The following is a 106,753-nucleotide window of genomic DNA, read 5'->3' as shown; positions in this document are numbered from 1 at the left end:
CCCATGCCAAGCGCCTCGTGCGCGGCGCCCTCACCTGGGGGCTGGAAGCCGGCACCCGCGAGGAGCAGCACGGCTTTCACGCCGTCCTGAAGGCAGACAGCGCAATGGCCGCCATGAAGGACTTCCTCGCAACCGGGGAAGACATTACACGGTGAGCATGCCCGCCGCCCTCTCGCCCATGTCCCGCGCGCTTGAGCTTGCCCGCCTCGCGGCCTGGGGCGGCGAAGTGCCGGTGGGCGCCGTGATCGTTGATCCCGCCACCGGCGAAATCCTCGGTGAAGGCGCCAATGCGCCCGTCATGGGCCACGACCCGACGGCGCATGCCGAGATCATCGCCATCCGTTCGGCGGCGGCGAAGCTCGGCAACTACCGCCTTACCGGCCTGCACCTCTATGTCACCCTGGAGCCCTGCGCGATGTGCGCCGGCGCGATCAGTTTCGCGCGCATCGGCAAGCTCATCTATGCCGCCGCCGATCCGAAGGGCGGCGCGGTCGTTAACGGCCCCCGTTTCTTCCAGCAGCCAACCTGCCATTGGCGCCCGGAAGTCGAGCAGGACGATGCGAATGATGTCGAGGCAGGGGATTTACTGCGCGGGTTCTTCCGGGAACGGAGGAGATAGGCAAAGTCCCCCTCCGTCCGCTTCGCGGCCACCTCCCCCGCTTCGCAGGGGAGGATGAGGTCGCACCCGGAGCTCCCTTATCCTCCCCCGTTCACGGGGGAGGTGGCAGTCCGCGAGGCGGACTGACGGAGGGGGCTCTTGCTTTCCCCAGTGTCACCATGCCGAAGCTCTCTCCAAACCCAGGAGCCTTCCATGACCGCCACCGTCAAAATCGAAAACGACGTCGCCCTCATCACGATGGATGACGGCAAGGCCAACGCCATCAGCCCCGCCATGCTCGCCTCGCTGAACGCCGCGCTCGACACGGCAGAGAAGGAGGCGAAAGCCGTCGTGCTGATGGGCCGGCCAGACCGGTTCTCTGCGGGGTTCGACCTCAAGGTCATCATGGGCTCCGCGCCGGAAGACGTGCGCGCCCTCGTCAATGGCGGCGGCGCGCTGGCGCTGCGACTGTTCACCCTGCCCATGCCGGTCATCGCGGCCTGCACAGGCCACGGCATCGCCATGGGCTGTTTCATCCTGCTCGGCTGCGACAAGCGCATCGGCGTGCCGGGCCCCTACAGGATCGGCGCCAACGAAACCCAGATCGGCATGACCCTCCCGGTCTTCGCGCTGGAGCTCTGCAAGGCTCGTCTCAACCCGCAATACATGTCGGAGTCTGTCATCAACGGCACGCTGTTCGATCCCGAGGAGGCAGTGAAAGCCGGCTATCTCGACAAGGTCGTCCCGGCTGACCAGCTCCTCGCCGAAGCAATGGCCGAGGCCACGCGCCTCGCCGCGCTCCCCGCCGCCGCCTTCGCGGGCAACAAGCGCCTCCTGCGAAAGCCGGTCGCCGACATCATCGCGCCCACCGTGAAGGCCTGAGGCGCTAGCCACACGGCCGCAATCTGCTTACGGTCGCCTGACTTAGCGCTCCGGGGGGATGCCGAATGCTGCTGCGCCGCGTCATCGACCATGTCCGCAAGCAGGAATGGACCGCCATCGCGATCGACTTCCTGATCGTCGTGCTCGGTGTCTTTGTCGCGACGCAGGTTGCGAACTGGAATTCTGCCCGCGCCGAGCGTGCGCATGCGGACTATCTGGTCGGCGCCCTGCACGCCGAATTCAAGGGGATCGAAAGCGAACTGGAAACCTCCCTCGAAAACATTACCCGCTACCAGGCGGCCTCGCGCAGTCTCGTCAAGGCGCTGCGCGGCGGTGAGGTGCCGGCGGATGATGCCGAGGTGAAGGACTGGATTCTCAATTCGATCAATCTCGGCCGCCAATCGCCGCGCTCGGCCGTCTATCTCCAGGTGGTTTCGGACGGTGACCTTCGCCTGATCCGCAACGCCGAGCTCAGCGCCGCCCTGATCCGCTTTGACCAGCGCATTGAGCGCAATGCCTTTGTGTATCCTGCCACGCTCTCGATCATGTTTGACGAAGACCCGCTCTTCGATGCGGTCGAGTTCGATGACACCGGCGCGCGGCGCGGCGCCGGGCGTTCGGTGCTCGCTTATGATCCGGACCAGCTCAAAGCTGCGCAATCCCGCATCGAAGCAGCCATGCTGGCGCAGGCTTCGCTTCGCTCCGCTGTGTCCGAACAGCTCGAAGATGCCCGCGACATCCTCGCGTTGCTGGAAGGTGGCGCCCGCCCGAGCAAGCAGAGCATCGAAGGCGCGCGCGAAATCCGGGCGCAGGATCAACCGCAATAAGAAAATGGCTTTTAGCAAAAAGAAATTATTGCTACACAATAATTTTTGGGCTATCCAACCTCCTGAACAAGGAGATGCCCCATGCCGGACCAATCCACAGCCGACCGTTCCGCCAGCGACCTGCGCGACACGTCCTGGCTGTCCGTCGCCGCCATTGTTGTGATCGTCGGCATGCTCTTGTCGGTCGTTGCCGAGATTGCGGGCCGTGTCGGTTCGGTCGTGGTGACGCACGAGAACTGGAAAGACGTGCTCAACGCCTTCCTCCTCGCGCTGCTCGTCAACCTGCCCACCTTCATCATCATCGGCGTGCTGGGTGATTTCGCCGGACTGTTCGGCCGCACCGGCGAGGGCGAAGTGTTCACCGCGCGCAACCTGAAAACGCTTCGCAGCGCCGGCAGCGGTCTCATCTGGGCCGCCGCTGCGAGCGCGATCATCGTGCCGACCCTGCTCAGCTGGACGACCGGCGACGGGCGCGGCTTCATCTGGCATGTCAACGATCTCGCCCTCGGCACGGGCGCCATGGGTCTCGCCATCCTCGGTCTCAGCCACGCGTTCGCCGAAGGCATCCGCCTCAAGACCGACAGCGACCAGATCATCTGATGCAGCGCGAAATCATCGTCACGCTCGATGTGATGCTCGCCCGCCGCAAGATGAAGGCGAAAGACCTCGCCGCCGCCATCGGCATCACCGAGGCGAACCTGTCGCTGATGAAATCCGGCAAGGTGAAGGGCGTGCGTTTCGAGACGCTGGCCAAGCTCTGCGAGGTGCTGGACTGCAAGCCCGGCGACCTGCTCGATTTCGGCGCGCCTGCCAGCGCCGCCGTGTCCGCACCCGGCGACGCCGCGATCTGACTGAGAAACGCGCGCGCGGGCCCGCCATTCGGCCCTTCTTGTTCGCGCGGGGCTGACAAGCGACTCCCCGGCTGCTTAGTGTAGCCTCCATCAGGCAGGAAGGAGGCGGAATGGAACAGGTGATCGAACACGCCGCTGAAGCTGCCAGCCATGGTCCCAGCCATACGCTGATCAAGGACCTGCTCGTCTTCCTGATTGCCGCAGGCATCCTTGTGCCCGCGATGCGCTTCATCCGCATCCCCACCGTCATCGCCTTCATGGTCGCCGGCCTCGCGCTAGGTCCCTTCGCGCTGGGCCGCCTCGCGCAGGAAACGCCGGTCCTCGAATACTTCTCGATCTCCTCGCCCGAAGCGGCGCTGCCGTTCGCCGAGCTCGGCGTGCTGTTCCTCCTGTTCCTGCTTGGCGTCGAATTCTCGTTCGAGAAGCTCTGGGCCCTGCGCAAGGTGGTGGTCGGCGCGGGCGGCCTTCAGGCCGGCCTCAGCGCGCTAGTCATCGCCGGCGTCGGGCTTGGATTCGGGCTCGACCTGCCGGTGGCCATGATCATCGGGCTCGCGCTGGCGCTCTCGTCCACGGCCATCGTCATGCAGGTGCTCGTGGAGTCGAAGCGCGCCGCCCAGCCGGTCGGGCGCGCCACGCTCGGCGTGCTGCTGTTCCAGGACATGCTCGTCGCGCCGATCCTCATCTTCGTCGGCTTCGCGGCGATGAAGACCGAGGCGAACATGGGCGGCGTGCTGCTCGACGCGCTGGTGCGCGGGCTGATCGCGGTCGCCGTGATCTATGCGCTCGGCCGCTTCGCCCTTGGCCGCGTGTTCCACCTGGCCGCCATGAGCGGCGGGCGCGACTTCCTGATGGCGCTGACCTTGCTCACGGTCGTCGGCGCCGCCGCCATCACCTACAGCGCCGGCCTGTCGCTCGCCCTCGGCGCGTTCCTCGCCGGCCTCCTCGTCGGCGAGACCGAGTTCAAGCACCAGACCGAAGTCGACCTTGAGCCCTTCAAGGGCCTGCTGCTCGGCCTGTTCTTCATGACGGTCGGCATGAGCCTGAACCTCACCGCCATTGCCCTGCACATCGGCTGGATCTTTGCCGCTGTGACGGCGCTGGTCGTCTTCAAGGTCGCGATCGCCTATCTCGCCTGCCGCCTGTTTGCCGGCGCGCATGCCTTGTCGCTGGAAGCGGCGCTGCTACTCGCGCCGGCCGGTGAGTTCGCCTTTGTCGTGCTGACCGCTGCGCAGGCCGGCCAGGCCCTTCCAACGGACGTCGCCATTTTCGCCTCGGCAGTGGCGGGCCTCTCGATGCTGCTCACGCCGCTCCTCGGCCAGCTCGGCCTGCGCCTTGCGCGGCGCCAGAAGACCGGGCCGGGCAGCCTGCCGCCGCAGATGGATTTCAGCGAACTGACCGGCCACGTCATCCTTGCGGGCTATGGCCGCGTTGGCCAATCGGTCGCGCGCTTGCTCGCCGAGGAAGACGCGGCGCTTCTGGCACTCGACCGCGAGCCCGACAAGATCAAGCTCGCCCGCGCCGCCGGCCTGCATGCCTATGTCGCTGACGCTGCCCGCGCCGAATTCCTGCGCGCCGCCGGCATCGAGGAGGCGGCCATGCTGATCGTCACGGTCGACGATGCCGCGCGGGCCGAACAGATGGTGCGCGCCGCTCTGGAGCTGCGCCCCGACCTGCTAGTGCTGGCCCGCGCCCATGACGGCGACCACATGGTCCGCCTCGTCGCCGCCGGCGCCGACCATGTCGTGCCCGAGGCGATCGAATCCGGCCTGCAGATGGCGCGCATCGCGCTGGAAGTGTTCGGCTACGATACGGAAACCGTCCGTGACCGGATCGCTGTGGCACGCGACGAGGAATACCGGCGCGCCTGACGCCGTCAAAGCTCGGCCGCAATTTCCACCAGTACCCCGCGCAGCCAGGTCAGCGCCGGGTCCATAGAGTTTTCGCGGCTCCAGTAGAGCACGCTGTCCAGCTTCGGCACTTCGCCCGGCAGTTCCAGCACCACGAGGCCAGAAGCTTCCGCCATCGGCCGCGGCGCCACCAGCGCAAGGTGCGTCTGCCGCACGGTCTCGATGGCGGGCAGGTGGTGCGGCAGGCGCAGCACCGGCGTGATCCGGAAGCCGGCTGCGCGCGCCATTTCCTCGACGAGGCTGCGCCCCTCGCGCCGGCTCGACACTGCGATGTGGCGCAGCGAAAGGAAGTCCTCCACCTTCATCTTTCGCTTCGCATACGGATGGTCCGGCGAGACCATGCAGGCATACGGCGTCGCGATCAGCGTCTGGCGTTCCATGCTGGCGCCGCGCAGGTCCGGCACGTCGATGGCGAGATCCAGCCGTCCGGAGGCGAGGTCGGTCGAAATCGCCCCCCGGTCGATCTGGCTCCACGAGATGCGCACCCCCGGCGCCTCGGTTTCCAGCCGCCGGGAAAGCGGCGGCGCGAACATGTAGGCGCCGGCATCGCGGCCGGAAATGTTGAACACCCGCGTCGAGCGTTCGGCATGGAAATCGGAGCGCGGCTCCAGCCCCGCCCGCAGCCGGTCAAGCGCATCGCGCACCGCCGGCATCAGCGCTTCGGCCATCGCGGTCGGCTTCACGCCGCGTCCCTCGCGCACGAACAGCGGGTCTTCAAAGTGCAGCCGCAGCCGCGACAGGGCGTTGCTGACGGCCGGCTGGGTCAGGTGCAGGGACTCGCTCGCGCGGGTCAGGCTGCGCTCGGTATAGATGGCTTCCAGCACGGGCAGGAGGTTGAGGTCGAGACTGCGCAGGTTCATCGGCGGAAATCCTACTATCACGGACAGTGATGTGGGTGTTTCATAAAATTAATTGGCCGAATAGTCGAGTCTGAGGCAAAAGCACGGGCAGGAAGTGGAGTTCCGGCATGACTGCCGTGTTAAAGCCATCCCGCCGCCTTCAGCAGCATCGCCGCGCCAATCGCGGTGACCAGCCATTTCATCTCCCGCTTGAAGTCGACATCACTCATGCGCTCGAGCAGCTTGCCGCCGAGAGTCGTGCCGAGCATCGAGAGCGGGACCGCAAGGACAAAGAACCAGGCCGGCGGGAAGGCGCTCGCCCCGGCAGCGGCAATCACGGGAAAGCTCCAGAACGCAATCTTCACAAGATGGGCCAGAACCTGCGTCACGGCCTTGGTCGCGACGATCGCGCGCCGGTCCATGTCGGTCTTGACAAAAAAGATGTCGAGCAGCGGGCCCGCTACACCGCCCAGCGTATTCAGGGCCTGCACGGCAAAACCCGCCAGTTCCGCCTGGCCACGGTGGAGTATGTCCAGCCGGACCCAGCGCCGCGGCAGCCAGACGAGCATCGAGGTCAGGCCCAGCAGGATGTAGACGACCTGCGCCTGCGGACGCCAGGCGACGCTGACCAGCAGCAGCAGGGCAGCCAGCGACCCGGCCGCGTACCGGGCAAAGACGCGCCAGTTGATATACTTGCGCCAGAGGATCGCCCGGTAGCCGTTGGAGACCATCTGGATGGTGCCGTGGACGACCATGGCGGTCGCAACGGGAAGCGTGGCGGCCAGCACGCCCATCAGGATCAGCCCGCCGACCATCCCGAAAATGCCGGAGATGAAGGCCGACACAAGGACCGTGGCAAGGATCAGGATGGCCGCAAAGGTGCTCATCCCTCGCGCCTTAGCCGAGTCTCTGCGGCGCCGCGAGAGCCAGAAAGAATTTGCGCCCACCCCGGCGCCTCAGCTAGCGTGGCCGGCAGCCACAGCAAAAAACGTGAACCTTGGGAGAGGAAACAGACCCATGCCTGACACTCAACGCACCGGCGCCGAGCCCGCCGACCTGAACGACCTGCGGATGTCGGAAGGGGTGCGCCCCCTCTACGACCATGTCGTGAAATTCATTGCCGAAGTCGTGAACCCGATGAGCGTCGAGTTCCACCGCCTCGGCGAAGGCAATCCGAACATCTGGAGCTACGCGCCCGGCCAGCTCGAGTGCCTCGAGAAAGCCAAGGACGAAGCCAAGAAGCAGGGCCTCTGGAACTTCTTCCTGCCGGACGCCGAAACCGGCGAAGGCCTGTCGAACCTCGACTATGCCTACATCGCCGCCGAACTCGGCAAGAACCCGATGGCCTCCGAAACCATGAACTGCTCGGCCCCCGACACCGGCAACATGGAAGTGCTCGAGCGCGTCGGCACGCCGGCCCAGAAAGAGAAGTGGCTGAAGCCGCTGCTCGAAGGCAAGATCCGCTCGGCCTATGTGATGACCGAGCCGCACATGGCTTCGTCGGACGCCAAGAACGTCTCGATGAAGTGCGAACTCGACGGCGACGAATATGTGCTGAACGGCGAAAAGTATTATGCCTCCGGCGCCGGCGATCCGCGCTGCAAGATCATGATCGTGATGTGCCGCTCCAATAACGGGCCGGACGTCAACCGCCAGCAGTCGCAGATCCTCGTCCCGCTGCCGCATCCGGGTGTCACCATCGTCGGCCCGATGCACGTGTTCGGTGAGCCCGATGCCCCGCACGGCCACATGCACCTGCGCTTCGAGAACGTCCGTGTGCCGAAGGAAAACATGCTGCTCGGCGAAGGCCGCGGCTTCGAGATTTCCCAGGTCCGCCTCGGCCCGGGCCGTATCCACCACTGCATGCGCTCCATCGGCCAGGCCGAGCGCGCGCTTGACCTGATGTGCATCCGCGGCCTCAGCCGTGAAGCCTTCGGCCGCCCGCTGGCGAAACTCGGCGGCAATACCGAGATCATCAGCCGCGCGCGTATCGAGATCGAAGCGATGCGCATGATGGTGCTGAAAGCTGCCAAGGCGATGGACGTCCTCGGCAACAAGGAAGCCCGCATCTGGATCTCGATGGTGAAAGCCATGGTGCCGGAGCGCGTCTGCAAGATCATCGACGACGCGATCCAGATCCACGGCGCCACCGGCGTCTCGCAATGGACCCCGCTCGCCCGCATGTATGCCAGCCAGCGCACCCTGCGCCTCGCGGATGGCCCGGACGAAGTCCACCACATGGTCGTCGGCCGCAACGAACTGCGCAAGTACGAAGGCGGCGTCGAAGACCCGTCCCTCGCCGCGATCTGGCGCAAATAGTCCGCCAGCGGATGGAAAGCAGAAGCGCGCGGTGGCAACACCGCGCGTTTTTTTGCGCCTCGTCTCAGGCCTTCGCCGCTTCCCGCGTCGACACCTTGGCGTAGAGGTCATCGCCCCAGCCCTTCACTTCGCCGGTGAACAGCGTCTCCGGTGGCACGACCTCGCCGCCCTGGCCGGGCGGAACCGGCGGCGTGAAATAGCCGAGCGCGTAGCTGCCCATCGAATAGCCGATCAGGCGGCGCAGCTCGTCCGGCAGCGTTGCGGCGATTTCCGGCGGGCAGGAGAGATACTGGTTCTCCTCCTGCCGCAGCCAGCCCAGCGAATAGGTGATGTTGATGCCGATCCGGTCGCCGTCCGAGACATTGGCGCCGCCGGAATGGATGACGGACCCCGTGTAAAGGATGACCGAGCCCGCTTTCATCTCGGCATAGGTGATCTCGTCTTCGTGCGCGCCGCGGCCGTCGTCCCACATATGGCTGCCGGGCACCACGCGGGTGGCGCCGTTCTCTCTTGTGAAATCCGAAACGGCCCAGATCGTGTTCAGCTGCGGCTCGATCGCGCGCTGCAGGAACCCGCCCCAGGCGAGGCGGTCGCGGTGCAGCACCTGCGCCTTCTGGCCGGGCTTGATGCGGATGACCTGCGTGAGGTGCAGCTGGAAGCGGTCGCAGAAGGGCGCCAGGAAGGCCTCCGTCGCGGCGGTGATCAGCGGATGGGCCACCAGCTCGCGGCAGGCGGGCGAGCGCGCAACCAGCGCGCCGGTGCGCGTTGTCCGGTCGCCGGTGAAGTCGTCGCGGCCGGGCGGTGTCGCCTCGACATACGGCATGATTTCCGTCCGTACACGGCCTAGAAGCTCAGGGCTCATCACCCCGTCGATGATCACGGCCGCGTCTTCGGCAATCACCTTCAGGACTTCATCGACAGGCGCGGTTGCGGGCAGGTGTCGCAGGGCAGGCATGGGAAGTCCTTTCGCGGTTGGGGTCAGGGGGCGGGCAGAAGGGGCGACAGGAGCTGCGAGAGCAAGGCGCGCTGGCGCGCCGGCGGCCAGCTTTCAGGCTCAAGCGTCGCGCGCGTGCCGACGCCGTCGACGACCGCAATGATCGCCTGCGCCGTGCGCCGGGCATCCGGCACGGCGTGCTGCAGGTCTTCAAAAAGCGCCGTCTCGATATCAAGATAGTATTGCTGGTGGATCAGCCGCAGCTTCTCGGAGAAAGGCGCCCGGCCCCAATAGGCGAGCCACACGCGCCAGGCCTTCCGCATCTCTTTGTTGACCGGAAGCGCCTCGGCAATCTCCGCGAGGGATGGCGGCCCGTCCGGCGTTCCAATGCGCGCGAGCAGGCGGGTGCAGACTTCTTCGAGGGCGGCCGCGAGCACCGCGTCCTTGTCCGGAAAGTAGTGGGCGATCGCACCGGTCGTCACGCCGGCTGCGCGCGCGATGTCGGCGAGGCGAACGTCTTCAAGTCCGCCTTCGGCGATCGCGTCCACGGCAGCTGTGGCGAGGGCGCGGCGGCGTTCTTCATGGTCGACTATTTTTGGCATAACGGTGATGATAAATAAATCCATCTCGCCGTCAAGCCCTTTGGAAGGGGCTCCGGTTGACACCTCTCGAGGACTGTCAGAGCGTCGCGGTCTTCAAAGGGAGATACGAAAATGCGCTTCACGTCTGCTTTGTTCGCCATGACCTGCCTGTCTTCGGCCTTCTGCGGGGCCGCCAGCGCCCAGGACATGGAGCGGATGATCGTCACCGCCAACCGCATCGATGATGTCGACATGCGCAGCGCGCCGGCCGTCTATCGCCAGATCCCGGCCGATTTCGTGCTGGTGGCGGTGACCTTCCAGAGCGCGACGCGCGACACCGCCGAGCGCAGCAAGGAACTGGAGACGATGTTCAACCGCCTGAAAGCGAAGGCTGCCAAGACGGACGGGTTCAGCCTTGCGGGCGGCGAGCTCGGCCAGTCGACGTCCGACATCGACACGGTCCTGTTCACCGATGTCTACCGCGCCGACTATAGCGGCACAGGCCGTTTCACGCTGACGCTCAACATCGATACGCGCAAGGACGAGTCCTTTGAGCGGCTGATGGCGCGGGCGAAGACCTTCGTCGAGGAGATCCAGACCGCCGGTCGCTCGGAAGCCTATCTCGGCGATGACCAGTTCATCGGCGCCCGCGACGTCGCCAAGCACCGCGCCGACCTTGTGGCCGACATTGCGGCGGAGGTCAAAGGCCTGCAGGCCGCGTTTGCGCCCGCCAGCGTGACGCTGACCGGTCTGGAAAGCCGGATCATCACGCAGCCCTCGGGTCCGCTGGAACTCGAGATATTCATTCCGTACACGTTGGTGCTGGAATCGGGCAACGCCGACTGATCCGGACGAGGCGGGGGAAACTGCATGTCGAAAGTTCTGCGCCTCGTGCGCCAGAGTCACAATGTGCTTGGGCTCATCGTGGGCGCGCAGGTCGTGCTTTGGGTGCTCTCGGGCCTGATCTTCACGATCCGGCCGATCGAGGAAGTGCGCGGCGAACACCTGCGCAGCGGCGCCCACGCGATGATGACTTCGGTGCCGGACGATCTCGTGCCGGTGGAGGATATCCTTGGCGCAGCCGGTGAGCCGGTGATGGCGCTGCGGCTGAAGCCCTGGCTCGGCCGGGCAGTCTGGGAAGCGGAAACGCATTCGGGCAAAGCCCTGTTCGATGCCGAGACCGGCGCGGCGCTTTCTCCGGTCACGGAGGAAGATGCGCGCCGCCTGGCGGACGAAGGCTGGGCGGGCGACGGCAAGCTAGCGGCGCTGACGCTCGCCGACCCCGCGCCGCGCGAAGCGGGCCGTGGCGCCGGCCGGGCGATGTGGCGCGCGGAGTTCGAGGGCGCGGACAAGGCGACTTTCTGGATTGATCCGCAAGCGGGCGACATCGCAGCGGTGCGGACCGGATGGTGGCGCACGTTCGACCTGTTCTGGGGGCTTCACATCATGGACTGGACGAACCGGGAGACGATCTCGACCTGGTGGATGAAGCTGTTCGCCTTCGCGAGCCTCGTGCTTGTCCTGGCCGGTGTCTGGCTGGTCGTCGACCGCCTGGTCAAGGGACGGTTGCTTAAATAGGCCGGGCATGAGCGATCTTGAGGTGGCATACAAGGCAGCGGTGGACGAGCGGACAAGGCGCGAAGCAAAGCTCGCCGAAGAGACCGGATTCTGGGACGCGTTCTATCGCGGCGCGCTGCCCGCCAGCGTCACCGCGCACCTTGAAGCGGAGCAGGCGGCCCTAGCTGAGCTCAGCACGAAGATCGCGTCTCTATGGGATGCGCTGGTTCTCGATGGCCTGACGCTGAAGGCGGGTACGGTGATCAAGGCGCCAAGAATAAAATTCCGTCCGAAGACGGACGATGCGACTGAAACGTAACCGAGGGGAGCGAGTCCGCATGAAGATGAGCAAATTCACGACACTGATGGCGGTGGGGCTGACGATTGCCGTCACGCTTTTCTTCGTCATGTTCTTCATATTCCTCGGCGCCGAGCCGGACCTGTTCGCCGGCATGGGGCGCAGCCTGACCATGCAGCTCACGGTCGAACTCGGCCAGCTGATCTTCGGCCTGATGGGCGGCAGCGCGCTGTTGCTGGCGGCAGGCACCTACTGGTCGAACAGCGGCGGCGGCGGTGGCCGGTCCTCCCCCGGCGGCGGCGCAGCGCCGCCATCCTCGCCGCCGGAGCCACCTCTGTCCGAGGCTGAATTCATGGAGCTCAGCCCCCACAAGATGTTGTGGGAAATCTACCGCCGGCAGGTGGCGCTCGAGGCCCGGATCGAGCGGAGCTGAGCGAGGCGCCCGGCGCGCATTCGGCCACGCCGTCTTGACGGCGCGGTCTGATTGGAGTGCACTCCCCTTCAGGAGACTGAAGGGAAGCCGCCATGCGCTGGCTTGTTGTTCTGCTCGTCTTTACCTGCCTGTTGCCTGCCGCTCACGGCCAGATCGTCGGCGGGCGCGATGCCCGCATCGAGCATTGGCCGGGCTTTGCCTCGATGCAATCCGTGAACGGAAATTCCGTGGATCATCAATGCGGTGCGACGATGATCGCCCCCGGCTGGGCCCTGACGGCCGCGCATTGCCTCGACGGGGTCGAGCTTGATGCGCAGGGCCATGCGCAGCTTTATGCCGAGCCGGAAGATGGCGGCGGGCGGTTCCGGGTCGGCGCGGTGGGCCTCGCCGTCGGCCGCGCGGACCTGCGGGACACCCGCTCCGGGGCGGTGTTCCGGGTGACCGGCTTCGTCGTGCATCCGGGCTATGAGCCGGGTGCGCCGGAAGGCGGCGACGACATCGCCTTGCTGCGCATCAGCGGCGCCTGGACCGGGCCGCTCATGCCGCTCGCCGGATTTGTGGGCGGCGGGACGAGCCTTGACGGACCTTTCCCGTTCGTGACGGCGGCGGGTTTCGGCAAGACATCCGAAGGTGCCCCGAATGTCGAAGGCCGCAGCCATTCGGGCCGCCTGATCCGGGCGCCGAACCTGACGCTGCAGGAAGCGGCGGTGCCAGTCGTGGAAGCTGCGGCCTGCCAGGCGCAGGTGCGCGCGGTGATCGGCGAGCTCGGACTGTCGGCGGCCTACGGTGATGTGCAGATCGATCCGGCACGGCAGATCTGCGCCGGGGCGCGCGGCGTCGATTCCTGCCAGGGCGACAGCGGCGGGCCATTGGCCGGCGAAGGGCCGGACGGCCGGCCGGTACAGGTGGGCGTGGTCAGCTGGGGCCTCGGCTGCGCGCGCGGCGGCGCGCCGGGCATCTACACGCGCGTGTCGGCCTACGCCGGCTGGATCGCGGAGGAAACAGGCCTCAGTCTCGCGGCGACCGCCCGCTAGAACGGCACGTTGGGATCGTGCTCGCCGGCGCCGCCGGGGGCGAGGGACTTGAAGTCGAATACCGACGGATCGTGCAGGTGGCTCGGGCGCAGGGTCGCGAGAGCGTGCGCCATGACTTGCCGTGTGCCCGGCTTCTTTCGCTCCCAGTCGCTGAGCAGCTGGTTCATCTGGACGCGCTGCAGGCCGTCCTGGCTGCCGCAGAGATTGCAGGGGATGATCGGGAACTGCATCGCCTCGGCGAATTTCGCGAGGTCGTCCTCGGCGGCGGTGATCAGGGGACGGAGCACCATCACGTCGCCTTCATCGTTGAGCAGCTTCGGCGGCATCGCGGCAAGCCGGCCGCCATGCACGAGGTTCATCATGAAGGTTGCCAGCGCGTCGTCGCGGTGGTGGCCGAGCACGATGGCCTCGCAGCCCTCCTCGCGCGCGACGCGGTAGAGGATGCCGCGGCGCAGGCGCGAGCACATCGAGCAATAGGTGCGGCCGGCTTCGACCTTTTCGGTGACGATCGAATAGGTGTCTTCGGTGATGATCTTGTAAGGCACCCCGACCGAGGCGAGCCAGTCGGGCAGCACGTGTTTCGGAAAGCCGGGCTGTCCCTGGTCGAGATTGCAGGCGATGAGGTCGACCGGCAGGGCGCCCTGCCAGGCAAGGTCCATCAGCACGGCGAGGAGGCCATAGGAATCCTTGCCGCCCGACAGGCAGACCAGCCATTTCGGACGGGGCCGCGCGCCGCTTTCAACGGCGCGGCGGTCGATCAGGCCGTAGGTGTCGATGACTTCCTGGGCGCCGCGCACGAGGCGTTTGCGCAGCTTCTTGAAGCTGACGGAGGCGGGCGCGTTGGCGAAGAGCTGCGGGGCGGGGGCAAGCGTGTCGGGCATGCGCGGGGATTTGCCATGCGCAGGCCGCCCGGGCAAGCACGTGTGGCCGGACGCGGGGGTGAGCCGGCCGGTTTCTGGTTCTTGATGTGAGCTTTCCGCAGACCCCTGCGCAGGCAGGGGTCGAGGTGTTTTGCCTTGAGGGTTGCAGCTGGATGCCTGCCTTCGCAGGCATCTGCGGAGAGGGTGCAGATGGATGCACTGGGTCCCGGCTTTCGCCGGGATGAGCGGAGTCTAGGAGGTGTCGAGGAGCGTTAGGGCTGAGCCCCCCTGCGTTGCCTGCGGTGACATCTTCCCTGCGAAACGCGGGAGGATGGCTTCGAGCGTTGCCTCGGTGTCGAGACAAGCTGGAACGGCAGACTCCCACGAGGGGTCCGTCAGGGGACGGAAGGTTCGCTGGGCGGGCTTGTAGGCGTTGGGGTCTGGCTTGGCGACGACACAGTGGATGTCGACGAAGCCCCATTCGTTGACCGAGTAGAGCGCGTTCCCGATTCCGTAGGCGTTGAACCAGCGGAGCAGGCGGTTGAGCTCCCACCAGAGGATCAACCAGCACAGCGGATGCACATGCGCGAAGAAGGGCGCGAAGTGCGGGTGGCTGCGGAGGCGGGCGATGGAGTACATGCCACGCAGTATAACTCCGCGTGCGGAGGGGGGGCGTAAGTTTTGGACAACTATTTTACAAGCGCTTGACGCGGCTTGTTATTTTGTTTGGCGAAGGGGCCAAAAAGGTTGCGTAAGTGCGGCGCGGTCAGTCCTGCGCGGTTTCGGCGGCGCGGGCCCAGCCGGTGATTGAATGGCGAGGCGCCCCGGCAAACAGCGATACCTGGGTGACCGCATGCAGGCGCGGCGTCGTGAACAGGTCGAGCGTGTTGAAGCCCGGCATATCCCCGGCGGTGACGTGACCGGCTTCGTCGAAGAAGATCAACAGGCCGCCCCAGTCGATTCTCCAGCGCCGTGTCATGCCGAGGACGTAAGCGGCGCGGCGGCGGTGTCCTGGCTGAAAGTCGTTATGGGTGGTCAGGAAACAGCCGGGCTCATAACGCGTTGCCTGTGCATCGGCGCGGACCACATCGTGATGGCCGGTGACCGATTTGACCAGTTCGATAAACGGGCGGCTGTTCAGGAATTCGTAGACCGCGTGCAAGGCATGGCCGGGATGTTCGCCGCGTTCATAGGCCGCCAGCATCGGGAATGACTTGTAGACATAGCTGAACCGGTCACGCGCGCGTTCAACCGCGCTGCGAATGCCCGGATCATGCCAGGGAATGTTCTGGCTGTGCAATTGAGCCGGCAACCCTTCGCCGTTCAAGGTGACGATCTTGTAGGGGGTCTCGGTTTCCAGGCAGGCCGCCAGCGCCTCTGCGCTCTCCGGCGTCAGCACATGGGCGATGCGGACCTTGCCGCCGAGCGCATAGTCAGCGGCGAGCTTCGAGACATCGAGATCGGGATTGAGCGAGAGAGCAATCACGGCGGAACAGGGCGCAGGGGGAAGGGACGCCCTGTCTTGCAGAAATCAGGCGGGATGGAAACTGGCGCCTGCACCGAGCCTCGCCAACCCGCACATTGCGCTCAAACGACCTTGCGGCCGCCGAAGCGGAAGAGGTTCTTCCACCACTGGCGCCACAGCCAGGCGCGGCGCAACTTCGCATTCGACGGCATGTCGAGTTCGCCGCGCGGCACGAGCATGTCGTTCATGCGGGGCTGGTAGCGCCGGATCAGGTCTTCCTCGATCCGGGCGCGGTCGGTCGCATTCCGGACGCGCAGCACGTGGCGCTCTGTGGCGCCGCGTTTCCACCAGGCTTCCCACCAGCGTTCATGGCCGTAGAGGCGGGAGCGGAAATCGGTCGCCTTGCCGATATAGAGCGGGAACAGGAAGAAGCCGAACCGGCGGCGCACGAAGATGTAGATGCCGCCGCCTTCCGGGATGCCCTTGCGGGTCAGCGTGATCTTGAACTTGTAGGATTCGCCCGTCTCGCCGCGCCAGACATGCCAGCCGAAAATGAACCAGTCGAACAGGAACATGCGCTTCCCCCACACATCCTGCCCCCGCGGGCAGGTGGCGGGAGAATCGGCGATGCGCGGTTAACAGCGCATTAACCGGACGCTCAGGCCGGCATCATGTGGACGTAGACTTCGTTCAGGGTGATCTTGCCATCCTGGACGAGGCAGAGGTCGAAGCCGCGCATCGCGCCGTCCTTGCCGCCTTCGCCGATGGCGCAGTACCAGCGGCCGCAAAAGCCGCCGGGGATCGGCCAGGTTTCGTCGGGTGTGTAGACCATCTTCGGCGTCGAGGCGAAGAGGCCTTCAAGATAGGGGCGCAGCTGGGCATGGCCGGTGATACCCGCGGCGGTGTTGTTGTCCTTGTACACCGTATCGGCGGCATAGAAGCCGAGGAGGGCGTCCACATCCTTGCGGCTCCAGGCGTCGAGCCAGGCGGCGTTGAAGGCGGCGATGTCAAAGCTCATGCGGGCGTCTCTCCCAGTACGCGGGCGCGGTGTTCCTCGGTGAAGATTTCGGCGGGCGCGTTTTCCGGCCCGGCCATGATGGCGACGCCGTGCAGGCCGAGCAGCGGATTGGCGGCCTTGCGTTCATGGTAGGAGCGCCGGCGCTCGCGCGCTTCGGGGCCGAATTCCATGTCGAGCGTGGCTTGAAGCTTGCCGGCGAAGCGCAGGCGGCGCATGCGCTCGGCGCGTTCTTCCGCATACGGTGCAAAGTTTGGCGCGGCGTCCGCGGACGTTTCCTTCAGGATGTCGGAGACCATGCGCACGTCGCGGTAGGTGATCGACAGGCCGAGGCCGTTGATCGGATCGTTCCAGCCGGCGGCATCGCCGATCAGCACGCAACCTTCGCTGAAGGGTTCGTCGGTCCAGCTGTCATTGTTGAAATAGGAGAAGAGGGGTCCGGCAGGTGTGCCCTTGGCGAGGGCGTCGTTCTGCGGCGCGCAGGCGACACGGAAGGCGTCGAGGAAGCGCTGGGCGCCTTCGGGGCCGGCGAACCGGCCCTTTTCCTTGAGCGCGTAGCCGCCATAGACACGAACCTTGCCGCCGCCTTGCGGGAAGGTGAGGAATCCGAAATTGCCCTCGGTGCCGATGGTCTGGCGTTTCGGATCGACGTCCTCGACATTCTCCACGAGGAGGCCGGCGAACCAGTGGTGGGGCTTGTCCTGGTGGAGCGGGATGCCGGCGGCGGCGCGCACGTCGGACTGGCGCCCTTCGGCGCCGACGATGAGGGGGGCGTGGACCGTGCGGGTCTCGCCATTGTGGAAGAAGGTGACAGAGGGCGCGTGCCCAAGCGTGATGATGTCGATCGTCACGGGACGGAGGGTTTCGGCGCCGGCAGCGGCCGCGGCGTCATACAGCGTCTGACAATGGTGCGGATGGCCGATGGCGAGCGGGCCCGGCACGTCCGGCGCGAAGATGCCGAGCGGCAGCGGGGCGGCCTCGCAGTCAGCCGGCGCGAGGCTCTCATCGTATGTGACGTGTTCGGCGATGTGATGGCCGCCGGCGCCCATCAGGAGGTCGTAGAGGCCGAGGCGCTTCGTCTCGGTGACGCCCCAGGGCGCAATCCATTCGCCGCGCACGCGGTCTTCGTAGTGTTCGGATTTTTCCAGCAGCAGGACGCGGCGACCGGCGCGGGCCATGACGGTGGCCAGCGCGCTGCCGCCGATACCGCCGCCGACGATGATGAGATCGTAGGTCATGGGCATTTCCTCCGGCGGCGAAAGTAACCCCGGATGGCGCGCCCGCAAAGGCTGACGCGGCGTCCGGTCAGCCGGGTGCCGCCGCGTCGTGGGCTGCCCGGCTGTCCCCCGGCGCCTGATCGCGGGCATTCAGGCCGTAGTCGCGGCGCACCTCGGCGATCCGCAGGCGGTAGTCTTTCAGGATGCCGACCCGGCCCGCCGCCTGCGCCGCGCGGTGCTCGGCTGTGTTGCGCCACCGGGCAACGGCCGCCTCGTCACGCCAGAAAGAAAGCGACAGGTAGCGGCCGGGATCAGCGAGGCTCTGGAAGCGCTCGATGGAGTGGAAGCCGTCGATACCGTCCAACATCGGGCGCAGGCTGGCCGCAAGATCGAAATACTCGCCCCCGCGCTGCTCATGCGCGGTCAGTTCGAAGATCACCGCGATCATGGCGTCAGCAGCGGGGCGTGCGGCGACGAGGCGAGCTTCAGGAAGATCCGGTCCTCGCGGTGGATGAACTGTTCACGCTTCGCGAAGGCATAGTTTTCCCGGCCTATGGGGTCGTCGGCGAGGCGGGCCTTGTAGGCTTCGTAGGCGGTGAGCGAGGGCAGCGTGTAGACGCCGTAGGCAGTGGTGGCGGAGCCTTCGTGCGGCGCGAAATAGCCGATCAGGTCGGCGCCGCAGCGCGGGATCGCCTGGCCCCATTGGCGAGCGTAGTGTTCAAAGGCGTCCTTCCTGAACGGATCGATTTCGTAGCGGATGAAACAGGTGATCATGGGCAGTCTCCGGGGTGCTGGAGATCGCCTTGTAGCAACTTGTGTGCGCGCAATGGTTCGATTAGCGTCGAACCATGAGAGACGGCCCCGACATCTCCCGCATCGCCGCCCTGATCGGCGACCCCGCGCGCAGCAACATGCTGCTGGCGATGCTGGACGGGCGCGCGTTGACGGCCGGCGAACTCGCGGTGCAGGCGGCCATCACCAAGCAGACGGCCAGTTCGCACTTGTCGCGCCTGCTCGATGGCGGCCTCGTTGCCCGCGAGGTGCAGGGGCGCCATCATTATTGCCGGCTTGGCGGCACAGACGTGGCGCAGGCGCTGGAGGCGCTGCTCGGCGTTTCGGAAGGCCGCACGGGTGTCCGTACACGGACCGGTCCGCGCGATCCGGCGCTGCGCAAGGCGCGCATCTGCTATGACCACCTCGCGGGCGAACTCGGCGTGCTCGTATTTGACCGGCTTTTCGAGGACGGCGCCCTGACGAAGCGCGGCGAAACGCTCAGCCTCAGCAAGGTCGGTTGGGCGCGCCTCGGCGAAATCGGCGTCACCGAAGACGCACTGACGGCGTCACGCCGCCCGGTCTGCAAGGGCTGTCTCGACTGGAGCATGCGGCGGCCTCATCTCGCCGGGCAAGCCGGCCAGCTGATGCTGCAGCGGATGTTCGCGCTGAAATGGGCGAAGCGGCTGCCGGACAGCCGGGTGATCCAGTTCACGCCTGGCGGCGAAGCGGCGCTGCGGAGATGGCTTCGAGCGCCGACCTGACTGGCGCGAAGCTGCGGCGGTGGATGGCGCAGGGGCCGAGGCGGGTGAGGGCTTCGGCATGGGCGGGCGTGCCGTAGCCCTTGTGCTGGCTGAAGCCGTAGCCCGGATGCTGCGCGCAGAACGCTTTCATCTGCGCGTCGCGGTGCGTCTTGGCGAGGATCGAGGCAGCGGAGATGGCGGGCTCGGTGAGGTCGCCCTTGATGATGGCGGTGGCCGGGGCGGGCAGGCCGTCCGGCAGGGCGTTGCCGTCGATCAGGATATGCCCGGGCGCGCGGGCGAGCGCGAGGATGGCGCGGCGCATGGCGAGGAAGGTCGCCTGTCGGATGTTGATCCGGTCGATCTCTTCATGGCTTGCCTCCGCAACCGCCCAGGCGAGGGCGACTGCGCGGATCTGCGGCGCGAGGTCGTCCCGCGCCGCCTCGGTGAGCTTCTTGGAATCGGTGAGGCCGGCGATTGGGCGCGCGGGATCGAGGATCACGGCGGCGGCGGTGACCGGCCCGGCCCAGGGGCCGCGTCCGGCTTCATCGACGCCGCAGGTGAGGATCAGCGTGGCCATCGGGGTCACGTATAGGGGAGTCGGAGCCAATGGCCAGACCGGACAGATTGACGCCGCCGGGCGCCGGGCGTATCTCGCCGGCATGTTCACGCGGAAGACCCGGCAACAGAAACAGCAGACGCTCCCGATTGCGGCGCGTGTGTTTGTGTGTGGCTGGCCCCGGACCTGAAAATCCCCGCGCCGAGCAGACCCCAAACCCCGCCCGAGTGGCGGGGTTTTTGTTTGTGCCCCGCCGCTCTCCAACCTGAGGAGATTGACATGAGTTTTGAGAGTGATGACGAAATCGAGGCGCTGACGCGCGCGATGATGGCCTGCGCCCTGCCGAAAGAATCCTGGACGCACGCGGCGCATTTCGCGGCCGCGCTGTGGCTGCTGCGCGCGCGCGGCGAGGCCGCCTTCGCCGAGATGCCCGGCCTGATCCGCGCCTATAACGACTCCGTAGGCGGACGGAACACCGATACAGAAGGCTATCATGAGACGATCACGCGCGCCTCGCTGCTGATGGCGCGCCGCGCGCTGAGGGACGCGCCGCTGCACGTGGTGCTGGCGGAGCTGATGGCGGGGCCCTGCGGCCGGTCCGACTGGATCTTCGCTTACTGGACGAAGGACGCGCTGTTCACGCCCGAAGCCCGCCGCACCTGGACCCCGCCAGACCTGCAGGCGCTTCCCGCAGCGTGAGGGCTGGCCTTTCGGCGTCGGCGGCGCCAGCATGGCGGCCGAAACCTGGAGGAAGCGACATGGATCTCGGGCTGAAAGACAAGGTGATCTTCATTGCCGGCGCGAGCCGGGGCATTGGTCACGGCATCGCCGAGGTGCTGCTGGAGGAGGGCGCGAAAGTGGCGCTGACGGCGCGCGGGGCGGAGGCGCTGGCGGAGACGAAGGCGGACTTCGCCAAGCGGTTCGGCAAGGACAAGGTGTGGAGCTTTGCGGGCGACCTGACGCAGACGGGGCCGATCGAGGCGGCGCTGGAGGCCTGCGAGAAGGAGTTCGGGCCGGTGACCGGCGCGGTGGCGAATGTCGGCCTGTCGCCGTCGCCGCTGGGGTTCGATGTCTCGGATGAGGAATGGCAGGCGGGGCTCGACCAGAACCTCAACTCGGCCTTCCGGCTCGCACGCGGCGCAATCCCCCGCATCCAGAAGAATGGCGGCGGCAGCTTCCTGTTCATCAGCTCGATTGCCGGCCTCGCCGCGCTCGGCAGCCCGCTGATCTACGGCGCGACGAAAGCCGGCGTGAACCACCTGTCGACGTCAGCCGCGCGCTTCGCCGCCGACACCAAGGTGCGCGTGAATACGATTGCGCCGGGCAACATCATCTTCCCGGGCAGTACCTGGGAGAAACAGTCGACCGGCCCGCGCGCGGACGCCTGGTGGCGCTGGATCAAGCGCGAGGTGCCGATGAAACGCTTCGGCCAGCCGCGCGAGATCGGCGATGCAGCCGCTTACCTCCTGTCGGAGCGCGCAAGCTTCATCAACGGCGCCGTGGTGCCGGTGGACGGCGGCCAGACGCGCTGACGCTCCGGTTACGGATTATTGCAGGCCGGCGCCGACAATCGGCTTCAGCACGATCTTTTCCTTCGGCGTGTTGAAACAGTCGCCGCGCGTCAGCGTGATTTTGGACGGGAAGCCCTTCTTCTGGAACTTCACCTCGACGATGCCCCAGCGCTCCCACGGCACGCCGTTCGGCGCGATGAGTGCGGCGGGGCAGGTCTTGCCCACATAGGTCGGCTCGACCCAGTAGCCGCGATAGGTGCCGCGGTTGTCATAGTTTCCGGCAAGGCCGGGCACGAAGATGTAGGACTGCTCGACGCCCATCACGGGCGTGTAGCCGAAGACGGCAGTGTCGCCTTCGTCGCTGAGATAGGTGACCTGGTTGCCGCTGGGCAGCGACCAGACTTCGTCGGCGGCAGCGGCAAGCGGCGCGGCGGCCACGAGGGCAGCGGCAATGAGTGTGCGGATCATGTGGATGTCTCCTCCCGAGAGACGCCCAGCTAATCACCGCCGCAGGAATTGGGAAGCGGGATTTTGAACGGCCTCAGACAACGCGGCCCTTGAGGCGGGTGAGCCAGGGCACGAGCGCGGCATTGACCTCGGCCGGGCGTTCCTGCTGCGTCCAGTGCCCGCAGCCCGGCAACACTTCTGCGACTTCCAGGTTCGGCACGGCCGGGCGCATCCGGGCGATGGGATCGGCGACCATGCCGAAGCCGTTGAAGGCAGGGTCCTTGTCGCCGGCGATGAAACAGGCGGGCTGGTCGATGGTCTTGCCGCGGAAAGGCGAGAGGAACTCGAAATCGCGCGTATGGTTGCGGTAGCGGCTGATCGGGCCGAACAGGCCGGACTTGCGAAACTCGGCCTCGTAATAGTCGAGATCGGCGGTCGACATCCAGGCGGGCAGGGTTTCCGGAACGGTCAGGCTGTCCATCAGCCGGGCGCTGGACGGCAGGCCGAGCTTCCATTCGCCCTCCTTCGCGTCGCCGGAGATCGAGTAATAGAAGCCGGCGAGGAAATTGCGCAGGTCAGCTTCAAGGTCGGCCTCGGCGCGGCCGGGGGTGCGGAAGTAGGACTGGTAGAAGAAGCGGTCGCGGTCGTCGAAGACGCGCTTGATCACGTCATCGAAGGAGAATTCCGGGGCGCCGTAGAAGGGCACCGAGAGGGCGGCAACGGCGGCGATGCGGGCGGGGTTGGTCAGCGCGGTGTTCCAGACCTGAGGCGCGCCCCAGTCATGCCCGATCAGGATGAAGGGCGCCTCCGGCGACAGCGCGGCGCCGACGCCGAGGATGTCCGCGACCAGCGCTTCCATCCGGTAGTCCGCCACTTCCGGCAGGCGCGAGGAGCCGCCATAACCGCGCACGTCCATCGCGGCGGCGGTGAAGCCGGCGGCGGCAATGGGGCCGATCTGGTGGCGCCAGGAATACCAGCTTTCGGGAAAGCCGTGGACCATGAGGACGAGCGGGCCTGTGCCTTCGAGCGCCACGCGGATGTTGGCGGCGCCGGCATCAAGCGTGCGGAATTCTGGCATGGCGGGCTCCCTTGTCTGGCGCGAGGCTGCGACAGTCTCCGGGGCAGCGCAAGCCGGTCCCGTGGGGAAGCCCTTGCGGAAGGCGGCGACGCAGGCTTCACTCGGGGTCAAACCGACTGTTCCGAAAGGCGCCTCCCATGGCCGAACTCCTCGCATCCCCCGCCTTCTGGGGCTCGCTTGTCACCCTGACTTTCCTCGAGATCGTGCTCGGCATCGACAACCTGCTGTTCGTGTCGATTGCGACCGGAAAGCTGGAAGGCAAGCAGAAGGTGACGGCGACGCGCGTCGGCGTGTGGGGCGCGATGGTGCTGCGGATCGCGATGCTGGGCCTGATCTTCTGGATCCTGCAGCTGGACAAGAGCCCGCTGTTGCAGCTGCCGCACGCCATTGCCGAATTTGCAGGCGGCGGGAATCCCGAGGCCGTGCATCATATCGAGTACATTACCCTGAAGGACCTGATCCTGTTTGCCGGGGGCCTGTTCCTGCTGTGGAAGGGCACGCAGGAGATCCACAATTCGGTGGAGGGCACGCATGAAGCCGATGCGAATGCGAAGTCCGGGTTCACGGCGGTGATCGTGCAGCTGTTCGTGATCAACATCGTGTTCTCGCTCGACTCGGTGATCACGGCGGTCGGCATGACGACGCACCTGGAAGTGATGATTGCGGCGGTCGTGCTGTCGACCCTCGTGATGGCCGTGGCGGCGGACCCGCTGGCGAAGTTCATTGCGAACCACCCGACGACGAAGATGCTGGCCCTCGCCTTCATCCTGCTGGTCGGGGTGGCGCTGGTCGCCGACGGGCTCGGCTTCCACATTCCGCGAGGTTACCTCTATTTCGCTATTGCCTTCTCGCTGGGCGTGGAGCTGCTTAACATCCAGACGCGAAAAAACGCGCGCAAGGACCGGGAGGCGCACTGAGATGACGGCACACCATATCAAGCTTGAGAAGACCGAGGATGGCATCGCCATCCTGACCATCGACCGCGCCGAAAAGCGCAATGCGATGACCTATGCCATGCTGGCGGCGTTCATCGGCAAGGTGCGCGAAGTCGCCAACGACGATTCGGTCCGTGTGCTGATCGTGACCGGGGCGGGCGGCACGTTCTGTGCGGGCACCGACCTTGCCGACCTCTCCACCATCCCGGGCGAGACGCGCGGCGTGCGCGGCGAGGCGGGCGACCATGATGTCTGGTGGCCGCTGGTTGCGTGCCCGAAGCCGGTGATCGGCGCCATTGACGGCTTCGCCGTCGGCATGGGCGCCGAGTTCACCAGCCAGTGCGACGTGCGCATCGTCACCAATCGCGCGCGCTTTGCGTGGAACTTCGCGCACCGCGGCCTTGTGCCGGACACCGGTGCGGGCAGCTGGATCCTGCCGCGCCTGATCGGGCACAGCCGGGCGCTGCGGCTGCTCTATTCCGGCGGCTTCCTCGAAGCGGCGGAAGCGAAGGAGATCGGCTATGCCAACGAGATCGTCGCGCCCGAGGCATTGATGGAAACCGCGCTCGCCGAAGCGCGGCGCTATCTCGTCTCCTCGCCGTTCTCGATCCGCCACATCAAGTCACTGGTCTACCAGGGCCTCGCGCGCGAGCTGCCCGATCACATGAAGGACCACGTCGCGACGATGTCGGCCTGCTTCAAGTCGGCCGATCACAAGGAAGGCGTCGCGTCGTTCCTGGAGAAGCGGCCGGCCAAGTTTACCGGGAAGTAGGCGCTCGGTTCGGGCTCATGCCGGGAGGCTGACCTCAACGCTTGTCATCAAGGCGAAGGTCCGGACGGCAAGGGTTGGGGAGACCCTCCGTCGTCGCAGACCCCTGCGCAGGCAGGGGTCCAGGTCAGCACGCATGAAGACTGGATGCCTGCCTTCGCAGGCATCTGCGGAGAGGGTGGTCACTGCACTCTGGGTCCCGGCTTTCGCCGGGATGACAAGATAGGGCGGCTGTAAACCGCCGTCGTTCAGCCCATCACGAAGGCGTTGAGCTTGTTGCCGTCGAGGTCGCGGAAATAGCCGGCATAGAACGTGTCGCCGCGCGGCCCTGGCTTGCCCTCGTCAGCTGCGCCGAGACCGATCGCGAGATCGTAGATCCGGTCGACCTGCGCCTTGTCCTTCGCCTGCAGCGCCACCATCACGCCGTTGCCGACGCTCATCTTGTTGCCGTCGAACGGGTAGGTAATGCCGATCCCGGCGGCGCCGTCGGGCGTGCCCCAGGCGATAAAGGTTTCGGTGGTGAACATGCGCGGTGTGCCGAGTTCGGCGGCGATCGCATCATAGAATTTGGCGGCCCGTTCGAGATCCGTGGTGCCGAGGGTTACATAGCCGATCATTGTTTTTGTCCTCCTTGCGGACAAGGAACATAACAAGAACAATAGGCGCTTGTCGAGCGGAGATTTTGGCCGGGGGTTTGACGCGGACGCGCGGCGGCGCTTGATGGGGAAAGCAAGAAATGGAGCCGCCGATGACCCTGCCGAACGCTTATGCCATTCGCATGCACGAGACCGGCGGGCCGGATGTGCTGAGGGTCGAGAACGTGCCGTCGCGCGCGCCGGGGCCGGGCGAGGTGCTGGTGCGCCAGACGGCGGTCGGCGTGAACTTCATCGACACCTATCACCGCACCGGCCTCTACAAGGTGCCGCTGCCATTTGTTCCGGGGTCGGAAGGTGCCGGCGTGGTGGAGGAAGTCGGCGAGGGCGTCACGCATCTCGGGCCGGGCGACCGGGTCGCCTATACCGGGCGCGGCACCTATTCGACGCACTATACCGGCCCCGCCGCCACCGCCGTGCCGCTGCCGGCGGGCATCAGCGACGAGGAAGCCGCCGCCGTCATGCTGAAGGGCATGACCGTCTGGATGCTGCTCGAGGAAATCCGGCCGCTGCAGAAGGGCGATACGGCGCTCGTCTGGGCGCCGGTCGGCGGCGTCGGCTCGCTGCTGACACCCTGGGCGAAGCATATCGGCGCGCGGGTGATCGCGGTCACGTCCAGCGAGGCGAAGGCGCAGAAGGCGCGCGCGCTCGGCGCGGACGAGGTGGTGGTCGGCTATGACGATGTGGCGAAGAAGGTCCGTGAGCTGACGGGCGGAAAGGGCGTCGATGTCGTCTATGACAGCGTCGGCAAGATCTCGATGGAAGCTTCGCTCTCGAGCCTTCGGCCGCGCGGCTGGTTCATCTCCTATGGCAACGCGTCCGGCGCGGCTGACCCGATCCCGCCCGGCCGGCTGGCGGCCGGCGGCTCACTCGTCATGACCCGGCCGACGCTGTTCAATTTCACCGACACGCCGGACTCGCTCGCGCGCGCCTCAAGGCGCCTCTTCAGCCTGCTCGAATCGGGTGTGCTGACCGCCGATATCGGCCAGCGCTTCGCCCTGAAGGACGCCGCCGACGCGCACCGCGCGCTCGAAAGCGGCAAGACGTCCGGCGCGATCCTTCTCATGCCTTAACTGCGTCCATCAATGCGCCGCAATCGGGGCTCAGCCTCGACGGCATCGTCCGGGGAGGAACAAATGAAACGGGTCCTGATTGCGTTGATGGCGGCAAGCCTCGGCGCGTGCGCGCACGGCAGCCAAAAGCCGCAGACGCTGGTGGAGCTGCACCAGACGCACGACTGGCAATACGAGCAGGGCGAAAAGCTCTATGCCGCGATGGCGAACGATTTCAGCCGCATCGCCCGCAAGAATGGCCGCGCCGCGACGCTCGCGCAGCTCGCTGAGGCGGGCTACGCGTGCCAGTTCGGCGAGGCGCACGAAGACTATCCGGAGCCCATGGCCGTCTGCACACGCAGCTTCGCCACCCGGGCCTGCCAGATGGACTGGGAACTGTCGCTGACCAGCGATCCCGCGCGCGCCGACAGCGTCGCCACCACCGACGTCGACTTCCGCCGCGACTGCGTCAGCACCGGCAGCGACTGGCCGGAACCCGTGAACTCGGCCATCGACGACCAACTCGCGCCGGCCACGCTGCCTGATGAGGCGAACTAGGCGGCGCCATGACCTTCCTTCCAGATGCGGCGACGCTGGCCGCGTTCAGCGCCGCCATCCTGTTGCTCGCGATCACGCCGGGGCCGGACATGACGCTGTGGATCAGCCGGTCGCTGCGAGACGGCCGGTCGGTCGGCCTGGCGGCGCTGGTGGGCACCGAACTCGGCATTGCCGTCCACACGCTGCTGGTGGCGTTCGGCATTTCGGCCCTGATCCTGGCCTCGCCGACCGCCTTCTTCGTGCTGAAGACCGGCGGCGCGGCCTATCTTCTCTGGCTGGCTGTGCAGGCAGTCCGGCAGGGCTCGAAGCTGGTGGTCAGGGCAAGCGGCGAGCGGGAGGGCTCGCTCGGCCATGCCTTCCTGAACGGGCTCTGGGTGAACCTGCTGAACCCCAAGGTGATTATCTTCTACATGACCTTCCTGCCGCAATTCGTCAGCGCCGGCGACCCGGACGTGACCGGCAAGCTGGTGTTCCTGGGTCTCTGGTCGATCCTGCTGACGCTGCCGCTGGGGATCGCCATCGTGCTGGGCGCAGACCTGCTGTCCGGCTGGCTGCAGGCCAACCGCCGGGTCCTGCGGGCGGTGGACTATGTGTTCGCGGGGGTGTTCTCGGTCTTCGCGGTCAAGATTTTCCTGACCCACGCGAAGTAAGGCGGGCCTACTTTACTGCCTTGTAAGATGGACGCCGCCCGCAGCGCTTGTAGGCTTCCGCCCGGACAAGGATGGAGATGCCGATGTTTCGGGCGCTGGCCGCTGCAATTGTACTGACGCTGACGGCGCCGGCGGCGCTGGCGGGGCCCGAACCGGACATCAAGGCCCTGAAGGCCGCGATGTCGGGGCTCTACGTGATCGTGCCCACCAACACCGAAACTGGCGTCGCGGTGACTGAAGAGGTGACCGACGCCGACGGCTCAAACCCGCGCAACGTGGTGGTTGCCTTCCTGGATGCGGCCACGGCGGCCGAGCAGGTGCAGGCGGCCGGCATCGGCGCGCATTCGGAGGGCGGCCTGATCAATGCCGGCGACCTCTACGAGACGCGCGGCGGCGATGTCACCTGGATCTCGTCGATCGCCAATGCCAGCCTCGTCAACGGCACGCCGACGCGCCCGCCGGTATTCTACATCACCAACCCGGACGACCAGCCGCTGACCAAGGTGATCGACGGCAAGGAGAAGGTGATCTTCTACGTCGATGCCGTGGCCGCCGATTCGGCGCGGGTGGCGGCGCAGAACACGCTCTCGGCCGCTGGCCATCCGATGGACCTGTCGGTGGTCGCGGGCGACTTTGAAGCGCTGGTGCAGGGCATCCTCGACGGCAAGGTCACCGACGTCCACTTCGCCGCTTCGCCCTCCGTGCTGCGCTGGCTGGAGCAGTGGAATTCCGGCGCCCGGTTGATCAAGGATTACCAGCCGGAATAGAACGGCGCGGGGCGCGTCGAGGCCAGACGGGGGAAGCAACGTGAAAAAACTTCTGATCTGGCTGATGGTGCTGGCCTGGCTCTTCGGGGCGCCGGCGCAGACGCAGGACGCGCCGCCCTATCCGGGGCAGGTCTCCCACGGCGCGGATTATGCCTCGCCGTCTGTCGGCCGGGGCGACTGGAAGGCGTGCGAGAAGATCTGCAACGACAACGGCGCCTGCAAGATGTGGGCGCTGTATTCCGATCCGGCGACCACCGGCAACTCTGTCTGCTACATCAAGTCCGCTGCCGGCCCGCTCGAGCCCTGGGCGACCATCGACAGCGGCCTGCGCACGGCGCCGGAGCGGGCTGAGGGCGGCGCGCCCCTTCAGGGCTATGGCTATGAAGGCAATGATTTCCTCAGTTTTGCAGCTGGCAGAAACGACTGGAAGGCCTGCTCGAAAGCCTGCGACGTGAATGGCAGTTGCAAGGCGTGGAGCCTCTACTCGCCGGACGACAACAAGGACGTGTCCTACTGCTGGCTGAAGAGCAGGGAAGGCAATGTGACGGCCACCTACAATACCGTCTCCGGCCCGAAAACGGCGCAGACGCCCATCCCGTCACCGGGCAGAATCGAGAAGGGCACGGCCTTCGTCGGGCAGGCGCTCTACGATTCGAGCGTGAACTTTGACGATACGGCGGCCTGCAAGGTTCAATGCGAAACGAACCGCTACTGTGTCGCCTGGTCCCTGTTCAATCCGGAAAAGAAGAATGCGTCGTCGGCCAAGTGCCATCTCTACGGCCAGGTCAGCGAGCAGGTGAAGTTCAAGACGGCGTATTCGGCCTGGCGCGCGTTGCCCGTGCTGGAAGAGCCGGCGGCGCCGATCGGCGACGAGATGCTGCGCTGGCGCTCGCTCGAAGAGGTGGTCGCCGAGTTCGCACCGCAGGTCACGCCGCGCACGCTGACCGCCGCCGAGAAAGGCGAGATTGCGGGGCTGGAACTTGCGATCCTGCAGGGCGGCTCCTTCAGCTATTTCCGCAAGCTCGACGCGCTCGCCCGCACCGGCGACAAGGCCGCGATGAAGGCGATGATCAACGTGCTGCTGGAAATCGGCCAGGGCCATGGGCGGGACTGGCCGGCGGATTTTCCCTACAAGGTGCGCCACACACAGAGCTTCGGCGAGCGCAGCGTTGGCGCGGTGCCGCTGCAGAAGGATACCGCGCTGGCGCTGGCCATGCGCTGGTCCGTGCAATACTGGCAGATGCACGGCGGTGACCCCAGGGCGGCGATGGCGCTGTCCCAGTGCGTCAACTCGGACAGGGGACGCCTCTACCGGTACGACTGCGGCTTCACGATCAGCTTCCCGGGCAAGAGCAATGCCCAGACGCTGAGCAACTACGCCTTCGGCGACATGAAATCGCCGCCAGAGATCGCGCTGGCAACCCATGAGCCCGCGACCGCCGTCGAGATGGAGCAGTTCCGGTATTCCGTCGAGAAGGCAAAATTCGATCAATTGGTCAAAGCCCGGATCAGCGGCGCAAAGATGTTTGACTGGGACGTTGACTGGATGACCCGGTTTGCCGAGGCCAAGGGCCTGACGGACCAGATGAACGCCTCGATCGCGCGGGGACAGGCCATCCGTATGCAGATTGTTGCCGAAGATGCCGAACGCCGCCGCCGCGACCTCCAGGGGCGCTGGGATGACCTCTACCGCCGCCATGGCGCGGGCAGCCTCGCGAGTGAGGATGTGGTCGCGATGGAATACATCGCAGCGGTCTTCGGCGACGAGAAGCTGCTCTGGTTCTCGGACACCTATGGCCTGAGCAGCGACTATGCCCTTGGCCGGCTCTGTGCGGTCGATACAGCTTCTGCGCGATGCCAGAACCAGACCAATGCGGTGAACCAGAAACGGGCGGACGCAGCGGCCCTCGCGGCTGCGGTCGCGGCCCATAACGCCGGCGTCGATGCCGCGCGCCAGGCCGGCTTGCAATCCTCCCTCAACATCGTCGAGGTGCGCACCTACGATGCCAACGGAAATTATACCGGCACCACCAACATGAGCCAGACGCAGGCGGAGATCGTCGGCGCCCGGCCGCAATAGTCATGGCACTGAAGATTTCCAACCGCGAAGCGCGCAGGCTCTGGCTCGACGCGCAGGGCCTGTCGGCGGCGCCGACGGGGCCGGTGGACCTGCCGGGCATCATCCGCAAGCTCGGCTTCGTGCAGCTCGACACCATCCGCGTGGTTGCCCGCGCGCATGACCATATCCTCTGGAGCCGCAACCAGAACTACCGCGAGCCGATGCTGGAGAAATGCCTGGGCCGCGACCGCCACGTGTTCGAGCATTTCACGCATGATGCCTCGGTGATCCCGATGGACTTCTACCCGATGTGGCGCCGCCAGTTCCGCCGCATGGAGGAGAAGGTGCGCGGCTGGGAATGGCACCGCGGCATGCTCGACGAGGACGGCCGCGCGGCCATCCGGGCACGGATCGAAGCGGAAGGCCCGCTCAGCACCAAGGCGTTCGACACCAAGATCGAAGGCAAGCGCGAGATGTGGCGCCGGCCGCCGCACAAGCTGGCGCTGGACTACATGTGGTATGCGGGGGAATTGTCGACCTCGCACCGGGAGGGCTTCACCAAGTTCTATGACCTGACGCACCGTGTGATCCCCGCGCATCATCTGGATACGGATCATGACGATGACGCGCAGGTGGACTGGCTGTGCCGGGAGGCGTTGTCCCGCCTCGCCTTTGGTACGCCGGGCGACATCCAGCGCTTCTGGGCGGCGGCGGACATGGACGAAGTGAAAGCCTGGACCGCGGAGAATGCCGGCGACCTCGTCGCCGTCGAGATCGAGGCGGCCGATGGCAGCTGGTCGGGCGCGCTGGCGCAGCCGGACATCGAGGCGCGCCTCGCCGCTACGCCCGCGCCTGCCGGACGGCTGCGCATCCTCAACCCGTTCGACCCCGTGATCCGCGACCGCAACCGCCTCACACGCCTGTTCGGATTTGACTACCGTATCGAAATCTTCGTGCCGGAAGCCAAGCGTCAATGGGGCTATTATGTCTATCCGCTGCTGGAAGGCGACCGGATGGTGGGGCGCATCGAAGTGAAATCCGACCGCGAGGCGGGCGAGCTGACGGTGCACACACTCTGGCCGGAGCCGGGCGTGAAGTGGACGGACGCGCGGCAGGGCAAGCTGGATGCGGAGCTGGACAGGCTGGCGCGGTTGGTCGGGGCGGATGAAGTCGTCTGGACTTGCCCGAAGGGCTCTTGACGCGGGCGCGAAGCGCAGACGAGAAAACGCTTTCGAAGGGGAGAATATCGGCATGAAGATCATCTCGCGGATCGCGCTGGCGGCTTTCATCTTAATGAAGGGCGCAGCTGCGCCGGCTTGGGCAGAGCCTGAGGCGCCGGTGCAAACGGAAAGTGCCGGCATCACAGAACTGCGCCGGGCGTTGGAGGGATTCCTGGTCATCGCGGCAATCAATCCGCAGACAGGGGAGTTCCTGCAGGTGAAATCAGAGCCGGGCGGTGTCGAGATCATCCGCCCGCTGATTTATCTGGATGCCGAAGCAGCCTACGTCGATTGGCTGGGCGGCGGCATTCCGCAGGAATATCCGGTTGTGGCGGCCAACGGAATGGACGTGATTGCCAAGACCCAGGGCGCTGCCGTCTGGATGGGCAGGGCGCATGATGCCACAATGGCCCAGACAAGGATTGACCAGCCGGGATTGTTCTATGTGACGACGAAGGACGACGATCCCGTGCTGCACAATTTCGAAGGCGGTGCCCGCTTGCCGATGTTCGTGCGCCAGGCGGATGCTTCGAAATTCCTCGATACGGCCAGGCGCAACATGGCCCCCGCAGGTGGCGCCGCGCCAGATCTGGTCGTCACGCATACGGACATGATGTCGACCCTGCAGGGGATCATCCGTGGAGAGATCATCGGTGTGAGCCTGATCTCTCCGGATTCAAATGCGCGCTGGGCCGAGCAGAACCGGCAGGGTTTGCGTTCGCTGAACGACTATGTGACGGACAGCCAGGCCCTGATGGACGAATAGGCCAGCGTACAAGGGTTAGTCACCGGTATCGGCCGTGACCCTGCGCTCCCCGTCGATCCGAACGCTCCAGCCCGGCCGCCGTCCGCCCGCGATCATCCGGCGCGTCAGGCGCTCATAGTGCTGGATGAAACCGGCGACCCAGTCGCGGCGCGCCTCCGGCAGGGCTTCGCCCTTCGCAGCCCAGAGCGCGGCTTCCTGCTCGAGGCGCCAGTCCAGCGCGCATTCGAAATCCGGCGCGAGGATATGGAAGAAGGCGTCCGCCAGATCCCAGAGCGCCGCATACCCGCCGGCCAGCATCGTCTCCTGGTGCTGGCGCCACGCCGCCGCGCCGGGAAGGCGCTCTGCGTCGTTGAGCGGCTCATCGGCCAGCGACGCAGCGTCCGCCACCGCGCCCATCAGCCAGCCCTCGATGACGATCGCCGCCGGCCGGCCTTCCCACTGGCGCCAGGCATTCTCCGGCATCCGCTCGTCCGTCAGCTTGTCGAACACGGGCAGGCGCGTCACCGACCCCGGCGAGGCCGCCCGCAGGGCCTCGATCACCGCGCGCAGCAACGCGAGGTCATGCGTGCCGGGCGCGCCGCGCACCGCAAACAGCGGGCTTACCTCGCGCGCCAGCGCCGCCCGCTCGGCCTGTGTCAGGTAGAAGTCGTCAAGGCTGGCGCCGGCCACCGGCAAGGGCAGGGCCGACAGCGCAGCAGCCAAAGCGGTCGACTTGCCGGACCCCTGCGGGCCGGACAGGAACAGCAGCGGCACGTGCCCTGCTGGCGCCGCCTCGATGGCGCGCACGATCCAGGCGGAAATGTGCTGTGCGGCCGAAAGCTCCGCTCCGGCCATCGGTGGGCGTCAGGTCGCCGGCGACAGGCGCTGGGCGGCGGCTTCCGCGTCCCAGTAGGCTTCCTGCAGGTCGACGCTCCAGTAGCGCAGCGCGCCCAGCGGAATTTGCCGGCCGGTCACGGCGCAGGTGACGAAACTGCCCGGCGACAGGATGTCATAGTCATTGTCGCCATAGTGAAGGCGGGCTTCGCCGCCGGAATTTCCAGACCGTGTGAGCATGTCTTCCTTATGCCCGATCCCGCCCGGAAAGGAAAGTCAGACCTGCGGAAAGTTTCCGCTTTGTTCTCCGGAACAAATAGTGTACACACTTCGTCAGCAACGGCAATCGGGGGCCTTGCCAAACTGGCCCCCATGGTAGACCAAAGGAGACGACTCATGGCGAAACCCGCCCTCATTCTCGTGGACAAGGAAACCGGCGTGGACAAGCAAAAGGCCCTCGAAACGGCGCTCGGCAACATTGAGCGGTCCTTCGGCAAGGGCTCGGTCATGCGCCTGGGCGACAAGAAATCGATGGATATCGAGGCGGTTTCGACCGGTTCGCTCGGCCTCGACATCGCGCTGGGCATCGGCGGTCTGCCGAAAGGCCGCATCATCGAGATTTTCGGGCCGGAAAGCTCGGGCAAGACCACGCTGTCGCTGCATTGCGTCGCCGAAGCCCAGAAGAATGGCGGTGTCTGCGCTTTCATCGACGCCGAGCACGCGCTGGACCCCGTCTATGCCGGCAAACTGGGCGTCGATCTCGACGACCTCCTCGTCTCGCAGCCTGATTCGGGCGAGCAGGCGCTGGAAATCGCCGATACGCTCGTGCGGTCGGGCGCCGTGGACCTCCTGGTCATCGACTCCGTGGCGGCCCTGACGCCGCGGGCCGAACTTGAAGGCGAAATGGGCGACTCGCTGCCCGGCCTGCAGGCCCGCCTGATGAGCCAGGCCCTGCGCAAGCTTACGGGCTCGATCTCCAAGTCGAAATGCATGGTCATCTTCATCAACCAGATCCGCATGAAGATCGGGGTGATGTTCGGCAACCCGGAGACGACCACGGGCGGTAACGCCTTGAAATTCTACGCTTCCGTGCGCCTCGATATCCGCCGCATCGGCCAGATCAAGGAACGTGAGGACGTGATCGGCAACCAGACGCGGGTCAAGGTCGTCAAGAACAAGGTGGCCCCGCCGTTCCGGCAGGTCGAGTTCGATATTCTCTATGGCGAAGGAATTTCCAAGACAGGAGAGTTGATTGATCTCGGCGTAAAGGCCAATGTGGTCGAGAAATCGGGGTCTTGGTACTCCTATAACGGCGAACGCATCGGTCAGGGCCGCGAAAAAGCGCGGCAATTCCTGAAGGAAAACGTGGCAGTAGCCGACGAAATCGAGGATGCAGTCCGCCGCAATGCGGGTCTGCTTGCAGAAGAACTCCTTGCCGCGGGCATGAATGCCGCCGAGGATGACGAGGCACCCGACGCCGCCGAAGGTTGATCCGGCGGGGTCAGGCAACACGAACGAACTTGCGCCTCGCTGCTTGCAACGCGGAGGGGCGCTGGCCAAGCCGGATGGATGCGTTGTCCGTATCATTCCGGGGAGGCAAGCTTCCGGTCTAGCGATCTCCAGGCCGGAAGAGTCCCCTTTGCGGCGCGCCTTGTCTTGGCGTGCTGCAAAGGGGCCTTTATATCGCCTCTGTAATCCTCTGCGCGCGTCGGCTAAGGCGGGCGCCGGGATTCCCTTCTTTTATCGGCAAGGACCAGAAGCGACACATGCAAGGCGTCAACGAAATCCGGGAAACGTTCCTCAGCTTTTTCGAGAAGAACGCCCACACGCGCCGGCCGTCCGCGCCGCTGGTGCCGCAGAACGACCCGACCCTCCTGTTCGTCAACGCCGGCATGGTGCCGTTCAAGAACATCTTCACCGGCGCCGAGACGCCGTTTGCCCCGCGCGCCACGACCTCCCAGAAATGCGTGCGCGCCGGCGGCAAGCACAACGACCTCGACAATGTCGGCTACACCGCGCGCCACCACACCTTCTTCGAAATGCTGGGGAATTTCTCGTTCGGCGATTATTTCAAGGACGATGCGATCCGCCTCGCCTGGGAGCTGATCACGAAGCATTACGGCCTCGACGCCAAGCGCCTCCTGGTCACCGTCTATGGCGAGGACGAAGAGGCCGCCGCGATCTGGAAAAAGGTCGCGGGCTTCGACGATTCCCGCATCATCCGCATCTCGAACAGCGACAACTTCTGGTCGATGGGCGATACCGGCCCCTGCGGGCCCTGCTCGGAAATCTTCTTCGACCATGGCGACAAGGTCGCCGGCGGCCCGCCGGGCAGCCCCGACCAGGACGGCGACCGGTTCATCGAGGTCTGGAACCTCGTGTTCATGCAGTTCGAGCAGCATGAAGGCGGCAAGCGCACGAGCCTGCCGAAGCCGTCGATCGACACCGGCATGGGCCTTGAGCGCATCGCAGCGGTGCTGCAGGGCAAGCATAACAACTACGACATCGACCTCTTCCGCACACTGATCGAAGCCGAAGAGTCCGTGTACGGCCAGAAATCGCAAGGCGACAAGGCGGCCTCGTTCCGCGTCATCGCCGACCATCTGCGCACGTCGGCCTTCCTGGTCGCCGACGGCGTGCTGCCGTCGAACGAGGGGCGCGGCTATGTGCTGCGCCGGATCATGAGGCGCGCCATGCGCCACGGCCACATGCTGGGCGCGCGCGAGCCGCTGATGCACAAGCTCGTGCCGGCGCTGATCGGCGAGATGGGCAAGGCTTATCCGGAACTCGGCCGCGCGAAAGTGGCCATCGAGACCGCCATCCGCGACGAGGAAGCCCGCTTCCAGCGCACGCTGGGCAATGGCCTCGCGCTGCTCGACAAGGCGGCCGCTGATGTGCCGAAAGGCGGCGCGCTGCCGGGCGATGTGGCCTTCCGCCTGTCCGACACCTTCGGTTTCCCGCTCGACCTGACGCAGGACATCCTGCGCGGGCGCGGCATGGAAGTGGATGTGGCCGGCTTCGAGGCAGCGCTCGATACGCAGCGCGAAGCAAGCCGCGCGGCTGGTTTCTCCTCGGGTGATCAGGCGACGGAAGAAATCTGGTTCGACGTGCGCGCCAAGCAGGGCGCCACGAAATTCACCGGCTATGGCGCCACGTCGGGAGACGGAAAACTCGTCGCCATCGCATCCGGCGGCGCGCTGTCGGCCGCGCTCGAGCCCGGCCCGGCCGAACTCGTGTTCGACCAGACGCCGTTCTACGCTGAATCCGGCGGCCAGGCGGGCGACCATGGCGAGATCGTGTTTGACGGCGGCGCGCGCTTCATTGTGCGCGACGTGCAGAAGCGCGCCGGCGATGTGCATGTGCATGTTGGCGAGCTCGTGTCCGGCAGCGTGAAGACGGGCGCCAAGGCGCTGCTGAAGGTCGATGCGCTCCGCCGCAAGCAGGTCATGGCAAACCATTCGGCGACCCACCTGATGCACGCCGCCCTGCGCAAGGTGCTCGGCGAGCATGTGACACAGAAAGGCTCGCTGGTTGAGGCCGACCGGTTCCGGTTCGACTTCTCGCACGGCGCGCCGATGACGCCGGCCCAGATCGAGGCGGTGGAAGACCAGGTCAACGCGCAGATCCGCGCCAACATCGCCACCGGCGTCAAGGTGTCGACGCCCGAGCAGGCAATCGAGGCCGGCGCGCTGGCGCTGTTCGGCGAGAAGTACGGCGATGAAGTCCGTGTACTGTCGATGGGCGAGCCCGGCGAAGGCGGCCGGTCCTATTCGGTCGAGCTGTGCGGCGGTATCCACGTCGAGCGCTCGGGCGACATTGCGGTCTTCACCATCCTGTCCGAGAGCGGTGTGTCGGCCGGCGTGCGGCGCATCGAGGCGGCCACCGGCGCCGAAGCGCTCGCCTACCTGAAGGGCCGCGCCCAGATCGCGGCCGATGTCGCCGACAGCCTGAAAGTGCCGCTGAAAGACCTGCCGAAGCGCGTCGCCACGCTGAGCGAAGACCGCCGCGCGCTGGAGCGCGAGCTCGCCGAGGCGAAGCGCAAGCTCGCCATGGGCGGCGGCGGCGGCGCGCCATCCGGTCCGGAAGTCATCAATGGGGTCAACCTCGTCGCGCGCATCGCGGAAGGCGTCGGCGGCAAGGACCTGCGCACCCTGGTCGACGAGACCAAGGCGCAGCTCGGCTCCGGCATCGTCGTGTTCATCGGCACCGAAGGCGGCAAGGCCGGCGTCGCTGTCGGCGTCACGGCAGACCTCACGACCAAGTATTCTGCCGTCGACCTCGTGAAAGTCGCGGCCGAAGCCGTCGGCGGCAAGGGCGGCGGCGGGCGGCCGGACATGGCCATGGCCGGTGGGCCGGATTCGGGCCAGGCACAGGCGGCGCTCGATGCGGTCCGCGCCCTGCTCAAGGGCTGAGCCGGACCGGCCGGGGAGATCGCCGTGCCCGCCGGATATTCAGGAACCTCGCTGGCGCGCAAGCTCGGCTTCACGGACGGCCTCGACGTCTGGGCGAAGGCGATGCCCGAAAGCGTGCGCGCGGAAATCGCAGAGGCCGCCGCGCTGCGCTATGTCGCGCGCCCCGCCAAGGGGCTCACGGCGGCACATGTCTTCCACACCTCCGCCGCTGCGCTGGAGGCGGACCTGACACGCCTGCGCGGCCTGCTGGACCCGGCGGGCATGGTCTGGGTCTCCTGGCTCAAGCGCGCCGCGAAGGTCGAAACCGACATCACCGAGGACACGGTCCGCGCGCTGGCCCTGCCGATGGGGTTCGTGGACGTGAAGGTGTGCGCCGTCGACGCGGTCTGGTCCGGGCTGAAGCTCGTCATCCGGAAATCGCTGCGGTGAGTTCCGGCGCCCGTAGCAGCGGCGTCCGGGCTTGATGGTCGGAGTGAGAGGATTCGAACCTCCGACCCCTAGCTCCCGAAGCAGGAGGGAGCGGCCTGAAAACAGGGCACTAGGTGTAAACCCGGCCGCCTGCAGTGCCTTGTTTCGATTGCGGCGCGGCGGCGGCTGTAAACCGTTTCAGCGCTTGCTGACGGCCTTTTTCGAAGGCGGGGCGGCCCGGGCGGCGGCGGCCTTTGCCAGCTGGGCGGGGCTGCCGTAAATCGCGCGCATGGCGGCGCCTTCGCCGGGCGCCCAGCCCATGCGGATTTCCATGTCGGGGTCGCTCGCGCCCTCGGCATAACCACGGGTGATGTACGTCCCCCGGAAGTCGTGCAGGTGTTTCTCGCGCAGCGCCTTCGCTTCGTCGGCCTTCAGCGTTTTCGCGACCTTCGCCTTGAGCGCCTCGAAGGCCTTGCGCAGCTGGCGTCCGTCCGTCCACGGATCGCCATCGTCGCGCCGGGCGACCCGGTCGGCGGGGGCGCCGCGGCGGCCGAGCGCCTTCTTCAGCGCCGGCGTCAGCGGCGGGCAGGCGGCGCGCTTGCCGCCGCTCTTGCCGGTCGGGCGTACCAGGTGGCTGGCGCGCGCGTCGATCTCCCCCCAGGTGAGCTCGACGAGATCCTGCCGTCGCAGGCCGGTGTGCCAGAGGATCTCGAGCGTGCGCCGGAGGCCCGGCCCGGCGGCCAGTTTCAGGGCGCTGAATTCGGCCTCGGTGACGAGGATGTCGGCGCGGCCCGGGCCTTCGTCGAGGTGCGTGATCCCGCGCGCGGCATTGCGCGCCAGGCGTTCCTCGTCGACGCCCCATTCGAGGATGCGGCCGAGCACCTGCAGGTGCGTGTTGGCGGCGCGGGGCGTGGCCGCCATGCCGGCGTGCCAGGCCTTGATCCGGGCCCGGATTCCCGTCGCCTGCATGGCCTTCAGGCTGGTCGGCCCGAACGTGGCGACCGCCTTGTCGATCGCCGGGGTCCAGAGGGCGCGGGTCGAGGGCGCGAGGCGGGTGAAGGCCGGGCTCGCGCGGAACGCGGCGGCGAGGCCTTCGAAGGTCGCGGGCGAGGGTTTGGGATAGGCCGTCTCCGACCAGGCGCTGGCGAGCGCGGCGGCGCCCGCCCGCTCGGCGGCCGAGGCTTCCCGGTCGCTGGCGCCCTCGAACACGGCGAGCTGGGGGCCGCCGCGCCAGACATACCAGTAGATGCGGGTGGCGGCAGCGGTGCGCTTAACGACCCGGTGCGCGCCGGGCAGGCGGACGGGCGCCGGCGGCAGCGGCGATGCGCGCGTCGAGTTCGGCGAGTTCCTGCGCGATGAGGTCATCCGGGTCGGTCTCGTCATTGGCGGCCGGCGGGGCCGCGCCCGGAACGATCACGGGACCGGCGGCGGCGTCAAGAGCTGCGTCGATGCGGACCCGGTCGAAGCGCAGCGGACGGGCGGTGTGCGGCTTGACGTGCAGGCTGCGCGGATCGAGCCCGGCCAGGTAGCGTTTCGCCTCTTTGAGGGTGAGCAGGCGCGAGGTCATGCGGGATTCGGGCGGGCTCTTTGCCGGGGCTACACGCGGGACGGGTCTGCCGTCTGGGTGGGGGTGCGTGGAGCCCGCCCCGCGTGACACGCCCGGGGGACGCGGCGTGCGAGGCGAGAAATACCAAAATGGAAGGTTTAGGCAAGAGCAAAAATAACCAAAACGGTTCTGCGACTCGTTTTCAGGCGGTCAATAGTTCCAATTCGGATGGGCTACGTCCGGTTGTGCCTTGAGACAATTACGGTTTAAACTCGCGCTAGGGTGGAGGAGGTGCAATCAGATGCTTAGCGGTCGGGCTGCCATCGCAATTGCGTTACTGGTCATCGGGCTACCATTCGCCTGGTTGATTGTGTCCGGGGCGATACGCGAGAACGACGGCGAAGCTGTGATCGCGCGAAGCGAGCAGGTGAATGCCTCGACCGATGCGCTGATCGATCGTCTGGATCGCTACTACACGCCGGAGCAGCGCGCGGAGCATTTCCGGAATGACAACGTCCGGAACACGCTCATGGGGCAGAGCGAACTCTGGACGGGGATGCCCGACGATGACCGGATCAGGCTCGGTTACGTGAGTGCGAATCTCGTAATCGACGGCGTGTGTGAACTCGAAGAGATTCAAGCCAATGGGTTCAAGCTCTATCCTTCGGACGGCCACTTGCCTGTCTATGAGACCCGCTGCGCAGCAGGTGGGGACGAGGGGCTGGTTCTGGCTTACCCGGCTACGATGGAGTACCGCCTGAAGGCGCCCGGCTGAGTTCACTCGCCGAGTTCGCGCAGGCTCCGGATCGTGGATTCGACGACGCGCGCCTCGCGCGGATGCGAGCGCAAAAACTCGATCATCTCGCGTTCCTCGTCTGACAGGCCGTCACCGTCCCGGATAAGGCGCGCCGGCGGGATGCCCATGGCCTCGGCCAGCTCAACCAGCTTCTTGATCGAGACCCCGCGTTCGCCTGTTTCGTACCGGCCGATCGTCACGGGTGTTGTGTCGACCAATTCCGCCAGTTGTTCTTGCGTCAGGCCAGCCCGGATCCGCTCCTGACGGATCAGCAGCGCCGTCTCCGGCTCGGGCTTGTTGTACGGTTTGCGGGCCATGACGAAAGATGGCGCGGTTCCCGAAAAGGTAACATTACCCAATCGGTAGGAAATAACCGGAGGCGCTTGACCTTGTCCGCGAATCACTTCTCTGAAAAATACCATATTGGTTATTTTGTAAACCGAGAAGGTCGCAGATGTCGCCGGAACCCGCCGAAAAACTGACCCGCCTGCGCTTCTATGCGCGCCTCACGGGGCGTTCGCACGGGGACATGGGGGCGCTTTTGGGCGTCTCCGGCGTGTCATTCGGGCGCTACCTGAGCGGCGACCGGGCGCCGCGCCGAAAGGTGGCCGACCGCATCAAGGAGATCTCGCGGGGCGTCATCCATGCCGGCAACTATGCCGACGAGATCGGTGCCGAGGAGGCGGCGGTCATGATGGCCGAGATCGCCCGCCGCGAGGCGGCGGCCCAGCCGGACGGGGCGTGCCATGACTGAAGCCGCCGCGCTCGCCCTTGCCTCGATCTATCTCGCCCGCGGCCTCTGGCGCGCGCACGGCGAGGTCCGGCTTTGCCGGGCTGAAGCCCGGCGCACCGGCCCGCGCCCGCCGCTCTGGCCGGTCTGGCTTGCCGTCACCGCGCTCTGGCCGGTGTTCGACGCGCAGCGCGCGGTCGGTTGGGCCCTGACGCTCTGGGATGCGGCCGCCGCGCGGCGGGCCGACAGGCGGGAGGTGCGCCGTGGCTGACTGGTGCAACGACTGCGCCTGGCCGGTGGAATGTGCCGCCGCGAGGGACTGCCAGCGCCGCCGGCAGGGCGAGGTGCGAGGTGAGGGGGTCGCGGAACCGGACGGCGGTGTCACAGCCGCGCTGCTGGACGGGGGGGCGGGCCTGCGGCCTTGGGTCGAAGAGTTCCGGCGGGTAGCGCGCGACTACTCACACAGCGTGCTTAGCCTTGGTGATGCCCTGCGGGCGATCGGCCGCCAGAATGGCAAGACGCGCCTTACGTCGATCGAGATATCCGGTGTTGATCCGTGTCCGGAGCTTGACGGGGAAGGCGCATGACCCGCCGCACCGAACGCGCTGCGACCTCGATCGCCGCCGCGTCGCCCGAGGCGCGCGGGCCGGAGCTGTACGAGACGCCGGCGAACGCGACCCGCGCGCTGATGCAGGCCTGGCCGCAATTCTTCGGCGTCGCGCGCCGCATCTGGGACCCCGCCTGTGGGCCGGGCGCCATCCTCGACGTGCTGCACGGCGCCGGCCATGCAGTCCTCGGTTCGGACCTGCACGACTATTCGGCGCGCTGGCGCGTGCCGGAGGCGCGGTCGCCGTTCTGGAACCGCGACTTTTTCAGCTGGACGCCGGAGGAGGCAGCCCGGCTCGGCGCCGAGGCGATCGTCATGAACCCGCCTTACTCGCTGTCGGACGCTTTCGTGACCCGCGCCCTCGAGTTCGTGCCGCGCGTGTTCGTGCTGCTCGAGCTGCGCTGGATGAACGGCATCGGGCGCGAGCGCTCGCGCCTCCTCGATGGCGGCTACCTGCATGCGGTCCACCCGTTCGACCGGCGCCTCGCGATGCACCGCGACGGCTGGGACGGGCCCCGCGCGCGCCAGTCTCGCCTGCACGCCTGGTACGTCTTCCTGCGCCCGCCGATGGGCGCGCATGCCCCGGCCATCCTGCGCCGGATCAACCTTCCCCTGGAGGGCAAGCGCGATGTCAGCCTATGATCCCAACCTGAGCCCGGACGACTTTCCGGAAGCCTCGCATGCCCCGGCCTCGGTGCGCTGGGAGGAATTCAGCGACCCGGACAGGTTCTGGGCGATCACCCGCGCGCAGCCGGTGGCGAGCCTCGTCGTCGCCGGCGCGCTCTGGGGCTTCTCCCGCTCGGGCCCGCCGCCGGCGGCGCTGATCGGCAAGCGCCTGATCATCACGGCGGGCGGCGGTCACCATCCGTTCAAGCAGGCGGGCGACAGCGGCCGGGCGGCCGTGTTCGACTATTGCGAGGTGGGCGTCTCGCCCGCCGAGATCCCGGCCGGGCGCGAGCGCCTGTTCCGCGCGGCGGTCAAGACGCTGCCCCGGTTCCAGTCGGCCGGGGCGGTGCGCCTCGCCGCCGCCTTCCGCATCGCGCATGTCATCGACGGCCAGGTGTATGCCGACAAGCGTCCGGGTACGGAGCATTCCGCGCCGCGCGGGCTCGGCATCTGGCCGGAGTTCGATGCGCGCCCGCTGCCGCAGGTCGAGGAGCTGACCCGTGGCCGCTGGATGTGGTGTTTCGACGCCGCCCATGAATTCGACCTGGACAAGCGCGTGGCCGTGAAGGGCTTCGGCGATCTCTGGGACTATGAGCGCGGCCTGCAACTGAGAGGTGCCCTTTGAGCCAGACATCCTTTTCGGCGGACCATTTCCGCCCCATCGCCATTGCTGGCGCCCGCTCGGGCGTCGAGGTCTCGGCCAGGCAGTCGAAGCGCGCTTCGGTTCCGTCTGCCGTGATCTGTCTGTGGGCGGACGTTTACACCGCGCTCGGCTGGAAGCGCGGCGACCGGGTCAGCCTCTGGGAAGGGACCGGCGCGGCCGCCGGGACCGTGCGCCTGCAAAAGGCCGCGAAGGCGGGGCTCAATGTGCGCCAGCTCTATGCCTGCGGCACCAAGGGCAACACGCGCCACCTCAACGTGTCGCTGCCCTGGCCGTCCTATCGCGTGACCTTTCCGGGGGTCGAGGCGGTCTATGAGATCGGGGAGACGCCGGACGGGCCGTATGTCGATGTGCGCATGCCAGCCGTCCAGTTTGCGCGCAACGAGACTGTGCCGCCCGCGCGCTCCAAGCCGCTGCCCCCGCCGCCGCCGGCGCCGTCCGGCGTGATTTCCGAAGGCGCCCAGGCGGCGATCGATCCCGCCGGCGCCGCCGCGCGCACCGAAGCCGAAGCTCACGCGGGGGCGGATGGCTGGCCGCCGCTCGCGCCGGTGCTGGCGGCGAAGGGGCGGCTCACCGGATCTCCGGCGCGCTATCTCGGCGCCTTTCTCGACAGCGCCCGCCTGAGCGACCGCGCCCTGATGTCGCTGCACAAGACAGAGGTCGCCCAGACCTCGGTCAATTCCTACGTCTTTGCGGTGCGCACCGCGCTGAAAGGCACCGGCTGGACGATCGAACGCGAGGAGGGCGGCTGGCGCTTCCAGCCGGGCGAGGTGAAGCTGCTGCGCCACGGCGCGCGCGCGGGGCGCACGACCGTGCCTAAAGTGACGGTGCGCGAACGTCCCTCGCGCGCCGGTGAACATGCCCGGCCCGCGCCCGTGACGCCGCCGCGCGTCAAACCCTCCGGCGTCCCCGCGCATGAGGCGGGCACCTGCGCCTATCTCGTGCCGGGCGCCAGCGGCATCGCGCCCTGCGGCGCACCCGCCAGTGGCACCTATTGTGAGCATCACAAGCGCGTCAGCGCCGGCGTCGCGACGGACGTGCGCGCATGACCAAGCCGCACGCCCATGCCGGCTTCCTGCCGGACCTGCGCGCCCGCCTCGGCGCGATCGGCCGCCAGCTCGTGTTCGGCGAGGCCGCGATGGCGGCCGGGCTGAAGGGCTCGAGCCGGGCGGGCTGGACCTGTCCGGCCTGCCAGACCGAAGGCGCGCTCGCCGAGCGCAGCGATCACCAGGGCGCGCGCTGCACGGCGGCCGGATGCCGCAAGGGCTTCGATCTCGCCGGCGTCGTCATGACGGCGCGCGGCCTGTCGGTCGTCCAGGCGATGACGCTGCTCGAGCGGGTGATCGCCGAGAAGGCGGCGCGCGGAAATGACAAGGCGCCGGGCCTGTTCGGGGACGCGCCATGAGCGGGGGCGTCGTCACGATCACCGGGCCCGGCATGGCGCCCGTCACGCTGACCGAGGGTCAGCTCAAGCAGGTCGCAGAAAAGCTCGAGAGGAGAGGCAAGGCTGTGAGCAACAAGGAACAACGCAAACGCACCTCGGCGGCGCATGCCGAGCACAAGCTGGACGACACGACGCGCGAGAAGCTGCGCCAGCTCTGCGCCAAGGTCGAGCGTCTCGAGGAGGAGAAGAAGGGCCTCGCCGACGACATCAAGGAAGTGTTCGCCGAGGCGAAGGCGCTGGGCTTCGACACGGCGACGATGCGCGCGGCCCTCCGCCAACGGAAGATCGACGAGGCCGAGCGCGACGAGAAGCAGATGATGCTCGACCTCTACATGGAGGCGCTGGGCGACTGATGGGCCAAGGTTCCCTCATTCTGCAGGCCGACCCGCTGCGCGAGATCCTGCCGCTCGATCTCGAGGGGAAGGGGACGCGCGCGCGCCTGATCCGCCGCCTGTCGCAGGGCTGGTACGACGTCTCGCCCCAGGTGCAGGCCGTGTTCGACGCCGCGGCCGCCGAGGCGAACCGGCCACGCTTCGGGGACATCGGGCCGCCGGTCCACGACTTCAATGCGGCGCGCGGGTACATGCGCGCCCTGTTGCCGGGCTGGTGGTTCCGCTTGGGCCAATGCCATCTGTCCACGGACATTGCGCTGGCGCCGGACTATAACGATCCGGCCCACGGCGCGCGCCTGCGCGCGCTATACCCCGAGAGCTTCTGGGATGGCGGGCTCGACTTCGACATCCGCCCGGCGATCTCCGACGCCGCCGCGCTCTGCCTCGGCCTGCTCGCGGTGCTTGAGCGGATCTCCGACATCGACACTGCGGTCAAGCAAGGGAGGCTCGAATGGCCGAAGGACTGAGACAGGCCCGCCTGTCAGAACTCAAACCCGGCCAGACGGTCGTCGTGCGTGAGCTGGGCCCGTGCCTGGCGGACGGGCAGCACACGGTCTGCCGCGCGCCGGAGGGCCTGTTCGTGCCGTGCGGCGACGGGCGGCATTATCTCGAGGGGCAGCTGCAGGAGGACGGCGACACGCTCGCCGGCTTCTGGATCGCGGCGGATTTTCCGGTCCCGGAGGACGGGGTGCTGGCGCTCTGGCTCGACGCCTCCGGAGATCCGGGCGGCGCGCCGGCCGAGACGCTGAACGCGGCCGAGGACATCCTCCTCGAGCGCAAGCGGCAGATCGAGGCGGAAGGCTTCCAGCCGGAGGCCGACGATCGCTACACCGAGGGCCAGCTCGCCCGCGCCGCCGCGCGCTATGCGCTCTGGGGCGCCCTGCATGACACGGGCAAGGCGATGATCGTCTGGCTCTGGCCGTGGGCGCAGGCCTGGTTCAAGCCGCGCACGCACCGCGAGAACTGCATCAAGGCCGGGGCGCTGATCCTCGCCGAGGTCGAGCGGCTCGACCGTCAGGCAGCGCGGGAGGCGGCTCATGGGTGAACGCTCAAAAGATGGTGGCCCCGCGTTCCCTACAGCCGGTTCCACCGGCATGTCCTTGCGGGACTGGTTTGCGGGGCAGGCGCTCGCGGGTCTCTGCGGGACAGACGCGCGCGTCTACATCGATCGAAACAAGATCGCCGGGCGGTTCGCCTCGGTCGCGTTCGAGTTGGCGGACGCGATGATTGCAGCGCGGGAGGCGGCCAATGGGTGAGGGCATATTTCCGGCAGTGCCAGCGCGCCCGCTGGATAGCGCGCCGCGTGACGGGCGCATCCTTCGCCTGCTGGTCGACTACAGCGAGGAGGATGCGCGCCATCCGCTCGATGACGCCTCCGAGGCGTGGACGATCGGATCAAACGCTTTCGACAATGACGGGGTGGACGAATGGGAGATCGCTGGCTGGTGCTGGAGCCATGATCATTTCACTGCTGGGCGCGGGCGCGTGATCGGCTGGCTGCCATTTCATGGCGAGGAAGCTCCGCATGCGGAGCGGGAGGTGGCCAATGGGTGAGGCGAAGCGGCGCGCGGCGCATTTCGACCACAAGGTCAAGCGGCCTGACGGGCCAGCGAGCGAAGCACTGGATGCCGCCGCAGGCGCCTTCCTTCTGGCGCTCATTGACGGCATCGGGCCCCAGCTCCCGCAGACCTGCTGCGAACAGCACCGGTCGCAGATGCTCGCGGCCAGCGTCCTGACGACCGGATTCATGATGCTTGCCGGAAGGCTCGCCAAGGCGGGACTGATCGACGGCCCCGATGCCGCTGCGCATGCTCTAAAGGCGCTGAAGGTCGAGATCTTCGGCGCCGGCCTGCCAGCGTTCGACCCTTCGGAGGCGCCCAACTGATGGCTGAGGAAACCCGCATCGAATGGGCCGACCACACCTTCAACCCGTGGATCGGCTGCACCAAGGTCTCGCCCGCGTGCGACAACTGCTATGCTGAGGCGCAGGCCTCGCGCTACTGGCCGGGCGAGCAGCTCTGGGCGGGCAACCGCAAGCGCACCTCGGAGAACAACTGGCGCCAGCCGCTGAAGTGGAACCGTCAGGCGGCGGAGTTTCGCGCGAAGCATGGCCGCCCGCCGATGGTGTTCTGCGCGAGCCTTGCGGACGTGTTCGACAACCAGGTGCCGCCGCATTGGCGCGATGCACTCTGGGCGCTGATCGATGCGACGCCAGAACTCATCTGGCTCTTGCTCACCAAACGGCCGCATAACATCCGAAAGATGCTGCCGCCATTCAATTGCTGGGAGAACCATCCCTGGGAGTGGGACACACGGCCATGGCCGAACGTCTGGCTCGGCACGACCGTCGAGAACCAGGCCGAAGCCGACCGGCGCATCCCGCACCTGCTGGCCGTGCCCGCCGCAAAACGTTTCCTGAGCTGCGAGCCCCTGCTGGGGCCGGTGGATCTGACGCGCATCCCCGTCGCCGCACAAATCAACGCGGGCGATCAATTTCGCGACGCCGAAGTCAACTGCCTTTCGAGCGGGATGATCGTTCAACGGCCCGGCATTGATGCGCTGGTCCGCTCACCATCAAAGATCGATTGGGTCATCGCCGGGGGCGAGAGCGGGCCGCAGGCGCGCCCGTCGCACCCCGATTGGTTCCGGTCCCTGCGCGACCAGTGCGCCGCGGCGGGCGTGCCCTTTTTCTTCAAGCAATGGGGGGAGTGGATCGAGTATCGGCATCACACAGACGGGCCGCTGGTCTATGACATCGTGGAAGGTACACCCATGGCGGAGATCATGCTGCGGCGATGTGTGAAGGCAGGCTTCCTCACCGAGCGCGGTGAGTTTGCCTGGTCTCTGGATGATATCAGCGAAGACCAGGCCCGGGTGATGGACCGCGTCGGCAAGAAGGCTGCCGGCCGCTTGCTTGACGGCGTCATCCACGACGCCCGGCCGGAGGTGAGCTGATGACCGTCTACGTCGACGACATGTACCGCGTGCCGATGGGCCAATTCGGCCGCATGAAGATGAGCCATATGATCGCCGAGAGTTTCGACGAGCTGCACGCGATGGCTGACCGGCTCGGCCTGAAGCGCAGCTGGTTTCAGGGTGATCACTACGACATCTCAATGTCGGTGAGGGCCCGGGCCGTCGCGCTGGGTGCGGTCGAGATCCCGATGCGCCAGCTCGCCGCGCTGTCTGTCCTGCAGCGGCTGAAAGAGCCGATGGGCGCCCCGGAAACGGCGGTCGATCGTCTGATGGCGATCCGGGAAGCCCGGAGGAGTCAGAATGGCCACACCTAAACAGATCACCGGGGCGAACCTGGTTATGCGCGCGCCGCCGGGCGACGAGGACCGGGTCGGCGACCTGCACGTCTACCGCAACCGGGGCGGGCTCGTTTCGGCCTGGCAGCTGAGCGACGAGGAGGTCGCCGAGATCGTCCGGACAAGGACGGTCTATCTCTCGATCATGGGCGGCGGCATGCCGCCGGTCTATCTCGGCGCCGAATCCGACATGCGCGCCTTCACACTCGATTATGGCGGCGTCCTGCCGCCGCAGGAGGGGTGATGCTTTATCTCGATGTCGCCTGCAACGACCCCGACAATGGTCTGTTCGCGCACGGCGCGCCGGCACTCAGTATCGGCAGTGCCGAATTCCAGTGCCGCCGCGCCGCGCCGCGTTTTGTTGACGGACTCGACGGAAGGCATCCAGCGCAGCTGGACCTCCGGCTTGCTGGCAGGCGGTGGGGCTATCACGGCTCTAAGGAGTGGGTCGGTAACTGGTGCTGGAACCGGTACACTCTCGCGCATCCGCACAAGACGGTGCGTTGGTACCTCACCGATTTCGTGACCTGGCTTCGCCGCCGGTCGCTCTACAGCTGTGACCACGGGCCTTCCGATTTCTTCGATTGGTTCAACGGCTCCGATGCGGTTGCGCCGGCGCGGGTGCACGAGCTGGTGTGCACTTTGGAGGAGCGTTCATGAAAAAGCGCAAGGGCGTGGCCTACGCCATCGCCTTCAACACGAAAGAGATCCCCGGCCGGGCCGTCTCGACGGTCGTCACGCTGACGACCGAGGTCGCGGGCCCTGAAGACAAGTACCGCGTCGATCTCTGCGATCATCCGCTCTATCCGCAGCTCGTGGACTACGTGAACGCCAACCCGCCGGGCGGAAAGGCGAAAGGCTGATGGTCGCGCTCAATTTCACCGTGTTCCAGGACAAGATTCTCGCCGGCACGAAGCGGCAGACGATCCGGCGGCGGGCGCGGTGCAAGCCGGGTGACCGGCTGCAGATCTACACGGGGATGCGCACGAAGGCCTGCCGCAAGCTCGGCGAGGCGGTCTGCACGCGCGTCGAGACCGTGCTGATCCCGGCGCCGCCCCTGAGTGCGATCCTCCTCGACCAGCGGCGCTGGCTGCGGGGTGAGGCGGCCCGCGGCTTCGCGGCTGCGGACGGATTCGACAGCCTCGAGGCGTTCTTCGCGTTCTTCCGGCTGCAGTAAGGCCTGCCCTTCGAGGGCGTCGTGATCAGCTGGGGCGATTTTCAGTCTACGGAGCAATCCGACACCTCCTGACGCCCGCCTGAGCTGATTTTCCACCCTGTCCACCCTTGCCGGAGCCCTGCGCGGGCGCCGGACGCTTTGCCATGCCCGAAAGGCCCGTTTCATGAGCTTTGAACTCGGAGAAGCCCTGCGCCGGTGCGCCCTGGAATCCGGCGGGCGGCGCGACCTGCTCGAGGCGCTGGCCACCTATGCCGACGACGAGACGGGGCTCGCCACGGTCTCGCAGCTCTCCCTGGCGCTGCACGCCGGCGTCACCGAACGCCACGCGCGCCGCATCCTCGCCGCCCTGGTGGCCGATCCGCGTCTCGAGGGGCTCGTGCGGCAAATCTCGAAGCCCTCGGGCGCGGCCGGGCGGCCGTCTACCGGCTGCGGCTGGAACGGGTCGAGCCGCTGGCCGCGGCCGTCAAGATCGCCCAGAGGGCCTGCCATGCGGGCGCAGCGAAGGCGCTGATGGCGGCCGGGCTCGTCGGCGGGGCGCTTTCACCGCACAACATGCGCCGCGTGTTCGGCTGCCTGCGCAGCCTCTGCCGCGACGAGGGCCACGGGCCCGCTGCGGCCGCCATCGCCGCCCAGGAGGCCCTCTTCGAGGCGGTGCTGGCCGCTGAGGCTCCAGACCGGCTCGCGGACGGCGAAAAGCTGCCCTTCGGCGACCTCGCACCGCGCCCGGCCTTGCCCGATCGGGCCTGTGGAAAGCCTGTGAAAAGCGCGCCCGAAAACCCGGACATTTTGTCCCAAAACCCGGACATTTTGTCCTCCCCCCATAATAAGGATTCTTCCCCCTCAAGGATTACCCCCTTCGCGCGCGAGACGGCGAGCGCAGCGCCTGTGGAGAGCGCCGAGGCGGTTCAGGGGGAGCCTGGGGCAGGCCCAGCGCTGTTTTCGGCGTCCACGGCGCCCGGCGGGCTGCTGATCGATCCCGAGACCGTGCTCGGCCATGTCGAGGGCGGCCGGGAGGCTTGCCGAGCCTTTGTGGCGGCGTTCCGGCATCGGCCGGCCCGCGTGACGCCGGACGGCGTGCTGGCGATCCGGGCGCGCTCCGAGCGCGAGGCATTTGCGCTCTGCCGGGACTGGCTGGCGCCGCTGACCGCCTGGGCGGCCGAAAGCGGCCTTTCGGGGGTCGTTTTCGAGGCGGCTGCGGGCTCTGAGGCCACGGGGCCGCCCTGAGCGGTGCTTGCGCCCGATTTTCCCGATTTTCCGCCAGAGGTGACCCCGAAACATGCCCCGCGCCCGCCCCAGACCGACCCTGACCCTCGCCCTCTCGCCGCAGCGCCAAAGCGCCCTTGCGGCCCACGTCCGGCAGGCCGAAAGCCGCGCCAAGGCCGCCCGGGAGCGCCGCGAGGGCGCGCCGCCGCCCGCTCCGGTGCCTGCCGCGAAAAGCGGCCAGAAACCCCCCGCGCGGCGCCGCCGCAAGCCGCTGGTCGAGACGCTGCCCCTGCGCCTCGCCCGCCTGAGCGCGCAGCGCGGCGAAGCCCTCGGCGCGGGCGCCTATGACCTCGTCGCCACGCTCGACGCCCAGCTCGCGGAAACACGCCAGCGCTACCGACTCGCCCTGGCGCGCGCCAATGCCCGGGCAGACAAGCTGGAACGGCGCGGGCGCGGCAAATCCCGCGACCGGTTCGCCGAGCTGGTCAGCGGCTCGTCGGTCCTGCTGCCGGTGCACCTCGAGATCGCCGATGCGCTGCGCGACGCGGTCCAGCTCGTCGGCATGGCGGGCGGCACGCCCGGCGCGCGCTCTGGCCAGGCCGGAGACGGCAAGGGCAACATGCGCACCGTCGAGGGCCTCACCGGCCTGATCGAACTCGGCGAGGAGTTCTGGGGCACGCTCGGCACCCCTGCAGCGGGCAGCCCGGGCGGCTATTCGGGCCGCAAGACGATTCGCAGGGTTTGCAAGGCCTCCGATGGCGGCGCGGCGCAGGCGGCTGATTCGGTGCGCCGGGCGCGGCGTCTGGTGGCCGATTTCGCCGATGGCTGCAGGGATTCTGCGGGAATTCATCCGTGGGCGGTGGAAGTGGCGGTGAGGGTGATTCTGCTCAACCAGACCCTTTCGAGGGCCGTCACGGCCTGCGGCGCCATACGGCTTTCAGAGGGCCGAATTATCGCTCAAAACGTAATGGTTACAGGGCTTGAGGCGGTGGCGCCGAAGCTCGGCATCCTTGTGGATTGATTGGGGTCGCTTGACTTGGGACTCGAAAAGTCTGTTCTTTCGCCACGTTGCAGAGCTGTGTCCGCTGGCTTCCTCGGCGCCGGGCCGGGCCTCAACGGTACCGGCTCTGCACACCTCGCCCACACCCTGAAGCCTTGGCAGCGCTGGTCTCGGCGCGCTCGCAACTGCCAGCCGGACGGCGCTGCCACTTTGTCAGGGGACGGATGATGGCCAGCAGGCCGCCCATTCTGAAGCCGGGGCGTGTCTCCGGCGCTTCCCGCCTCGATCCGGCCAGCTATGGCGAGCGCTCGGCGCTTGACCATGACCAGCGCGGCTCGGCGGCCAGCCGCGGTTACGGCACCCGCTGGCGGGCCGCGCGCAAGACGGTCCTTGGCCGGGAGCCGCTGTGCCGGCCGTCGCTGAAGCTCGAGGGCCGGACGGTGGCCGCCGACACGCTCGACCACTGGTATCCGCACTGCAATCTGAGCTGGCTGTTCTGGCGCAAGGATCTCTGGGTACCGATGGCCAGGACCTGGCATGACGGCCCGAAGCAGGAACTCGAAGATCGGGGCGAGCTGGCGCTTGACGCGGCCGCGCTCGAGCTGGGCCTGCCGGTGCTGAGCGCGGTCGAGCCGGTGCGCATCTGGGAGTGGCGCACCGCATTCGCGGAGGCCCGGAAAGCGGGCTTTCGGGCCCGCTGGGGGGGGTAAAAAACCGTGGGGCCCCCTGTTCCAGGACCCGCGGCCCAGTCAACTTTTACGCCCGGGGTAATTTCCGGGAGATTTTTTTTTGGAGTCGGCATGTCTGACGCTGACGACACTGAGACCGAGACCCCGGACGAGGCGCCTGCAGAGGCGCTGGACGGGTCGATTCCGGAGGAGCTTTGCCCGGCTTCGCGGGCTGTTTGGGCGCATCTGGCCCCCGATCTCGTCAAGATGGGGCGGGTTAAGCGCACAGACCGGCAGGCTCTGACCCGGTATTGCGACCTGGTGGCCGAATACTGGGCCATGAGCAACCAGATCCGCGCGGAAGGCTCGACGATCCTCGTTCCGACGATCGCCAAGGACGGCGACGGCAAGGCGGGCGCCATGTGGCGGCGCCATCCGTTGCTCGCCGAGCGCCGCGCCCTGGCCGGCGCGCTCAAGGATCTCGAGGACCGGTTCGGCATGTCGCCTCTGGCGCGCGCCAACCTGACGCTGAAGCTGCTCGGCCGCTCCGGCGGCGACGGCGACCTGTTCAATGCTCCGGGGGCGGACGGAAACGAGGCCGGCGACGATGCCGACCCCGCCCGGTTCAACTAGGTTCCGGCTTGCAGCGCCCGATGATCCGGAAGCCGCTGCCTTCGCCCGGCGGGTGTGCGAGCGCCGGCGGCTGAACACGCCGCCGAGGCTCTGGGGCTACCGCGACCAGGCGGACGCGCTCTGGATCTTCGATCCCTACGAAGGCAACCGCGCCGTCCGCTGGATCGAGACCTTCTGCCGCCACCGCAAGGGCGAGTGGGCGGGCAAACCTTTGAAGCTCGCGCCCTGGCAGCGCCGGATTATCCGGCAGCTGTTCGGCTGGTTCGGCGCGGACGGTCTGCGCAAGCACCGCACCGCCTGGATCGAGGTGCCTCGCAAGAACGGCAAGTCGACGCTCGCCTCGGCGATCGCCCTGTTCCTGATGGTGGGCGACAACGAGCCGGCGGCGGAGATCTACTCGATCGCGGGCAGCGAGAAGCAGGCCAAGCTCGTCTACAACGACGCGGTCGCGATGGTCGGCAAGCACCCGAAGCTGGCCGCGATCATCGAGACCACGAAGCGCGGCATGGCCCACGAGGCCAGCGATTCCAGTTTCGTGCCGCTCGGCAAGGGCAGCCAGCACGGGCTCAACCCGCACGGCGTGATCGGCGACGAGGTCCACGAGTGGAAGGGCCGCGACCAGTACGAGGCGATGACGACCGCCCAGGGCACGCGGCGCCAGCCGCTTTCGGTGTTCATCACGACCGCTGGGCATGACCTGGCGAGCCTCTGCGGCGAGCTGCACCTGACCGCCCTGCAGGCGCGCCAGGGACTGCTCTACCGGCCGGACCTGTATGTCCGGATCTTCGCCGCTGCGGCGAACGACAACTGGGAGGACGAGGCGACCTGGGCGAAGGCCAATCCCGGCCTGAAGCACGGCGCGCCGAAGCTCTCCGCGCTGCGCGAGGCCTACCGGAAGGCGAAGCAGTCGAAGGCCGAGGAAAACAGCTTCAAGCGGCTGAACCTCAATATCTGGACCGACAGTGTCACGGCCTGGATCGGCCAGCAGGACTGGAACGACCGGAAGCATCCGATCGACTGGCACAAGCTGGTTGGCGCGCGGTGCTATGCCGGGCTCGATCTCGCGAAGGTGCGCGACCTGTCGGCCCTCGCGCTGCTGTTCCCGCCGGACAACCCGGCGGTGCCTGGCAAATGGGTGCTGGCGCTCAAGTTCTGGTGTCCTGCCGACAACATCCGGGAGCGGACGAAGTCGGACGGCGTCAATTACCAGGCCTGGGCGGACATGGGTCTGATCACGGCCACGCCGGGGGAAGTCACCGACTTCGACCGGGTCGAGGCAGACATCCAGGCGCTGCGCAAACTGTTCGTGATCGAGGGGCTCGGGTTCGATCCCTGGAACACGCAGCAGATGGTGCAGCACTTCATCGATGACGGCCTCCCGTGTTCGGAGGTCCGGCAGAATTTCATGACGCTCGGCCCGCCTACGGCGGAATTCGAACGTCTGGTGATCGGCGACGAGATCGTCCACGGAGGGCATGCGGTCATGAACTGGAACGTCGCCAACACCTGCGTCGATATCGACGCGGGCGGCAATGCGAAGCCCAACAAGGCGAAGTCGGTGCGCCGCATCGACGGTGTGGCCGCGACGCTCAACGCCCTCGCGCTGTCGATGACGGTCGAGGTCGACAAGCCGGAGGACCTCTCCGCGTTCCTGTCCAACCCGATCATCCGGGCGGCCTGACATGGGGCTGTTCGACTTGTGGCGCGGCAAGAAGATCCGGCTCACGGATGGCGGGTTCTGGTCGCAGTTCAGCGGCGGCTCGAGCCATGCGGGCGAGAGCGTCACCGAGCAGAGCGTGCTGCAGATCGGCGCCGCCTATGCCTGCGCCCGCAAGCTGTCGGAGAGCGTCAGCTGCCTGCCGTTCACGATGAACAAGGTGGACCGCTCGACCGGGACCCTCGAGCGAGCCAACGATCACCGGCTTGTCCGCATCCTCGGGGACCAGCCGAACGCCGACCAGCCGGCGCAGCAGTTCTGGGAGCTGGTGATGCTGCAGCTCGTCCTGCGCGGCAATCACTACTCGCTGCAACTGCAGACCGGAGGCAGCCTCGACGCGCTCGAGCCGTTGCCGCCGCATCCGCAGACCTATTGCCGGCGGGACGCGGACGGCGCGCGCGAGTTCGTCGTCACCTGCGGGCCCCGAAAGGGCGTCTATCCGGAGGCGGACGTGTTTTTCATCCCGGGTTTCGGCGAAGACCTCGATTGCGGCCTGCCGGTACTGACGCTCGCCCGTCACACATTCGGACGTCTGCTGGCGCTCGAGCGTCACCAGTCGAACCTGATCCGGAGCGGCGTCCGGCCGTCGATGATCCTGACCACGAAAGAGGGCGCTGTCCTCACCGATGAGCAGCGCGCGCAGGTCAAGAAGAACATCATCGAGCCCTTCACCGGACAAGGTTCGGCGGGCGGCATGATGCTGCTCGAGGGCGGATTCGACGCGAAGACGGTGACGATGACGCCCGCCGACTCGCAGATGCTCGAGCAGTTCAAGTTTGGCGTCGAGGAGATCTGCCGCTGGTTCGGGATGCCGCCCTGGCTGGTCGGCTATACGGGCGCGGCCAGCAACTGGGGCACCGGTCTCGAGCAGCAGTTCCGGGCCTACGGCACGATCACCCTGCAGCCCTATGTCAAGCGCATCCTCGGCGAGGTGCGCCGCCAGCTCATGAGCGCCCAGGAGCGCGCGCGCGGCTATGAGCCCACGATGCCGCTCGAGGCGCTGTATGAGGGCGATTCGAAGACGATGGCGGAAGTCGACGAGCGCTACGTGCGCGGCGGCATCAAGGCGCCAAACGAGGTCCGGGCCCGGATGGGCCTGCCGCCGAAGACGGGCGGGGATGACCTTCGCATGCAGCAACAGATGGTGCCGGTGGCCGGCGCCCAGACCACGGAGCCAGACGATGATCCGCCTGCCGATTGACAAGAACCGTCCGTACGCGAAGCGTTTCGATGGCGCCTGCTACAAGGACTTCGCCTTCGAGATCAAGGCGACCAAGGACGGCGCCGAGTTCGAGGGCTACGGCTCGGTGTTCGGCAATGTCGATTCCTACAACGAGATCGTCGCCCAGGGTGCGTTCACAGATTCGATCAAGGCGATCAAGGCGTCGGGCCGCCCGCTGCCGGTGCTTTGGAACCACAACTCCGATGAGCCGATCGGCAAATACCTCGACCTCGTCGAGGACGACAAGGGCCTGAAGGTGCGCGGCCAGCTCCTCACCGGTTCGGTGAACCGCGCCAAGGAGATCGCGTCGATGATCGAGGCGGGGATCATCTCCGGCCTGTCGATCGGCTACTACGTCAAGGGCTACTCGATCGACGAGGAGACCCGCATCTGGACGCTGACGCAGCTGAAGCTGCGCGAGATTTCGGTCGTGACGTTCCCGGCCAATGACGAGGCCCGCATCGAGACGGTGAAGGCCAAGCTCGCCGCCGGCGGGCAGCTCACAAAACGCGAATTCGAGAAGCTCCTGCGGGATGCAGGGTTCTCAAAAACCGAGGCACTCCGGATCACGCGCGACGGATACTCGGCCTATGCCGGCGAGCGGGATGCCGCCGATCAGACTGCGCTCAACGCCGCGCTCGCGGAACTTCGCGACGCATTCTCAACCCACTGACGGAGACATCCCATGTCGAAGGAACTCAAAGCGGCGTCGATGACGGCGCTCGTGGCGGCCGTGGCCGCAAACCCGCGCCTCTACGGCGAAAAGAAGGAGGGCGAAGGCGGCCCCGGCGATACCGCCGAGCTGGTCAAGTCGATCGGCGACCTTGCCAAGGACTACAAGAAGAACCACGGCGAGATGACCGAGCAGCTCGGCAAACTCACCTCCGGCCTCAATGACACCAAGACCGGCCACGCCAAGCTGAAGGAGGATGTCGATGCCGCCCTCCTGAAGAACAACGAGACCCTGACGGCGCTCGAGGCGAAGCTGACCGAGCTGTCGCAGAAGGTCGGCCGCAAGGGCGGCGGCAATGATCCGTCCCCGGTCAAATCGATCGGCCAGCAGGTCGTCGAGAGCGAGGCCTTCAAGGGCTTCGAAGGCAAGCGCGGCCAGAGCGCCCGGATCAAGGTCGAAGGCGAGATGGGCCTCAAGTCGATCACCTCGGTCGCCGGTTCGGCGGGTCCGCTGATCGATCCGCAGCGCCAGCCTGGCGTTGTCCCTCTCGCTCGCCGCCGGATGACGGTGCGCGGCCTGATCGCCCAGGGCCGGACCAATTCGAACGCGGTCGAGTTCGTGCGCGAGCTGGTCGTCACGAACTCAGCTGCGGTGCAGGCGACGGAGGGCGCTGCGAAGGCCGAATCCGACATCACCTATGAACTGAAGGACGCGAAGGTCGCCACCATCGCGCACTTCATCAAGGTGTCGCGCCAGGCAATGGACGATGCCCCGGGCCTCGCCTCGCAGATCGACTCTCGCCTGCGCTATGGGCTGTCCTACCGTGAGGAGCTGCAGCTTCTGCTCGGTTCCGGTACCGGCGGGAACATCAAGGGACTGGTCACGGCAGCGACCGCATTCGCCAGCCCGATCGCGGCCGGCGCCATCACGGCACCGAACAGCATGGACGTCCTGCGCGTCGCGGCCCTGCAGTCGTCGGTGGCCGAGTACCAGGCGTCCGGCTTCGTGCTCAACCCGATCGACTGGACGGTGATCGAGCTGACCAAGGACGGCGAGAACCGCTACATCATCGGTTATCCCGCCGGCGAGCTGGGCCCGACGCTGTGGGGCCTGCCGGTCGTGGCGACGAATGCCATGACGGCCAACAACTACCTGACCGGCGCATTCGACCAGGCCGCCCAGATCTTCGACCGCGACGATCCGGAAGTCATGCTCTCGACCGAAGACGCCGACAACTTCACCAAGAACATGGTGACCGTGCTGGCCGAAGAGCGTCTCGCGCTCGCGATCTACCGCGAGACCGCGCTGATCACCGGCACGCTGAGCGGTGGCATCACGGCCCTGACGCCCTGATCGGCCTGACCCTCTGGCAGGGGCGGCTTCGGCCGCCCCGCCTTCCTGATCCCCAACCCTGAAGGAACCGGCCATGAGCCAGAAACTGATGAAGACGCTGGTCGCGACCCGGCCGGTCTATCTCGGCACCGACGTCTACACGACGGGCCAGCCCTACATTGCGCGCTCGGAAGGCGAGGCGAAGGAAATGCTCGGCGAGCCAAGCTGGAAGGCGGCGACGAAGGCTGACCTTGCCGCCTGGTCGAAGCGGCTGAGCGTCGATCCTGCGATCGCCTACCTGCGCTCGCGTCCGGCCATCACCGAGACCGAGTATGACGAACATCCTGACGACGCCGAGAAGGCGAAGGCTGCAGCCCGGGACCAAGCCGCACGCGCGGCCGAGGAGGCGCGCCAGGCCGCCGCTGCCCAGAAAGCCGCTGACGCGGCGCGAGCGGCTGCCGGCGGCGCGTCGGCCAAGGTTGAGGGCGACAGCCAGGCCGGGCCCTCTGACGTCAAGGGCAATCCTGGCGGCGTCGGCTGATGCGACCCGCTGCGCTGCAGTCCCTCCGCCTGACGAAGCCGGCCGAGCCGCTCGTCCCGCTGGCTGATCTCAAGAAGCATCTTGAGGTCGAGCATGGCGAGGACGACGCCTATATCGGCTCGCTGGCGGAGGCGGCTGAAGCGCACCTGACCGGGACCGACACGCCCTGGCAGCGCGTCTGGGTCAATTCGCGCTGGCGCGACTACTGGCCTGACTTCACGCGCCGCCCCTTGCTGCGCCTCGCGCCGGTGATCGGGCTGCACCGCATTACCTATCTCGATCCGGACGGGACCGAGATGCTGATCAAGCCCGCGGCCTATGACCTGATCCGCGAGGCCTCGGGCGTGCGCGTGCACTTCCTCGACAGCTATGAGCTGCCCTCCGAGGTGGCGACGCGGCCGGACGCCGTTCGCGTCGACTATGAGGCAGGCTACGGCCCGGAGGCCAGCGACGTGCCCGCCTCGGTGCGCCACGCGGTCAAGCTGCTGGCCGGCCACTGGTACCGCAACCGGGAGGAGGTCGTCGTCAGCCAGGCGCGCGCGCAGAGCCTGCCGATGGGCGTCGAGGCGCTGATGGCGCCGCTGCGCCGCTATGGCGTCGAGGCCTGGGACAACATGCCTTGCGGCGCGAGCCTCGGCAGCGGCGTGACCGCGGTCGCCGGGCCGCTCGTCATCGTCGATTGAGGCGGCCATGTCAGACCGGATTGTCCGGGCACGGACGCTGCGCGCCTGCACCTATCGATCGCCGGACGGCACCTGGCACCGCGATTATCCGGCAGACTGGGAAGGGCCGATGAAGCGCGCCCATTTCGACCAGCTCGAGGCGAAAGGCGAGGCCTCGCGCGTCACACCTGAAACGGCCGGAGATCCGCAATGAGCTGGGCCGGGCGCCTGCGCCACCGCGTGCAGATCCTGAAGCGTGACACGCCGGCAGGACGTGGCCGCGGCGCCTGGATGGCCGGCGCCTCGCGCCGCTGCGAGATCCGGTACCTGAAGGGCGAGGAGGCTGTGCGCGAGCGCGCCGAGGGCCGGGTGATCGCGGAGATCACCATGCGCGCCGATGCCGAGACCCGGACCTGGGGCGCGGACGCCCGGCTGAAGCAGCTGAACCTCACGGCGCCGCTCTGGGCCGAATTCGACCTCACCGGCGAGCCGGTGATCGACGAGCTCGGCCGCTGGCTGACCTTTACGGCCGTGAAAGGCGCGACCCGTGCTGACGATGAATAATGCGGCGCTGCGCCGCCATGCCCAGAAAATGCGGCGCCTGCCCGACCTCCTGAAGCAGGAGGTCGAGAAGGCGGCCTCCCGCAATGCCAAGCACTTCGCCGAGCAGCTGGAGCGTGCGTATGCGGACGATCCGAAACTGCAGGGCACGGTCAAGGCCTATCCCGTGACTGGCACCTTCGAGACGGTGTGGACCGTGCAGGTCGGCGACAACGAGGCATTCTGGGCGCGCTGGCGCGAATTCGGCACGGCCGCCGGCGACCGGATCTACCGGCGCGGGCCGCGCAAGGGCACAGTGATGAAACACCCGGGCGCCGGCGCGATCCCGACCTATTTCCCGACCTACCGGATCAACGCCCGCAGCTATCGCTCGCGACTGCGCTCCTCGGTCAAGCGCGCGGCACGCAAGCTGGTGGCACAGAAATGACCGATGAGGACAGCGTCGTCGCCGCGATCGTTGCGGCGCTTACCGCCTCGGCTGACGTGATCGCTGCCTTCGGCGGCCGGCCCGTACAGATCCTCGACGCACCGCCCGCGCGCTCGGCGGCGGGCCGCGCGGTCAAGGGCTATCCGGCGGTGATCCTTGCCGGCCACGAAATCGAACCCGGCGAGGATTGCTCGCCCGACCGCCTTCGGGTGGAGATTGACGTCTGGGACCAGGGCGAAAGCCGCAGCCGTTGCCGGGCGATCGGCCGGGCTTGCTGGCTGACGCTCAACCGCGGCCTCGAAGTGCCCGGGCACACCGTCAACTTCATCCGTCCCCAGCGCCTGCGCTCGATCGGGGATCCTGATCCCGGCATCGATCGCAGCCGCCTCGACGTGCTCCTGCACGTCACCGCCCACGCCCCGTAACCTTCCGACCCCTGAAAGGATTCTCGCATGCCCGAGACCGCCTATACCCACGCCAACACGGAGCGTGGCCGCCACTTCGTGCTTTACTTCGGCGAAGACGTTGAAGGCACCGTCACCTGGACGAAGACCTGCATCTTCTCGGAGAGCAAGCAGCTCTCGTTCACGAAGAACATCAACACGACTGCGATCTCGCGCGGCTGCGACACGCCGGGCGCCACCCCGGTCGAGATCAAGGACGTGACTTCGACCGGCATGAGCCTGTCGGGCTCGGGCTTCTATCGTGGCTGGGCCGCGTATGAAGAACTGCGGGCGATGCACGAATCCGTCGAGCCGGTGCTCGTCAAGCTCGAGCACTATGACGCCATCAACGGCGGCGCCCAGGGCGACCTGATCGGCACCGAGATCGGCCCGGCGCATTTCATCCTCAACTCGATCGACATGCCCACCGACGCCCCGGCCGCGCTCAACGCGACGCTCGAGTTTGTCGGCATGACGACGCTGGCTGACGCCGCCTGATGAAGCCGCACAATCCGCTGCTGCCCGTCCAGGTCGGCGGGCAGCGGCATGTCCTGGCGCTGCGGCTCGGCGAGCTGCAGCGCCTCGAGGCCGAGACCGATACGCCGCTCGAGCGGCTGTTCTGGACCGTGAGCGGCGGCGACGGAAAGATCCCGCAGCTGCAGGCGATATTGCGGCTCGGACTGACCGGCGGCGGGATGACCGAAGCTGAGGCCGAGGCAACCGTTTCCGGCTGGCTGGAAGGTGAGAGCCTTGTCGAGCTGCGGGTCGTCGCCTCCGGTGTGATGTCGCACGCGCTGCGGCGCGCGAGCCCTGACGAGGTGGACTTCGACGCCCTGGGAAAGGTGACGGGGGAGGACGGCCAGTCTGGCGGACACTCCCCGGCGGCTTCTTCAACTGGGCCGAATACTTCGGAAACGGCGCCGCCCTCGGGTGGCCGCCGCAGACGGTCAAAGCCCTCTCCCTCTGGGAGTACGACTGCGCCCTGATCGGGCACGCTGCCGCGCACCGGCCGCCGGAAGGCGGCAAGGCGGGCGGCGCTTCGCTCGGCGGCTTCTCGCAAGACGAGGCCGCCGCCCTTCTGGACCTGCACGGATTGTAAGACATGGGCGACGAGGATCTCGAGCGCATCCGCACGATCTTTGCGGCCGACATCTCGCGCTTCGAGCGCGCGATGGTCACCTATGCCAACCGCACGGAGAACGCCGCCCGCAAGGCGGAGCGCGCGTTCTCCGATGCGAACAAGAAGATCGCCGCCTCGACCGATGCGATGGCGCGCGACGTGCGCCGGGCCGTGGTCGGCATCGCGGTCGCAGTCGCCGGCCGGGAGATCCTTCAGTACGAGGAGCAATGGCGCAACACGGTCAACACGCTGAAGCAATACTCGGCGGTGCTGGGCGATGCGAAGGCCTCGGCCGCTGACCTCAACGTCATCGCCGGAGAGGCGGCGGTGCCGCTCGCCTCGCTCGGCAACCTGACGGGCGCCGCTGCCCGGTCGGCAAAGGATCTCGGCAAGAGCCGGAAGGATGTCCTGCAATTCGTCGAGAGCGTCTCGAAGGGCGCGCAGATCGCCAACAACGGCGCGGCGGCTGTGTCGGGCGCGATCACGCAGCTCTCCCAGGCCATCGCGAGCCCGCGCGTCCAGCTCGGCGAGTTCAACTCGATCGTCGAGGGCACGCCGCGCCTGGCGCAGGCCTTTGCGGAGGGCATCGACAAGGCGGGCGGTTCGGTCGCAAAGCTGCGCCAGCTGATCGCGGCCGGCGACATCTCGGGCAACGAGCTGTTCTCCGGACTGCTGTCGCAGACGGGCAAGCTGCGCACCGAGTTCGACGGCATGACGACCGGCGTGACCGAGGCGTTCATCCGCCTGCAGAACAAGCTGATCGAGTTCGTCGGATCGAACGAAGGTGTGCAGAATTCCGTGCAGGCTTTGTCGCGATTTATCGAAGGTGCAGCCGACAATCTCGACACTTTCGCCAATGCGGCCGTCGTGGCCGCAGCGGTGCTTGGTGGCGCGCTCGCAGGACAGGCGCTCCTCGCCACCGTCTCCGGATTTGCGTCAATCACAAAAGGCGCGACTGCCGCCACTGCCGCGATGCGTCTGTTCGGCATCACTGCAGGCGTTTTCGGTGGGCCGATTCCGCTCCTCATCGGCGTGATCGCGGGTGCATACGTACTGCTTGCGCAACAGGTCGTTGCGGCTGACGCCGCTATCGAGCGTTCCCAGAAGTCGGCCGAAGGTGCAGCAGGCGCCCTCGATATACTCCAGGCGTACGTGAGCCGCGCGGATTTCAAGCCGATGGCGGATGGCGCGAAGGCTGCCGGCGAAGAGGTAGGTATCCTCGCGACCGCGATGCGCGATCTTGCGGAAGCAATGAACGACGCGACTATCGCGAAGTTTGTCGCCGACATGTCGACGGTCAATTCGGAAGTCGCAGAACAGATTGAGGTTGTTCAACAGCTTGAGGCGGAGCTTCGGGCTGTCGAGGAACGCCGCAACCGTGCCGCCGCCCTCACGCCCAGCGGCGGCGCCAGTTCCGACGGCTCGCTGTCGCGCACCGCTCGCCGTCTCAATGATGAGCTCGACATCGCGCGCGAGCGTCTTTCGAAGCTGAACGGCCAGCAGATCCAGCTGAGTTTTCGTCTAGTAGGTGCAGGCGGTGGTCGCGACATCCTCGAGAAGGTTTTGGCAGGCGATGTCAGGGGAGCGGCAAGCCTTCTACGCGAGCGACTTGTGGCGATCGGGGCAGAAGTCGCTGACAGCGAAGCTGAGGTCACTGTCGACAACACGAAAGTGAAGGCGGCAGAGCAGGTGCTCGACCAGCTGGCCAGCGCCTACACGGCCACCTTCACGACCGAGCGCGAGCAGCTCGCCGCGCTGCGCGACGAGCGCCTCGCGGCGATCGAGCTGGTCGCCAAGTCCGAAGCTGACCGGGCAGCGCAGCGCAAGCAGGCGCTCGACCTCTATGCCCAGGCGGTGGAGGAGCTCGAGGTCGAAGAATTCAAGGCCTTCACCGAGGGGCTCAACCGCGAAAGCGAGCGCGAGCGCGCGAAGAAGGAGCAGCTCGAAGGCGAGAAGGCCTACGTCCGGGATGTCATTGACGCCCGCGACCAGATGTTCGGCCGCATTCAGCAGATCGCCGAGCGCGACTACCAACTCGAGCGCGAACGCATCAACCGCGAGATCGAAGACCAAACGCTCAAACAGGAAGCGCTGGCCGCCCTCGAGGAGGAATACGGCGAACGCCGGCGTCTCGCACGCGACGAGCTGCTTACACTCGGCGACCCCGAGAACGCGCTCGAGACCGAGATCGCCCGAATCCGGCGCGCCGAGGAGGCGAAGCTGGCGGCGCTGAAGGACGGGCTCGCGGCCGGGCTCATCGTCGAGGAGGAGTTCCAGGCGGAGCGCAAGCAGCTCGAGGACTCGACCAACGCGGCCATCCTCGATGCGCGGCGCAGCGCCGCCTCGGCGCAACTGAACGCCTATGAAGGCCTGTTCGCGAATGTCGGCGAGCTGTTCAAGCAGCTCGGCGGCGAGCAGTCGAAAGCCGCCCGCGTAGCTCTGGCGATCAGCAAGGCTTTCGCGATTGCGGATTCGGCCATCAAGATATCGCAGGCAACGGCCCAGGTGTTCGGCGATCCGACCAAGATCACGCTCGAACAGAAGATCGCTTCGGCCGCCGTCATCGCGGCGCAGGGTGCCTCGATCATCGCGGCGATCACCGGCGCGGGCAAAGGCTTCGCCCAGGGCGGCTATGTGACCGGCCCGGGAGGGCCGCGAAGTGACAGCATCCCGATCCGCGCCTCGAATGGCGAGTTCATCGTCAATGCCGATGCGACGCGCGCCAACCGGCAGCTGCTCGAGGCGATCAACGCCGGCCGGGCGATTCCGCTGGCGCGGCCGCAGGTCTCGGTCGCGGGCGCCCGCGTCACGGTCAACAACAATGCGCCGGGCACGCTGGCGCGCGAGGTGCGCAACTCGGCCGGCGAGGTCGAGATCCTCATCGAAGCGGTTGCAGCCGATATCGCCCGCGGCGGCGGCCGGATCGGCATGGCAATGGAAGGCCGGTACGGCGTCAACCCGGCCTACGGCGCCGGATGACCAGCGAGCCCTCCGCGCGCCAGAAACGCATCTGGACGACCGCGCCGCCGGATGACATCCCGCGCGAGGTGCTGAGCCTCGTGCATTCCGCCTTCACGCGGACGCACCATATCACGACGCAGCGCACCGCCTTCTTCTGCGAGGTGCGGGGCGAGCGGGTCGAGGCGCTGCCGCACGGCTTCGAGGTGAAGCTGCCGGCACTCGACGATTCCGGCCGGTACGAGCTGCAGATCTCGCTGTTCAATTCCGGCCCGGGCTTTGCCCGCGAGTTGGCCGCCGCCGGCGCAACGGCGGAGCCGATCTTCGCTGATTACAACGTGTACGGATCGACCGGCGAGGCGCCGATCCGGCCAGGCCTGCGTTTCGAACTTACCGGGATTGCGGCCCAGGGCCAGACGGTCACCGCAACGGCCACGCTCGGCGATCTCGTCAATGTTCCGTTCCCGGTCGATTTTTACCGGCGCGGCCTTTTCCCAGGGCTCGACCGGATATGAGCACCGCCGCGGTCATCCACGCCCTGCAGGGCGCCGCCTACGTGCCGGTCGGTCGCAACCCTGACGCGCTCGATTGCTGGGGCCTCGTCCTCGAGGCCTGCCGCCGCATGGGCTGGCCGGTGCCGCCGGATCCGATGGAGGCGGCCGCCGGTCCCCGCGCGCGGGCGGCGATATTCGCCCGGCATCTGGACGGGTCCGAATGGCAGCGCTGCGCGCCGGGCGAGGGGTCGATCGGGTTCTCGCCCTCGATGGGCCGCGCGCTGCATGCCGGCATCGTGATCGCGGGCGGCCTGCTCGACACGGCCGAGGGCCGGGGCGTCCGCTGGACGCCGCTGGCGGAGATCAACCTTGCGGACTGGGAGTTTGCCCGTTGGGCCGGATCCTGATTGTCGATGACCTGACGGCGGGCCTGCCGCCGCGCATCGTCCAGCATAGCGGCCCCGTGGAGGCGTGGCTCGCGGAGGCGTGGCCCGAGGGCTTCCCGCGCCCGCCGGCCGCGTTCTGGAACCGCGCGCGCCGGCGACGAGGTGTTCGACCGGTCGATGGGTGCGACCGACGAGCTCGTGCTGGCCTTCGCCCCGCGCGGCGTCGATCCGATCACCTGGGCGATCGTGGCGGCGGCGATTGTCGTGAGCATCGCGGCGACGTTCCTGCTGATGCCGAAGGCGCCCTCGCCGGACGAAGCGGGCAAGGCGGGCAGCGTCTACTCGGTGGGCCTGTCGGCGAACGAGGCGAAGCTGGGCGCCCCCGTACCCCTCTGCTACGGCCGGGTGACGCGCACGCCGGACTATGCGGCCCAGTCCTACCGCTGGTTCGAGGGCAACCAGGAGATCCGCGCCTTCCTGTTGTGCCTCGGCGGCGGCGAGCTGGAGGTCGAGGCTGTCCGCCTGGGCGAGACGCCCGTGGGCGACCTGCCGCCGGGCCTCGTTGAATGGCAGGCGTTCAAGCCTGCGGCGCATGGCGGCCGGCTGGGCGCGATCCCGGCGGTGTTCCCGATCGAGGAGAACGTGTTCACCTCCGGCGACGTGGCGAGCCAGGATCTCGGCGCCCGGATGAAGTTCCAGGGCCGGGCCAGGGCGAGCTTCTCGGGCAGCGTGATCACGTTCGAGGATTCCTCGATCGCGGGCCAGGCGGCAACCGGCGACCAGCTCGTCGTCCGCAAGAGCCCGGCCAATGGCGACTATGTCGTCGCGCAGGTGCAGGGGTCCCGGGTGACGGTGCAGGGCCCGCTGTCGGGCAGCGGGACCGGCGAGTTCGACCTGGCGATCCTGTCGGGCGGGTCGACGATCGTCGGCCCCTTCGTGACCAATCCCGCCGGCACCCGTACCCGGCGCATCGAATTCGATCTCGAATGGCCGGGCGGCCTGTCGCAGCGCGACGAGGAAGGCAAGATCCGGCCCATGACGGTCGACCTGACCGCCACGTTCCAGCCGATCGGCGACGATGGCCAGACCGCCGGCGCAGCCTTCTCGTATGGCTTCACCGAAACTGCCGCGACGGCCACCCCGCAGCGGCGCACCTGGCGGTTGGATGTGCCCGCCGGGCGCTACCGGGTCAGCCTCGAGCGCACCGACCAGCGCGACGTGCGCAACGAGACGGACCGCACCGTCTGGTCGGGCCTCAAGGCCTATCTCGACACCGAGCCGGGCGCGCCTGCCTATGGGGACGTGACGCTGCTGGCGCTGACCGTGCGCGGCGCCGAGGAGCTGTCCCAGACCGCGCAGAGCCGGATCTTCGTCACTACGGAGATGCTGATCCCTAAGCTGGGAACGGGCGAGAAGATGCGCTCGGCGAATCCGGCAGACGTGCTGGCCGATATCATGCTGCGGCGTTCCGGCCGCGCGGCCCTGTCGATCGAGGGCGTGCATGAGGAAGGACTTGCCGCGTGGCGTGAGGGGCTCGAAGGCCGCTCCGGCTTCAACGGCGTCTTCGACACGCGCCAGACGCTCTGGGCGGCCCTGCAGGCCGTGGCCCGGCGCGGGCGCGCCGATCCCGTGATGCGGGGCGGCCGCCTCGGCGTCGCGGTCGACGGCCCGAAACCGGTGCGGCGCGGCCTCGTAACCGCCGACGCGGTGATCGCCAACTCGCTGAAGATCCAGTGGGCCTTCCGGCGCCAGGGCGATCCGGACGGCGTCGAGATCGAGTACCGCGACCCGGAGACGTTCGCCGAGCGCCAGGTGCGCTGGCCGGAAAGCGCGCTGTTTCCGCGCACGGTCAAGCCGCTCGGGCTGACCGACGCGGCAGAGGCGGTCGAGGAGGCGAAGTACCTCTGGGACGATCTCAACCGGCGCAACATGGAGGTCACGTTCCAGACGACCGATGCGGCAAACCTGTTCGGCCGGTTCGACCGGATCGGCCTTGCCCATCCGATGTTCGACTGGGGCCGCTCGGTGCGGCTCGTGCGGGCGGACGGCCTGCGCCTGCTGGTGTCCGGCCCGGTGCCGGAGGGGCCGGTGTTCGTGGTCATCCGCACGCCGGAGGGCGAGGTCAGCGACATGCTGCCGGCGACCGGCCTGCCGGGCCGGGTGCTGCAGTTTGCCGAGGCGCTGCCGGTCGCGCTGACCGGGGATGACGCCGGCGTGCCCAGCCTGATCGCGGTATCCACGCCGGACGCCGCAATCATCGACCTGACGGTGCGCAAGGTCTCGCCCACCGGGCGGGCCTTCTCCGTGACCGCTGCCAACTACGTCGCCGATCTCGGGGAGGGCGCATGACGAGGCTGACCTGGCCGCGCGCCCTGCCGCGCCCGATCTTCCAGTCGCAGACCCTGACGCCGGACTTCGGCGTCGAGGCCTTCGAGATGGACACCGGCTGGCAGGAGGAGCGCCGGCGCTTCGACCATGTGCCGGGCGTCTACACGTTCGCGCTGCGCCTCTCGGCACTCGAGCAGGACATCCTGACAGCCTTTGCCCAGAAAGTGACGGGCAGCGTCTTCGAGGCGGACCTCTGGCTGCCCGGCATGAGCCGCGACGGTTGCCGCACTTTTGCCTGCCGGTTCGCTTCGCTCGCCCAGGCCAGCGAGATCACGACCGGGCGCTGGCGCTGGAATGTCAGCCTGCGGATCGAAGCGATCGAGCCCGAGGACTTCGACACGCTCGCCTTCCTCGCCGAGTACGGCGAAGGCGCGCTCGCGGCGGTCAACCTCTTTGACCTGCTCGTCAATGAAACCATCCCGGCCAACATGGGAGCCGCCTGATGCCCGCACCGACCGCCCAGCAACTGATCGATGCCGGCACCGATGTCGACACCCTCGGCAAGGTGATCAACGAGCCCGCCGATTTCGGCGGCGACGGCACGGTCACGACGCGGCGCGGCGGGCCGGTCAAGACGCTCGCCTGGTATCTCGCCGCGCTTGACGTGCACCGCCTCGCGGCGGCCGCCCTGGTCGAGGATCTCGAAGGGCAAGGGGCCGATATCGCGGCCATCGCCGCAGGCCTCGCGTCCGGCCAGCCGCTCGACCTGATCGCGGCAAACCTTGCCGACCTGATCGCGGCCTCCGGCCTCTATCCGACGCCGCTCGGCGATCATGACGCGCTCGAGGGGACGGTGATCACCGACCCGCGTGTGACGGTGCTGTTCGACGACGAGCGCTACCGGCCGCGCGTCCTGCCGCATACGATCCTGGCCACCTTCGACGCGGAGGACTTCTACCTCATGGCCTCGCAGGGCTCGGCTTCGGCCTATGTGCTCGCCGAGCTGCGCCGCCTTGCCACCTATCACCCGCCCGTTGCGCCGGCCTTCGGCGTCGACCGGTCCTATGCTTTCGAGGCAGGCTCGAGCGGCACGATCGTCGACCTCAACACGCTGGTCACGGATCCGGATTCGCCGGCCGAGAACCGCACCTTCGAGGCGCTCGATGCGTTGCCGACCGGCGTGACACTGACCGGCGCGATCCTCGCGCGCGCGGCTCCGCCGATCCAGGCGCCGGCAACCGTCACCTTCCGCGTCACCGACGAGAGCGGGCTCGCCGACACGGTCGAGATCACCCTGCACAGCTATGACCCGCTGTCGCCGCCCACGACGCCGCCGAGCTGGGTCGCGCTGCCGGTCTGGAATGTCGTCCAGGGCGCCGGCGTCGGCTTCCTGCACGCCCGCAGTTTCATCCTGGCGGGCACGACACCGGCCTATGCCCTCACGATCACCGCAACCGGTGTGCCCCCGGGCCTGTCGGTCAGCGACGGCGTGCTGTCGGGCGTGCCCACGACGGCGGGCAACTACACCATCACCTGGACCGCGACCGACGCCTTCGGCGCGGCGGTGCAGGCCCTGCAGACGGTCAACGTCTCGGCCGGCGCCGCGCCTGTCTGGTCGTCGATCCCGGCGATCACCATGACGCTTGGCCAGACCCTGCCGCCGGTGCGCTACGCCCAGTATGTCAACGGCGGCGCCTTCAGCTTCTCCGGCCTGACCATCGGGGTCACCGGCCAGCCGGGCGGCACGGCGCTGTCGAGCGGCGAGCTGCGCGGCGTGCCTTCGGCCATCGGCGTCTATGACGTGACCGTCACGGCGACGAACCCGTCCGGTGTTTCCTCGCAGGTCCAGCACCGCGTCACCGTCAACCCGGCTGTCTCGGGCGGCGGCGGCGGTGGCCCGGGCGGCGGCGGCCCGGGCGGCGGCGACATCAACCCGTTCTGACGCGGGCCGCGCCGGCCGCCGGCGTCCGCGTCCCTTCCTTCACCTCAAAGGAGCCCTGACATGGCTTATGCTGTGCGCACGTCCGCTATTGCGGCGTTGTCTGATGCTGCGACAAAGGTCCAGCCCGAGATCCTGCCGGAGTTCGGGGCGCCCGATTCGATCGAGACGCTGCGCGAGCGCCTCGAGGATCTCTGGGAGCGGTCGGCGATCCTGATCGCGAATGCGCAGGCGACCGAGTACCGCTATCCCGAGCGATTCCTCTGGGAGACGCTCGAAGGGCTCAACCTGTTCGACATGTCGCACGGCATCTCGCTGCCGGTCGCGCCGGCTGTCGGCCACCTGCACGGCGACTATTCGCAGCCGGACATCCCGCTGCGGCCGCTCGTCTGGAACGGCGAGGAATGGGTCAGCTATCTCGAGGACATCCAGCCGGGCGGCTCGATGCTCGACGTGATCCTGGCGCCGTTCATCGTCAATGGCGGCGTCGTCAACGCCGGCAACCAGGAACTGGTTGACGGCTTGCGCACCGAACTCCGGGACGGCGTGGCAGACGCGCGCAACACGCTCAAGAAGCTGTCCGACGCCATCGATGCCATCGCCATCGACACCGACAATCTGGCGATGACCGGCGTGCCGACCGCGCCAACGGCCGCGCCCGGCACCGACACCACGCAGGTCGCGACCACCGCCTTCGCCAAGCTGGCGGCGGACACGGCCGGCGCTGCCGCAGCGGCGGCCTCGGTGCCTCTGACGCAGAAGGGCGCGGCGAGCGGCGTCGCCAGCCTTGACGGTTCGGGCAAGGTGCCGGCCGGCCAGCTGCCGTCCTATGTCGACGATGTGATCGAGGCGGCGAACTTCGCGGCGCTGCCCGGCACTGGCGAGACCGGCAAGATCTACGTCACGATCGACAACGGCAAGGCGTTCCGCTGGTCGGGCTCGGCCTATGTCGAGATCGTCGCATCGCCGGGCTCGACCGACGCGCTGGCCGAAGGTGCGACCAACAAGTATTTCACCGACGCGCGGGCGCAGGCGGCGCTGACCACGCAGCTCGCCGGAAAGCTCGCAACGTCGCTCAAGGGCGCGGCCAACGGCCTTGCTGAACTCGATAGCGGCGGCAAGGTGCCTGAGGCGCAGCTGCCCGCGCCGGCGCTGATCAACATGCCGTTCGAAGGCGAGCGCAGCCTCGAGTACTTCGGCATGACCTCGGGCGAATCCGCGCTGAACCTGTCGCGCCTCGAAGACGCCGTCGCCTATGGCAAGCCGCTCTGCGCCGAGCCGGGCAAGACCTATCCCTGGGAAGGGCGGATCATCACACCGTCCGGCGGCTTCCGGCTCAAGGGCAACGGCGCGACCCTGAAGCCGTTCTACACGGCGGCCAGCGAAGACACGGCCGGGACGCGCTACGCCATCCGTTCGAATGTCGGCACGTTCGGCACCACCTACGGCGTCAGCTACACGGCCGGCACGCGGCAGGCGGTGGTTGACGCGACCCCGAGCGACCTCGCGGTCGGAGACACGTTCGCCCTGTTCTCCGACACCTATAACGGCAGCTGGCCCATCTGCTACCGGACGATCACCGCGATCTCCGGCACGACGCTGACGTTCGACAAGGCGATCGTCTGGGACATGCGGATGAACCAGGCGTTCGATCCGGCGGACCCGACCAACGGCGCCGGCCTGACCGGTGTGGTGACGGGCCGGAAGATCCCGTTCGGCGGGCAGCTCGTACTTACGGATGCGATCCTCGACCTCTCGGGCATTGCGGACGGGACGGGCGAGGCGGACGGCTTCCTGCGGATGCTGTCGTATGACAGCGTCGAACTCGAGCGCCTGATCCTGAAAGGCCTCAACATCAATCCGACGAGTACGGATTACCTGCTCAACGCGGACTATTGCCGCGAAGTGCGGCTGCGGTCGATCCGGGCGCCGAACGCACGCAAGAACGGCTCGTTCATTTCGGCGTCGCGCGCGCAGTTCTTCCTCGCCGAAGACATCCAGTGGAGCGGCCGCGGCTTCGGGCTCGCGCCGGTCAACTGTGACAACGTCTTCATCAACGACATCGTCGCCGCAGGCGATCAGGGCAACCCGCTCGGCGGACCGGATGTCTCGGTGCGTGCGGTCCGGCCGATCGGCTGCCTGCGCGGCTTCCTCGGCAATATCCAGATCACCGATTACGATTCCGGCGTGAAGCTCGAAGACTGCGCGAACTTCATCACGATGGGGCTGGAGACTGAGCGCGTGCGCGTCAGCTGGAGCGTGTCGAGCCAGAACCCCGGCTGGCGCGACGGCGGCCATCACCTCAACGCCTTCAACTTCAAGGACTACCGGGCCTACGGAATCAGCATCGGTGGCTCGGGCACGGGCGGCGGCAAGGTCCGAGACTGCATGATCTCGAACGGCTCGATCGAGACGAGCGACGCCGGCGCGTCCGAGGCGATCATCCAGTGGGGCTCGATCGCGCACTTCAAGAACGTGGCGCTCCCGCAATGGCCGTCGGGCAAGGCGCCCTTCGCCACGGTCACCGTCGACGGCATCCTGTCGCGCGGCACGCTGTCGAATTTCGACGCCAACGCGAAGATCACGACCGGCCGCCTCGGCATCAAGATCATCTCGACGCATGTCGACTTCCTGGTCGATCCGGACACCGTGCGTTGCAATGCACCGGGCGGGATGTTCAACGAAGCGCCGCAGCTGGTGAAGCAGAAGTTCCTGCCGCTGGAATACACGGTCTATTCGAACCATGTGAAGCAGGCCCACACCGGCGACACGACCGAGACCGCCCTCCGGTCGATCACGATCCCCGGAGGGGCGATGGGCCCCAACGGATACGTCGATCTCGAAGTCGCCTTGTCGTGGACTTCGAGCGCCAACAACAAGGTCTTCAGGATTCGCAATGGCAGCATGGCGGGCGGCGCGCCGATGTCGTCCACGGTCACGACCAACGTGTCGCGCACCTGGCGGGGGCGCATCCGCAACCGCAACAGCCAGTCATCGCAGATCAGCCCGGCCAACCTCGCCAGCGGCGTCGGCGACGGATCATCTGCACACGTCCTGACGAGCGTCGATACGTCGGCCGACTGGACGATCTACATCACCGGCACGTTGGCCAACACGGGCGAGGAGGTGGCGGTCGAATCCGTCACCGCAAAGGTCTGCTATGTCCCGTGACCTGCCCGCCGCTTATGCCTGGCTTGCCCGCGAGGGCGCGCCGCGCATGCTGCTCGAGGGCCTCGCGACGTTCGGCACGCTCGAAGGTCCGGGCACGGAAGATAACCCGGTCATCATGGGCTGGGCGCGCGAAGTCGCCGTCCCGGCCATCGCGGACGCCTTCACGTCTGACGCCGTGCCCTGGTGCGGACTCTGGATGGCCGTCGTCGCGAAGCGCGCCGGCAAGCCGGTGAATGCGAACGCGCTATGGGCCCGCAGCTGGCTGCGCTGGGGCGAGAAGACGCCGGGCGATCCGCAGCTTGGCGACGTGCTCGTGTTCCGGCGCGGCCAAACCTCCGGCCATGTCGGCCTGTATGTCGGCGAGGATGCGGCCGCCTTCCATGTCCTCGGCGGCAACCAGGGCGACGCCGTCTCGATCGTCCGTCTCGACCGCGACCGGCTGCTCGGCGCCCGCCGGCACTTTGCCATCGGTGCGCCCGCCAACGTGCGCCGCGTGATCCTGAAACCTACCGGCGGGCTGTCCGCCAATGAAGCCTGAAAGGAACCTCACATGTTCAGTAACCTGAAGACCCTCGCGGCCAGCGTGCTTGCCGCCTTCTCACTCGGCAACGTGTCCGGATGCGCGCTGTTGCAGCCGGTCCTCGCGACGGCCAATGGCACGCCCTATGCCGAGGTCTGCGACGGTGCGGACGGCATCGAAGGCGGCGTCGCCTGCACGCTGACCTGGTACCAGTCGGCGCTCTCGACCGGCAAGGATCTCTGCCTTGCGTCGGGCACCGAGCCGGACGCCGACCTGCGCGCGGCGCAGGAGGCGACGTGCCTCAAGGTGGCCGCCATCGATGGCCGCGTCACTTCGTCGGCCGAGCTTGGCTGGGCGGCGCTCGCGGAGGTGTCCAAGGCCCGCGCCCTGTCGGCCAGCGATGACAGCGCGGCGATCAAGGTGCTCGAAGCCGCGCGCCAGCTGCAGGAAGTCTGGGCGCTGCACGGCCCGCTGATCGCCGAAGCCGTGAACGACCTGCGCGGCGAGTAGGCCGCGCCCGTCTCCCCCTCAACCCAACCCTACAGGAGGCCTGAAAGCCTATGGACCCCATCAAGACCATCAAGCAAGTCGCGGCCGTGAAAGACCTCGCCTTCGATCTCATTGGCGCCAAGACCGATGCCACGATCATCTCGGTTGCCGAGAGCTATATCGACCGCGCCTTCGCCTGGGCGATGCTCTCGGCGCAGGGCAAGGGCAATTTCGACAAGCATCTCGACGCCGATGCCGCGCAGCTGCGCAAGATCGTCGCCGGCGGATATCGCCGCGAGGACATCGATGCGGCCCGCGCCCGCCTGCGCGAGACCAGCGCCTTGATCCAGGCCGAAGCGGCCCGGATCAAGGCCAAGGGCTGAGCCCCGACCCGCGCGGCGAAATTCTGGCGCCGCGCGCTGCGCCCGGCCGGGTCCTCTTGGCGGGGATGTGACTGGCCGGGCGCCCCCTTTCATCCGCAGGCTGACGGAGCGAGGCCATGAAATTCGAGAAGTATTGCGACGCCGCCCACAAGTGGCGGTGGCGGCTGCGCGCCCGCAACGGGAAGATCCTCGCCTCCGGTGAGGGGTACAACCGCGAGGCAGATTGCGACCGGGCGATCATGCTCGTCAAGGGCAGCGGCGGCGCGCCGGTCCGGACGGTCTCGGCATGAGCGGGGCGGACGTGACCCCTGCCGCTGCCATCCAGCAGGCCGCCCAGGCCTCCACGCCGTGGGGACGGCTCGTCGCCGTGCTCGGTGTCATGGGGGTGGCGTTCAGCTGGTATGCCCAGAATATCGAGACGGCTGGCCCGGCGTTGTCCTCGCCGCCCGCGCTGGTCGTCTCGTACTTCGCCGCCGTCGGCATCGGCATGGCGGTCGATCACTGGTTCTTCGCGCGCCCGCGCCTGTCCGACATGCGCGCCCAGCTCGCCCGCATGGAGGCGCACATCCATTCGATGGACGGCCTGATCAGCGAGCTGCGCAAGGAGGAGCGGGCGCTGCGCGAAGACAAGGGCCACAAGACGGCCGAGATCACCGAGCTGCGCACCTCGCTGAAATACCTCCGAGAGGATCTCGATGCGCTGCGCGCCGAGGCCGTTCCCGAAAACCCGAAGCCGGGGCGCCGCCGCGTCCGGACCCCAAAAGGAGACCCGACATGATCCGTTCCCTGATGGCCGCGCTTGCGCTCGGCCTTGCCCTTGTCCTCTCGCCGCCGGCGCAGGCGCAGACCGACCCGCAAGTCGCGGAGCTGCTGCAGAGCCTCAACGCGGCGGTCGCCGCAATCGAGCCCGATCCGGTCGAGGTCGAGGCATTGACGCAGAAGGCCGCCGCCCTCGAGGCCGAGCTGGCCGCCACCCGCGCCCAGCTCGCGAGCCTTGAGACCGGGCGCGCCGAGCGCCTCGCCGAAGCGCAGCGCCTGTGGCGCCAGCTCGGCACCTTCCTGATGGTGACGCCGGACGTGCCGCCGCCGGCGACGGGCCTGACCCTCTTCCCCACGCAGTCGGTCGCCTACCAGAACTACAACCAGGTTTATCACCCGATCGAGGGGGCGCAGCCCGGCAAGATGCCGGACGGCTTCTCCTTCGCGTTCGGCAATCTCGTTCCGACAGCTGACGGCGCGCTGATCCACCGGCTCACCGGCACGACCGGCGCGGCGATCAAGTGGGAAGCCGAGAAGAAGCTGGCGAAAACGCAGGGCCATTACGTCACCGAGGCGACGATCCCGCGCGTCGTGCCGGGCGTCGTCTACAACCCGCTCTGGCTCTACTCCGAGGGCAGCGCCGAAGGCGGCCACGAATTCGACTTCGAGTACATGCAGGGGCGCCTCGAGTATAACCTGCACAACGGCTCCGGCGGCTACCGCATGAAGGCGGTGAACAAGGACCTTTCCGGCCACCGCGTGCGCTGGGAGATCGTCCGCCGGCCGGGCCGGGTGACGATGCGCGCGACCTCGCTGACCGATGGCTGGACCGACGAGCTCGTCATCACGCCGGCGCAGGTCGCGGCCTGGGCCGCCCAGGGCGGCACGCCGCCCAACCTGCGCTTCCCGCCGGACACGGTCCCCATGTTCCCCGTCACCGAGCTGTGGCGCTGCCGCTGGGCCGACTGGTGCGGCACCTGGAACCCGGCCACGCCGGTGCCGGTCGAGATGATCCTGCACGGCTACCGCTTCGATCCCTGATCCGTTCCGGCGCCCGGAAGCGGGCGCCACCCACCCCGCAGAGGAGCTGCGACATGCAAGACCCTACCCAGATGACCTTCGCGGCGCGCGCGGCCGCCAAGGATGACCAGATCGCGTCGATCGCCCGGCGCGAGGCGACCGAGGTGCGCCTGAAGAAAGAACTCGCGGACGAGCAGGCGGCCCGCGCCGAGGACGAGAAATACCTCGTCCAGCTCGCGCTCGCCGATGCCGGCGCCAACCAGCTGATCCTCGAGCGGTACGCGCAATACCTGCCGCCGCCCGCGCCGCCCGCGCCTCCGCCGCCACCGCCCGAGGCGCAACCGGAATCCGGCGCCGCGTCAACCGGCTCGGCTGAAGTGTCAACCGATGCCGGCACCGACGTCGCCGCGCCTGCCGATCCGGCGGCGCAGGCCAGCGACGCCGCGGCCGGGGAGGCTGTCCCCGTCACCTGACGAGACCTGGCCGGGTCGTTTCCTCCCCTTGCTGTCCCGGTCATGACTGGCCCGCCGCTCCCCTCGGGCGGCGGGCGCTTTTTCCGTTTCGGGGGTCGGAATATGCACGGGTTTATGCACCGGGGGTGGCGCGAGCTGCGCGGCCTCCTCTGGCCCGGCCCTTTCGGACCTTGTCGGCTGCATTGTCTTTCGCCGTTCCAAGAAACAGATGGGACGGGTTAACGCAGGCGCGTACATCGCAGGTGTGGCATACCAACTTTTCCCGGGGGTTGATCCGGTGGCCGATAGCGAACGCAACACGGTGGGCTCCCTCAACGACCTTTACCTTGTATCCTACCCTGACTGAGCCGTATCCATTGGAGGATTTGCCGCCCTTCCATAACCAGCAGTTGGTCGACTCACCGCTTTCGGACTGTCGCCAGAAGCGTTCAACAAACTGCAGGGCTTCCGGGCTAGGGTTCAACAACCAGTCTAGGTGCGAAAACGACATCGATGAGTGCCTTCATAATCGGGATTGATCGAGATACACGGAGGTCCTGAAGTAAGCGAGCGGTAAACCATGCGTAAACCGCACCGCGCGGCAATTCATTAAAATCGTTTATAAACAAGAGTTTCGATGGTCGGAGTGAGAGGATTCGAACCTCCGACCCCTAGCTCCCGAAGCTAGTGCTCTACCAGGCTGAGCCACACTCCGATGCCATCAATTTATTGCCGCGGCCGCCCTCGGGCGTCCGGGCCGGGAAGCCGCGCTTTTACGCGCGGGGGCGGATTTTGCAAGGGGCAAAAGGCGCCTCGCCGGGAATGTGCGGGCCTGCGCCAATCTTGCCCGAATTGGCGGGCAGGCTGACGAGCTGGATCGAGGAGGCGGCCATGATCGCGCAGCGGGTGGTTCACATGCTGGCCGGGCTTTGCCTCGCCGGTTGCGCCGCCGGGCCAGTCGCCGATGTGCCGGCCGGCAGCGCGCCCCCGCCTGCGGACGGGGCGTCCGCGCCGGCGCCAGCGGCCCTCGTCATCGACCGGCTACCAGAGGACTACCCGCACGGCGGCGACCCACGCCGCGCCGAAGACATCGACCTGATTGTCATCCACACCATCGGCGGGGCCATCTGCAAGGACGGCGCCCCCTGGTTCACGCCGGCCGAAGGCAGCGCGGTGTTCTGGCGCGACTGGTTCCTCGGCGAGACGGGCAAGAGCATCCACTATGTCATCGGCCGCGGCGGCGACATCGCCCAGCAGCGCCCTGAGCTGCGCACGGCCGGTCATGTCAGCTTCGGCGGCATCATGGCGCGCGTGAACCAGCGCTCGATCGGCATCGAACTCGTCAACCGGGGCGACGGCCTTGACCCTTTCCCTCAGGCGCAGATCGAGGCGGTGACGGCCCTCACGGCGGATATCGCATCGCGCTATGGCCTGCCGCCGGGCGCGCTGACAACGCACGCCGCGCTCGACGACCGGATGCAGCCCGATTGCGGCGGCGCGCCGCTGCGGCGGACGGTCGATCCGGGCCCGCTGTTTCCGCTGGAGGATGTCCGGCGGGCGGCCTGGGCACCCGCGCCGCCTTGAAGCCAAGGCGCTGACTTCCCTCTGGTCAAGGCTGGCCAAGCGCAAACCAGCGTTTCAGTATGCAGCACACAGAAGCGCCGCCAAGGCGCTCGCAGGAGGGGTTTGCAAGGCATGTCTTCACACCGTTCGCCGAAGGAACTGATCGAACTTTACTGGACGGAGGTCTGGAACAACCGGAACGCCGAAATGATCCGTGAATTGTGCGCCGATCCTATCGTCCGGCACGATCCCGGCAGCGTGACGGCCTTGCCGCTGGAAGACCAGATCGCGCGCGTGCGTCAGCAGAGCGAACATGCCGAGCCCTTCTTCGAGCACGAAGTTCTGCATGCGGATGATACCTTCGTGACGTCGGTCTGGAACATGCACACGCGCAAGGGCGCGCGGGTCGAGCTTTGCGGAATTGAAGTGTTCAAGGCCGAGAATGGCAAGTTCACGCATTGCTGGAATTCAAGTTATGTGGCGGGGCGCTGGGGCCGGGAGGGCGACAAGTCCGTGCCCGACAACCTTCCGCCGCCTGCGTTCATCTTTGGCGCCTCAAACGTGACGCCGGCCTGGCTGCAATCCGTATTCCAGCATGCCGGCCTGGACGCCCCGCGCATTTCCATCGTCGGCGTCGAGCCGATTGGCCACGGCAACCTGTCCGAAACGGTGAAGGCGAACATCACCTACAATGCCAATGCGGCCAACGCCATTTCATCCGTCGTCTGTAAATTGACATCCGCCATTCCCGGCGCCGTGGATATTGCGGGCATGCAGGACGTGTATGCGCGCGAAGTGGCGGTCTACCAGCTGTTTGGCAGCGCGCCGCCGCTGAACGTGCCGCGCGCTTACCTCGCCTCGGCAAGCCCGGACGGCCGGGCGCTGAACCTGGTGCTCGAGGACCTTTCGCGCCGCACTTCGCTTGGCAACCAGATCAAGGGATGCAGTCCGGCCGAGGCGGCGGCCGTTGTCGAACAGTTCGCGAAACTGCACGCGAAGTATTGGAAGGATCCTGCGATCCAGTCTGCGGGCTGGCTGCTCAAGCGCAAGGACAATGCGGCGCACACTGACGAAACATTCCGCGCAGGCGCCGCGATTTTCCGGCAGCGCTTTGAAGGCCGGATGGACGCGCGGCATCTTGACGGCATGGACCGGTTCCTTGGCCACGCGGCAGACTGGACACGCCGCAAGACCGGCACCGAAACGCTGGTCCACGGCGAAGCCCGTGTCGACAATGTCTTGTTCGAACAGTCTGAAGCGGGCCTAGCCGCCTGGCTGATCGACTGGCAGTTTGCCGATCTCGGCAGCCCGATGTTCGACACGGCTTATTTCCTCGCCGGTTCGCTGGCGAGCGATCAACGCAAGGCGTGTGAGCGCGACCTGATCGCGCGCCACCAGTCTGCCATTGCCGCGCGCGACCCTTCCTATTCGCTGGACCGGGCGCTTGCGGACTATGCTGCAGCCCTGCCGTTCGCGCTGTTCACGACCGTGGGCGCCGCGACAGTGATCCCGCCGGGCGAACATTCGGACGAACTCCTGATGACACTTCTGCGCCGCAATGTTGAGGCGTTGATCGACTGGAACGTGTTTCCCTAGAAGTGCTGAAGCTCCGTGAGCAGAGGTTCCGTGCCACCAGCTTGCCAGCGCGGCAGCTTCGCCATGATCGCGAGGAAGCGCGGATGGGCAACATGCCCCTCCAGCCATTGCTGTATTGGCTGCGGCGCATGTGCCTGCCAGAAGGCGCTGTCGGTTGCTGCGAACTGGCGCACAAACGGGAAGATGGCATAGTCGGCGAGCGTCGGGGCAGGGCCGAAGAGCTGGCCGCCGGCCTCTGCCAGCTGGTCGCTCAGTCTGCGGATTATCTCCATTCCGGCATCGCGGTTGGTTGCCGCGTCGTCGCCGTGACGCCCGGGATACTTGTAGCGGTCGAGCGCCTGCTTGAATGTCCCGTCATTCTGCGCGATCAGGCGGTTTGTTTCAGCCGCATCGGCTGCGAGCCAGCCTTCGGGATCGGTCTGTGCCAGTGCCCAGCGCATGATGTCGAGGCTCTCGTCGATCACCGGTCCGTCGTCCGGCACCAGCACCGGTACAGTGCCTTTCGGGCTTGCCGCCAGCATCTCGGCTGGTTTGTCGCGCAGCACGATTTCGCGTACGCGGACCGGCAGACCAGAGACAGAGAGGGCCATCCGGGCGCGCATCGCATACGGACAGCGCCGGAAGGAGTAGAGCAGCGTCAAGGCTCGCGGCCGGCGGGTGCCATATGCCTTTCGCCCCGCGCGCGGGCGAGGTCGATCTGGCGCTGGCGTTCGGCAAATCGGGCACGTTGCGCGTCCGTCATCTCGTGACGGCATGCGGCGCAGGAAATACCTTCCTCATAGTCCGGGTGCTGACGGCCCTCGGGCGAAACCGGCCGGCCGCAGGCATGGCACAGCACATGCTCGCCCTGGGTAAGGTCGTGGCGCACCGAGACGCGCTCGTCGAAGACGTAGCAGTCGCCGCGCCAGCGCGTCTCGGCCTCCGGCACGGTCTCGAGGTATTTGAGGATGCCGCCTTCCAGGTGGAAGACATCGTCAATGCCTTCCGCCTTGACGAAGCTGGTGGCCTTCTCGCAGCGGATGCCCCCGGTGCAGAACATCGCGATCTTCGGCTTGCGGCCTTCGGCTTCCAGCTGTTCGCGGAAGGTGCGGAACCAGGCCGGGAACTCGCGGAAGCTTTCCGTCTGCGGATCAATGGCGCCTTCAAACGTGCCGATGGCGACTTCATAATCGTTGCGCGTGTCGATCAGCACAGTGTCCGGATCAGCGATCAGCGCGTTCCAGTCCTCCGGCTTAACATACGTGCCGACAAGGCTGTTCGGGTCCGTGCCGGGCACGCCCATCGTGACGATCTCGCGTTTCAGCCGCACCTTCAGCCGCGCGAACGGCATATCCGTCGCTTCGGAGAACTTCGCTTCCAGCGCTTCGGCGCCCGGCAAGGCGCGCAAGGTGGCAAGCGCCTCGTCGATCGCTTCGGGCCGGCCCGCGATCGTGCCATTGACGCCCTCTCCAGCGATCAGAACCGATCCCTTGATGCCGAGCGCGCAGAACTTCTGCGCCAGCGCCTGCCGGCGTTCGGCATAATCCGGAAACCGGAAGAACTTGTAGAAGGCGGCGATGCGGACGGTCATGCGTGGGCCTTATGCCGAAGGGGCGTCGCTGTCGCCAGCGCCGGGCTCAGAAAGGAACATGGGCCACATCGGCGTGCTGGCCTGTCTGTTTCAGGGTCTCGAAATGGCGGATGGCCTGTTCGACGCGGGCGCGCGTCTCGCGCAGCCGGTCCATGTGGGTATCAATGGCGGCGAGCTTCTCCTTCAGGGCGGCGCCAACCGTGTCGCAGGACGGCGTGATCCGCGCATCGCCTGGCAGCAGGCGCGCAATCTCGTCGAGCGAAAAGCCGAGGGATTTGGCTAGATCGATCGTGCGCAACCGGTCGACCATTGCCGCGTCATAATCTCGGTACCCGTTCGGCGCACGGTCGGCGGCGGGCAGCAGGCCGTTCGCCTCATAATAGCGGATCCGCGAGGCGGGCAGGCCGGAGCGTTCCGAGAGTTCACCGATTTTCATGAGGCTTGACCTTAAACTATGGTTGAAGGTTTAGGGCAGGCCAAACCGGATTTCAACGGAGATGATTCCATGACCGAGTCTGCCCTGTTTACGCCCCTGACGCTGCCGAATGGTGCTGTGCTGCCCAACCGTCTCTGCAAGGCCGCGATGGAGGAAAACCTCGCCGCGCCGGGCCAGGTGCCGGGGGCGGATCTGTTCCGGCTGTATCGCAGCTGGGCGGCGGGCGGCGTCGGGTTGGTGCTCACCGGCAACGTGATGGTGACGCCTGCGGCGATGACCGGGCCGGGCGGCGTGGTTCTGGAAGCGGGCACCGACCTCGCGCCGTTCCGCGAATGGGTTCGCAATGCCAAGCCGGCGGGCGGGCATCTGTGGATGCAGATCAACCATCCCGGCCGGCAGACGATGGACGCGCTCGGCGAGCAGGCGGTGGCGCCGTCGGCGATCCGGGTGGACCTTGGCGAGCATTCGAAGCTGATGGCGCCGCCGAAGGCGCTGGACGAAGCCGAAATCCGCATACTGATAAACCGCTTCGCCGACACGGCGGCGCAGGCCGAGGCGGCCGGTTTCACGGGCGTGCAAGTGCATGCGGCGCACGGATACCTGATCAGCCAGTTCCTGTCGCCGCTGGTCAACAAGCGCTCCGACAACTGGGGCGGCAGCCTGGAGAACCGCGCGCGGTTCCTGCTTGAGACGGTCAGGGCGGTGCGCGTGCGGGTCAGTCCGGGCTTTTGCGTTTCGGTGAAGCTGAACTCGGCGGACTTCCAGAAAGGCGGCTTCGATGTCGAGGACGCAAAATGGGTGGCCGGGCAGCTGAACGGGCTGGGCGTTGACCTGCTGGAACTTTCCGGCGGAAGCTATGAGAGCCCGGCGATGCAGGGGCATACGGATGAAAGTTCGACCTCGAAGCGGGAGGTATATTTCATCGACTTTGCGCGCGATGTGGCTTCGGTGGCGAAGATGCCGATCATGGTGACCGGCGGTGTTCACCGGCTGAAGACGGCGGAGGCGGCGATCGGCAACGGCGTTGATGTGCTCGGCATTGCGCGGGCGATGGCGTTTGTGCCGGACTTGCCGGCGCAGTGGAAAGGTGGGCGGATGACGGATGTGTCGATGCCGGAAGTGACCTGGAAGAACCGGACGATGGCGGGGCTTGCCACGATGGCGCTGGTGAAGCGGCAGCTGACGCGGCTGGCGAAGGGCAAGCGGCCGAAGGCGGGATTGTCGCCGGTGGTGAGTCTCGTCCGTGACCAGATGAAGGCGAGGGCGCTGACGAAACGCTACCGGGCGTGGCGGCTCAGCCGAACCGGGTGAGGCCCCGGTTGTTGAACTTTACGTACAATCCGGATTGGCCCATTGGTCTTTCCCCATGAAGCACCTCCTGATCATCTGGCATTCGCGCACCGGCGGCAGCGAGGCGATGGCGCGGGCGGCGTTCGAGGGGGCGAAGGCCGAGGGCGAGGCGCGTTTGGTGAAAGCGGCGGAGGCGGGGCCGGAGGATTTGCTGGCGGCGGCGGGTTACCTGTTTTTCGGGCCGGAGAATCTCGCGGCGCTGTCGGGGGAGATGAAGGAGTTCTTTGACCGGTGTTATTACCCCGTGCTGGGGCGGATCGAGGGGCGCCCCTATGCGCAGGTGATCTGTGCGGGCTCTGACGGGGAAAGCGCGGCGCGGCAGCTGGCGCGGATTGCGACGGGCTGGCGGCTGAGGGAGGTGCAGGCGCCGCGCATCGTCAACACGCATGCTCAGACCACGGAAGAAATCCTCGCGCCGAAGGTGATCGGGGCGGAGCAGCTGGCGATGTGCCGGGAGTTGGGGGCCGGGATGATGGCGGGGGTGGCGAGCGGCATCTGGTGAGGCGCGCGGCGCCTAGCCGGAATCCGGATCGAGCCCGGCCCAGGCATCCGGCCGGGCGATCTGATCGAGCCGCATCAGCAGCGCATCGAGCGCCGGGGGAAGGGTGCGCAGCACAAAGGCGGGCACGGCGAGATCGCGCAGCACCGGGGCGGCGCCGCGCGCCAGCTGGCGGGCGAGGCGCCGGGCCAGCGGCAGCGGGCGCTGCAGGGCGGCGAGCAGGGTTTCGGCCCGGCTGAGGGCGATGGCCCAGTTGACATAATCATCCGGGTACGGTGCATGGCCGGGACCGGGCGGGCGGCGCGCCGGGGGAAGCTCGGCCAGGCTGAAGGGCGCGCTGCGCGCCCGCCCGCGTTCGCGCGGCGGGGCGGGCCCATCCGGCGCGGCGGCGCGGGGGCGGGGCGGCGGCAGGACCAGCTGGCGCGCGAGGGCGAGCAGGTAGCGGCGCAGGAACGCGCCGGCATAGCGAAGCTCGCGGTGGACATGGGCGGCGATGGACGCAAACGCCTCCGGCGCCGTGGCCGCCAGCAGAGCCTTCAGCACAAGGAGTATCCGCGCCAGCGGATACCAGAACTCGGGCAGGGGACGGTCGGGCGCCATGCCGGTGAGTATACAACCGCCCCGGACCCGGCCGGATTGGCGCGGGCGATTTATTTTGGAAGGCGTTTGTTTTCAGGGGGTTGTAGGCGCGCGAGTACGGATTTTTTGTTGCGCAAGGGCGCGCGAATGCAAGGATTTGCGGAAGGGTCAATGTCGGTGGAGAATCATTGCGTAGACTATCGATTGCCCTTGGCGCGATTATGGGTGGTGCACAGCATCTCACAGTTCGCAGCGGTGGTTGCGCCACCTTTGCTCCAAGCCGAAACATGATCCGCTTCCATTTCCGAAAGCTTCCAGATCCGGCTTTTGTTCGCGTCATGGCCCATTGCGCAGTGTGAACAGTTCGAAGTGTTCTTGGATTCGGCAGCCTTCGTCTGCTTGCTGTAGACAGCATTCTTAGTCGCATCATCGAACACACGAATGTCCAACAGTTTCGTATCTTGCAGACCATCGAGGATGAATTCGAACACGCCGCTCCGCCGCTTCACGTACGGGTCGGCAAATAGCCGCCGCACATCGGCAGACACTTTGGCTGGATCGTACGACTTGGAGTGGTGCAGCTCATAGAGTCGTCCCCACTCCAAACCTTGCATCTCCCTCTCAACATCTTTGAACACGCCGGACGCCCAATCGATCACGGTGTTGAAGTAAGTCTTCAGCTCACTGATGTCGCTCTTGGTGCGATGTTCGCTCATGTAGGTGCCGATATCGCCGTTACTCACCCAGTTCAGCGCGCGTTCAAGGTAGTCTTGGCGGTTGGCGCTTCCCTTAACATAAGCGCTCCATTTCTGGATGTTTGCGTTCTGGCTGTTGCTGAATTCGGCCTTGGCGAGTGTGACGAATGGGCCAGAGTAAATGGCGTTGAGCAATTCCTGATTGTTCAGCGGCACGCCCGCGATATTGATGGTCTGAAACCATTGCTTGATCTCGGTTTCAGTCCCCTCGCACTCATAGATCAGCAGTTTCGTGTCGAGAATTTTGGCCTTTTGGTCGGCGGGCAGGCTGTCGAAGTACTTGGGGTTGCCTTCATCCGTGATTGCGAACTTGTTCGTCACGAAACGGCCGATACTGGTGATGCGTTGCTGGCCGTCCAACACTTCGAACTTCTTGTCCGCGAGCTTGTTGAAATAGATGAGGCCCAATGGATAGCCCTTGAGCAGCGAGTGGATGACCGCCTGTTCCCTCTTGCCGCCGCCTTCCGCGTATATGTAGTTGCGTTGGTATTCCGGCTGAATAGTGAGCGTTCCGCTCAATCCGAACAGGCCCTTTCCCTCCAATTGGTTGTAGACAAATCCATCGCAGATCTCTGCGACGCTAATGTTGGTCCGAAGATTAGTTTTCATTTCGTTTTGCTCAGCGCCGAATGAGTCCGGTGGCGGATGAAAACACGTTTGTATTGCTGAATGTAGTACTTACCGTCCACAACATAGTATGTTTGGTCATTGGGCGGACGATCCACTTTGATCGCTACGCCATCGTTCAGTTTGGTTACGTTGCTTCTTCTTCCGGATTTGTCGACTTGGACTTGATTGCCATACTTCTTAGTTTGGAGCTCGTAGCTCTTTTCGTATCCTAGTATCTCGAATTGATCGGGATTGTATTTGTCAAGAAAGGTAATTGGCACGCCCATCATGCCTTGATGGTCGCTAGGTATCGCATCTGTAAATGGCACCTCGATAGCGTCGTAGTTGTCGTAACGATCGTAGGCCGTCTTGCCGTTAATTGCCTTGTGTTTGCTAAATTTGAGATTGTCAGCGGTAGTCATCAAAGGCAGTGCCTGATGGCGTCGGCCATGGTCCAGATTTGTCCACCAACGAACGCCTTTTATTCTTATGTATTTTTGGCCATGTTCATCGACGCGCCAACCAGCCGCATTCAGCGGATAATGGTCTGGAACGCGGAATTCCCGGTCGCCGCTGTGGATGCTCACGCCCATCCATAGTTTGTCGTCCCTTATGAGCGGAAAAACCTCCTTGTACGTCGTCGCCTGCATGTTGCCGATGATCAGAAACTTTTTCTCGTGTTTCACAAGCAGCGCTAGGTATTCGCGAAAGAGGGAGAAAGGGGGGGTGGTGACGACAATTTCTGCCTGTTTCAGAAGCGCAATGCACTCGGCACTGCGAAAATCGCCGCCGGGGAAATGGTCATCTGGGTTGAGGGACCTTCGCGCGGCTTTGTTCCTTTTGAGGAAGACCTTTACGTCATCGATGTCTACCGCACCGTCGCCGTTCTCGTCCCTGACGTGGTCGAGAATAACAGCGAGCGCCTTGGGTTTCCGACGCTTGCCATTCCCTTCGTTGTATTCCGGGAACAGCTCGCCCTGACCAGCGATGGGGGAACCGTCGTAACTCGTGGCGATGAGACGCTTGAGGCCAAGCTTGTTAAAGTTGGCCGCGAAATATTTGAAGAAATTGCTCTCGAATGGGTCGTCGCAATTGCAGTACACGACCTTGCCGCGAAAAGTGTCTGCGTTGAATTCCAGATAGGCTTCGACCTCTTTCTGGATGTCGACATATTGAGTATAGAATTCGTCCTGCTTGGCCGACTTCGCTGCGGCCAAGCCTTGATTCGAAGGCGCCTTATCGTCGTTAGTTGAGGCGGGCGATTTCCTCGATGCTGTTCGTGCCATCGTTGTGAGCAATCCTTTGGTGCAGGCCGATTCAATCGTAAGCAGCCGAAACGGTTCAGCGCAACTCCTCTCTGCCAAAGAAAAGTGAAATTGTGCGCGGACGCCGGACGACGTTGGGTAAGTCGCGGCGAAGCGCCTTGCCCGGGGGGCGACAGCCTCACGCGGGTCAATGCTCATCACCCCGCCAAAACCCTCGGCAGTTTGAACGTCACGGTTTCGTCCGCCGTCTTCACCGTCTCCACCGTCACGTCGAAGCGTTCCCGGCAGGCGTCCACGACGCCTTGCACCAGGTCTTCGGGGGCGCTGGCGCCGGCGGTGAGGCCGATTGTGGTGACGCCTTCGAACCAGGTCCAGTCGATGTCGTCGACGGAGGCGATGAGGCGGGCGTCGGCGGCGCCGGCGCGCAGGGCGACTTCGACGAGGCGGACGGAGTTTGAACTCGTCCGTGCACCGATGACCAGCACGAGGCCGGCGCCGGGGGCGAGGACCTTGACGGCTTCCTGGCGGTTGGTGGTGGCGTAGCAGATGTCTTCCTTGTGGGGCGTCGAAATGCCGGGGAAGCGCGCCTGCAGGGCGGCGACGATCTCGGCGGTGTCGTCGACCGAGAGGGTGGTCTGGGTGAGGAAGGCGAGGTTGGCCGGGTTGCGCGGCTGGTAGGCGAGGGCGTCGTCCACGGTCTCGATCAGGGTGACGGTGCCTTCGGGCAGCTGGCCCATCGTGCCGAGGACTTCGGGGTGGCCGGCATGGCCGATGAGGATGATCTCGCGCTGATTCTGGAAGTGGCGCTCGGCCTCGATGTGGACCTTGGAGACGAGGGGGCAGGTGGCGTCGACATAGATCATGTTGCGGCGGGCGGCCTCGGCGGGCACGGATTTCGGCACGCCGTGGGCCGAGAAGATGACAGGGCGGTCATCCGGGCATTCGTCCAGCTCCTCCACGAAGACGGCGCCGAGGGCCTCCAGGCGTTCGACGACGTGGCGGTTGTGGACGATCTCGTGGCGCACATAGACGGGGGCGCCCCAGCGGGTGAGGGATTCCTCGACGATCTGGATGGCGCGGTCGACCCCGGCGCAGAAGCCGCGGGGGGCGGCCAGGCGCAGGGTGAGGGGGCGCTTCTGATGGTCTCTGGGGGTCATCGGGGGCTCAAATCTCCTGCGCCTCATGCGTTGCGTGTCGGCGCCAAGGCCTTTAACACGGGCAAGCTATCAGATGGCCACGCCTTTCATAAGGCCAAGACGGACACGCCGACGCATGCTGAAATTTGCCCCTGTTTTCCTCGCGCTGGTCCTGTCGGGCTGTGGCACGACCAAGGTTCTCGACCGGCTGGACACGACCAAGAACTCCGGCCCGTGCCCGGTGGTCGGGTCGGTGTTCGACATGGCGCGATATGTGGAATTCGACGGCAGCGGGCAGAAGCTGTACCCGAACATCGCCTATACGGGCGAGATTTCGGATGTGCGCCTGTTTTGCCGCTATACCGGCAGCACCCCGCTGGAGGCCGAGATCGAGGTGGATTTCGCCTTCGGCAAGGGCCCGATGGCGGACGCGAGCTCGCATGACTACCGGTATTTCGTGGCGGTGACGCGGCGCAATGGCAAGGTGCTGGCGAAGGAATACTTCACCACCGAGGCGGATTTCGGCCGCAAGACGGTGGCCAGCAAGACCGAGCTGGTGAACCGGATCAAGATCCCGCGCGCCGACGAATCGATCTCGGGCGTGAACTTCGAGATCGTGGTCGGCTTCGACCTGACCGAAGAGCAGCTGGCGTTCAACCGCGGCGGCAACCGCTTCCGCCTGGACGCAGCGTCGGAGTAATCCATGGCGAGCCTGGCAAAGGAGCTGACGGCCGCCGCCGGCGCCGCGTTCGAGGCTATGGGGCTGGAGGCGCGCTTCGGTGAGGTGCGCCGGAGCGACAAGCCGGAGCTGGCGGACTTCCAGTGCAACGGCGCGATGGCAGCGGCGAAGGCGGCTGGCCGGGTGCCGCGCGAGATTGCGGTGGAGATTGCCGGCGCGCTGAAGGCGCACGCGCTGGTGCTGTCGGCGGAAGTGGCCGGGCCGGGCTTCATCAACATCCGTGTGTCGGACGCGGCGCTGTCGGCGCGGGCCGAGGATGTGCGCGGCGATGCGATGGCGGGGGCGGAGAAGGCGGGTGACGCGCAGGTGACGGTGATCGACTTTGGCGGCGCCAACGTCGCGAAGCCGATGCATGTCGGCCACCTGCGCTCGGCGGTGATCGGCGACACGCTGCAGCGCATCTGCCGGTTTGCCGGCGATACGGTGATCTCGGACGTGCACCTCGGCGACTGGGGCCTGCAGATGGGCCACCTCGTCACCGAGCTTGAGGACGAGCAGCCGGGGCTGGTCTATTTCGACGCGGGCTATACCGGGCCGTATCCGAAGGAGCCGCCGGTCACGATCGAGGATCTCGGGCGGCTCTATCCGCAGGCGTCGAACAAGGCGAAGGCGGACGAGGCGCGCAACGAGCGCTCGCAGAAAGCGGTGGCGGAGATGCAGGCCGGGCGGGCCGGCTACCGCGCGCTGCTGCGCCACTTCATCGACGTGTCGATCGAGGCGCTTAAGATCGATTACGGGTTCCTGAATGTCTCGTTCGACCTCTGGAAGGGCGAGAGCGATGTCGACGGGCTGATCCCGGGGCTGGTCGAGCGCTACAAGGCGGCGGGGCTGGCGGAGGAAAGCGACGGGGCGTGGATCGTCCGTGTCGCGAAGGAAACGGACAAGAAGGAAATGCCGCCGGTGATGCTGGTCAACAGCCGCGGCGGCACCGGCTATCACACGACCGACCTCGCAACGATCCTTGACCGGATGGAAAACCTGAAGCCGGTGCCGGAGCGGATGCTGTACGTCGTCGACCAGCGCCAGGCGCTGCACTTCGAGCAGGTCTACCGCGCGGCCGGCATGCTGGGCCTGATCGCCGAGGACAGGCTGGAACATATCGGCTTCGGCACGGTGAACGGGCCGGACGGCAAGCCGTTCAAGACGCGCGAAGGCGGCGTGCTGCGGCTGGCGGACCTCAACGGCATGGCGCTGGAAGAAGCCGAGAAGAAGATCGAGGCGGCGGGCAAGCTGCCGGAGGATATGGGCGAGGCGGAGCGCGCGGCGGTCGCCAAGCAGGTCGCCGTGGCGGCGCTGCGCTTCTCGGACCTGATGAATACGCGGCTCACGAACTATGTGTTCGACCTTGACCGGTTCACAAGCTTCGAGGGCAAGACCGGGCCTTACCTGCTTTATGCGGCTGTACGGATCAAATCCGTGCTGCGGAAGGCGGCCGAGGCGGGGCACCTGCCGGGCAAGGTGGCGGTGACGGAAGACAGCGAGCGCGCGCTGGTGTTGCAGCTGGACGGGTTCGGCGCGGCGCTGCTCGGCGCGCGGGAGAAGCGGATGCCGCATATCCTGTGCGAACATCTCTACAGCCTCGCGCAGGCGTTCAGCGCCTTCTACGGCGCGCTGCCGATCGCGTCGGAAGCGGACGCCGCCAAGCGCGCAAGCCGCCTCGCCCTGGCCGACGCCGTCCGCCACCAGCTCGAGACGGGCCTCGACCTGCTCGGGATCACCGTGCCCGAGCGGATGTAGGGCGCTGCCGGCTGACGCGTTGTGTTGATTTATGGAAGGCGGCCATCTGGCCGTTTCTGACTCTAAGTCGCCGCCCAACCGCCAACTTGATTGTCCGGTTTGTTTCCGTTTGGAGCCATGAACGGAGGTGGTCAATTGAGCTTAGTTCACCCAGGTTCCAATCCTGAATAAGAGCGTTTCGCGTTCGTTTGGGCTGACGAGCCAAGTTTCATGGCTCCAATCCGATGTTTTGACTGTTTGCGCGACACATGCCCCAGAGTAATTGACTGACTTGAGGACGCACTCTCCTTTCGTCGGGGAGCCTGTCGCGTCTACTTCGCCTTCGAATTGACTCCCATCGGCGTAGTTCACAACGCCCGTTCCGCCATTCGATATTTCCGTCGGATAGGTGGCGCTGCCAGAATTGACTGCGATGCCTGTGGTTCTTTTGAATTCGAACTGCCCGTAGCCGCGAAACTGTCGGTTTTCGAATTTTCCCTTGGACCTTTCGAGAAAGGAGTCGCCTGTTACATACAATATTTCTCGAACCGATACGCCCTCTCCGTTCAGCATATTGTCAGCGAACATGCCGTCCTCAATCAGCTTTTCAGTGCGGCCATCCCGGCTGAATGTTATCTCTTCGCGCCGCCCGGTTCCGCCATACTCATCGGCGTACCAATCGCCTTCGTATGTAACGACAACCTTATCTAGAGAGTCGGACTCTCGATACTCGCTCGTTCTCTTTTCGACGCCGTGCCCTGTTCGCTGACCATCTTTCCAAGTCCCATCGAATTTTGAAGTTGTCACGACATTGGAATAGTATTGAACTTGGTGCCAATTGCCGTCGCCCTGAATGTAGCCATCAATGATAGTTCCGCGGAATCTGACTTCGCTTTTTAACGGTGTTCCATTCTCAGAGAGTGACCAGGTTACAATGCCTTCTCCGTTCGCTTTGCCATTGATACATGGGCCGGACCATGTAGCTTCGCCTACCGGGTCGGCTGATGCTCGCCACCAAAACTGACAACCGGTCGTTCGGTCCGTATACCAACTCCCTTGAAACCCGCGCCTTGCGTTCCACGAACCGGAAATGCGCGTGCCATCGGACCGAATGTAGATGCCATCTCCATCCTTAAAACCGTCGATCCAACGACCCTCATAGCCTTCACCCCGGGACTCCATATCGATCCCAAACCCGTGAGGTTCGCCGTCACGGAGGCCACCTTCATAGTAACCGCCACCGGAGTACTCGACGCGCACTATGCCCAAGGGAACACCTCGGTCATATTCACCAGTGATTGTGGCGATGTAACTGTCTTCAAAAGTGGCCGTTCCGTTTCCTTGGGCGAGACCATCGACGCATTTTCCAGCCCAAAGCGCAGGGCCTTCGTCGGTTGCGCATAGGGCTGCAGTTGCCTCGGGAGGTCCGCCCGTTGCTGAACAACCAGCCAATGTGAGGATCGCGGCGAATAGTGCGGAACTGAGTAGCTGCATCTCGGTTGGCGGCCTTGCTAATCGGAATTCTCACATGGGGCTGATCAGCAATTGTGTCCAGTAATGCGTCAGTCGCGAATGTCTCCGTTGACGCGAATCGCAGTCGTCCGATTGGCGAATTACCTGACCGCTTCCGGCGATTTCATGCCATCGCGGGTGCCCCTCAACCCGCTCTCGCCTCAAATGTCAGCATACGGCTTTCCGGGCCGGGCGGGGCGCCGGGGCGGTAGTCGGCGTGGACGGCGTCTACGGTGAAGCCGGCGGCTTCGAGGGCGAGGGTCAGTTCGAGGACGCCCCAGATTCGTTGGACCATCGGATCTATCTCGGTGGTGAGGAGGCGGTTGTCGCGCCAGCGTTCGTAGCGGTAGGTGCGCTCGATTGTCTGGGCGGTCCAGTCGACGCGGGTGACGATGCCTTCGAGGGTCAGCAGGTCACCGTTCTCAGCTGTCCAGCGGCGCCGGTCGTCGGCGCGGTTTGCTAGATAGGAAAGCGGCATCACGTCGAGGAGGAAGAGGCCGCCCGGCGCCAGGTGCCGCCGGATGCGGTCCAGCACGCTGCGTGCCTCGGCGGCGCTTGCCATGAGCGTGAAGGAGCCGGCCGGCAGGATCGCCGCCGCAAAACGCCGTCCGTACTCGAACGAATCGAATCCGGCTTGTGACAGATCGGGCGAGAAGCCGCGGGCGGCGCAGCTTGCGGCGCAGCGGGCGAGCATGTCCGCGCTGAGATCAAAGCCGGTGACGGTGTGGCCGGCTTCGAGCAGCGGGATCATCATGCGGCCGGACCCGCAGGCGGGCTCCAGGATTTCGCCGTCGATGCCGGAGAGGCGCTGGAGATAGAAGGCGGTGTCGCGCAGTTTGCCGGGCGGTTTGTCGAAGTCGTAGATTTCGCTCGCGATGGCGCCGTAGCGGTTGGTGGTCGTGTTTGCGGGGGTCATGAAAGGCCTGTTTGGCGGGGTGCGCCTTGGCGCATGGGCATGAATTGTTCTGGACAATCGGGATCCGTGCCGCGCGCGGACGCTGCGGGTCGCCTGCCGTCGAAGATCGCGGCCCCGGAGGCGGTGCTAGCCCTTCATGGTGACGCGAGCTTAGCGCAGCCGGTGCTTGACGCAAGGCGAACTCTGGCGGCGCAGAGCTTTCGGGCCTAGCGTGGCGGCTGGGCTGAAATCGGGTGCGGGGATGTCGGGCAGGCTCGCGTATGCGACGGTGGGGTCGAACCAGCTTGTGGCGGCGCGGGTCTTCTATGACGCGCTGCTGAAGGTCGCCGGCATCGTGCCGATGTTCGATCATCCCTCCGGCGGGCGCATCTATGGGCGGGACGGCGAGTTCTGTTTCAGCGTTCTGGGGCCGTATGACGGCGGGCCGGCGACACCTGGCAACGGGGCGATGGTGTCGTTCCGGTTCGAGGCGCCGGGCGAGGTGGACGCGTTCCATGCGAAGGCGCTGGCGCTCGGCGGGCGCGACGAGGGCGCGCCGGGCTACCGGGGCGGATCGCCTTACTACATGAGCTATTTCCGCGATCTCGACGGCAACAAGATCTGCGGGTTCTACATCCGCGCCTGACAATTCGGGGCGCGAGGTTGCATCGGCGCGGCGGCGCGTGCCAGACTGCCGGGCGGACGAAACCTTGAGCGCTGCGGGGACGGACTGTTGATACTTCTTTTTGCCTGGTTGCTGGCCGTCGTTTCGGTTGTGCTGGCTTACATCATTGCCGGACCGGTGTGGGTGCGGCGGCATTCCCTGAAGTTCCGCGTCGGCAAGTCGGTGCGGCGCACGAGCGGCGCGTATGGCGAGATTGCGCTGGTGACGTTCGGGGCGCTGATGGTCTGGATGCTCGACAGTGCGAGCCGTGATGTGACGCTGGGCGGGATCATTTCGGCGCGTCCGCTCGCGACCACGGGGGCGATGGTCGCGGTCGGGCTGATCGTTTACGTGCACGGCATCCGTACGGCGTTCGCGGCAGAACCGGACGAGCGTGTGCCGCTGTTCTTCACTTACCTCGTGTACGGAGTATTCAGCCTGATCTTCTTTGCCGGCGGCGCGGCGCTGGTCGCGCTGCTGGTGCAGCAGACGATGACCGATGCGGCGAGCCTCAAGGCGCTGGCGCAGGGCGCGATTGCCAGCATTCCGGGACCGGACGTTTCTGACGGGAATGTGCTGATGCGGGGGCTGGAGCTTTCCTATCTCGATATCCAGTTCATGCTGTCGCAGGCCGAACAGAGCATGACGCCGGTGTTCGTGTTCATGGCAGGCATCTTCTCGATCAACCTTGCGGTGCGCCTGACGCCGCTGCGCAGCCTGTTCATCAACAATGCCGTGCTGCTGACGATGGTGTCGACGCTGATCGGGCTTGCGGCGGTGCTGGTCATCGGGACGTGGACTTATGTCGGCAGCTATGCCTCCGTGATCAGCGACTATGTCGACGCGCTGGAGGGCCTGCGCGGGCAGATGGGCGGGGTGAAGCCGGAATTCGTCTCGCGCTATTCGCAGATCACGATCGAGATGATGCAGCAGAAGTCGCTGCTGAACTTCATCACGCGGGTGTCGAGCGAATGGGGCGGGATTGCCGCCGTGCTCGGTTTGGCGCAATGGATTGCGCAGCAATTCAATCGTCCCGAAGCCGAGGAAAGCTCGGCGCACGGGTCGCCCGCAGGAGCGCACTGATGCGCGTGTTCGCCTTTCCCGCCGCGCTGGCCCTGCTGGCCGTGGTGTATCTCTTACTCGCCGGGTGCATGACGTTGACCGACAAGTCCATTCCTGTTTCGCGCAAGGCCCCCGCCGGCCAGCTGGCCGCTGCTGAAGAGCCGCTGAAGGTGATGACCTGGAACGTCGGCTATGCCGGGCTGGGGGAAGAATCCGACTTCAAGGCCGACGGCGGCGAGATGTTGCGCCCGCCCGGCAAGGATGTGGTGCGCAAGAACCTTGCGGGCATCCAGGACGTGCTGCGCGCAGAGCAGCCGGATGTGGTGCTGATGCAGGAACTGGCGGGGCCGGGCTTCCTGACGCGGGGCGTGAACGTGGTCGGCGGCGTCAAGGCGGCGCTGAAGGATTATTCGATGGTGTTCTCGTCGGACATCCGCACGCGCCTGCTGCCGGGTCCGCTGTCGCTGAAGCACGGGCTGGGCACGTTCGCGCGCGTCGCGAATGGCGGCACCGAGATCGTGCGGATCGCGGAGGAGCCGGGGCCGATCATGGGGTTCATCCGCCGGCGCTATCATGTGCAGGTGACCGAGCTTGAAGTGTCCGGCCGGCCCTGGGCGCTGATCAACGTGCACCTGTCGGCCTTCGACGAGGGCGCCAATACGCGCATGGTGCAGCTGCGCGAGGTGCTGGACCTTGCGAAAGGCTACTATGCCGAGGGCAAGGCCGTGGTGGTGGGCGGCGACTGGAACATGCGGCTGGCGCCGACGGATTTCGCCTATACCGCCAGCGACGAGGCGCAGTTCTGGCTGCATGACTTTCCGAAGGAAGAACTCGATGCCGGCTGGCGGACAGTCATCGATCCGGCGGTGCCGAGCGTGCGCACCAACGAGCAGCCGTACAAGGCGGGCGTGAACTACACGACGAACATTGACGGCCTGGTTGTGTCGCCGAACGTGCAGGTGGAGTCGGCGCGGGGCATTGATCTCGGGTTCCGGTTCACGGACCACCAGCCGGTGGTGCTGACCTTGCGCCGCACCGGCGATTGAACCTTTCCGGCCCGGCGCGCGACTATACCTTTGAAAGGCAGGTCGCGGCATGGCGTTCAGCAATCCCGACAGGGTGTATGACGAACTGCTGGTCACGCTGGTGCGCGGCGGGGACGAGCGGGCGGCCGAGCGCCTGGCGGCGCGGTGGCAGCCGCGCCTGATGCGGGCGGCCCGGCGGATGCTGGGCGACGGCGAGGAGGCGCGCGAGGCGGTGCAGGAGGCCTGGGGCGGTATCTGCCGGGGCTGGCTGCGCCTGTCGGACCCTGCGATGTTTCCCGCCTGGGCCTATGGCATCCTCAGCCGCAAATGCGCCGACCGCATCCGCCGCGCAGGCAGCGATCGCCGGCGTTTCGTGGCGGCCGATAGCGCGCCCGAGCCTGCCGGCGCCGACCGTGCGCCGCTGCGCCATGCCCTGCTTGAAGCGCTCGGCAAGCTGAGCGCCGAGCACCGGATCGCCGCCATCCTGTATTTCAGCGAGGGGCTGACCCTTGCAGAAACCGCCGTCGCCACGGGCGTTCCCGTGGGCACGGCCAAATCGCGCATATTCCATGCGCGCCAACACCTGAAGGACCTTCTGGAAGGAGACCTGACATGACCAACTTTGAATCCCGGCTGAAAGACAGCCTGACCGCCGAGGACGAAGCTTTCCTGCGCAATCTGGAAGAGGGCGAGAGCCTGTTCGGCCAGCTTGGCTCAACCTTTTCCGGGCCGATGAAGCTGTGGACCGGCTTTGCCTTCGTGCTTTCGTTCGCCTTTTTCGGCATTGCTGTCTGGGCAGGCTTCCAGATGTACGCGGCGACTGAGCCACGCCTGATGGTCGTCTGGCTCGCGGTTTTCATGTTCGCGATGCTCGCCGTATCGATGCTGAAGATCTGGTTCTGGATGCGCATGAACCACCTGGCGGTGCTGCGCGAGCTGAAGCGGATCGAGCTGCGGCTGGCGCGCGGGGCGGTTTGAGGCGAACGCGATTGCACGTCCGCCGCGCGCAAGAATCGGGTCGCGGCCGACCGGCAGGTGCGTTAGCTCAAAGGGATGCACATTGAAGGAGCGTCACATGCCCAGCCAGACGGAAAAACTTGTCTTGTTCAGCCGGCTTCACCGCGGTGAGCGCCCGCTGGTGCTCGTCAATATCTGGGATGCCGGGTCGGCCCGCACGGTCGCAGCGGCGGGCGGTGCGGCGCTCGCGACCGGCAGCGCGTCTGTCGGCGGCGCGCTCGGCTACGGCGACAAGGAAGCGGTGCCGCTGGAGGTCGTGCTTGCCCATTCCGCGCAGATTGCGGCCTCGGTGGACCTGCCCTTGTCGGTGGATTTCGAGGCGGGGTACGCTGGGAGCGAGACGGTGCTGTCGGAGAATGTGCGCCGGCTGGCGGCGACCGGCGCGGTGGGTATGAACCTCGAGGACGGATATCCGGCGAAGGACGGCGAGGGCATACGTCCTGTTGAGCAAGCCGCAGCGCGCCTTCGCGCAGCGCGGGCGGCGGCGGACAGTGTGTTGCCGGGTTTCTGGATCAATGCGCGCACCGACATCTGCCTGCAGGCGAAGCCGGAGACGCATGCGTCCGTGATTGCCGATGTGATCGCCCGCGGGGCCGCCTATGCCGAAGCCGGGGCGAGCAGCTTCTTCGTGCCGGGTCTCAAGGATATGAGCCTGATCCGGCAGGTCTGCGCGGCTTCGCCGCTGCCGGTGAACGTGATGCTGGGGCCGGACGCGTCGGGCTTCGGTGCGCTTGCCGAGGCAGGCGTTCGCCGGATCAGCTATGGCCCGCATCCGTGGCGGGCCGCGATGGCAACGCTCACATCTTATGCACAGCGCGCGGCCGAGCCCGGCTGAGCAGGCGGCGCCCTTGCCGCGCCGCAGAATCCGGGCTAGCTGACCGCCAAGGTATCTTCTTCCGGGAGAGAGCGGCATTCGGTGGCCGCCGCCGAAGGCGCAACCGCCCCGGAATCGCTCAGGCAAAAGGGCCGGAAGAAGATCAACACGCTGGAAAGAGGCGCTTCGGGCGCTTCGCCGAAGGAGCAAGCCGGGCGTATTCCGGCGGAATCTCTCAGGCGCCAAGGACAGCGGGGGCGACGGGCTTGCGGCGAGAGCCGAGGACCGTCTGCTTTCCAGGATGGCGCCATGGCAGACACCCCCGCAGAAAACCTGAAGCGCACCGCGCTCTACGACCTGCATGTCGAATATGGCGGCAAGCTTGTGGAATTCGCCGGCTATGAAATGCCTGTGCAATTCCCGACGGGCGTGAAGGACGAGCACCTCTGGACGCGCAGCGAGGCGGGTCTGTTCGACGTGAGCCACATGGGGCCGTGTTTCCTGACGCTGGCCTCCGGCGTGCGCAGCGATCCTGCCGCGCATGAGGAGATCGCGGCGCTGGTCGAGACGCTGGTGCCGTCGGACATTCGCAATCTGAAGCCCGGCCAGGCGCGCCTCACCGTGCTGCTGAATGACAAGGGCGGCATCCTCGACGACCTGATCATCACGCGCCCGTTCGAGGCCGACCGGCAGGGCGAACTCTATATTGTCGTCAACGGCGCGATGAAGGAACAGGACTGGGGCATCTTTGAGCGCGCTTTCGCCGGAAAGGCCGTGCTGACGCGCGCCGATGACGGCGTGCTGTTCGCGCTGCAGGGTCCGAAGGCGGAGAAGGTGCTGGCTGCGCATTTCCCGGAATGCGGCGCGCTGAAATTCATGGAGAGCCGGCGTCTCGAACTCTATGGCGAGCCGTGCACCGTGTCGCGCTGCGGTTATACCGGCGAGGATGGCTTTGAAGTGCTGGCGGGCGCGAAGGCCGGCGCCGAACTTGTGCGCGTGCTGCTGGACGATCCGTGCGTGCGCCCGATCGGGCTTGGCGCGCGGGATTCGCTGCGACTGGAAGCAGGCCTCTGCCTCTACGGGCATGACCTGTCCCCGGAGATTTCGCCGGTCGAGGCGGACCTCAGCTGGGTGATCCAGAAGCGCCGGCGCGAGGCGGCGGACTTTCCGGGTGCGGAGCGTATCCTCGCCGAGATCCGCGACAAGCCGGCCCGCCGCCGCGTCGGGATCCGTCCGCTGGAGCGGGCGCCGGCGCGCGAGGGCACGGAAGTTTTCTACGGCGACAATATCATCGGCACGGTCACGTCCGGCGGCTTCGGCCCGAGCGTCGATCACCCGGTGGCGATGGGCTATATCGATGCGGCGCATGCGGCGCCCGGCACGAAGATCGACCTGATGGTGCGCGGCAAGGCACGCCCGGCCGAGATTGCAGACCTTCCCTTCATTCCGAACAGATACAAGCGATAGGAGCGCTCCATGACGCGTTATACCCAGCCCACAACCTTCTATACCAAGGACCATGAATGGGTGACGGTGCATAACGACCTCGCGACGGTCGGCATCACGCACTATGCCGAGAACGCGCTTGGCGACATCGTGTTCGTCGAACTGCCGGACGTCGGCAAGGAATTCAAGCAGGGCGACGACATGGCCGTTGTCGAGAGCGTGAAGGCTGCCTCCGATGTTTACGCCCCGATCAGCGGCAAGGTGATCGAGGTGAACGCCGTGCTGAACGAGAAGCCGGAAACGGTGAACGAATCGCCGCGCGAGAGCGGCTGGTTCTGCGTGCTCGAGATCAAGGACGGCGCCCAGATCGCCGGCCTGATGGACGAGGACGCCTACGACGCCTTCTGCAAGACCCTCTGATCCACCGGGACCGACATGCGCTACCTTCCCCTGACTGACGACGACCGCAAATCCATGCTGGCAACCATCGGCGCGAAGTCCGCCGATGATTTCTACACGGATGTTCCGAAAAGCGCCCGCCTGAAGGGCAAGGTGCCGGGCCTGCCGGACCATCAGGGGGAGCTGGCGGTCGAGCGGCACATGATGAAGCTGGCGGCGAAGAATCGCTCGGCCTCGTCAGGTCCGTTCTTTGTCGGCGCAGGGGCCTACAAGCACCATGTGCCGGCCTCGGTCGACATGATCATCCAGCGCTCGGAATTCCTGACGACCTATACGCCGTACCAGCCGGAAATCGCGCAGGGCACGTTGCAGACATTGTTCGAGTTCCAGACGCAGGTGGCGGCGCTGACCGCGATGGATGTCGCCAACGCCTCGATGTATGACGGCTCGACCGCGTGCGCAGAGGCCGCCGTGATGGCGGCGCGCGTGACGCGCCGCAGGAAGGTGATCCTGTCGGGCGGGCTGCATCCTCACTATGCGGCGGCGACGCGCCTGCTGTGCGAGGCGCAGGGGCTGACGGTTGTGCAGCTGCCGGTGGCGATCGATGGCGAGGGCGCGCTCGCGGATGCGGCCGATGGCGAGACGGCCTGCGTGATCGGCCAGAGCCCGAACGTGTTTGGTACGGTCACGGACCTTTCCGGTGTGGCTGCGGCCGCGCACGACAAGGGCGCGCTGCTGGTGTCGGTGTTCACGGAAGCCGTCAGCCTTGGCCTCGTCATGCCGCCCGGCGAGATGGGCGCGGACATTGCGGCGGGCGAAGGCCAGTCGATCGGCAACGGGCTGAATTTCGGCGGGCCGTATGTCGGCCTCTTCGCGTGCAAGGACAAGCTGGTGCGCCAAATGCCGGGACGGCTGTGCGGCGAGACGGTCGATGCGGCGGGCAACCGCGGTTTCGTGCTGACGCTGTCGACGCGCGAGCAGCACATCCGCCGCGACAAGGCGACCTCGAACATCTGTACGAACTCCGGCCTCTGCGCGCTGGCCTTCACGGCGCACATGACGTTGCTGGGCGGCAAGGGGCTGAAGCAGCTGGCGGAGCTGAACCATGAAGCGGCTATCGAGCTTGCCGATACGCTGGGCAAGGTGAAAGGCGTCGAGGTGCTGACGCCGCGCTTCTTCAACGAGTTTGCGATCCGTACACCGATGGACGCCGAAGCCGTGCTGGCGATGCTGGATGAGCGCGGTGTGGTCGGCGGCGTGCGCGCCAGCCGCCTGTTCCCGGACGGTCACATGGGCGACGTCATCCTGTGCGCCGCCACCGAATGCACGACGGCGGACGATATCGCGGCCTATGCCGCGGCCCTGAAGGAGATCATCTGATGAGCATGAACACGCAAGGCCGCCCGACGGCGCCGTCTTCGGTTTCCACGCCGGTGATCGACACCATCTCCGGTTCGCGCGGACTGCTGCAGGCCGAAGACCTGCTGTTCGAGATCGGGACGCCTGAGACGACCGGCGTTGATCTGCCGAAGCCGAAGGGCCTGAAGAACCGGCTTGGCGGCGTGGCGCGCAAGGCGGACACGGGTCTCGCGGGACTTTCGGAGCCGCAGGCGGTGCGCCACTATATGCGTCTCTCGCAGCGCAACTATGCCATCGACCTTGGCCTGTTCCCGCTGGGCAGCTGCACGATGAAGCACAACCCGCGCCTCAACGAGAAGATGGCGCGCCTGCCGGGTTTCGGCGACATCCATCCGCTTCAGCCACAGGCAACGGTGCAGGGCGCGCTGGAACTGATCGACGAGCTGGCGACATGGCTCAAGACGCTGACCAACATGCCGGCGGTCGCAATGAGCCCGAAAGCCGGCGCCCATGGCGAGCTGTGCGGCCTGCTGGCCATCCGCCAGGCGCTGATCGCGCGCGGCGAGGGCAATATGCGCAAGCGCATGCTGGTGCCTGAGTCCGCACACGGAACAAACCCGGCGACAGCGGCCCAGTGCGGGTTCACCGTCGACGAGATCAAGGCCAACAAGCGCGGCCGGGTCGATATGGACGACCTCAAGGCGAAGCTGCAGGACAGCGCCGATATCGCCGGCATCATGCTGACCAACCCGAACACCTGCGGGTTGTTCGAGACCGACATCAAGGAGATCGCCGACCTGATCCACAAGGCGGGCGGCTATTTCTATTGCGACGGCGCGAACTTCAACGCCATCGTCGGGCGGGTGCGTCCGGGTGATCTCGGCGTCGATGCGATGCACATCAACCTGCACAAGACCTTCTCGACCCCGCATGGCGGCGGCGGGCCGGGTTCCGGCCCGACCGTGTTCTCCGATGCGCTGGCGCCTTTCGCGCCGGTGCCGTTCGTCGTCAAGGAAGACGACGGGCTTTACCGCCTTGTCGAGCATGTCGACGGCGCCGCAAAAGACAGCTTCGGCCGGATGGTCGCGTTCCATGGCCAGATGGGCATGTTCGTCCGGGCACTGACCTATATGCTGAGTCACGGCGCGGACGGCCTGAAACAGGTCGCCGAGGATGCGGTGCTGAATGCGAACTATATCCAGGCACGCCTGAAGCATGTGATGACGCCGGCCTTTGACGGCTTCTGCATGCATGAAGCGCTGTTCTCGGACGCGTTCACGGCCGACGGCATCGAGACGATCGACATCGCCAAGGCGCTGATCGATGAGGGCTACCATCCGATGACGATGTATTTCCCGCTCGTGGTGCACGGTGCGATGCTGATCGAGCCGACCGAGACCGAATCCAAAGCAGAACTCGACCGCTTCTGCGACGCGCTGGAGTCTATCGCGCGCCGGGCCGCGCAGGGCGATGAGACGCTTAAAGGTGCGCCGTATCTCGCCCCGGCAAAACGCCTCGACGAGACGCGCGCGGCGCGTAAGCCGGTTCTGAAGTGGACGGCGCCGTCGCCGGAGAAGATCGCCGCCGAGTAGGCGGGGTCAGCGGCTGAGGGGGAACAGTTTCTGCCGCAGCCAGCCGAAGACGAACACGGCGGGACGCTCGACCAGCATGTAGCCGAGCCATCCGGCGGCGATGGCGGCGAGCGTGCCGCCGGCGAGGAAGAGGATGTTGTCGGCAATACCGGGCGCGCCGAGGCGCAGGAGCGGCGCCCAGCTGCTGTCTTCCGGCGTGCGCGCCATCAGGCGCTGCAGGATGCCGAGGGCGAAGAGGTGGAACAGGTAGATCGAGTAGGACCAGTCGCCCGTGCGGGCGATCGCGCCGAAGAGCGCACGCCACAGCGGCGCCATGGCATGCAGCCATCCCGGGCGCGACTGGCCGAGCAACCACCCCGTCCAAAGCACGGCCAACATGGCGACGGCGCCGACGAGGACGCCGAGGATGACGGCGCCGCGCTTGCCGGCCGGTGGTGACTGCGGGACGAGGCCGAATTGCTGGACGACCGCCACCATCACGGCGGCGCCCACGAAGGCCGGCACCAGCCAGGCCAGCCGGCCGGCCGCATCGAGGCCGGCCACGCCGTAGAGCAGCAGCGCGCAGGGCAGGCCGATTTCGAGCACGCGGCCCCATTGCAATGTGTAAGCTGTTGGGTCCGGCTGGAGGCCGAGCGCGGCGAGCAGCCAGAGCGTGGCAACCAGCGTGACCACGCCGGCCCGCCAGATGAAGCCGGACGTCACCATGATGCCGACACCGGCGCCGAAGATGAATTCCATCGTCATCGGATGCACGGCCAGCGTCACCAGGTTGTGCGCGATCGGCGCCGGCATCCCGGCGAGCGAGGCGCCGGTGATGGCGATGCCCCAGACCAGCAGCGCGTAGGGCATGAAGCGTTGCGGCAGCAACAGGATCAAGGCGAACACGACATAGAAGTAGACTTCGTGGATCAGCGTCCACCCGATCAGCAGCACAGGGTAGTCGGCCTGCGGCACCAGAAGGAAGGATTTGAGGATGTACTGGAACTCGGGCGCACTGGCCTTGATCGCCGAACCGCTGGAATCGATCAGGGCGACGCCGCCGGTCAGCACCATGTAAAGCAGGCCAAGCGCGGCGGCGGCCCACCAGACCGGATAAATCCGGGTCACGCGGGCGAACATGAAGTCGGCGCTGGCCAGCGGCCCGCTGGCGCCATTGCGGGTGACCCAGACCATGATGAAGCCGGAGATCACGAAGAACAGGTCGACCCCGGCAAAGCCGCTGGCGAACAGGCCGCCGATGAGGCCGGGTTCAGCGCTGCCGACCCGGGCGAGGCCTGCAAGTTCAAGCGCGCGGGCGTGGTAGACGACCACCAGCAGGGCCGCGATTCCACGCAGAGCCTGAATGGCCTGAAGCTTCATTCCCAGCTTTTCCGGCTCTGAAAGTTACGCGACATAAATCCTCGCTGGTGTAGCAATGGCGCAACGGTGTTGCCAGACTTTCGACACATCTTGTCCGTTAGGCTGGTGGAACACAAAAGAGCGCCCATATCACCCGCCATGCCCGACGATCAGAGACCCTTGCCGCCCGAACCCGCCTTCGCCCCGCCCATGCCGATCCACGTCTTTCGCCAAGGCGTGAATGTGGCTGTGCGCCAGGCGCTGGCCCTGGTGGGTCTAGGGCTGATCATCCTGGCCGTGCCGGTGGCCTTTGCAACGCCTTTCATTCCGGTCGGCCTGCCGATGGGGATTGTGGGCGTTGTCCTGCTCGGCCGCAACGCCGTCTGGGGCCGTCGCTGGATGGAGGGAGTGCTCGCACGCCATCCGCGCGTCGAGCGCATGGCCCCGAACTGGCTGATGAAAAGCGTGTTCGGCCGCGAGAAGCGTGTCTTTGCAGACCAGGCCTGACCGCCAGGGTTAACCACGCAAGCCCTGCGCAGACCCAGCATGGCATTGACCCTGCATGCCCTGTTCCGAGGACAGACGCGCGAGGCAGCCATGTCGCACACGGCATCAGAATTTGCGAGCTTCGAAGCCCGGGTGGTGGCGCCCCACGCCTTGACCCCGTCTGATGAGGCGGCCTGGAACGCGCTGCGCGCGGCGCATCCCGACTATGATACGCCGTTGCTGTCACCGGCCTTCGCGAAAACGGTGGGCGCCGGCCGCACCGACGCGCGCGTTGCGCTGCTTTCGGACACCGCCGGGCTTGTGGCGGTGCTGGCCTTCCATCAACGCCCCGACGGTCTTGGCCGGCCGCTTGGCGCGCCGTTTTGCGATTATGCCGGGCCGGTCGTGCGCCGCGACTGTGCGCTGAGCCTTTCGCAGATCATCGCGCTGGCAGGCCTCGGGGGCTACCGCACCCAGGCGATGCTCGATCCATGGAACAGGTTTGAAGGCGAACGCACCGGGGGCACAAGCTCGCGACTCGTTCGTCTTGAGAACTCGCCGGCTGATTACCTCGAGGCGCGCCGGGCTGAATATCCGAAGCGGTTCAAGAATTTCCGCCGGCTTGAAAGCCTGATGCGCCGCGAAGGCCATGCGCCGGTGCTGAAGTGGGGCCACCTCGACGCGGCGCTGCGCGATCAGCTGTATGCGTACAAGTCTGTGCAGTACCGCGCGAGCGGCCTCGTCGATCTCACGACGGCGGCGCGGGCGCGGGCAGTGCTGGACAGCGTCGAGCAAAGCCCGGCGGGATTTCAGGCCAGCCTCTGGACTGGCGATACGCTGGTAAGCGCCGACTTCGGATTTCGCGAAGGGGCCGCCTTTCATCCGTGGATCGCCGCCTACAATCCCGACTTCGCGGCCTATTCACCCGGAAACATCTTCCAGAAACAGGTGATCGAAAATCTCGCGGCCATGGGACTTTCGAGCTACGATCTCGCCGAAGGGCATGATCACTACAAGAAGTATTTCACCAATTCCGGCCGCACGCTTTACAGCGTCGACATCACCGCGAGCGGCGCGCGGGGCTGGTGGCTGACGGCGCAGCGCAAGGCCTGGGACGCCGCCGGCGCGCGCCGCGAAGGTTCGCCTGCTAGCCGCCTGAAACGGCGCAGCGATCACGGCGCGGCCTGTTATGCCCGCACCCACGAAAAGCTCGCAGACCTGGTGACGGCGCTGCACAAGCGCGGTGTTTCCGCCACACCGGTTTCAGGACACGCCGCCGACGCAGACTGATCGCGGCGCGCCCCTTGCCATTCCCGCAAAACGCCGCACACATGCGAGTTTGAAAACTTGCGGGGCTGAAATGCAAATCCGAATTCTGTGCCTGGCCGCCCTGGCCAGCCTGGCGCTCGTGGCGTGTGAAGCGCCGGGCAGCCGCGACAGCAAAAAGGCTGATGCCGAGCCGGCCGCCGAAGCCTTCCCGTCGACTTACAAGGCGTATCCGTCGGAAACATTGTTCATCACCAACGCGACCGTGCTCGATGGCGCGGGCGGGCTGATCGAGAATGGCTCGGTGCTGATTGAAGGCGGCAAGATCACGGCAGTCGGCACCGACCTGAAAGCGCCGGAAGGCGCCGCGACGCTGAATGCCAGCGGCAAGTGGGTTACGCCGGGCATCATCGACAATCACAGCCACCTCGGGGCCTATCCCTCGCCGGGCGTTGATTCGCAGGCGGACGGAAACGAGATCTCTGCGCCGGTCACGGCGGAAGTCTGGGTCGAGCATTCGGTCTGGCCGCAGGATCCGGGCTTCACGCGCGCTCTGGCGGGCGGCATCACCTCGCTGCAGATCCTGCCGGGCAGTGCGAACCTGTTCGGTGGGCGCGGCGTGACGCTCAAGAACGTACCCTCGCGCACGGTGCAGGGCATGAAGTTTCCCGGCGCGCCCTACACGCTGAAGATGGCGTGCGGCGAGAACCCGAAGCGCGTCTATGGCTATGGCAAGGGTTCACCCGGCGGCGCGCCTTACTCGCGAATGGGCAACGTTGCGGGCTATCGCGATGCCTGGATCAAGGCGACCGACTACAAGAAGCAGCGCGACAAGGCGCGCAACGGTGGCGGCGAACCGCCGAAGCGCGACCTTGAGCTGGAAACGCTGGCCGGTGTGCTGGATGGCGACATCCTCGTCCACATGCACTGCTACCGCGCCGACGAGATGGCCCAGATCATGGATATCTCGAAGGAGTTCGGCTACAAGGTCACCGCCTTCCACCATGCCGTCGAGAGCTACAAGATCGCCGACAAGCTGGCGGAGTACGGTGCGTGTTCGTCGATGTGGGCGGATTGGTACGGCTTCAAGATGGAGGCCTATGACGGCATCCCGGAGAACATACCGCTGGTCCACAATGCCGGCGCCTGCGCGATCGTCCACTCGGACAGCGAAGTGGGCATCCAGCGCCTGAACCAGGAGGCCGCAAAGGCCTGGGCGGACGGCAAGCGCATCGGCATCGACATTCCGATCGAGGAGGCGTGGCAATGGCTATCGTTGAACCCGGCGCGGTCGCTCGGCATCGACGACAAGACGGGCAGCCTCGAGCCCGGCAAGATGGCCGATGTGGTGGTCTGGTCCGCTAATCCGTTCAGCACGTATGCGAAAGCCGAAAAGGTCTACATCGACGGCGCGCTGATGTTCGACCGCGATGTGCCGGCGAGCCGCCCGGTGATGGATTTCGAACTTGGCCAGCCCGGAGAAGGAGACCGTAAATGATCCGCCGCCTGCTTCTCAGCCTTGCCGCGCTCGCTGCGTCCCACACCGCCGCCGCCGAACCGGTAGCGATTTATGGCGACACCGTCTGGACCGGCACCAGCCAGGGCACGATCACCAACGGTGTCGTCGTCATCAACAATGGCCGCATCGTTTCGGTTGGGCCCGCCGGCGCAGGTGTGCCGGCCGGCGCCACGGAAGTGCGCGCCAAATGGGTGACGCCCGGCCTGATCTCGGCCTTCTCGCGCACCGGCCTTGCCGAAGTCAGCGGCGTGGACGATGCGAACGATACCGGCGCCCCGAAGTCCGAATTCTCGGCCGCACTGAATGCGGCGGATGGGTTCAATCCGGATG

Annotated in this window: 131 protein-coding genes, 1 tRNA gene and 1 riboswitch (2 of these 133 cut by a window edge); of the genes, 99 read left to right on the top strand and 33 right to left on the bottom strand. The window is 66.6% G+C overall.

Annotated features, from left to right (window positions below):
* The 7 genes from IPK75_01755 to IPK75_01725 form a co-directional block, all read left to right on the top strand.
* Window positions 1-155, top strand: partial view of an enoyl-CoA hydratase/isomerase family protein gene (locus IPK75_01755; protein ID MBK8197065.1) — the end only. Its footprint begins 628 nt before the window's first position; the window shows 155 of its 783 coding nt (coding positions 629-783); its start codon lies beyond the left edge, outside the window; the stop codon is at window positions 153-155.
* A gap of 23 nt (window positions 156-178) precedes the next feature.
* A complete protein-coding gene (locus IPK75_01750; protein MBK8197064.1) occupies window positions 179-619 on the top strand; it encodes a nucleoside deaminase in 441 nt (146 codons plus the stop codon).
* A 192-nt stretch (window positions 620-811) separates the two neighbouring features.
* Window positions 812-1,480, top strand: coding sequence for a crotonase/enoyl-CoA hydratase family protein (locus IPK75_01745; GenBank protein MBK8197063.1), 669 nt, complete (start codon window positions 812-814; stop codon window positions 1,478-1,480).
* A gap of 65 nt (window positions 1,481-1,545) precedes the next feature.
* Window positions 1,546-2,307, top strand: coding sequence for a hypothetical protein (locus tag IPK75_01740; GenBank protein MBK8197062.1), 762 nt, complete (start codon window positions 1,546-1,548; stop codon window positions 2,305-2,307).
* An 81-nt stretch (window positions 2,308-2,388) separates the two neighbouring features.
* Complete coding sequence (locus IPK75_01735) at window positions 2,389-2,907, top strand: DUF2975 domain-containing protein (protein MBK8197061.1); 519 nt, start codon at window positions 2,389-2,391, stop codon at window positions 2,905-2,907.
* Window positions 2,907-3,158: a helix-turn-helix transcriptional regulator gene (locus IPK75_01730; protein ID MBK8197060.1), complete on the top strand. Its 252-nt coding sequence runs from the start codon at window positions 2,907-2,909 to the stop codon at window positions 3,156-3,158. The genes IPK75_01735 and IPK75_01730 overlap by 1 nt, the downstream gene beginning before the upstream one ends.
* A gap of 110 nt (window positions 3,159-3,268) precedes the next feature.
* Window positions 3,269-5,026 carry a cation:proton antiporter gene (locus IPK75_01725; GenBank protein ID MBK8197059.1) on the top strand — a complete coding sequence of 586 codons (1,758 nt, stop codon included), beginning with the start codon at window positions 3,269-3,271 and terminating at the stop codon, window positions 5,024-5,026.
* Window positions 5,027-5,031: 5 nt separating this feature from the next.
* On the opposite strand, the gene IPK75_01720 is transcribed toward IPK75_01725, so the two are convergent.
* The gene (locus IPK75_01720; GenBank protein MBK8197058.1) at window positions 5,032-5,925 is read right to left on the bottom strand and encodes a LysR family transcriptional regulator; all 894 of its coding nucleotides are present in this window, start codon (window positions 5,923-5,925) and stop codon (window positions 5,032-5,034) included.
* Between the two features lie 119 nt (window positions 5,926-6,044).
* Entirely contained in the window at window positions 6,045-6,791 is a 747-nt protein-coding gene (locus IPK75_01715; GenBank protein ID MBK8197057.1) for a TSUP family transporter, read from the bottom strand.
* 130 nt (window positions 6,792-6,921) lie between these two features.
* On the opposite strand from IPK75_01715, the gene IPK75_01710 reads away from it, so the two are divergent.
* Window positions 6,922-8,223: an acyl-CoA dehydrogenase family protein gene (locus IPK75_01710; protein ID MBK8197056.1), complete on the top strand. Its 1,302-nt coding sequence runs from the start codon at window positions 6,922-6,924 to the stop codon at window positions 8,221-8,223.
* Between the two features lie 64 nt (window positions 8,224-8,287).
* Here the strand turns inward: IPK75_01710 and IPK75_01705 are convergent, their stop codons facing one another.
* Window positions 8,288-9,178 carry a phytanoyl-CoA dioxygenase family protein gene (locus tag IPK75_01705; GenBank protein ID MBK8197055.1) on the bottom strand — a complete coding sequence of 297 codons (891 nt, stop codon included), beginning with the start codon at window positions 9,176-9,178 and terminating at the stop codon, window positions 8,288-8,290.
* 23 nt (window positions 9,179-9,201) lie between these two features.
* Entirely contained in the window at window positions 9,202-9,759 is a 558-nt protein-coding gene (locus IPK75_01700; GenBank protein MBK8197054.1) for a TetR family transcriptional regulator C-terminal domain-containing protein, read from the bottom strand.
* Between the two features lie 111 nt (window positions 9,760-9,870).
* Here IPK75_01700 and IPK75_01695 point away from each other — a divergent pair, with 111 nt between their 5' ends.
* The 5 genes from IPK75_01695 to IPK75_01675 all read left to right on the top strand — a co-directional run bounded on the left by IPK75_01695 (window position 9,871) and on the right by IPK75_01675 (window position 13,060).
* Window positions 9,871-10,584, top strand: a complete 714-nt coding sequence (locus IPK75_01695; protein ID MBK8197053.1) for a hypothetical protein — start codon at window positions 9,871-9,873, stop codon at window positions 10,582-10,584.
* Window positions 10,585-10,608: 24 nt separating this feature from the next.
* Complete coding sequence (locus IPK75_01690; GenBank protein MBK8197052.1) at window positions 10,609-11,316, top strand: PepSY domain-containing protein; 708 nt, start codon at window positions 10,609-10,611, stop codon at window positions 11,314-11,316.
* Window positions 11,317-11,323: 7 nt separating this feature from the next.
* Window positions 11,324-11,614: a hypothetical protein gene (locus IPK75_01685; GenBank protein ID MBK8197051.1), complete on the top strand. Its 291-nt coding sequence runs from the start codon at window positions 11,324-11,326 to the stop codon at window positions 11,612-11,614.
* A gap of 19 nt (window positions 11,615-11,633) precedes the next feature.
* Window positions 11,634-12,026 carry a hypothetical protein gene (locus IPK75_01680; GenBank protein ID MBK8197050.1) on the top strand — a complete coding sequence of 131 codons (393 nt, stop codon included), beginning with the start codon at window positions 11,634-11,636 and terminating at the stop codon, window positions 12,024-12,026.
* 92 nt (window positions 12,027-12,118) lie between these two features.
* Window positions 12,119-13,060 (top strand): serine protease, encoded by a 942-nt coding sequence (locus IPK75_01675; GenBank protein MBK8197049.1) that lies wholly within the window; start codon window positions 12,119-12,121, stop codon window positions 13,058-13,060.
* On the opposite strand, the gene ttcA is transcribed toward IPK75_01675, so the two are convergent.
* From ttcA to IPK75_01635, 8 genes are all read right to left on the bottom strand, one after another.
* Window positions 13,057-13,941, bottom strand: a complete 885-nt coding sequence (gene ttcA, locus IPK75_01670; GenBank protein ID MBK8197048.1) for a tRNA 2-thiocytidine(32) synthetase TtcA — start codon at window positions 13,939-13,941, stop codon at window positions 13,057-13,059. The genes IPK75_01675 and ttcA overlap by 4 nt on opposite strands.
* A 231-nt stretch (window positions 13,942-14,172) precedes the next feature.
* Complete coding sequence (locus IPK75_01665; GenBank protein MBK8197047.1) at window positions 14,173-14,559, bottom strand: hypothetical protein; 387 nt, start codon at window positions 14,557-14,559, stop codon at window positions 14,173-14,175.
* Window positions 14,560-14,686: 127 nt separating this feature from the next.
* On the bottom strand, window positions 14,687-15,406 hold the full coding sequence (locus IPK75_01660; protein ID MBK8197046.1) for a 2OG-Fe(II) oxygenase: 720 nt from the start codon (window positions 15,404-15,406) through the stop codon (window positions 14,687-14,689).
* A gap of 101 nt (window positions 15,407-15,507) precedes the next feature.
* Window positions 15,508-15,960: a GIY-YIG nuclease family protein gene (locus tag IPK75_01655; protein ID MBK8197045.1), complete on the bottom strand. Its 453-nt coding sequence runs from the start codon at window positions 15,958-15,960 to the stop codon at window positions 15,508-15,510.
* Between the two features lie 83 nt (window positions 15,961-16,043).
* Window positions 16,044-16,403, bottom strand: a complete 360-nt coding sequence (locus tag IPK75_01650) for a nuclear transport factor 2 family protein (protein MBK8197044.1) — start codon at window positions 16,401-16,403, stop codon at window positions 16,044-16,046.
* Window positions 16,400-17,638 carry an FAD-dependent monooxygenase gene (locus IPK75_01645; protein MBK8197043.1) on the bottom strand — a complete coding sequence of 413 codons (1,239 nt, stop codon included), beginning with the start codon at window positions 17,636-17,638 and terminating at the stop codon, window positions 16,400-16,402. The genes IPK75_01650 and IPK75_01645 overlap by 4 nt, the downstream gene beginning before the upstream one ends.
* Before the next feature lie 67 nt (window positions 17,639-17,705).
* Window positions 17,706-18,065, bottom strand: coding sequence for an antibiotic biosynthesis monooxygenase (locus tag IPK75_01640; GenBank protein ID MBK8197042.1), 360 nt, complete (start codon window positions 18,063-18,065; stop codon window positions 17,706-17,708).
* Window positions 18,062-18,391, bottom strand: coding sequence for an NIPSNAP family protein (locus IPK75_01635; GenBank protein ID MBK8197041.1), 330 nt, complete (start codon window positions 18,389-18,391; stop codon window positions 18,062-18,064). Before IPK75_01635 ends, IPK75_01640 begins: the two co-directional genes overlap by 4 nt.
* A 74-nt stretch (window positions 18,392-18,465) precedes the next feature.
* Between IPK75_01635 and IPK75_01630 the strand changes: the two genes are divergently transcribed.
* Entirely contained in the window at window positions 18,466-19,152 is a 687-nt protein-coding gene (locus tag IPK75_01630; GenBank protein ID MBK8197040.1) for a helix-turn-helix transcriptional regulator, read from the top strand.
* Here IPK75_01630 and rnhB read toward each other — a convergent pair.
* Entirely contained in the window at window positions 19,100-19,708 is a 609-nt protein-coding gene (gene rnhB, locus IPK75_01625; protein MBK8197039.1) for a ribonuclease HII, read from the bottom strand. The genes IPK75_01630 and rnhB overlap by 53 nt on opposite strands.
* A gap of 258 nt (window positions 19,709-19,966) precedes the next feature.
* On the opposite strand from rnhB, the gene IPK75_01620 reads away from it, so the two are divergent.
* Together IPK75_01620 and IPK75_01615 are read left to right on the top strand one after the other, a co-directional pair.
* Entirely contained in the window at window positions 19,967-20,386 is a 420-nt protein-coding gene (locus IPK75_01620; GenBank protein MBK8197038.1) for a hypothetical protein, read from the top strand.
* Window positions 20,387-20,445: 59 nt separating this feature from the next.
* Window positions 20,446-21,219 carry an SDR family oxidoreductase gene (locus IPK75_01615; GenBank protein MBK8197037.1) on the top strand — a complete coding sequence of 258 codons (774 nt, stop codon included), beginning with the start codon at window positions 20,446-20,448 and terminating at the stop codon, window positions 21,217-21,219.
* A 15-nt stretch (window positions 21,220-21,234) separates the two neighbouring features.
* Here the strand turns inward: IPK75_01615 and IPK75_01610 are convergent, their stop codons facing one another.
* Both IPK75_01610 and IPK75_01605 read right to left on the bottom strand, forming a co-directional pair.
* Window positions 21,235-21,666 (bottom strand): hypothetical protein, encoded by a 432-nt coding sequence (locus tag IPK75_01610; GenBank protein MBK8197036.1) that lies wholly within the window; start codon window positions 21,664-21,666, stop codon window positions 21,235-21,237.
* A gap of 73 nt (window positions 21,667-21,739) precedes the next feature.
* Window positions 21,740-22,723: an alpha/beta fold hydrolase gene (locus IPK75_01605; protein MBK8197035.1), complete on the bottom strand. Its 984-nt coding sequence runs from the start codon at window positions 22,721-22,723 to the stop codon at window positions 21,740-21,742.
* A gap of 137 nt (window positions 22,724-22,860) precedes the next feature.
* Between IPK75_01605 and IPK75_01600 the strand changes: the two genes are divergently transcribed.
* Together IPK75_01600 and IPK75_01595 are read left to right on the top strand one after the other, a co-directional pair.
* Window positions 22,861-23,640 carry a TerC family protein gene (locus tag IPK75_01600; GenBank protein MBK8197034.1) on the top strand — a complete coding sequence of 260 codons (780 nt, stop codon included), beginning with the start codon at window positions 22,861-22,863 and terminating at the stop codon, window positions 23,638-23,640.
* A 1-nt stretch (window position 23,641) separates the two neighbouring features.
* Complete coding sequence (locus IPK75_01595; GenBank protein MBK8197033.1) at window positions 23,642-24,430, top strand: enoyl-CoA hydratase/isomerase family protein; 789 nt, start codon at window positions 23,642-23,644, stop codon at window positions 24,428-24,430.
* A gap of 245 nt (window positions 24,431-24,675) precedes the next feature.
* On the opposite strand, the gene IPK75_01590 is transcribed toward IPK75_01595, so the two are convergent.
* Window positions 24,676-25,044: a VOC family protein gene (locus IPK75_01590; GenBank protein MBK8197032.1), complete on the bottom strand. Its 369-nt coding sequence runs from the start codon at window positions 25,042-25,044 to the stop codon at window positions 24,676-24,678.
* A 131-nt stretch (window positions 25,045-25,175) separates the two neighbouring features.
* Between IPK75_01590 and IPK75_01585 the strand changes: the two genes are divergently transcribed.
* The 7 genes from IPK75_01585 (at window position 25,176) to IPK75_01555 (ending at window position 32,152) form a co-directional block, all read left to right on the top strand.
* Window positions 25,176-26,153, top strand: a complete 978-nt coding sequence (locus tag IPK75_01585) for a quinone oxidoreductase (protein MBK8197031.1) — start codon at window positions 25,176-25,178, stop codon at window positions 26,151-26,153.
* Window positions 26,154-26,216: 63 nt separating this feature from the next.
* The gene (locus IPK75_01580) at window positions 26,217-26,690 is read left to right on the top strand and encodes a hypothetical protein (GenBank protein MBK8197030.1); all 474 of its coding nucleotides are present in this window, start codon (window positions 26,217-26,219) and stop codon (window positions 26,688-26,690) included.
* Between the two features lie 8 nt (window positions 26,691-26,698).
* Window positions 26,699-27,340 carry a LysE family translocator gene (locus IPK75_01575; GenBank protein ID MBK8197029.1) on the top strand — a complete coding sequence of 214 codons (642 nt, stop codon included), beginning with the start codon at window positions 26,699-26,701 and terminating at the stop codon, window positions 27,338-27,340.
* A gap of 83 nt (window positions 27,341-27,423) precedes the next feature.
* Window positions 27,424-28,107, top strand: coding sequence for a hypothetical protein (locus tag IPK75_01570; GenBank protein ID MBK8197028.1), 684 nt, complete (start codon window positions 27,424-27,426; stop codon window positions 28,105-28,107).
* 40 nt (window positions 28,108-28,147) lie between these two features.
* The gene (locus tag IPK75_01565) at window positions 28,148-30,187 is read left to right on the top strand and encodes a hypothetical protein (GenBank protein MBK8197027.1); all 2,040 of its coding nucleotides are present in this window, start codon (window positions 28,148-28,150) and stop codon (window positions 30,185-30,187) included.
* 2 nt (window positions 30,188-30,189) lie between these two features.
* The gene (locus IPK75_01560; GenBank protein ID MBK8197026.1) at window positions 30,190-31,365 is read left to right on the top strand and encodes a YcaQ family DNA glycosylase; all 1,176 of its coding nucleotides are present in this window, start codon (window positions 30,190-30,192) and stop codon (window positions 31,363-31,365) included.
* 52 nt (window positions 31,366-31,417) lie between these two features.
* Entirely contained in the window at window positions 31,418-32,152 is a 735-nt protein-coding gene (locus IPK75_01555) for a hypothetical protein (GenBank protein MBK8197025.1), read from the top strand.
* A 15-nt stretch (window positions 32,153-32,167) separates the two neighbouring features.
* On the opposite strand, the gene IPK75_01550 is transcribed toward IPK75_01555, so the two are convergent.
* Window positions 32,168-32,986, bottom strand: a complete 819-nt coding sequence (locus IPK75_01550) for a hypothetical protein (protein MBK8197024.1) — start codon at window positions 32,984-32,986, stop codon at window positions 32,168-32,170.
* A 9-nt stretch (window positions 32,987-32,995) separates the two neighbouring features.
* Entirely contained in the window at window positions 32,996-33,205 is a 210-nt protein-coding gene (locus IPK75_01545; GenBank protein MBK8197023.1) for a DUF2093 domain-containing protein, read from the bottom strand.
* Between the two features lie 156 nt (window positions 33,206-33,361).
* On the opposite strand from IPK75_01545, the gene recA reads away from it, so the two are divergent.
* The 3 genes from recA to IPK75_01530 all read left to right on the top strand — a co-directional run bounded on the left by recA (window position 33,362) and on the right by IPK75_01530 (window position 37,806).
* Entirely contained in the window at window positions 33,362-34,456 is a 1,095-nt protein-coding gene (gene recA, locus IPK75_01540; protein ID MBK8197022.1) for a recombinase RecA, read from the top strand.
* Between the two features lie 275 nt (window positions 34,457-34,731).
* Window positions 34,732-37,377, top strand: a complete 2,646-nt coding sequence (gene alaS / locus IPK75_01535) for an alanine--tRNA ligase (protein MBK8197021.1) — start codon at window positions 34,732-34,734, stop codon at window positions 37,375-37,377.
* A 24-nt stretch (window positions 37,378-37,401) separates the two neighbouring features.
* Window positions 37,402-37,806 (top strand): hypothetical protein, encoded by a 405-nt coding sequence (locus tag IPK75_01530; protein MBK8197020.1) that lies wholly within the window; start codon window positions 37,402-37,404, stop codon window positions 37,804-37,806.
* Between the two features lie 177 nt (window positions 37,807-37,983).
* On the opposite strand, the gene IPK75_01525 is transcribed toward IPK75_01530, so the two are convergent.
* Both IPK75_01525 and IPK75_01520 read right to left on the bottom strand, forming a co-directional pair.
* Window positions 37,984-39,150, bottom strand: coding sequence for a tyrosine-type recombinase/integrase (locus IPK75_01525; protein ID MBK8197019.1), 1,167 nt, complete (start codon window positions 39,148-39,150; stop codon window positions 37,984-37,986).
* Window positions 39,056-39,352 (bottom strand): hypothetical protein, encoded by a 297-nt coding sequence (locus IPK75_01520; GenBank protein ID MBK8197018.1) that lies wholly within the window; start codon window positions 39,350-39,352, stop codon window positions 39,056-39,058. The genes IPK75_01525 and IPK75_01520 overlap by 95 nt, the downstream gene beginning before the upstream one ends.
* Before the next feature lie 280 nt (window positions 39,353-39,632).
* On the opposite strand from IPK75_01520, the gene IPK75_01515 reads away from it, so the two are divergent.
* Window positions 39,633-40,106 carry a hypothetical protein gene (locus IPK75_01515; GenBank protein ID MBK8197017.1) on the top strand — a complete coding sequence of 158 codons (474 nt, stop codon included), beginning with the start codon at window positions 39,633-39,635 and terminating at the stop codon, window positions 40,104-40,106.
* A 2-nt stretch (window positions 40,107-40,108) separates the two neighbouring features.
* Here the strand turns inward: IPK75_01515 and IPK75_01510 are convergent, their stop codons facing one another.
* Window positions 40,109-40,444: a helix-turn-helix domain-containing protein gene (locus IPK75_01510; GenBank protein MBK8197016.1), complete on the bottom strand. Its 336-nt coding sequence runs from the start codon at window positions 40,442-40,444 to the stop codon at window positions 40,109-40,111.
* Window positions 40,445-40,581: 137 nt separating this feature from the next.
* On the opposite strand from IPK75_01510, the gene IPK75_01505 reads away from it, so the two are divergent.
* From IPK75_01505 to IPK75_01260, 50 genes are all read left to right on the top strand, one after another.
* A complete protein-coding gene (locus IPK75_01505; GenBank protein MBK8197015.1) occupies window positions 40,582-40,881 on the top strand; it encodes a hypothetical protein in 300 nt (99 codons plus the stop codon).
* The gene (locus tag IPK75_01500) at window positions 40,874-41,128 is read left to right on the top strand and encodes a hypothetical protein (GenBank protein ID MBK8197014.1); all 255 of its coding nucleotides are present in this window, start codon (window positions 40,874-40,876) and stop codon (window positions 41,126-41,128) included. The genes IPK75_01505 and IPK75_01500 overlap by 8 nt, the downstream gene beginning before the upstream one ends.
* Window positions 41,121-41,444, top strand: a complete 324-nt coding sequence (locus IPK75_01495) for a hypothetical protein (GenBank protein MBK8197013.1) — start codon at window positions 41,121-41,123, stop codon at window positions 41,442-41,444. The genes IPK75_01500 and IPK75_01495 overlap by 8 nt, the downstream gene beginning before the upstream one ends.
* Window positions 41,441-42,106 (top strand): class I SAM-dependent methyltransferase, encoded by a 666-nt coding sequence (locus IPK75_01490; protein ID MBK8197012.1) that lies wholly within the window; start codon window positions 41,441-41,443, stop codon window positions 42,104-42,106. The genes IPK75_01495 and IPK75_01490 overlap by 4 nt, the downstream gene beginning before the upstream one ends.
* Window positions 42,093-42,755, top strand: coding sequence for a hypothetical protein (locus IPK75_01485; protein ID MBK8197011.1), 663 nt, complete (start codon window positions 42,093-42,095; stop codon window positions 42,753-42,755). Before IPK75_01490 ends, IPK75_01485 begins: the two co-directional genes overlap by 14 nt.
* Window positions 42,752-43,840, top strand: a complete 1,089-nt coding sequence (locus IPK75_01480) for a hypothetical protein (GenBank protein ID MBK8197010.1) — start codon at window positions 42,752-42,754, stop codon at window positions 43,838-43,840. The genes IPK75_01485 and IPK75_01480 overlap by 4 nt, the downstream gene beginning before the upstream one ends.
* Window positions 43,837-44,196 carry a hypothetical protein gene (locus IPK75_01475; protein ID MBK8197009.1) on the top strand — a complete coding sequence of 120 codons (360 nt, stop codon included), beginning with the start codon at window positions 43,837-43,839 and terminating at the stop codon, window positions 44,194-44,196. The genes IPK75_01480 and IPK75_01475 overlap by 4 nt, the downstream gene beginning before the upstream one ends.
* Window positions 44,197-44,228: 32 nt before the next feature.
* On the top strand, window positions 44,229-44,588 hold the full coding sequence (locus tag IPK75_01470; protein MBK8197008.1) for a DUF2312 domain-containing protein: 360 nt from the start codon (window positions 44,229-44,231) through the stop codon (window positions 44,586-44,588).
* On the top strand, window positions 44,588-45,094 hold the full coding sequence (locus IPK75_01465) for a hypothetical protein (GenBank protein MBK8197007.1): 507 nt from the start codon (window positions 44,588-44,590) through the stop codon (window positions 45,092-45,094). The genes IPK75_01470 and IPK75_01465 overlap by 1 nt, the downstream gene beginning before the upstream one ends.
* Window positions 45,079-45,672, top strand: coding sequence for a hypothetical protein (locus IPK75_01460; protein MBK8197006.1), 594 nt, complete (start codon window positions 45,079-45,081; stop codon window positions 45,670-45,672). The genes IPK75_01465 and IPK75_01460 overlap by 16 nt, the downstream gene beginning before the upstream one ends.
* The gene (locus IPK75_01455; protein MBK8197005.1) at window positions 45,665-45,883 is read left to right on the top strand and encodes a hypothetical protein; all 219 of its coding nucleotides are present in this window, start codon (window positions 45,665-45,667) and stop codon (window positions 45,881-45,883) included. Before IPK75_01460 ends, IPK75_01455 begins: the two co-directional genes overlap by 8 nt.
* Window positions 45,876-46,181, top strand: a complete 306-nt coding sequence (locus IPK75_01450) for a hypothetical protein (GenBank protein ID MBK8197004.1) — start codon at window positions 45,876-45,878, stop codon at window positions 46,179-46,181. Before IPK75_01455 ends, IPK75_01450 begins: the two co-directional genes overlap by 8 nt.
* Window positions 46,174-46,512: a hypothetical protein gene (locus IPK75_01445; GenBank protein ID MBK8197003.1), complete on the top strand. Its 339-nt coding sequence runs from the start codon at window positions 46,174-46,176 to the stop codon at window positions 46,510-46,512. The genes IPK75_01450 and IPK75_01445 overlap by 8 nt, the downstream gene beginning before the upstream one ends.
* Window positions 46,512-47,582, top strand: a complete 1,071-nt coding sequence (locus IPK75_01440; protein MBK8197002.1) for a phage Gp37/Gp68 family protein — start codon at window positions 46,512-46,514, stop codon at window positions 47,580-47,582. Before IPK75_01445 ends, IPK75_01440 begins: the two co-directional genes overlap by 1 nt.
* On the top strand, window positions 47,582-47,917 hold the full coding sequence (locus IPK75_01435) for a DUF4031 domain-containing protein (GenBank protein MBK8197001.1): 336 nt from the start codon (window positions 47,582-47,584) through the stop codon (window positions 47,915-47,917). The genes IPK75_01440 and IPK75_01435 overlap by 1 nt, the downstream gene beginning before the upstream one ends.
* A complete protein-coding gene (locus IPK75_01430; GenBank protein MBK8197000.1) occupies window positions 47,904-48,182 on the top strand; it encodes a hypothetical protein in 279 nt (92 codons plus the stop codon). Before IPK75_01435 ends, IPK75_01430 begins: the two co-directional genes overlap by 14 nt.
* A complete protein-coding gene (locus IPK75_01425) occupies window positions 48,182-48,598 on the top strand; it encodes a hypothetical protein (GenBank protein MBK8196999.1) in 417 nt (138 codons plus the stop codon). The genes IPK75_01430 and IPK75_01425 overlap by 1 nt, the downstream gene beginning before the upstream one ends.
* Window positions 48,595-48,801 carry a hypothetical protein gene (locus tag IPK75_01420; protein MBK8196998.1) on the top strand — a complete coding sequence of 69 codons (207 nt, stop codon included), beginning with the start codon at window positions 48,595-48,597 and terminating at the stop codon, window positions 48,799-48,801. Before IPK75_01425 ends, IPK75_01420 begins: the two co-directional genes overlap by 4 nt.
* The gene (locus IPK75_01415) at window positions 48,801-49,115 is read left to right on the top strand and encodes an ASCH domain-containing protein (GenBank protein MBK8196997.1); all 315 of its coding nucleotides are present in this window, start codon (window positions 48,801-48,803) and stop codon (window positions 49,113-49,115) included. Before IPK75_01420 ends, IPK75_01415 begins: the two co-directional genes overlap by 1 nt.
* A gap of 163 nt (window positions 49,116-49,278) precedes the next feature.
* Window positions 49,279-49,626, top strand: a complete 348-nt coding sequence (locus tag IPK75_01410; GenBank protein MBK8196996.1) for a hypothetical protein — start codon at window positions 49,279-49,281, stop codon at window positions 49,624-49,626.
* A complete protein-coding gene (locus tag IPK75_01405; protein ID MBK8196995.1) occupies window positions 49,626-50,339 on the top strand; it encodes a hypothetical protein in 714 nt (237 codons plus the stop codon). Before IPK75_01410 ends, IPK75_01405 begins: the two co-directional genes overlap by 1 nt.
* 52 nt (window positions 50,340-50,391) lie before the next feature.
* On the top strand, window positions 50,392-51,339 hold the full coding sequence (locus IPK75_01400) for a hypothetical protein (GenBank protein ID MBK8196994.1): 948 nt from the start codon (window positions 50,392-50,394) through the stop codon (window positions 51,337-51,339).
* Between the two features lie 134 nt (window positions 51,340-51,473).
* Window positions 51,474-52,028 carry a hypothetical protein gene (locus IPK75_01395; protein MBK8196993.1) on the top strand — a complete coding sequence of 185 codons (555 nt, stop codon included), beginning with the start codon at window positions 51,474-51,476 and terminating at the stop codon, window positions 52,026-52,028.
* Window positions 52,029-52,118: 90 nt separating this feature from the next.
* Complete coding sequence (locus tag IPK75_01390) at window positions 52,119-52,619, top strand: phage terminase small subunit P27 family (protein ID MBK8196992.1); 501 nt, start codon at window positions 52,119-52,121, stop codon at window positions 52,617-52,619.
* Window positions 52,594-54,300, top strand: coding sequence for a terminase large subunit (locus IPK75_01385; GenBank protein ID MBK8196991.1), 1,707 nt, complete (start codon window positions 52,594-52,596; stop codon window positions 54,298-54,300). The genes IPK75_01390 and IPK75_01385 overlap by 26 nt, the downstream gene beginning before the upstream one ends.
* A 1-nt stretch (window position 54,301) precedes the next feature.
* Entirely contained in the window at window positions 54,302-55,537 is a 1,236-nt protein-coding gene (locus tag IPK75_01380; GenBank protein ID MBK8196990.1) for a phage portal protein, read from the top strand.
* Window positions 55,518-56,231, top strand: coding sequence for an HK97 family phage prohead protease (locus IPK75_01375; protein MBK8196989.1), 714 nt, complete (start codon window positions 55,518-55,520; stop codon window positions 56,229-56,231). The genes IPK75_01380 and IPK75_01375 overlap by 20 nt, the downstream gene beginning before the upstream one ends.
* A 39-nt stretch (window positions 56,232-56,270) precedes the next feature.
* Window positions 56,271-57,584 carry a phage major capsid protein gene (locus IPK75_01370; protein MBK8196988.1) on the top strand — a complete coding sequence of 438 codons (1,314 nt, stop codon included), beginning with the start codon at window positions 56,271-56,273 and terminating at the stop codon, window positions 57,582-57,584.
* Window positions 57,585-57,657: 73 nt separating this feature from the next.
* Entirely contained in the window at window positions 57,658-58,104 is a 447-nt protein-coding gene (locus IPK75_01365; protein MBK8196987.1) for a hypothetical protein, read from the top strand.
* Window positions 58,104-58,787 carry a phage head-tail connector protein gene (locus IPK75_01360; GenBank protein MBK8196986.1) on the top strand — a complete coding sequence of 228 codons (684 nt, stop codon included), beginning with the start codon at window positions 58,104-58,106 and terminating at the stop codon, window positions 58,785-58,787. Before IPK75_01365 ends, IPK75_01360 begins: the two co-directional genes overlap by 1 nt.
* 7 nt (window positions 58,788-58,794) lie before the next feature.
* Window positions 58,795-58,980 (top strand): hypothetical protein, encoded by a 186-nt coding sequence (locus tag IPK75_01355; protein ID MBK8196985.1) that lies wholly within the window; start codon window positions 58,795-58,797, stop codon window positions 58,978-58,980.
* Window positions 58,977-59,330: a head-tail adaptor protein gene (locus IPK75_01350; protein MBK8196984.1), complete on the top strand. Its 354-nt coding sequence runs from the start codon at window positions 58,977-58,979 to the stop codon at window positions 59,328-59,330. Before IPK75_01355 ends, IPK75_01350 begins: the two co-directional genes overlap by 4 nt.
* On the top strand, window positions 59,314-59,754 hold the full coding sequence (locus IPK75_01345) for a hypothetical protein (GenBank protein ID MBK8196983.1): 441 nt from the start codon (window positions 59,314-59,316) through the stop codon (window positions 59,752-59,754). Before IPK75_01350 ends, IPK75_01345 begins: the two co-directional genes overlap by 17 nt.
* The gene (locus IPK75_01340) at window positions 59,751-60,179 is read left to right on the top strand and encodes a DUF3168 domain-containing protein (protein ID MBK8196982.1); all 429 of its coding nucleotides are present in this window, start codon (window positions 59,751-59,753) and stop codon (window positions 60,177-60,179) included. The genes IPK75_01345 and IPK75_01340 overlap by 4 nt, the downstream gene beginning before the upstream one ends.
* A gap of 27 nt (window positions 60,180-60,206) precedes the next feature.
* On the top strand, window positions 60,207-60,695 hold the full coding sequence (locus tag IPK75_01335; protein ID MBK8196981.1) for a hypothetical protein: 489 nt from the start codon (window positions 60,207-60,209) through the stop codon (window positions 60,693-60,695).
* Window positions 60,695-61,183 (top strand): gene transfer agent family protein, encoded by a 489-nt coding sequence (locus IPK75_01330; protein MBK8196980.1) that lies wholly within the window; start codon window positions 60,695-60,697, stop codon window positions 61,181-61,183. Before IPK75_01335 ends, IPK75_01330 begins: the two co-directional genes overlap by 1 nt.
* A 116-nt stretch (window positions 61,184-61,299) precedes the next feature.
* A complete protein-coding gene (locus IPK75_01325) occupies window positions 61,300-64,296 on the top strand; it encodes a tape measure protein (GenBank protein ID MBK8196979.1) in 2,997 nt (998 codons plus the stop codon).
* The gene (locus IPK75_01320) at window positions 64,293-64,790 is read left to right on the top strand and encodes a DUF1833 family protein (protein MBK8196978.1); all 498 of its coding nucleotides are present in this window, start codon (window positions 64,293-64,295) and stop codon (window positions 64,788-64,790) included. The genes IPK75_01325 and IPK75_01320 overlap by 4 nt, the downstream gene beginning before the upstream one ends.
* Window positions 64,787-65,176 carry a hypothetical protein gene (locus tag IPK75_01315; GenBank protein MBK8196977.1) on the top strand — a complete coding sequence of 130 codons (390 nt, stop codon included), beginning with the start codon at window positions 64,787-64,789 and terminating at the stop codon, window positions 65,174-65,176. Before IPK75_01320 ends, IPK75_01315 begins: the two co-directional genes overlap by 4 nt.
* A gap of 156 nt (window positions 65,177-65,332) precedes the next feature.
* Window positions 65,333-67,504 carry a hypothetical protein gene (locus IPK75_01310; GenBank protein MBK8196976.1) on the top strand — a complete coding sequence of 724 codons (2,172 nt, stop codon included), beginning with the start codon at window positions 65,333-65,335 and terminating at the stop codon, window positions 67,502-67,504.
* Window positions 67,501-67,986, top strand: a complete 486-nt coding sequence (locus IPK75_01305) for a hypothetical protein (protein ID MBK8196975.1) — start codon at window positions 67,501-67,503, stop codon at window positions 67,984-67,986. The genes IPK75_01310 and IPK75_01305 overlap by 4 nt, the downstream gene beginning before the upstream one ends.
* Window positions 67,986-69,425 carry a putative Ig domain-containing protein gene (locus IPK75_01300; GenBank protein ID MBK8196974.1) on the top strand — a complete coding sequence of 480 codons (1,440 nt, stop codon included), beginning with the start codon at window positions 67,986-67,988 and terminating at the stop codon, window positions 69,423-69,425. The genes IPK75_01305 and IPK75_01300 overlap by 1 nt, the downstream gene beginning before the upstream one ends.
* A gap of 60 nt (window positions 69,426-69,485) precedes the next feature.
* A complete protein-coding gene (locus IPK75_01295) occupies window positions 69,486-72,593 on the top strand; it encodes a hypothetical protein (protein ID MBK8196973.1) in 3,108 nt (1,035 codons plus the stop codon).
* Window positions 72,583-73,131: a TIGR02594 family protein gene (locus IPK75_01290; GenBank protein ID MBK8196972.1), complete on the top strand. Its 549-nt coding sequence runs from the start codon at window positions 72,583-72,585 to the stop codon at window positions 73,129-73,131. The genes IPK75_01295 and IPK75_01290 overlap by 11 nt, the downstream gene beginning before the upstream one ends.
* A gap of 12 nt (window positions 73,132-73,143) precedes the next feature.
* On the top strand, window positions 73,144-73,623 hold the full coding sequence (locus IPK75_01285; GenBank protein MBK8196971.1) for a hypothetical protein: 480 nt from the start codon (window positions 73,144-73,146) through the stop codon (window positions 73,621-73,623).
* Between the two features lie 50 nt (window positions 73,624-73,673).
* Window positions 73,674-73,985 carry a hypothetical protein gene (locus IPK75_01280; protein ID MBK8196970.1) on the top strand — a complete coding sequence of 104 codons (312 nt, stop codon included), beginning with the start codon at window positions 73,674-73,676 and terminating at the stop codon, window positions 73,983-73,985.
* A gap of 116 nt (window positions 73,986-74,101) precedes the next feature.
* Window positions 74,102-74,275 carry a DUF1508 domain-containing protein gene (locus tag IPK75_01275; GenBank protein MBK8196969.1) on the top strand — a complete coding sequence of 58 codons (174 nt, stop codon included), beginning with the start codon at window positions 74,102-74,104 and terminating at the stop codon, window positions 74,273-74,275.
* Window positions 74,272-74,763 carry a hypothetical protein gene (locus tag IPK75_01270; GenBank protein MBK8196968.1) on the top strand — a complete coding sequence of 164 codons (492 nt, stop codon included), beginning with the start codon at window positions 74,272-74,274 and terminating at the stop codon, window positions 74,761-74,763. The genes IPK75_01275 and IPK75_01270 overlap by 4 nt, the downstream gene beginning before the upstream one ends.
* Window positions 74,760-75,785 (top strand): hypothetical protein, encoded by a 1,026-nt coding sequence (locus IPK75_01265; GenBank protein ID MBK8196967.1) that lies wholly within the window; start codon window positions 74,760-74,762, stop codon window positions 75,783-75,785. Before IPK75_01270 ends, IPK75_01265 begins: the two co-directional genes overlap by 4 nt.
* A gap of 53 nt (window positions 75,786-75,838) precedes the next feature.
* Window positions 75,839-76,237: a hypothetical protein gene (locus IPK75_01260; GenBank protein MBK8196966.1), complete on the top strand. Its 399-nt coding sequence runs from the start codon at window positions 75,839-75,841 to the stop codon at window positions 76,235-76,237.
* A 112-nt stretch (window positions 76,238-76,349) separates the two neighbouring features.
* Here the strand turns inward: IPK75_01260 and IPK75_01255 are convergent, their stop codons facing one another.
* Window positions 76,350-76,727 (bottom strand): HNH endonuclease, encoded by a 378-nt coding sequence (locus IPK75_01255; protein ID MBK8196965.1) that lies wholly within the window; start codon window positions 76,725-76,727, stop codon window positions 76,350-76,352.
* A gap of 127 nt (window positions 76,728-76,854) precedes the next feature.
* Window positions 76,855-76,931: transfer RNA gene (locus IPK75_01250), tRNA-Pro, on the bottom strand.
* Window positions 76,932-77,107: 176 nt separating this feature from the next.
* Between IPK75_01250 and IPK75_01245 the strand changes: the two genes are divergently transcribed.
* A complete protein-coding gene (locus tag IPK75_01245; protein MBK8196964.1) occupies window positions 77,108-77,800 on the top strand; it encodes an N-acetylmuramoyl-L-alanine amidase in 693 nt (230 codons plus the stop codon).
* Between the two features lie 111 nt (window positions 77,801-77,911).
* Complete coding sequence (locus IPK75_01240) at window positions 77,912-79,375, top strand: phosphotransferase (protein MBK8196963.1); 1,464 nt, start codon at window positions 77,912-77,914, stop codon at window positions 79,373-79,375.
* On the opposite strand, the gene IPK75_01235 is transcribed toward IPK75_01240, so the two are convergent.
* From IPK75_01235 to IPK75_01225, 3 genes are read right to left on the bottom strand one after another with little or no spacing between them, the layout of a single operon-like run.
* Window positions 79,372-80,130: a glutathione S-transferase gene (locus tag IPK75_01235; GenBank protein MBK8196962.1), complete on the bottom strand. Its 759-nt coding sequence runs from the start codon at window positions 80,128-80,130 to the stop codon at window positions 79,372-79,374. The two genes, IPK75_01240 and IPK75_01235, sit on opposite strands and share 4 nt — an antisense overlap.
* Window positions 80,013-80,945 (bottom strand): rhodanese-related sulfurtransferase, encoded by a 933-nt coding sequence (locus IPK75_01230; protein MBK8196961.1) that lies wholly within the window; start codon window positions 80,943-80,945, stop codon window positions 80,013-80,015. The genes IPK75_01235 and IPK75_01230 overlap by 118 nt, the downstream gene beginning before the upstream one ends.
* A 46-nt stretch (window positions 80,946-80,991) precedes the next feature.
* The gene (locus IPK75_01225; GenBank protein MBK8196960.1) at window positions 80,992-81,381 is read right to left on the bottom strand and encodes a MerR family transcriptional regulator; all 390 of its coding nucleotides are present in this window, start codon (window positions 81,379-81,381) and stop codon (window positions 80,992-80,994) included.
* A 69-nt stretch (window positions 81,382-81,450) separates the two neighbouring features.
* Here IPK75_01225 and IPK75_01220 point away from each other — a divergent pair, with 69 nt between their 5' ends.
* A complete protein-coding gene (locus tag IPK75_01220; GenBank protein ID MBK8196959.1) occupies window positions 81,451-82,692 on the top strand; it encodes an NADH:flavin oxidoreductase/NADH oxidase family protein in 1,242 nt (413 codons plus the stop codon).
* A gap of 55 nt (window positions 82,693-82,747) precedes the next feature.
* Complete coding sequence (locus IPK75_01215) at window positions 82,748-83,233, top strand: flavodoxin family protein (protein ID MBK8196958.1); 486 nt, start codon at window positions 82,748-82,750, stop codon at window positions 83,231-83,233.
* 12 nt (window positions 83,234-83,245) lie between these two features.
* On the opposite strand, the gene IPK75_01210 is transcribed toward IPK75_01215, so the two are convergent.
* The 4 genes from IPK75_01210 to ispH form a co-directional block, all read right to left on the bottom strand.
* Window positions 83,246-83,830 (bottom strand): hypothetical protein, encoded by a 585-nt coding sequence (locus tag IPK75_01210; GenBank protein ID MBK8196957.1) that lies wholly within the window; start codon window positions 83,828-83,830, stop codon window positions 83,246-83,248.
* A gap of 176 nt (window positions 83,831-84,006) precedes the next feature.
* On the bottom strand, window positions 84,007-85,173 hold the full coding sequence (locus IPK75_01205; protein MBK8196956.1) for a DUF262 domain-containing protein: 1,167 nt from the start codon (window positions 85,171-85,173) through the stop codon (window positions 84,007-84,009).
* Entirely contained in the window at window positions 85,170-86,459 is a 1,290-nt protein-coding gene (locus IPK75_01200; protein MBK8196955.1) for an adenine-specific methyltransferase EcoRI family protein, read from the bottom strand. Before IPK75_01200 ends, IPK75_01205 begins: the two co-directional genes overlap by 4 nt.
* Window positions 86,460-86,635: 176 nt before the next feature.
* Window positions 86,636-87,595: a 4-hydroxy-3-methylbut-2-enyl diphosphate reductase gene (gene ispH / locus IPK75_01195; protein ID MBK8196954.1), complete on the bottom strand. Its 960-nt coding sequence runs from the start codon at window positions 87,593-87,595 to the stop codon at window positions 86,636-86,638.
* Window positions 87,596-87,827: 232 nt separating this feature from the next.
* Here ispH and IPK75_01190 point away from each other — a divergent pair, with 232 nt between their 5' ends.
* Complete coding sequence (locus tag IPK75_01190) at window positions 87,828-88,274, top strand: hypothetical protein (protein MBK8196953.1); 447 nt, start codon at window positions 87,828-87,830, stop codon at window positions 88,272-88,274.
* Window positions 88,275-88,277: 3 nt separating this feature from the next.
* On the top strand, window positions 88,278-90,050 hold the full coding sequence (gene argS / locus IPK75_01185) for an arginine--tRNA ligase (protein MBK8196952.1): 1,773 nt from the start codon (window positions 88,278-88,280) through the stop codon (window positions 90,048-90,050).
* Between the two features lie 141 nt (window positions 90,051-90,191).
* On the opposite strand, the gene IPK75_01180 is transcribed toward argS, so the two are convergent.
* A complete protein-coding gene (locus tag IPK75_01180) occupies window positions 90,192-91,523 on the bottom strand; it encodes a hypothetical protein (protein MBK8196951.1) in 1,332 nt (443 codons plus the stop codon).
* A 163-nt stretch (window positions 91,524-91,686) separates the two neighbouring features.
* Window positions 91,687-92,457, bottom strand: coding sequence for a class I SAM-dependent methyltransferase (locus tag IPK75_01175; GenBank protein MBK8196950.1), 771 nt, complete (start codon window positions 92,455-92,457; stop codon window positions 91,687-91,689).
* 241 nt (window positions 92,458-92,698) lie between these two features.
* On the opposite strand from IPK75_01175, the gene IPK75_01170 reads away from it, so the two are divergent.
* The 10 genes from IPK75_01170 to gcvPB all read left to right on the top strand — a co-directional run bounded on the left by IPK75_01170 (window position 92,699) and on the right by gcvPB (window position 101,814).
* On the top strand, window positions 92,699-93,082 hold the full coding sequence (locus tag IPK75_01170; GenBank protein ID MBK8196949.1) for a VOC family protein: 384 nt from the start codon (window positions 92,699-92,701) through the stop codon (window positions 93,080-93,082).
* An 87-nt stretch (window positions 93,083-93,169) separates the two neighbouring features.
* Window positions 93,170-94,183, top strand: coding sequence for a hypothetical protein (locus tag IPK75_01165; protein ID MBK8196948.1), 1,014 nt, complete (start codon window positions 93,170-93,172; stop codon window positions 94,181-94,183).
* Window positions 94,183-95,208 (top strand): endonuclease/exonuclease/phosphatase family protein, encoded by a 1,026-nt coding sequence (locus tag IPK75_01160; GenBank protein ID MBK8196947.1) that lies wholly within the window; start codon window positions 94,183-94,185, stop codon window positions 95,206-95,208. The genes IPK75_01165 and IPK75_01160 overlap by 1 nt, the downstream gene beginning before the upstream one ends.
* Before the next feature lie 49 nt (window positions 95,209-95,257).
* Window positions 95,258-95,803: a sigma-70 family RNA polymerase sigma factor gene (locus tag IPK75_01155; GenBank protein MBK8196946.1), complete on the top strand. Its 546-nt coding sequence runs from the start codon at window positions 95,258-95,260 to the stop codon at window positions 95,801-95,803.
* Window positions 95,800-96,165 carry a hypothetical protein gene (locus IPK75_01150; GenBank protein ID MBK8196945.1) on the top strand — a complete coding sequence of 122 codons (366 nt, stop codon included), beginning with the start codon at window positions 95,800-95,802 and terminating at the stop codon, window positions 96,163-96,165. The genes IPK75_01155 and IPK75_01150 overlap by 4 nt, the downstream gene beginning before the upstream one ends.
* 97 nt (window positions 96,166-96,262) lie before the next feature.
* Entirely contained in the window at window positions 96,263-97,039 is a 777-nt protein-coding gene (locus IPK75_01145; protein MBK8196944.1) for an isocitrate lyase/phosphoenolpyruvate mutase family protein, read from the top strand.
* A 52-nt stretch (window positions 97,040-97,091) separates the two neighbouring features.
* Window positions 97,092-97,183: riboswitch (glycine riboswitch) on the top strand.
* Between the two features lie 144 nt (window positions 97,184-97,327).
* The gene (gene gcvT, locus IPK75_01140; protein ID MBK8196943.1) at window positions 97,328-98,485 is read left to right on the top strand and encodes a glycine cleavage system aminomethyltransferase GcvT; all 1,158 of its coding nucleotides are present in this window, start codon (window positions 97,328-97,330) and stop codon (window positions 98,483-98,485) included.
* 9 nt (window positions 98,486-98,494) lie between these two features.
* Window positions 98,495-98,884, top strand: coding sequence for a glycine cleavage system protein GcvH (gene gcvH, locus IPK75_01135; GenBank protein ID MBK8196942.1), 390 nt, complete (start codon window positions 98,495-98,497; stop codon window positions 98,882-98,884).
* Window positions 98,885-98,899: 15 nt separating this feature from the next.
* Window positions 98,900-100,243: an aminomethyl-transferring glycine dehydrogenase subunit GcvPA gene (gcvPA, locus tag IPK75_01130; GenBank protein ID MBK8196941.1), complete on the top strand. Its 1,344-nt coding sequence runs from the start codon at window positions 98,900-98,902 to the stop codon at window positions 100,241-100,243.
* On the top strand, window positions 100,243-101,814 hold the full coding sequence (gene gcvPB, locus IPK75_01125; protein ID MBK8196940.1) for an aminomethyl-transferring glycine dehydrogenase subunit GcvPB: 1,572 nt from the start codon (window positions 100,243-100,245) through the stop codon (window positions 101,812-101,814). The genes gcvPA and gcvPB overlap by 1 nt, the downstream gene beginning before the upstream one ends.
* A gap of 6 nt (window positions 101,815-101,820) precedes the next feature.
* Here the strand turns inward: gcvPB and IPK75_01120 are convergent, their stop codons facing one another.
* Window positions 101,821-103,173 carry an acyltransferase gene (locus IPK75_01120; GenBank protein ID MBK8196939.1) on the bottom strand — a complete coding sequence of 451 codons (1,353 nt, stop codon included), beginning with the start codon at window positions 103,171-103,173 and terminating at the stop codon, window positions 101,821-101,823.
* Between the two features lie 138 nt (window positions 103,174-103,311).
* On the opposite strand from IPK75_01120, the gene IPK75_01115 reads away from it, so the two are divergent.
* The 4 genes from IPK75_01115 to IPK75_01100 all read left to right on the top strand — a co-directional run.
* Window positions 103,312-103,659 (top strand): hypothetical protein, encoded by a 348-nt coding sequence (locus tag IPK75_01115; protein MBK8196938.1) that lies wholly within the window; start codon window positions 103,312-103,314, stop codon window positions 103,657-103,659.
* A 39-nt stretch (window positions 103,660-103,698) separates the two neighbouring features.
* Window positions 103,699-104,928: a GNAT family N-acetyltransferase gene (locus tag IPK75_01110; GenBank protein ID MBK8196937.1), complete on the top strand. Its 1,230-nt coding sequence runs from the start codon at window positions 103,699-103,701 to the stop codon at window positions 104,926-104,928.
* Between the two features lie 70 nt (window positions 104,929-104,998).
* On the top strand, window positions 104,999-106,402 hold the full coding sequence (locus IPK75_01105; protein ID MBK8196936.1) for an amidohydrolase: 1,404 nt from the start codon (window positions 104,999-105,001) through the stop codon (window positions 106,400-106,402).
* Window positions 106,399-106,753, top strand: the 5' portion of a protein-coding gene (locus IPK75_01100) for an amidohydrolase family protein (GenBank protein MBK8196935.1). The gene runs 911 nt beyond the window's last position; only the first 355 of its 1,266 coding nucleotides appear in the window; it begins with the start codon at window positions 106,399-106,401; its stop codon lies off the right edge, out of view. The genes IPK75_01105 and IPK75_01100 overlap by 4 nt, the downstream gene beginning before the upstream one ends.

This window comes from Acidobacteriota bacterium (assembly GCA_016712445.1).
In the GTDB taxonomy this organism is placed as follows: Bacteria; Pseudomonadota; Alphaproteobacteria; order Caulobacterales; family Hyphomonadaceae; genus Hyphomonas.
Note: the sequence above shows the minus strand (reverse complement) of the source record. Positions and strands in the feature narration are given on the sequence as shown.

Coding starts and splice junctions, on each gene's coding strand:
- IPK75_01750 (MBK8197064.1), top strand. CDS start 179: ATGTCCCGCGCGCTTGAGCTTGCCCGCCTCGCGGCCTGGGGCGGCGAA.
- IPK75_01745 (MBK8197063.1), top strand. CDS start 812: ATGACCGCCACCGTCAAAATCGAAAACGACGTCGCCCTCATCACGATG.
- IPK75_01740 (MBK8197062.1), top strand. CDS start 1,546: ATGCTGCTGCGCCGCGTCATCGACCATGTCCGCAAGCAGGAATGGACC.
- IPK75_01735 (MBK8197061.1), top strand. CDS start 2,389: ATGCCGGACCAATCCACAGCCGACCGTTCCGCCAGCGACCTGCGCGAC.
- IPK75_01730 (MBK8197060.1), top strand. CDS start 2,907: ATGCAGCGCGAAATCATCGTCACGCTCGATGTGATGCTCGCCCGCCGC.
- IPK75_01725 (MBK8197059.1), top strand. CDS start 3,269: ATGGAACAGGTGATCGAACACGCCGCTGAAGCTGCCAGCCATGGTCCC.
- IPK75_01720 (MBK8197058.1), bottom strand. CDS start 5,925: ATGAACCTGCGCAGTCTCGACCTCAACCTCCTGCCCGTGCTGGAAGCC.
- IPK75_01715 (MBK8197057.1), bottom strand. CDS start 6,791: ATGAGCACCTTTGCGGCCATCCTGATCCTTGCCACGGTCCTTGTGTCG.
- IPK75_01710 (MBK8197056.1), top strand. CDS start 6,922: ATGCCTGACACTCAACGCACCGGCGCCGAGCCCGCCGACCTGAACGAC.
- IPK75_01705 (MBK8197055.1), bottom strand. CDS start 9,178: ATGCCTGCCCTGCGACACCTGCCCGCAACCGCGCCTGTCGATGAAGTC.
- IPK75_01700 (MBK8197054.1), bottom strand. CDS start 9,759: ATGCCAAAAATAGTCGACCATGAAGAACGCCGCCGCGCCCTCGCCACA.
- IPK75_01695 (MBK8197053.1), top strand. CDS start 9,871: ATGCGCTTCACGTCTGCTTTGTTCGCCATGACCTGCCTGTCTTCGGCC.
- IPK75_01690 (MBK8197052.1), top strand. CDS start 10,609: ATGTCGAAAGTTCTGCGCCTCGTGCGCCAGAGTCACAATGTGCTTGGG.
- IPK75_01685 (MBK8197051.1), top strand. CDS start 11,324: ATGAGCGATCTTGAGGTGGCATACAAGGCAGCGGTGGACGAGCGGACA.
- IPK75_01680 (MBK8197050.1), top strand. CDS start 11,634: ATGAAGATGAGCAAATTCACGACACTGATGGCGGTGGGGCTGACGATT.
- IPK75_01675 (MBK8197049.1), top strand. CDS start 12,119: ATGCGCTGGCTTGTTGTTCTGCTCGTCTTTACCTGCCTGTTGCCTGCC.
- ttcA (MBK8197048.1), bottom strand. CDS start 13,941: ATGCCCGACACGCTTGCCCCCGCCCCGCAGCTCTTCGCCAACGCGCCC.
- IPK75_01665 (MBK8197047.1), bottom strand. CDS start 14,559: ATGTACTCCATCGCCCGCCTCCGCAGCCACCCGCACTTCGCGCCCTTC.
- IPK75_01655 (MBK8197045.1), bottom strand. CDS start 15,960: ATGTTCCTGTTCGACTGGTTCATTTTCGGCTGGCATGTCTGGCGCGGC.
- IPK75_01650 (MBK8197044.1), bottom strand. CDS start 16,403: ATGAGCTTTGACATCGCCGCCTTCAACGCCGCCTGGCTCGACGCCTGG.
- IPK75_01645 (MBK8197043.1), bottom strand. CDS start 17,638: ATGACCTACGATCTCATCATCGTCGGCGGCGGTATCGGCGGCAGCGCG.
- IPK75_01640 (MBK8197042.1), bottom strand. CDS start 18,065: ATGATCGCGGTGATCTTCGAACTGACCGCGCATGAGCAGCGCGGGGGC.
- IPK75_01635 (MBK8197041.1), bottom strand. CDS start 18,391: ATGATCACCTGTTTCATCCGCTACGAAATCGATCCGTTCAGGAAGGAC.
- IPK75_01630 (MBK8197040.1), top strand. CDS start 18,466: ATGAGAGACGGCCCCGACATCTCCCGCATCGCCGCCCTGATCGGCGAC.
- rnhB (MBK8197039.1), bottom strand. CDS start 19,708: ATGGCCACGCTGATCCTCACCTGCGGCGTCGATGAAGCCGGACGCGGC.
- IPK75_01620 (MBK8197038.1), top strand. CDS start 19,967: ATGAGTTTTGAGAGTGATGACGAAATCGAGGCGCTGACGCGCGCGATG.
- IPK75_01615 (MBK8197037.1), top strand. CDS start 20,446: ATGGATCTCGGGCTGAAAGACAAGGTGATCTTCATTGCCGGCGCGAGC.
- IPK75_01610 (MBK8197036.1), bottom strand. CDS start 21,666: ATGATCCGCACACTCATTGCCGCTGCCCTCGTGGCCGCCGCGCCGCTT.
- IPK75_01605 (MBK8197035.1), bottom strand. CDS start 22,723: ATGCCAGAATTCCGCACGCTTGATGCCGGCGCCGCCAACATCCGCGTG.
- IPK75_01600 (MBK8197034.1), top strand. CDS start 22,861: ATGGCCGAACTCCTCGCATCCCCCGCCTTCTGGGGCTCGCTTGTCACC.
- IPK75_01595 (MBK8197033.1), top strand. CDS start 23,642: ATGACGGCACACCATATCAAGCTTGAGAAGACCGAGGATGGCATCGCC.
- IPK75_01590 (MBK8197032.1), bottom strand. CDS start 25,044: ATGATCGGCTATGTAACCCTCGGCACCACGGATCTCGAACGGGCCGCC.
- IPK75_01585 (MBK8197031.1), top strand. CDS start 25,176: ATGACCCTGCCGAACGCTTATGCCATTCGCATGCACGAGACCGGCGGG.
- IPK75_01580 (MBK8197030.1), top strand. CDS start 26,217: ATGAAACGGGTCCTGATTGCGTTGATGGCGGCAAGCCTCGGCGCGTGC.
- IPK75_01575 (MBK8197029.1), top strand. CDS start 26,699: ATGACCTTCCTTCCAGATGCGGCGACGCTGGCCGCGTTCAGCGCCGCC.
- IPK75_01570 (MBK8197028.1), top strand. CDS start 27,424: ATGTTTCGGGCGCTGGCCGCTGCAATTGTACTGACGCTGACGGCGCCG.
- IPK75_01560 (MBK8197026.1), top strand. CDS start 30,190: ATGGCACTGAAGATTTCCAACCGCGAAGCGCGCAGGCTCTGGCTCGAC.
- IPK75_01555 (MBK8197025.1), top strand. CDS start 31,418: ATGAAGATCATCTCGCGGATCGCGCTGGCGGCTTTCATCTTAATGAAG.
- IPK75_01550 (MBK8197024.1), bottom strand. CDS start 32,986: ATGGCCGGAGCGGAGCTTTCGGCCGCACAGCACATTTCCGCCTGGATC.
- IPK75_01545 (MBK8197023.1), bottom strand. CDS start 33,205: ATGCTCACACGGTCTGGAAATTCCGGCGGCGAAGCCCGCCTTCACTAT.
- recA (MBK8197022.1), top strand. CDS start 33,362: ATGGCGAAACCCGCCCTCATTCTCGTGGACAAGGAAACCGGCGTGGAC.
- alaS (MBK8197021.1), top strand. CDS start 34,732: ATGCAAGGCGTCAACGAAATCCGGGAAACGTTCCTCAGCTTTTTCGAG.
- IPK75_01525 (MBK8197019.1), bottom strand. CDS start 39,150: ATGACCTCATCGCGCAGGAACTCGCCGAACTCGACGCGCGCATCGCCG.
- IPK75_01520 (MBK8197018.1), bottom strand. CDS start 39,352: ATGACCTCGCGCCTGCTCACCCTCAAAGAGGCGAAACGCTACCTGGCC.
- IPK75_01515 (MBK8197017.1), top strand. CDS start 39,633: ATGCTTAGCGGTCGGGCTGCCATCGCAATTGCGTTACTGGTCATCGGG.
- IPK75_01510 (MBK8197016.1), bottom strand. CDS start 40,444: ATGGCCCGCAAACCGTACAACAAGCCCGAGCCGGAGACGGCGCTGCTG.
- IPK75_01505 (MBK8197015.1), top strand. CDS start 40,582: ATGTCGCCGGAACCCGCCGAAAAACTGACCCGCCTGCGCTTCTATGCG.
- IPK75_01500 (MBK8197014.1), top strand. CDS start 40,874: ATGACTGAAGCCGCCGCGCTCGCCCTTGCCTCGATCTATCTCGCCCGC.
- IPK75_01490 (MBK8197012.1), top strand. CDS start 41,441: ATGACCCGCCGCACCGAACGCGCTGCGACCTCGATCGCCGCCGCGTCG.
- IPK75_01485 (MBK8197011.1), top strand. CDS start 42,093: ATGTCAGCCTATGATCCCAACCTGAGCCCGGACGACTTTCCGGAAGCC.
- IPK75_01475 (MBK8197009.1), top strand. CDS start 43,837: ATGACCAAGCCGCACGCCCATGCCGGCTTCCTGCCGGACCTGCGCGCC.
- IPK75_01470 (MBK8197008.1), top strand. CDS start 44,229: ATGGCGCCCGTCACGCTGACCGAGGGTCAGCTCAAGCAGGTCGCAGAA.
- IPK75_01465 (MBK8197007.1), top strand. CDS start 44,588: ATGGGCCAAGGTTCCCTCATTCTGCAGGCCGACCCGCTGCGCGAGATC.
- IPK75_01460 (MBK8197006.1), top strand. CDS start 45,079: ATGGCCGAAGGACTGAGACAGGCCCGCCTGTCAGAACTCAAACCCGGC.
- IPK75_01455 (MBK8197005.1), top strand. CDS start 45,665: ATGGGTGAACGCTCAAAAGATGGTGGCCCCGCGTTCCCTACAGCCGGT.
- IPK75_01450 (MBK8197004.1), top strand. CDS start 45,876: ATGGGTGAGGGCATATTTCCGGCAGTGCCAGCGCGCCCGCTGGATAGC.
- IPK75_01445 (MBK8197003.1), top strand. CDS start 46,174: ATGGGTGAGGCGAAGCGGCGCGCGGCGCATTTCGACCACAAGGTCAAG.
- IPK75_01440 (MBK8197002.1), top strand. CDS start 46,512: ATGGCTGAGGAAACCCGCATCGAATGGGCCGACCACACCTTCAACCCG.
- IPK75_01435 (MBK8197001.1), top strand. CDS start 47,582: ATGACCGTCTACGTCGACGACATGTACCGCGTGCCGATGGGCCAATTC.
- IPK75_01430 (MBK8197000.1), top strand. CDS start 47,904: ATGGCCACACCTAAACAGATCACCGGGGCGAACCTGGTTATGCGCGCG.
- IPK75_01425 (MBK8196999.1), top strand. CDS start 48,182: ATGCTTTATCTCGATGTCGCCTGCAACGACCCCGACAATGGTCTGTTC.
- IPK75_01420 (MBK8196998.1), top strand. CDS start 48,595: ATGAAAAAGCGCAAGGGCGTGGCCTACGCCATCGCCTTCAACACGAAA.
- IPK75_01415 (MBK8196997.1), top strand. CDS start 48,801: ATGGTCGCGCTCAATTTCACCGTGTTCCAGGACAAGATTCTCGCCGGC.
- IPK75_01410 (MBK8196996.1), top strand. CDS start 49,279: ATGAGCTTTGAACTCGGAGAAGCCCTGCGCCGGTGCGCCCTGGAATCC.
- IPK75_01405 (MBK8196995.1), top strand. CDS start 49,626: ATGGCGGCCGGGCTCGTCGGCGGGGCGCTTTCACCGCACAACATGCGC.
- IPK75_01400 (MBK8196994.1), top strand. CDS start 50,392: ATGCCCCGCGCCCGCCCCAGACCGACCCTGACCCTCGCCCTCTCGCCG.
- IPK75_01390 (MBK8196992.1), top strand. CDS start 52,119: ATGTCTGACGCTGACGACACTGAGACCGAGACCCCGGACGAGGCGCCT.
- IPK75_01385 (MBK8196991.1), top strand. CDS start 52,594: ATGCCGACCCCGCCCGGTTCAACTAGGTTCCGGCTTGCAGCGCCCGAT.
- IPK75_01380 (MBK8196990.1), top strand. CDS start 54,302: ATGGGGCTGTTCGACTTGTGGCGCGGCAAGAAGATCCGGCTCACGGAT.
- IPK75_01375 (MBK8196989.1), top strand. CDS start 55,518: ATGATCCGCCTGCCGATTGACAAGAACCGTCCGTACGCGAAGCGTTTC.
- IPK75_01370 (MBK8196988.1), top strand. CDS start 56,271: ATGACGGCGCTCGTGGCGGCCGTGGCCGCAAACCCGCGCCTCTACGGC.
- IPK75_01365 (MBK8196987.1), top strand. CDS start 57,658: ATGAGCCAGAAACTGATGAAGACGCTGGTCGCGACCCGGCCGGTCTAT.
- IPK75_01360 (MBK8196986.1), top strand. CDS start 58,104: ATGCGACCCGCTGCGCTGCAGTCCCTCCGCCTGACGAAGCCGGCCGAG.
- IPK75_01355 (MBK8196985.1), top strand. CDS start 58,795: ATGTCAGACCGGATTGTCCGGGCACGGACGCTGCGCGCCTGCACCTAT.
- IPK75_01350 (MBK8196984.1), top strand. CDS start 58,977: ATGAGCTGGGCCGGGCGCCTGCGCCACCGCGTGCAGATCCTGAAGCGT.
- IPK75_01340 (MBK8196982.1), top strand. CDS start 59,751: ATGACCGATGAGGACAGCGTCGTCGCCGCGATCGTTGCGGCGCTTACC.
- IPK75_01335 (MBK8196981.1), top strand. CDS start 60,207: ATGCCCGAGACCGCCTATACCCACGCCAACACGGAGCGTGGCCGCCAC.
- IPK75_01330 (MBK8196980.1), top strand. CDS start 60,695: ATGAAGCCGCACAATCCGCTGCTGCCCGTCCAGGTCGGCGGGCAGCGG.
- IPK75_01325 (MBK8196979.1), top strand. CDS start 61,300: ATGGGCGACGAGGATCTCGAGCGCATCCGCACGATCTTTGCGGCCGAC.
- IPK75_01320 (MBK8196978.1), top strand. CDS start 64,293: ATGACCAGCGAGCCCTCCGCGCGCCAGAAACGCATCTGGACGACCGCG.
- IPK75_01315 (MBK8196977.1), top strand. CDS start 64,787: ATGAGCACCGCCGCGGTCATCCACGCCCTGCAGGGCGCCGCCTACGTG.
- IPK75_01310 (MBK8196976.1), top strand. CDS start 65,333: ATGGGTGCGACCGACGAGCTCGTGCTGGCCTTCGCCCCGCGCGGCGTC.
- IPK75_01305 (MBK8196975.1), top strand. CDS start 67,501: ATGACGAGGCTGACCTGGCCGCGCGCCCTGCCGCGCCCGATCTTCCAG.
- IPK75_01300 (MBK8196974.1), top strand. CDS start 67,986: ATGCCCGCACCGACCGCCCAGCAACTGATCGATGCCGGCACCGATGTC.
- IPK75_01295 (MBK8196973.1), top strand. CDS start 69,486: ATGGCTTATGCTGTGCGCACGTCCGCTATTGCGGCGTTGTCTGATGCT.
- IPK75_01290 (MBK8196972.1), top strand. CDS start 72,583: ATGTCCCGTGACCTGCCCGCCGCTTATGCCTGGCTTGCCCGCGAGGGC.
- IPK75_01285 (MBK8196971.1), top strand. CDS start 73,144: ATGTTCAGTAACCTGAAGACCCTCGCGGCCAGCGTGCTTGCCGCCTTC.
- IPK75_01280 (MBK8196970.1), top strand. CDS start 73,674: ATGGACCCCATCAAGACCATCAAGCAAGTCGCGGCCGTGAAAGACCTC.
- IPK75_01275 (MBK8196969.1), top strand. CDS start 74,102: ATGAAATTCGAGAAGTATTGCGACGCCGCCCACAAGTGGCGGTGGCGG.
- IPK75_01270 (MBK8196968.1), top strand. CDS start 74,272: ATGAGCGGGGCGGACGTGACCCCTGCCGCTGCCATCCAGCAGGCCGCC.
- IPK75_01265 (MBK8196967.1), top strand. CDS start 74,760: ATGATCCGTTCCCTGATGGCCGCGCTTGCGCTCGGCCTTGCCCTTGTC.
- IPK75_01260 (MBK8196966.1), top strand. CDS start 75,839: ATGCAAGACCCTACCCAGATGACCTTCGCGGCGCGCGCGGCCGCCAAG.
- IPK75_01255 (MBK8196965.1), bottom strand. CDS start 76,727: ATGTCGTTTTCGCACCTAGACTGGTTGTTGAACCCTAGCCCGGAAGCC.
- IPK75_01245 (MBK8196964.1), top strand. CDS start 77,108: ATGATCGCGCAGCGGGTGGTTCACATGCTGGCCGGGCTTTGCCTCGCC.
- IPK75_01240 (MBK8196963.1), top strand. CDS start 77,912: ATGTCTTCACACCGTTCGCCGAAGGAACTGATCGAACTTTACTGGACG.
- IPK75_01235 (MBK8196962.1), bottom strand. CDS start 80,130: ATGCCGTCACGAGATGACGGACGCGCAACGTGCCCGATTTGCCGAACG.
- IPK75_01230 (MBK8196961.1), bottom strand. CDS start 80,945: ATGACCGTCCGCATCGCCGCCTTCTACAAGTTCTTCCGGTTTCCGGAT.
- IPK75_01225 (MBK8196960.1), bottom strand. CDS start 81,381: ATGAAAATCGGTGAACTCTCGGAACGCTCCGGCCTGCCCGCCTCGCGG.
- IPK75_01220 (MBK8196959.1), top strand. CDS start 81,451: ATGACCGAGTCTGCCCTGTTTACGCCCCTGACGCTGCCGAATGGTGCT.
- IPK75_01215 (MBK8196958.1), top strand. CDS start 82,748: ATGAAGCACCTCCTGATCATCTGGCATTCGCGCACCGGCGGCAGCGAG.
- IPK75_01210 (MBK8196957.1), bottom strand. CDS start 83,830: ATGGCGCCCGACCGTCCCCTGCCCGAGTTCTGGTATCCGCTGGCGCGG.
- IPK75_01205 (MBK8196956.1), bottom strand. CDS start 85,173: ATGAAAACTAATCTTCGGACCAACATTAGCGTCGCAGAGATCTGCGAT.
- IPK75_01200 (MBK8196955.1), bottom strand. CDS start 86,459: ATGGCACGAACAGCATCGAGGAAATCGCCCGCCTCAACTAACGACGAT.
- ispH (MBK8196954.1), bottom strand. CDS start 87,595: ATGACCCCCAGAGACCATCAGAAGCGCCCCCTCACCCTGCGCCTGGCC.
- argS (MBK8196952.1), top strand. CDS start 88,278: ATGGCGAGCCTGGCAAAGGAGCTGACGGCCGCCGCCGGCGCCGCGTTC.
- IPK75_01180 (MBK8196951.1), bottom strand. CDS start 91,523: ATGCAGCTACTCAGTTCCGCACTATTCGCCGCGATCCTCACATTGGCT.
- IPK75_01175 (MBK8196950.1), bottom strand. CDS start 92,457: ATGACCCCCGCAAACACGACCACCAACCGCTACGGCGCCATCGCGAGC.
- IPK75_01170 (MBK8196949.1), top strand. CDS start 92,699: ATGTCGGGCAGGCTCGCGTATGCGACGGTGGGGTCGAACCAGCTTGTG.
- IPK75_01160 (MBK8196947.1), top strand. CDS start 94,183: ATGCGCGTGTTCGCCTTTCCCGCCGCGCTGGCCCTGCTGGCCGTGGTG.
- IPK75_01155 (MBK8196946.1), top strand. CDS start 95,258: ATGGCGTTCAGCAATCCCGACAGGGTGTATGACGAACTGCTGGTCACG.
- IPK75_01150 (MBK8196945.1), top strand. CDS start 95,800: ATGACCAACTTTGAATCCCGGCTGAAAGACAGCCTGACCGCCGAGGAC.
- IPK75_01145 (MBK8196944.1), top strand. CDS start 96,263: ATGCCCAGCCAGACGGAAAAACTTGTCTTGTTCAGCCGGCTTCACCGC.
- gcvT (MBK8196943.1), top strand. CDS start 97,328: ATGGCAGACACCCCCGCAGAAAACCTGAAGCGCACCGCGCTCTACGAC.
- gcvH (MBK8196942.1), top strand. CDS start 98,495: ATGACGCGTTATACCCAGCCCACAACCTTCTATACCAAGGACCATGAA.
- gcvPA (MBK8196941.1), top strand. CDS start 98,900: ATGCGCTACCTTCCCCTGACTGACGACGACCGCAAATCCATGCTGGCA.
- gcvPB (MBK8196940.1), top strand. CDS start 100,243: ATGAGCATGAACACGCAAGGCCGCCCGACGGCGCCGTCTTCGGTTTCC.
- IPK75_01120 (MBK8196939.1), bottom strand. CDS start 103,173: ATGAAGCTTCAGGCCATTCAGGCTCTGCGTGGAATCGCGGCCCTGCTG.
- IPK75_01115 (MBK8196938.1), top strand. CDS start 103,312: ATGCCCGACGATCAGAGACCCTTGCCGCCCGAACCCGCCTTCGCCCCG.
- IPK75_01110 (MBK8196937.1), top strand. CDS start 103,699: ATGGCATTGACCCTGCATGCCCTGTTCCGAGGACAGACGCGCGAGGCA.
- IPK75_01105 (MBK8196936.1), top strand. CDS start 104,999: ATGCAAATCCGAATTCTGTGCCTGGCCGCCCTGGCCAGCCTGGCGCTC.